The following is a 115343-nucleotide window of genomic DNA, read 5'->3' on the forward strand; positions in this document are numbered from 1 at the left end:
TTAAACATTGTATGTTGTTCATGAAGCCTCCTTTTTCGTGACTTTGAGCGGTCCACGAAGTCGGAGGCTTCTTTATTTTGCTGGAACCGTCAAACTTTTGTTGTCCCCCGGCAAAGCCGGGGGTTTACCTAAAGGAAATTATCGGGCGACGGGGGCGCCTTTTGGTGCTCCCCGCCACGTCCTTTGCTCTCCCCGCCTGAATCCGGCATGGATCGGACCAGGGTGTGGGATCATTGCCGCAAGCAGCAATCGAAATGAATCAGGTGGCCGGAGTTTTCGAAGCAGATCTCTATTTCAGCGGCGTGCCTCAACCGGTGAGGCTCATACGGTGTGCCCCCTTGCTGGACGCGATGGGTGATGTTTTTCCGACCTGGCCTTTCCGCATGGAGCGATGCGACCCCGCATCCACGCCGATCATCACTGTACGCCACGTGAAAGGCGAGTACCGGATCGACGCGCCCTGGCTGGAGCAATCCGTCTTCGCCGATACGGATGCATGCGCGTTTTCCAGCATTGTGGTCGATCTGATCTATGCCTGGCTGGAAGCCAATCCCCAAGCGCTTTGCCTGCACTGCGCGGCGGCGGAATTTGGCGGCCGGCTGGTCGTGTTCCCCAACACCAACAAGGTGGGCAAAAGCCTACTCGTCACCCGCCTGATGGCGGAACGGCGGACAAGCTACGGTGACGATCTGGTGGCGCTCCTGCCGGAAGGAGCAGGCATGTCCTTTGGCGTGCCGCACCGTTTGCGCCTGCCCCTGCCCGCATCCGAACGGGCGGTGGCGGAATTTATCCAGGCGCACCGGGGAAAAGCGGATACCTGGAGCCAATATCTTGCCCCGAACGCCCCTGGTCTCGCACCGTTCAGGCAAACGCGTCCCATCGGGGCCTTCGTCATGTTGAATCGCAAGCCGGCAGGAAAGGCAGAGCTTATTCCCGCGGATGCCGCCGACAGTCTGCAAAACATCGTGTACCAAAATCTGATGCGGCGCGGTAGCGCCTTGGAGGTGCTTGACCGCGCGCAGTGGCTGGCGAAAGAAAAGCCGTGTTGGTATCTGCGGTACGCCCGCCTTGACGATGCCGTTGCCTTGTTGCGGCAGGCTTTTGTCGAAACGGATAGAGGGTTTTCCAAGGCAGGACACGAACATGAAACCGCCTTGACCGCTGCTGTGGAAAAAATCACTCCCCGGCCGAACCGTCCCCGTTCGCGTGCGCGCCGCCGCGCTTCCGGCCGAAACTACGTTCGCCGGCCCGAGGTGTTGATCAGGCAGGAACAGGGAGAGTTCTTTTTGATTCAGGCAACGGGCGACGAGATTTTTCATCTGAACGCCCTGGGCCGGGCAGTGTGGGAACTGCTGGCCGAACCGCTCAGCGAAACGGAAACCGTCGCCCTGCTCGCCTCCGTCTTTCCCGAGACCTCGCGGGCTCAGATCGAACGCGACGTGATCGAACTCTTCGCGGCATTCAGGCGCAAGCACCTGCTTCTCGGAAGCTGATCCCGGACCGGACATCCGGCGAGGTCGATGCCAACTACTGAAGGCGTTCCTTTTCGGCCGGCAGTTCGACCACGAAGACAGTTCCCGGCCGGGACGGGCTGGCAGGTGAAACGGCACCGGCCAGGTATTCCGCCGGAGCGGGGCTCCGGGCGGAGATGGTCCCGCGGTGCTCCTTGATGATGCCGAAGGACACGGACAGCCCCAGGCCGGTGCCCTTGCCCACCTGTTTGGTGGTGAAGAAGGGATCGAAAATCTTGTTGAGATGCTCCGGAGAGACCCCCTCGCCGGTATCGGCCACGCTGACCTCGATCAGCCCGCGCCTGCCCGGCCGGCTCCGGACCACGATACTCCCGTCCTGGCCAATGGCGTCGGCGCCATTGTTGAGCAGGTTCAGCCAGACCTGCTTGAGCCGTTCCTTGTCACCAATCAAGGGCGGAACAGCGGGATCGAGCTGCTGGACGATGTCGATGCCCTTGAGAAAGAAGGCGTGCTCCACCAACTGCACCACCTCCCGCAGGGACTCGTTTAACTCCACGCTCTTCCGCACCGATTGGGATTGGCGGGAAAAACCGAGCAGATCGGCGACGATCTTCTGGCAGATCTTGGCCTGTTTTTCCACCACCTGGAGATTTTCCAGGGATTCCCGGTCCGTGATATCATCCATCAGCAACTGGGTATAGCCCAGGATGATTCCCAGCGGCGTGTTGATTTCATGGGCCACGCCACCGGCCAGCCGCCCCAGATCTTCCATTTTCTGAGCCTGAATGAGCTGTTCCTGAATCTTCTTCAGCGTGGAGATGTCCCTGGCGGTCAGCAGCAGGCCCATGATGCTGCCGTCCTGGTCGCAGACCGGCACCTTGACGATATGAAACCACCGCCGGCCGTCCGGCCGCATGAAGGTAATCTCCTTGGCCAGGGTACGGCCCGAGAGCAGAATCTGCTTGTCCTCGTGAAAGTTGAGATCGGCCTGTTGCTTGGAAAAGATGTCGAAGTCGTTCTTGCCGATCACCTCTTCCTCGTCAAGGCCGAAATAGTCGCAAAACGCCTTGCTGGCGAACCGGTAGTTCAGCTCCTTGTCCTGGAGGGTGATGAAATCCGGGGTCACGTTCATGATGGTCTTGAGCAGCTCCTGTTGCCGGGCGATGGTCTTCTCCCGCTCGGTCAGCTCCTCGATGTGCCGCTTGACCGTCACCGCCATCACATCGAAGGCCTCGGCCAAATCCTGAATCTCGTCGCCGAAATTGTACCTGAACACCGGGCAGTGACGGCAGCTTTCGATCTTGAGAGGATAGGCCTTGCCCTGGCAGTGCGGGCACAGGGTTCCGGCCAAATACCAACAGCGCCGCCGCCTGTCGCCGTATGCCGGACAATTGGCTCGGTCGCAGGCCATGATGTCCCAACAATTTTTTTCCAGGGGCTCGCCGACCTGCACGTTGAGGTTGCCCTGGACGATCTCCTCCGCCGACTCCCTGAGCCGGTTGAGCTTCAAGGTCACGGTGCGTGAGAACCAGAGTGTGAGGACAATGCCCAGACTCACGACTCCCAAGGTGCAGATCAGGCTGATCAGCCGCTGCTGCTGGATGTACGCATCTATCTTGGCGCGCGAAAGTCCCAGGCGGACGGATCCCAGCTTTTTTTCGCCGAGGATGACGTCGACATTGAAATCGTACACCGCTCCTTGCTCGGTGCTCAGGAGAAGCGGTTGGGGTTGTTGGCTGTCCTTATTGACCTTGAGCAAATCGGTGGGAAAGCCGCCGGAAAAGGTGTGGGCCAGGACATTGCCGTCGATGTCGGCCAGGAAAATATAAAGAACATCGCCGTACTGGTCGTGGTTGTTGTCGATGAAATTCTTCATCTGGAGGAAATCCATGGTCAGCAGCGGCTCCACCAGGCGAAAGGCCAATCCGGCGGTCAGGGCCATGCCGCGTTTCTTGCCCTCGTCGAGCAATGCCCTCGAGGACATGGCGGACAGGAGCAGGCCGATGCTCAAGCCGCTGAAGACCAGCATCAGGGCCATGCCCAGGGTGATTTTGGTTCTGAAGCGCAGGCGGTGCAGCCTCTTTGACAAGTAGTTACTCACCTTCCTGTTTCACCTTCCTGTTCAATTCGCGGATGGGGTCGAAATCCCGGTCGTCGGAAGCAACGAAGCCGATGAAGCGGGCGGCGTCCAGAATGGCCCGATGCCGGGGATTGTTCGCATAATCGAGCTTGAGCATGGCCGCCCTGATCTTGTCCACCGACTCCGGGGCAAGGCGCGGACTGTAGGCGTACACCCAGCCCGGATAGGCCCGGGAGGTGGCCACCACCTTGATCTGGTTGATATCGATCCTGTTGGCCAGCACCTGCAGCGCGCCCTCGCGGATGGTGCCGAAATCGTGCAGGCCGGCATAGACGCCCAGGATCACGTTTTCCTGCCGGCCGCCGGAAAAGGCCACTTCCTTGAAATCGCGAGCAGTCAGGCCATGATCGACAAAGAGTCCCAGGGGAAAGAGATAGCCGCCGGCGGAGGACGGATCGACCGCCACCCAGGACTTGCCCCGGCAATCCTCCACGGAGCGGATGGCCTCGTTGTCATGGCGGGCGATGATCTGGCCGCGGAATTCCGCCCGGCCGTCCTCCTCCACGATCCGCGCCATGGCCTGGGCACCGTAGCGGTTGGCCAAATTGACATACACGAAGGGGTTGGAAAACGAGATATCGATTTTGCCCTGCCCGAACATGCTGATGTGATGGGTAAAGGTGTCCGGGAATACCTGGCGGATGGGCAGTCCGGTTTCCTCGGTCAGGTAGGCCACCAGCTGCTGGTGCCGCTGGAAGGATTCGGAGTGCGAATATTGGGGCAGATAGGCGTAGGTGATGGCAGGTTGCGGCGGCTTGATCGCGATTTCCTGCCGGCTGTCCAGGGAGACCTTGATCGGTTTTTCGTCCTCGCCGCAGGCGGCAAGCAGGAACGCGCCCAAGAAGACGCCCAGGATGTTCACAAACTTCGGCAGAAAGCGCCTCCGGCCTCCACGGGTTGCCAGCAAGGCCGTTATCCGATGGAGGCAAGGCGGCCGAGATTCCAAGCAAAAAGCAAAAGGTGTGGCCCGAGCCGCTTCTTTTCGCAAAAAAACACGGCGGGTTTCAACCATAGCCCAGGTCATCCAATTCCTCGTCAGTGAACCCGACCAAATGGGCGATTTCGTGCACCACGGTGATCTCGATCTCTTCCATGAGCTGTTCGCGGCTGGTGCAGGCCTCCTCCAGCGGTTCCTGGAAGATGAAAATGGTATCGGGATAGAGAGGCGGCTCGACCACGCTGCGCTCGATCAGGGGAACGCCCGAATAGACGCCGAACAGCGGTTCATCCGGCGGCAGGCCCATTTCTTCCAGGATCTCCGGGGAAGGCCGCTGCTGGACCGAGATAAGGATGTTGTCCAGGTAGCCCTGAATGGATGCGGGGATGCGGGCAATGGCCTCTTCGACCAGAAGGGCGAAGGCCTCGGTGGAAAGCCGCAACGGGCGTCTGGTCATGGCATGCCTCTCCTTCCCAATTGTTCGCTGCGCGCCTCGCCGATGACCCGGCCCACCTCCTTGGCCAGATGCTCCGCATTGAACGGTTTGGCGACAAAACCGGCCAGGCCCATCTGGCGGTAATTCTCCGCGGTGACGTGCTCGCTGAAGCCGGTGCAGAGCATGATGGGCACATCGGGATTGACCGCCTTGATCTTTTCGGCGAGCTCCAGGCCGGTCATCCCTGGCATCCCCATGTCGGTGATGATCAGGTCGAACGCATTCCACCGCTTGAGAAACGCCTTGAGCGCATCTTCGCTGGACAGGCACGCTTGGACCTTATACCCCAAATGTTCCAGTACTTGCACGAGAAAGAAGGTGATAGGCGGTTCGTCGTCGACCACCAGGATGTTGCCTTCGAACACCGCAGGAACAAATCGTTCGACACTGACGCTCTCCCCGGCTTCCTCCTTGGCTTCCGGCAAAAAAACCGTGAAACAGCTTCCCTGGCCAGGCGTGGATTCGACGGTCACCGCCCCGCGATGGTCGTTGACGATGCCGTGGACGACGGAGAGCCCCAATCCCGTTCCCTCGTGCAGTTTCTTGGTCGTGAAATAGGGCTCGAAAATCCGTTGCAGGTATTCGGGCGGAATGCCGATACCGTTGTCCTCGACCTGCAGGCAGACATAGGCGCCTTGCGGCAGGTTGCCGGTAATCACGCCCTCCTTCGGAGTCAGGAGCTTTCTGAACAGCCGCAGCCGAATCATCCCGCCCTTGCCTTCTAGGGCCTGGTAGGCATTGGTGCACAGATTCATCACGATCTGATGCATCTGGGTCGGATCGGCTTTGACAAAGAAATCTGACGAAAAATCATAGACAAGTTCTATATTTGCCGGCAGGCTTGCGCGCAGCAGGCGGATGGCCTCCTTGACGATGAGCCCGAGTCGCAGATTCGATACATTTTTTTCGCTCTGCCGGCTGAACTTCAAAATCTGGTCGACCAACTGGCCCGCCCGGTCGGCCCCCCGGATGATTTCCACCAGGTTGCTGTACAGCAGCGACCCCTGCTCGCACTGGGACTGGGAGAGTTCGGCATATCCCATGATGGCGGTCAGGATGTTATTGAAATCATGCGCCACTCCGCCGGCAAGCGTGCCGATGGCCTGCATTTTCTGGGATTGCCGTATCTGGTTCTCCAGAAGGAGATGGTGGGTGATATCGCGTTTTACCGCGACATAATTGACTATTTTATCATTATTGTCTTTAACCGGAGAGATGGTGGCCTCTTCCTGGAAGATCTCGCCATTCTTTTTCCGGTTGACGAACATCCCCCGCCAGACGTTGCCCTTGGCAATCTCCTCCCACATCAATTTGTATTGATAGGGCGGCGTTTCCCCGCTCTGCAGCATCTTGGGGTTTTTGCCCAGCATCTCGGTAAAGGAATAACCGCTGACATCTTCGCACGCGGGATTGACATACTGGATGTTGCCGTCGAGATCGGTGACGATGACCGATTCGGCGGCCTGCTCGACCGCTGTTGCCAGCAGCCTTCGGCCTTCTTCCATCTTGAAGCGGTTGCTCATGTCGTGCAAGATCACCTGAGCCACCCGGGAATTGCCGACCAAGGCGATGGTCACTCCCACTTCGACCGGAATGCGATCCCCGTTGCTGACCACGACAAAGGCGGTCATGGTTTCATCGCTGTCCCCCTCGCCATATATCTTCTTGTTGAGAAAAAATTCGTATTTCAGCCTGTATTCCTGACAGACAAAGGAAGAAAGGGTTCTGCCGATGATCTTTCCTTGGGCCACCTTGAGCAATTCAGATGTCTTGTCGTTCGACTCCAGAATACATCCGGTTGAAATGTCGATTATCAATATAGAATCCTTGATCGATTTCAATAAAAGATAATATTTTTCGACAAATCCCGTCAGGATCGATTCTGATTTTTTGTAAGAAGAGATATCGATCAAGGAAATCGAAGCAAAAAAACCACTGGGATCGCTAATGAAGTTTATGTAAATTTTTAGCTTGAAATCTTTAAAATAAAGATTATTGTTGTTATACTCACATGCAACATCGACACTCTCATTAAAAACTTCACTGACTATCACCTGCTTAATATAGCCATATACAGACCCAACCAAATATTTATCGTTCTTTTCAATATCATGAACATCGTTGATATCGAACAGATCAATGAACGACTGGTTCAGCGCTTCGATTTTAAAAAAACACGCCAAGTGTTTCTTCAAAGAAGATTCCTCATAAAGGTACCTGTCAATATCCTTCAAAGATATCTTCTGAATCGCTTTACACTTTTCCTGTAGTGCAGTAATATCAAGCAGCAACATCGGAATGCTTGATCGCGCAAACATTTTATCATGCCAGGAAATCATTTTTTTCCCATCCAGTGATCATACCTGCAGGCAACACGTTTATCTGATATGCTTGCAATGCACCCCTCCTTTTTTGCGGGGTAACCTTATCTTGACGTACGACCATGACTCATTGTCCATCCAACCCGACACCCGCTGCTCAACAAACAGGGCGGCTTTATGTGGTCGCCACTCCCATCGGCAACCTGGGCGACATCAGCCAACGTGCCATTCAAACCCTGTCCTCGGTTGATCTTATTGCCTGCGAAGACACCCGGCACACGAAAAAACTCTGCCGCCACCTGAACATCGGCACGCCGCTTGTCAGTTACTTCCGGGAGCGGGAACAGGAAAAGGCGGCGGCGCTGCTCAAACTCCTCTGCGAGGGCAAACAAATCGCTCTGGTTTCCGATGCCGGCACACCGGCGATCTGCGATCCCGGAGCCATTTTGGTCAACAAGGCCAGGGCCGCCGGCATTGACATCGTCGCCATTGCCGGCCCTTCGGCATTGGCCGCCGCCCTTTCGATCGCCGGATTGACCCAGGCCAATTTTTTCTTTGGCGGCTTCCCCCCCGCCAATGCGGCCGCCCGGAAACACTTGTTCAACAGCCTCGCCACCCTGCCCTGTCCCTTGGTCTTTTACGAGGCGCCCCATCGGATCAAGGCATCCCTGGCCGACATGGCAGCAACACTCGGCGAGCGGCAGGCCCTGCTGTTCCGCGAGCTGACCAAAATCCACGAAGAATGCCTGGAAGGCCCGCTTTCGGTTCTGCACGAACGGATCAAGGACGGCGTCAAGGGCGAACTGGTGCTCATCGTCCACGGGGCTGCGGCCCTGCCGCAGGAACAGCCCGAGGATATCGACGGGTTGCTGCGCTGGTATCGCGACGAGCAGCGATCAAGCCTCAAGCAGGCCGTTGTCCGCATTGCCGCGGATCTTGATCTTCCCCGGTCCCAGGTGTACAAAAAAGCGCTCGCCATCTGGCAGGAGATCGCCCCGTGAGCAGAAGCAGGCCCGAATAATACTATTAACTTCAAGCGAATACCACATCATAGGTCTCGTCCATGGACAAAATACAGAATTCTCTCTCGCTCTGCACCGAGAATGATCAGCGCACCTGGCTCGCCGCCGCCTGTCGCGCCGCGCTGGCTGCGGGCAGCCTCATCAGGGAGCGCTATGAGCAGCCCCACACCATTACCATGAAAGGCGCGATCGACCTAGTGACCGAGACCGACGTGGCCAGCGAGGTGGCCATCGCTGCCTCGCTCACCGAGGATACGCCCGGCATCCCGATCATGGCCGAGGAAACCGCGGCCAGCCATGCCACGGTGGCGGAGCGGCTCTGGATTGTCGATCCCTTGGACGGCACCACCAACTTCGCCCACGGCTTTCCCTTTTTCGCGGTCTCCATTGCCCTGCTCGACCGCGGCAAACCGGTGGTGGGGGTTGTCTACGCCCCCCTGTCCGACGAACTTTTCTTTGCCGTCAGCGGCTGCGGCGCCCGATTGAACGACAGGAATATCTCGGTCACCGGCACAAGCCGCCTGATCGAGGCGCTGGTCGGCACCGGTTTTCCCTATCAGGTGGAGGCAACCCTGCCCACGGTCATGCGTCAGATACAAACCGTGCTGTCCCGGGTCCGCGATATCCGCCGAGCAGGGGCGGCGGCGCTCGACCTGGCGCACGTGGCCTGCGGCCGTCTCGACGGCTTTTACGAAATGAATCTGCAGCCATGGGACACGGCGGCCGGCTGGCTGCTGGTCCAGGAGGCGGGCGGCAAGGTGAGCACGTTTTCCGGCGCCCCCTTTTCCCCCTTCGCGCCCGACATCCTGGCCAGCAACGGCATCCTACACCCCCAGCTCCTGCCCCTGATCCGATGAGAAAGCCTGGCGGCCGCCCCTTTCCCTGGTGGGCGATTCATGGCTGCATGCTCATCTCGGCCACCTTGGTCGCCACCTCTTTCACGGTCGGCAAGGCCATTACCCCGTTTCTCGATCCGGCAGTGCTGACCCTGGTCCGTTTCGTGCTCGCCGCCCTGCTGTTTGCACCCTATGTCGGCCGCCGCTATGGCATGCGTCTCCCCGACCGCGGGGCACTTGTCCGCTACGGCCTGATCAGCGGCGCGCTGGTCGGCTTCTTCTGGCTCATGTTTTTGTCGCTCAAGACGACCAACCCCTTGAACACCGGGGCCATCTTCACCACAGTGCCGGGTATTTCGGGAATATACAGCTGGTTTCTTCTGAAGGAACGTTTGGGAAGGTACCGGATAGCGGCATTGCTGTTCGCCATGGCCGGTGCATTGTGGGTGATCTTCGAGGGTGATCCGGAACGGGTGCGGCAATTGGTGCTCAACCGCGGCGATCTGCTGTTTTTCTGCGGCTGCCTGCTGATGGCTCTGTACATGCCCCTGGTCAAACTGTTCCACAGGGGCGAGCCCATGGCCGTCATGACCCTGTGGATTCTGATCACCGGCTGCGGCTGGCTGCTGCTCTTCTCGGCGGCAAAGCTGCCGGCCATCGCCTGGGAAACGGTGCCGGCCATCGTTTGGTACGGAATCGCTTATCTGGCTTTTTTCACGACCATCGTCACCTTTTTCATTTCCCAGTGGGCCACCATTCATCTCGGTCCCACCAGGGTCATGGCCTATTCGTATTTGTATCCGCCGCTGATCGTGCTGATCGAGTGGTTCCTGCGCCGGGATCTCCCCACCCCGCACACCATGCTCGGCATCGCGATCATCCTGCCGGCCATGCTCATCGTGCAAAAAAAAGGGAAAGCCGCCCACCCATGACCATGCGGGCGGACGGCTTTCCCCTCTTACGGCTGACTTGGCGGGGCCGCTTACTTCTCAGGGCAAACCTTGTCGTAGTCGGTCAACAAGCCGTTGTCGTCGATCTTGATCAGTACCGTGCACTTGGTGGGATCGCCGGTTCCGAAATAGCCCATGGTGCCGGTCACGCCCTCGAATCGCTTGGTCGCGGCGATCTGATCGCGCAACTTGCTCCGGTCCTCGACGATATTGCCGGTCAGGCCACCGGTTTTTTTCAGGGCTTCGGCGATCATGTGCACGGCGTCGTAGGTCAGCGCGGAAACCTCGTCCGGCAGCATTTTGTATTGTTTTTGATAATGATCGGCAAAAACCTTTGCCTTGCCTTGGGCGCCGCCGGCGGCGAAATTGCCGGTAAAATACAAGCCATTGCAGGCATCGCCGCATTTTCCCGCCAGATCCCCGCCCGACCAGGAGTTGGAACCGGTGATCGGCTTCTTCCAGCCCATCTTCCTGGCCTGGCGGACGATCAGGGGAACCTCCTCATAGTGCTGCGGCGTGTAGAGGAATTCGGCGTCCGAATTGATGATCGCCTGCAATTGCCGGCTGAAATCGGCGTCGTTGGTCCTGAATGTTTCAAAGGCCACCACCGATCCCGGGCCGTTTACTTTTTCAAAGGCCTGTTTGAATGCCTTGGCCATGCCGGTGGGATACGGGCTGATTTCATCGTAAAGCACCGCCGCCTTGCGGGCCTTCCACTCCTTGGCCGCGAATTTGGTGGTCGCCGTTGCCTGGATGTCGTACATGACCGGCATGCGGAAAACAAACGGCTTGTTTTGGGTGGTCAGAGGCGAGGTCGACCAGGGGGACACCAGCGGTGTCTTGAACGAGTTGGCCACCTCACCGACGGCAATGGCGCGGTCGCTGCTTTGAGGGCCGACAATGGCCAGGACCTGATGCTGGCCGATCAGCGTCAAGGCGTTCGCACTGGCGCTCGACCGGTCGGATCCGTTATCGACATAGACCAACTCGATGGTATAGGTCTTGTTGCCTATGGGCAGGCCGCCGCCGGCATTGATCTCCTGTTTCGCCATTTCCGCACCGTTTTTGGTACTGGTGCCCACGTTGGCGAAGTTCCCCGATTTACTGGAACTGACACCGAATTTAACCACCCCGTCGGCAGCAAAGAGTGAGGCAGCGGGGCCAATGGCAAGAACAAAGGCAGAAAAGCCGGCCATGGTTCGTCGTTTCATGTTTTCTCCTCAAGTGGTTAACAAGGGGCGAGTTGCGCCGCCATGATGGGCATCAAGCTGTCTTGGCATTTTCGATCTTAAACGTCTCGACAGCCTCGCGCAGCTTATGGGCCGTTGCGTTGAGCAGGTTCATCAGACCGGCCGTTTCCTGTGAAGTCTTTGAGGTTTCGTCACTGACGCCACCCACGACAACCATGTTCTCGACCAGGTTCTCCGACATCTGCACCTGTTGCGCCGCAGCCTGGGTGATGGCCTCAATCAGGTCGGCCAGCTGGTTGGAAACGGTTTCGATCTGCTGCAATTTTTCATGGGCGCCATCGGCCAGACGCGATCCCTGGACCACCTTGCCGATACTCTCATCCATACGGTTACTAACGTCCTTGATTTCCGACTGGATACTCTTGACCAGCATATCGATTTGTTTGGTCGAGTTGCTCGAGCTTTCCGCCAGACGCTGCACCTCTTCCGCGACCACCGCAAAACCGTAGCCGGCGTCGCCGGCCATGGCCGCCTGGATGGAGGCGTTCAGGGCCAGGATGGAGGTCCTGTCCGCAATATTATTAATAATTTCCACTACGTTTCCAATCTCCATCGAACTCTCGCCCAGACGCTTGATCGAACGGGCCGTTTCGTTGATTTGCTCGCGGATTTCATCCATGGCCCGATTGGTCTTATCAACCGCATCGGCGCCTTCGCGGGCGTTGGAGCGCGACATTTCCGATACTTCTGCCGATCGGGCCGCATGCTCGGAAACCTGCCGGATTGAAGCGGCCATGTCGTTGAGCGCCTTGATGGCGGCGCTAACCTGCTGCGCCTGGTCGGTACTCTTGACAGCCAAGTCGGTTGTTCGCCTGGAAACGTCGGTTGCGGTGGCATCCACCGAAAATGTCGCCGATTGCACCTGGCGGACGATATCGCCGAACTGTTCGGCCATGGTGTTGAACGAGTCGGCAATGGCGCCGGTGATGTCTTCGGTCACCTCGGCGCGTGCGGTCAGATCGCCTTCGGTGAGGTCGGAGATTTCGTTCATCAGCTTCATGATCGAGTCCTGAATGGCGTCACGCTCTTCCTGGCTCTGAATCAGGGCGGTAATACTGTCGAGCATACCGTTCAGGGCGGAGGCCATCTCGCCGAGTTCATCGCGGCTCACGACCTCGGTCCGGGCCTTGAAGTTACCCATGCCCATCTCGCTAAGCAACTCCATGATCAGGTTGATCTGCCGGGTCAATCCCTTGGACAAGCCGAAGGAAATCAACAAACCGAGCAGGACGGCGGCGATTCCCACGCCGATAACGATTTTCTGTACCAGGGCGGTGGCCTCTTCCATGCGGACCACGGCTCGCGCCTCGTTGTCCGTGGCGTTTTTGAGGAATGCCTGGATAACCGGCTCCGCCTGCTTGACCGCCTGTTGATACGCCTGGATGCGGTTGCTGATGGTTTCGTCGGTTTTGACGACATCGGCAAACCACTTGGTGAAATCGCCGATCTGGGCAAGCAGGGCGCCTTGCAGCGCCGGATTTTCGGCCCACGATCCGATCGCCTCTCTAAAAGATTTCGCCTCACCCAATACCCGTTCGCCGAACTGGCTGTCAGGGGCGATCGTGTATTCCTGCATGTGGAACAGCAGGGATTGGAACAGCGCCTGCAGGGTGGGAGAAGCGACCGTGGCCATGGATTGCCGCAGAATGTCGACCGACTGGCGCAGCTTGGTCAACTCGCCGAATTCCGGGTTGACCTGGAGTTCGAGGATGTTCACCGTGCTCATGAACGTTGCCAGATAGTTATTGATGGCGTCCATGGCGTGCTGGGCCGATGCTTTTTCCTTGGCGTCGATGGGGCTCTGCTGGATTTCGTACAGCTTCTGATACGCTTCACCGCCTGCGGCGATAAACTTGTTCAAATACTGGTTTTTGGCCTCGGCAATGCCGATTCTGTTGTAATTGAGCAGAAAATCTTTCTCATAGCCGTTCATGACCCGCACCGTTTTTTCGATATCGAGACTCAAGCGGGCAATCTTGCCATGCACTCGCACGAGCTCGTCGATGGTCGTGTTGGCGAATCGCTGCGAGAGGGTGGCGATCACGATAACCACGAGGGTGAGGATGATCATAACGGCAAAGGCAACCATCAATTTCCCGCGAATATTGAGTTTATCGGTCAATACCGAGAAGGGGTTGCCAAACCAGCGTCTCTGTCTTTTCTCTTGTTCCATTCTGCCTCCAAAACTTCTTGCTCAACTGAACGCTACGTTCGTACCATCAAGTGGCCCCATTCAACCGCACCTTGCCAGGCCCGCAGGAATAGGGCCTGTCAGCGGCGGCGAGCGGCTCAAGCCGTTCCATGCCCCGAACAGACATCTTGCCTGGGACAACACTCTGTCCATGGCCGGACCGGGGGATATTCGATCCGGACCCTTCCATTATTTTTTGACAAAGACGTCGATTCCCTCGTCTTTCCATACTTTCAAGGTTCGTTCGTCCTTGGGATTGATCTTCACTCCGATGGCATTCACCGGAACGGTGTTTTTCTTTTGAATCTCAATCCAGTTTCTCTTGATGATTGCATCCAGTGCCATAGCGTTCTCCTCTTGTCGTTGTGATGTGTGTGGATTACTGAAAATCCCGCAGCATGGTTTCAAGCGCCATGGTATTGCACACCTGTTCGCAGGATGGTCCGACCAGAGCGATGGCCGGATGGTGCAGCCCTTCCGCCAGCATACGCGCGGCAATGGCATTTATCCCTTCCAAATCCACATGCAGAATTTGATCTAAAATCTCGGACGAATCGATGGATCGATTGAAATAGAAGGCTTGGGTAGCCAAACTGCTCATGCAGGTATGGGAGTTTTCCTGGGCAATGATGTGTTGTCCCTGCAGTTGCATTTTTGCGATCCAGAGTTCTTCAGTCAAAATAGGCAGCGTTTGCAGGGCCATGCCCATGATCTCCACGAAAATGTGGGAAAGGACCGGATGCAGCAGTTCGGGGGTTGTTGCCCCTTCGATCACGATGACGCCGTCGTCTCGGTATGCCTGATATTCGGCTGTTATTTCATATACCATCCCTAATTCCTGCCGTAATTTCCTAAACAGGCGGGAACTCATGCCGCCCCCCAGGATGGCGGTGAGCAGGTGGATCAGGTAGCGTTCCGCCGCCGCATAGGGAGCGGCGTGCAACCCTATCGAGAAGTAGACATGGGAAACGCCCTTGCATTCCACCGTCACGCCGCCACGAAAAGCGGGGCGAACTGGATCGGGGTCGTTTTTGCCGTCGTCCGGCATCATCCAGAAGGCATCGGCCACGTTGGCGACCACGTCCTGATGGCGGACATTGCCGGCTGCGGCGATGATCAACCGGCGCGGCTGGTAATTGTTGCGGACAAAGCGGAGCACATCGTCCTGCTGCAGGCTTGCCACCGAGGCGATGGTGCCGCCGATGGGCCGCCCCAGCGGATGCCCCTGCCAGACATGGGCCTTCAGACGTTCGTGGGCGCACACATCCGGCCGGTCGAGCTGGGCGCTCAACTCCCTGATGATCGTCTCCTTCTCCTGGTGGACCGCATAGTCGGCAAAGCGCGAATTCAACAACAAATCACCCATCAAATCGATCAGATAGGTGCGATAATCATCCAGCACCGTGGTCGTGAAGCAGGTGTAGTCGCGGGAGGTGAATCCGCCGATCTGGCCACCGGTGGTATCCATCATCCGGGCGATCTCGTCGGCGTCCCGTTGTCCGGTGCCGGCGAACATCAGATGTTCGGCCAGATGGGCCACGCCGCCGCGATCTTCCGCCTCGTCCATCGGTCCGGCCGCCATGAGAAAACCGAGCGAGATGGACCGGACCCCTTCCATTCGCCTGGTCACCACCCGAATCCGGTTATCGAGAACACTTTGCTCCATCATGGCCGACATGCCTCAAGTGGTTGCATAGGCGCCGCGCACCACCGGCCCGAGATCGAGCAGGGCGATCGCATCGTCCTGGCGCCTGAAGCAGCCTCGCACCAGGCCCGATGCGTTCAGGGAAGGCGGTGCTTCCTGTCGCTCGAACGATTCCGCCAGCTCCTTGCCGGATATTTTGGCGATCCGCACCTGCGCCTTGACCGCCACCACCGCCTTCAGGGGGGCCCCGGTTGCCGGATCGGCCGCGCCGGTACGGACCACCACCAATTGCCGGTAGCGTTTTCTTGGTCCAGCTTGACGCCGGTTGCACAATTCGTCGAGGTCGATGACCGGCAGCAGGCTGTCGTGGTACAACAAAACGCCCGGGAGATAGCCGGGACTGCCGGGGATTTGCAGCACGAACCGGGGTTCGAGAATCTCGACCACCTGGTTTTGGGTGAACAGGCAAACAAAATTACCGGGGCTGTCGCTGACCGCCAAAGGGAGAAGGAAGCTGCGGAGACCAAGCTGTTGCCGTTCATTTTTCATGCTCATCTCTCACCTCTTCTCCTGAGCCCGGCATTCGGCTTGACGAGGCTGAGTCACCGTGGTTTCCAGCACGGTTTGCAGGTCGAGCAGCAAGATCAGGTCCATACCGTTAATCAGCACGCCGGGGACCAACGTCCGCGACCAGCTGGTGAAGGCGGGCGGCAACGGCCGGGTAACGGCGACATCCGCCGCGACGATCCTGCCCTTGCCGGTCATGGTCAGGGCCAGGGCCTGATCGTCGTGGGCAACGATCAGATAATGGATTCCTCGCTTTAACGGCGCTCGTTCGCCGTAACCGGCCATCAAAGCCCCTACATCGCAGATCACCGCCCGGTCGCCGTGAGGCAGGGGCAAATATCGCCTCCCCTCCTCCTCGATCGGCTTGAAAGAACCGCCGTTGCACGTGCCGACGCCAATCACGCATTCCTTGTCAACCGCAAACAGCTGTCGACCTATCTGAGCGAGATACAACATTTTCATCGTGCAGTCCTCCCTTCGGCTTCCGGTACCGGCGTATCGCTTTGGCCGGTCAGCCTGAGCACGGTGTCGACAAACTCCTCATCCTTGCACGGCTTGTTCAAAAAAGCCCTGGCCCCCAACTGCATGGCCTTTTCCTGATGCTTGGCCGAGGTTCGCGAAGTCAGCATCACCACCGGAATATCCTTGCCTCCGGGAACATGGGGCAGCTTGGCCAGGAACTCAAAGCCGTTCATTCGCGGCATTTCGATGTCCAGGACAATGCAATCGGGCCGGACCTCCGCCATCTCCAATTGCTCCACCGCATCCAACCCGTCCTTGGCCTCGACCGGCGCCCAGCCGTTGGCAACCACCAAGCGGCTCATGACGCGGCGAATGGAGATGGAATCGTCGACGATCATCACGGTGAAGGCGCGGGGAATTTCCAGGTTGAAGGAAGCGATGGCCCTGTGTTTCGCGCGGGAGGCGGCCTGGGCCAGTTCGGGAATGTCCAGCACCGGCACGATGCTACCGTCGCCCATGACCGCTGCCCCGGATACGCCGGCCACCGACCGCAGGTGGGTGCCGAGCCCCTTGATGACGATTTCCTTCTGCCCGGTGATCTGGGGGATGGAAAGGCCGATAGTCCGCCCGTCGGCCAGCATATTCAGCACCAACGAATGATCCTCGTCCGGATCGAGCCCGGCAATGCCGAGCAAACCGGTCAGCGAATGCCAGGGCACGGTCTCGCCGGCGATGTGGCAGGTCTTGTCCGCAAAAGAGATGCTCCCCTGCTCCAAACGATGGATATCCTTGATGTCGTTCAGGGCGATGCCGTAGGTCACCTCGCCGACCTTGACCAGCAGGGCCCGGACAACGCCGAGGGTGAGAGGCACGCGCAAAACAAAGGTCGTTCCCGCTCCGGCCCCGGTTTCCACGGTCACCGATCCCTGCAACTCCTTGATATTGGCCCGAACCACATCCATGCCAACTCCGCGACCCGAGATCTCGCTGATGGTCTTGGTGCTGAATCCCGGATAGAAAATAAGCTCGGTGAGTTGCTCCTCGTCCATCTGGTCGACGGCATGGCCCAGTCCGAACCGGCGGGCCTTTTCCCGGATGGCAGCGAAATCCAACCCGCGTCCGTCGTCACTGAAGCGGATGACCAGGTGATTGCCCTCCCTCCGGCCGGCCAGGGTGACGGTGGCCAGGGCAGGTTTGCCGCAGGCTTGCCGCTCCTCGGGCGACTCGATCCCGTGATGAATGGCATTGCGCACCAGGTGCATGAACGGGTCGGCCAGTTTTTCCCAGACCATGCGGTCGAGCTCAACCCGTTCGCCCTCGATGACCAGCCGAACCCGCTTGCCCAGGCGGGAAGCCACGTCGCGCAGGGTGCGGTTCAGCCTCGACGACAAGGTGGCCATCGGGCTCAGGCGGGTCCGCATCATCTGCACCTGCAACTCGCGGATCACCCGGTGCTGGCGGCCGATATCGCCGCCAATGCCGCTGTAGACGCCACCCAGATTGGTGTGAATGGCGGCAACGTCGATCGCCGACTCGTTGAGGGAGCGAATGATCAGGTTCAGCTGGGTGTAGCGATCCAACTCCAGGGCATCGAATTCGGAAAAGCTCTGGCTGGCCTTGAGATCGGCCACCGTCTTGTCGATATGGACGAAATGCCGGGACAATTGATCCAGCGCCTTGACTTCGAACTTGGTTTCCAATTCCAGGGCGATGTCTTTCAGCCGCCGGGAGGTCAATTCCATCTCCTCCAGCGCTTTTTTGAACAAGCCCATGTTTTGGTCGAACCCGCTGATGCCCACCAGCAGCTCATTGGCCAGGTTAATCAGGACATCGAGCTGGTTCTGATTGATGCGGATAGTCCGGCTCGCCTCGGAGGCCGCAACCTGGAGAGGAGCGGCCGCATCGGCTTCCCGGTCGGCGCTGCCTGTCAATGACGTTGCATCCGCAACGGCAGACGCCTCGGACAGGTCGGGCAGATTCTCGACCAACGGTTCTTCCAGCTTGTTTTCCCGGGAAATGGCCAGCAAGCGCCGGAGCAGATCGGTCCGCCTGTCCATGGGGACCGATTCGGGAGATTCCACCAGCAGGCCCAGACAATCCAGGGCATTGGTCAGGATCTCCACCGTTTCCGGATCGAGATGGCGGGAGCCCGCATAGAGCCAATCCAGAAAATCCTCGACCCCATGGGCATAGGCGGAGATATCGCGCAAGCCGATGACCGCCGACGCGCCCTTGATGGTATGCACCGCCCTCCTGATCTTGCGGACCTCTTCCTTTTGTCCGGCATCAAGAATGACCCGCTTGTCGATTTCGACGGTCAAGATCTGCATCGAGGCGTGCAATTGCTGGAGATGCTCTTCCGCCTCTTCCAAAAAACCCTCGTACAGGAGTTGTTTTTCCTCGTCGCTGAAAAGCGAATCCGGCATCGCCCCTGTAGTCGCACCGTCTTCCAGCATATCTGCGGTGTCGGCAGGCGATGCAAGGGCATCGAGCACCGCCTCGCTCAACACATCAATCTCTTCGCCGTCCTCGTGGGCCGCAAGCGACGTTCCCGCGCCCATGCAGGCCGTCTGCAATGCGGCCAACACCGTTTGCGCCCGCTGTTCATCGAACAGGGCCGGGTTCAGGATCATTATCGCCAGCAGATCCAAGGCATCGGCCAGATGCGGCACTGCCCGCTGTTCCACGCTCCCCGCGGTTTCGTACAGCCAGTCGAGCACATCCTCGACCAGATGGGCATAGGCGGCCAGATCGGCCAACCCGATGACGCTGGCCGCGCCCTTGATGGTATGCACGGATCGCCGGATCTGGCGCACCGTCTCCCGCAGTTCGCCGTTCATCGGCACGGTGCCGGTGACCTGGCTTTCCAGGACCTGTATCGCCTGGTGCAGGGCTTCGAGGTGTTCCTCGGCCTCGGTCTGGAATGCGGCCGTCAATTCGTCGTCGGATTCGGAATCGGAGAACTCGGCAAAGGGAAGGGCCTGGTCAAAAATCGGCTCTTCCATGGAATCGAGCAAAGACATCTCGTCCGCATTGGCATCGAGACCTTTGAAATCCGCTTCGGCAAGGTCGGTCAGCTGTGCCTCGTCCACGGGAACTCCTTGCTGCAGGTCTTGGCAATAGCTCCCGATGCGGGCGACCGTCGCGTCCATGGCATCCAGGGCCTCTTCGGCAAGCCCTCGCCGGCCTTCGAGCGCCTGTTCCAAAGTATCCTCCATGCGGCCGGCAATCCGGCTGAGGACGCCGATGCCGACCATGGAGGACGCGCCGCGGATAATATGCGCCAGTCGATGCAACTCCTCCAGGGTGTCTCGCTGGCGTGGATTCGCCCGCAGTTCGCCAATGGCGGCGCGCATGGTCGGGACGTAGGCCTGCACCTCCTCGATATATCCCGCCAGAAAATCGTTCTTGTTCTGCGACATTACCTTGCTCCCGGTGCAACGGTTCGCGTTCGGCGCGCCATGATTATTGCCATTGTACAATCAGCGGCGAGGAGCCCAGCTTTTGGTCATCCAGAATGTGGACCGTCCGTTCGCCCACAACGTGAGCTCCCTTGAAAAACGACGACACCCCGGATAAATGATCGCCATATTCGGATGTGAAGGGCAACAGCGGATCGTGCAGTTCATCGACGTTGACGACACCGGCGATCCTGTCGACCATCAGGCAAAATGTGAGATTTTCATGCGTAAAGAGGACATAGGACGGCCGCAGGTGGTGGCCGGCCTCCTTGATGCCGAAGAGCAGGCAGCAATCAACCACCGACAGGATTTCCCCCCGGATCTGTACGATTCCCCTGATCCAAGGGGGAATGTTCGGCAAGGGGGTCACCGGCGGCAGATAGCCGATTTCCCGGACGGAACCGATAGGAAGCGCCATCTCGTCGCGTCCCAGCGCAAAGGCGATGTAGGGTTTCTTCTTCCTGATGTTGCGAGCCGCTCTTTCCTTGAGCGAGGCCGCGTCCAACGCGAGTTCCTGGGCGGTCTCGCGATCAATGGCGGCAAGCAGCGCGTGCAGGGTGGTGTCTTCCTGGTCCCCGGTATCCGGGTTGTGGGATGCGTTGGCGTCGGCCATCGGGGCTGCCTCCATCGATGCGTCTTTCAAGAACGGCCGCAAGCTGCTTAAGCCAGCAATTTGGTCGCATTGGCAAACAACTCGGCACTGTCGAACGGTTTGGTCATGTACAGGTCGGCCCCCTGTTTCTTGCCCCAAAATTCATCGCTTTTCTGATTTTTCGAGGTCAGGAGAATCACGGGCAAATCTTGCTTGATGGTCTTTATTTTCCTGCAGGCCTGAAAACCGTTCAGCTTGGGCATGATCACATCCAGCACCACCAGATCGGGTTTTTCGCTTTCCACCATTGCCACCGCTTCCTCGCCATCGGTGGCGGTGATCACCAAAAATCCGTTTTCTTCAAACGGCGCTCGCATCATGTTCAGTTGGGTGGGACTGTCATCGACAACCAATATTTTCCCCTTGGCCATGGTTTTCTCCTTCTTCTTATTTTCCTATACGGACGATTTGATGGAAGCAATCACACGTATTTCCGAATTTCAGCGATCATCATGTCCGGGTCGAACGGCTTGGTGAGATAAGCGGAGGAACCGGCCATCTTGCCTTTCATCTTGTTGATAAAGCCATCCTTGCTGGTAAGCATGATCACCGGGATATCCTTGAATTCTCGATTACCTTTGATAATGGACAGTATTTTGTATCCATCCATCTTCGGTAAGATGACGTCGAGCATGATCAGGTCCGGTCGTTCCTCGCTGATTCTGCTCAAGGCCTCAAGGCCGTCGGCGGCCTCCACTACCCGGTATCCTTGACGGCTAAGGGTGATGGAGATGACCTTCCGGGTGGTGGAACTGTCCTCCACCACCAGAATCATTTTCTGTTCAGGGGCTGCGACGACATCGGCAGTCTCTTCCGACACCGGAACGGCGGCTGTTGCGGTTTTTTCAGATACCGGCTGTTCCTCGACGGATTGGCGGGCCAAATGATCGAGCAACAGCTTCAGTTGGTTGGCAAACAGGGCTTTGTCCGGCGCCATTTTTGCCGCTTTGTCGAGGTAAGCGAGGGCATCCTGGAAATTGCGGCTGTTGACGCTGATAAGGGCAAGGCAATAAAGGGCGATGAGACTGCGAGGATGTTTGCCTAAAATGCGGCTATAGCGCTCGTGCGACTGTTTGAGCCAGCCGGCGTCGGCCGATCCCGACTGTGTCAGGGTTTCACGGGTGATCGCCAGATGCCCCCGACAATACTGGCAGACACTGGCGCTTTTATTAAGCGGCGCCCAACAGAAATAACATTTCCGGACCACATCATCGGTCAGATGATCCGAAACAGTGTCGAACTTGCTTTGTTCTTCCTTGACCAACGGATTGTCGGCGTCAAGGTTCGCCGCCATTTTCAGGGCTTTTTTCATGATTTCCACGTTGCCCTGAATACGAGAATACCAAATCCAGGCAACGGAATTGCTCCGATTCTTTTTCATGTACTGAACAAGATCGGAATGCGCCTCCTTATATTGCTGCTGCTCAGCTTTTTCAATTGAGGAGTCGAGCAGCGCTTCCCCTGATTCATCGAGGGAATTTTTCCTTTCGTCTTTTAATTTTGAAACTTCAAGAAGAATATTGATAATCGAACTATTGATTGTTCTCGATATCGATCTAAGCGGAAACAATTCTATTTGAATATCGTCCCAGAGAATAATTTCAATAGCCGCATTTAATCCCGTAATATCTCCGAATTCAGCATGGACAAGATCCCCATTTTCTATATCGAGCACACCGACATTGCCTTCTTTCGTTATATGCAATGTCTGAGATCTTTTCTCCATGGAAAAAATCTGCAAAATATTGTCGAGGGAAAATCCATCTATTTTTTTAGCTTTCATCACCATCGAATTTCCCGGGATTTACTTCGTTCCACTGCAATGCTTTTACAACAAGCTGCATCTGCTCAATTATACACATTATCCAGATAAAAGGACAAACTGCAAACAGCTGGAACAATCAAAGAGCTCACGGCATCGGCAACAAAACAACACCAGCTCACCAATCAACCGATTTTTCCGGCGTTGCCGGCAAAACATTCGAAACACGACGAAGACAAAGCAAGTCTCATGCCCGACATGTTGGACCAAAACTGTCAACATGCGTTTACAGGTGGGAATTATTACGAGGAAAAAGATGTCGCGCAAAAAAGCGCAAAAACGTACATGCCCTCGCCTTGAACTCCCTTTCACATTCAATTGTGGGGGCAAGCAAAATAAAAATCAAACAAAATTGCGCACCTCGACCTAAGGAACGGCCTGTGACCGTCTTTGATCGATCCAAAATTCATTTCGGCAAAATTACGTATAAGAAATGGCGTATTCGTCAATAAATGTCACTTGTTGACAATAAACGTCACCTCTTGTTCGGCGTCCGACAACATCCGGTCGATGAGGTCAAGCCCTCCCTGCCAGAAGGCCGCGTCATCGAGATCGATCGCAAAAGGGCGGAGCAACTCGTAGGGCGAGCCATTGCCGCCGGATCGCAACAGCGTGAGATAGCGGCCGACGAATATTTCCGGTTCGGCCTGGTAGCGGGCATAAAGCGCCAGAACCAGCAGTTCGCCGAAGGCATACGAATACACGTAGCCGGGCGTGCTGAGGAAATGGGAAATATAAGCCCACCACAGACCATAGTCGTCCCGCAGGGTCACCGTATCGCCGAACATCGGCCTCTGGCTTTCCAGCCACAGGGAGGAAAGCTGTTGTGCCGACAATTCTCCTTGTTGCCGCCTGCCGGTATGCGTCGCCGCCTCGAACCGGTTCATGGCCACCTGGCGAAAGACCGTGGCAAAAATCGACTCCAATTTCTGGCAGATATAGGCCAGCCTCGCCCGGGGTGACAGCAGGCCGACCTGAGCCTTGAACACCAGCAGTTCGGCAAAGACCGAGGCTGTCTCGGCCAGAACCAACGGCGTATCGCTGTGGTAGAAACCCTGCTCCGCCGCCAGGAATTGATGCACCCCGTGCCCCAATTCGTGCGCCACGGTGGCGACATCGCGCACGTTGCCGGTGTAGTTGACCAGAATATAGGGATGAACCTCGGGCACACAGGGATGGGCAAAAGCGCCTCCCCCTTTGCCGGCGAGAACCGGAGCATGGATCCAGCGCTTATCGAAAAAACAGGAGGCTATGGCAGCCATTTCGGGGGAAAACCCGGCAAAAGCATCCAGGACGATCCGCCGGCATTGCTCCCAAGGGATGGCGACTTCCGCGCCGCCCGGTACCGGGGCGTAGCGATCGTAATCGAACAATTCGCCCCCGCCGAGCAAACGTTTTTTCAACCGGTAGTATCGGTGGACGATGTCGTAGCGTCCGACCACGGCATCGACCAGAGTGGCAACGGTCCGATCCTCCAATTCATTAGTCAGATTGATCGCGCTGTCCCAAGAGGGATAACGGCGCAGCCGGTCGGAGATCATCTTTTCGGCAGCCAGGGTGTTGAACACTTGGGTGAGCAGATGCAGATTGTCGCGCAGCCCGGCGGTCAACTCCGTTGCCCCGTTTTTGCGAACCTCGCGGTCCGGATGATACAGATCGCTCAGCACCTCCTCCTCGGTCCTGCCGCGTTGGCCGAACCGCAGCTGGCCGAACAGTTTTTCAAACAAGATATTCCAGGCGCTCCTGCCCACCGGTTTGAGCTCCTGCAGCAATTCCTCTTCCTTATCGCTGAGTTGATGCGGTGCAAATCTCCGCATCGCCTCAAGATAATGACGATAACGGCGCAACGGCGGTTCCGCGAGCAATTCCAGCACCCTGGCCCCGTCCATCCGGTTCCATTCCAGGCGGAAGAAAACCGTCAGCTTGCCGACCGCGGCCTCCAATTCTTCGACCCGCTGCAACAGGGCCGAGGCGGCGGCATTGCCGGTTTGAGTGATAAAATGGAGGTAGGCATAGGTTTCCAGCCGGGCCAACAGGGTATCAATGGCTTCGAGACGTTCGACCGCTCGGCAAATGGCTTCGGCCTCGAGCCCGGCAATGCGGCCGGCCGCTTCGACGGCCAGGTTTTCGGCCAATTCCCGGCAGCGAGCCATGTCTTCTCCGATCTCCGGGCCATCGGCAGTGGGGTACAGGGCATTGAGATCCCACAGCACCGTTGCGGTACCGAGTTGTTCGTTTGTTAATACTGGTGTTGTCATGGTTGCGTGCTGCTCCGAGGAAAGAAAAAAAGATGGACGAAATGCAAAAGGCTCCGAAGAATCGGAGCCTTGTATGCTGATTTATTGTTGCCGGTCCGAACATCCCGGCTGCCGCTCTTGGTTTCTGGTGCTCTTGTGCCAGTCCTTACGCCAGCAATTCCGCGATAAAAGGGCCGACCGCCGTAGGCCCCTTGGCGTCGACCAGTTTGATGGTGGCGGTGCCGATCACTGCCATGTCGGCCTTGCCGGTCAGCATGGCCACATCCTCACGGTTGCCGATACCGAATCCGACCGCCAGCGGCAGGCTTGTGGCCTGACGGCACCTGACCAAATACTGCTCGAGGGCATGATCAAAGGCGGTCTGTTTGCCGGTCACCCCCCGCCTGGCCACGCAATAGATAAAACCCGCCCCCTGGGCCGCCACATGGCTCATTCGCTCCTCGCTGGAGGTGGGGGTGAAGAATTGCACCGGCGCCAGCCCCAGCTCCTTGCTGGCAGCCAGATAATCGTGCCCTTCCTCGGGCGGCAGATCGGGGACAATGGTGCCGCACAAACCGATGTCGCGAGTTCGCCGGAGAAAGGCGAGTTCGCCGTATTTGAACATGATATTGTAATACGTCATGAACAAAAAACGTACCCGGGGAAAGGCCGCCGCCATCTCCTGGCCGAAACGCAGGCACGCCTCCACCGAGATTCCCCGGTCCAGGCTGTACTGACTGGCCTTGAGGATCACCGGACCGTCGGCAATGGGTTCGGAAAAAGGAATCTGCAGTTCGATGCAGTCCACGCCGGCCTCGGCCATCTGCCGGATCACCTCGCGATTGACCGCAAGCGAGGGATACCCCAGAACCAGATGGGTCATGAGGAGAATTTTTTTCTGTTGCAGCCGTTGTTTCAGCTCCTGCTCCAAGTCTCTGCTCACCTTGCACCTCTATGAAAATAACCCTGCACGGGGGGGGCCGCCGTTCAGCCGATCGCGTATGTCTCGGCCCGCTTGACAATGAAGGCCTTCCACGAGGGATCGTCGAAGGCATGGGCAATGGTGAAGATATCCTTGTCGCCACGGCCGGACATGTTGATGATGATCGCCTGGTCCGGCGACATGGTCGGCGCCTCCTTGAAGGCTTGGACAAAGGCATGCGACGATTCCATGGCCGGGATGATGCCTTCGGTGCGCATGGTCAGGCTCAAGGCATCGATGACTTCGCGATCGGTGGCCGAGGCGAACCGGACCCTGCCCTTGTCGCCGAGATCGGCCAGGATCGGCGACACCCCCACGTAGTCGAGGCCGGCGGCAATGGAATGGGTATCGAGCATCTGCCCTTCCGGGTTCTGGAGAAACATGGTCTTGTATCCTTGGGCCACTCCGGGGCTGGCGCTGCTGCCCTCGACCATCCGGGCCGCATGCCTGCCGGTGGCGATGCCCTGCCCGCCCGCCTCGACCCCGACCAACTCCACCTCGGCATCGTCGAGGAATCCCTGGAAAATGCCAACGGCGTTGGAACCGCCGCCCACGCAGGCATAGACCCGGGCAGGCAAGACGCCGTGCTGCCTGAGGATCTGTTGCCGCGCCTCCTGGCCGATGATCGACTGAAACCAGGCCACCATTTCCGGAAAGGGATGGGGGCCGCACACCGTGCCGATGACGTAATGGGTGTCCTCCATGGAGGCGACCCAATCGCGGAACGCCTCGTTCATGGCGTCCTTGAGGGTACGGCTGCCATCGGTGACCGGCACCACGGTAGCGCCCAGTTTTTCCATCCAGAACACATTGGGCCGCTGGCGGGCCACATCTTCCTCGCCCATATAAATAGTGCAGGCAAGGCCGAACCGGGCGGCCATGGTGGCGGTGGCCATGCCGTGCTGGCCGGCGCCGGTCTCGGCGATCACCCGCTTCTTGCCCATCCGCTTGACCAGCAACCCCTGCCCCATGACGTTGTTGGCCTTGTGGGCGCCGGTATGGTTGAGATCCTCCCGTTTGATGAAGATCTTGGCGCCGCCGAAATGACGGGTCAGATTGCCGGCAAAGGTGAGCGGCGTGGGCCGACAGGAGTAATTGCTCATTAATTCTACATATTCCTGCCAAAACGATGCATCCGCCCGCGCTTGCTCATAAGCCCTGTTCAAATCGGCGAAGGTCGCCTGGAGCACCTCAGGGATGAAGGCCCCGCCCCACTGTCCATAATATCCTTTTTTCATTGATGTTCCGTGCTTAGTGTTCTGTTCGTGAAAAGATCCGACTCCATCGGCCCCAAGCGCTTCCGGGGCAATGGATGCCAGGTGCGACGCGCAATACGCCATTGCGGTTACATGCCCGGACGCTGCTATGGAAAGCCGCTCAATCCAATTGGCGGCGGCAGGCCTCGGCAAAATCTTCGGGATAATGCCCGAGGATAAATCGTCCCTGGGCTTCGCTGAAGGCCCCCATCGACCAGGGCAACTTAGGCAGGAAGGCGTAGAGCAATCGCTGGCCGTTGGTCGTGCCCAGACGTTTGGCATACTCGATCGAAGTCACCATGGTCGCCCCCAGCCGGGCGAGCACCCGCTGTGCCGTAAGAATGCCCAGGTCGAGCGAATCGCGCACCGAGGCGTCCGCTTCCACCGCATTTCCCACCGGTCCACCGGCCCAGTCGGCCTTGACCAGCAGTTGAAGCTCCCACTGGGAGACCTGGGCCTTGGGGACGAACAGCACGACCCGCCCATCCTCCCAAACCACCAGCGAACGGGTGCCTGCGCTGCCATCGGTGCGGGTGTTGTTGGCCAGGGTCACCAGGTAGTCGTTAAAAAAATCGGAATGATAGTCCTGGCGGTAGCGGGCGATCACATCGGCCACCAAATCGCCGCAGCAATAGGCGGGAAAAACATCGCCATCCGCTTCCGTCACCCATTGAGGCACCAGGGCATACTGTTGGTGGATCATTTGGTGCGAGGCATGCAGCCGGTAGCCGGATCCGGAAAAATCGTAGCCGAAGTTCCAGCCCCACAAAGTGGCAAAGGCTTCCAGGTCGGCACCGCTGGCCAGACGTTCGACGATTGCCTGCCTCAGCAATTCCAACTCTTCTGCGGCAAGCCGGCGGCGGCGGACCTCCGGCGCCATCCCCAGCTTGTCCGCGAGCACCATGAACACCCGTTGGTAATAGAGATGGCGCAGCCCTGCCATGTCTTCTCGGGAAAGATCGGCGATGCGATAGCGGATAGAGGCCGGCGCGCAATTGGCGGCGTAATGCCCCCAGGGAATGTAGGAATTGCCGCGCAAATACTCAAAAATCTCGGTCGTGCCCCGGCAATAATCGCCAACGATCTCGCTGTTGCCCTGCGTTCCTGGCCGCAGCACCATCGCCTCCTTGTAGCTGTCGGGAAGATGGGGATTGTTGGCAATGGTTTCAAACAGCTCGAAATCGTCGATATCGGGACGCGTCCGTCCGTTTGATTGCCAATAGCGTAATCCCGCGGGCATGCCGTCGGCAGCCAAGACGAACCGGCAGCAGGAATGGGCCAGCCAGATCAATTCCACGGGATCGGTGGAGGAAACCGCCAGCTGATAGCGAAGCGGCAGGGGTAATTGGGTGACGATCTCCTGGATGGCGGCGTCCGGGCAACGCTGGCCGATCATCTCCCGCAGGGAGACCTGCTGCTGCGGCGGAATCCGGATCGATCCGGGATCTGCGGCGCGGGCATCGGCCCAGCCGGAATCGATATAGGTGCAGCCGCGAAAGGGAAAAGGGTTGGGAATTTCGTAAATGGTTCTGGCCTTGGCCACGGCCACGTCGCTTTCGGGAAAATTGGCAACATTGGCCACTTCGGTGCCATCGGCGAGCTGGCCGAGGCTGCAATGCAAATCCCGTTCGCGCAGGTTGGCCACTCGGTAGGACGGGGTGTGGCGGCCGACCCGAAAACGGCCGTCCGGGCGTATCGACGTGTTCAGCATATCTGTCTCGTAACGGCCGTGGGCCGTGGTAGGATTTCCTTGTACCCCGGGCATATCTCATGCATAATGTGCCCTCAGGAACCGGAGTTTTTTCTTAGCACGCGCCGCACATTTTGCCTATCGTTTCAGGAGTGGTCCATGGGGTTTCCCAAAATTAGTTTTCGGGTGTGCGAATCCAGGCACTGCCCGCTGTTCCGTTACGGCGACGTCTTCCAAATCTCCGGAATCGCCATTTGCATGGCAAGCCAGGATGCCCACTCCTTCATCAATACCAGCATGGTCCATTCGCCTCCCGACAGGGGCAATTGCAAAATCCTCAACGGCGATTTGACCAAAATCATTATCGAATACGAGCGGGCAGACCAGATTCCCGACTGCATGATCTCCTGTTCCGGCTGCACCGGGTCGATCCGGCTGGAACACTTTCGGACCACGGCAAGGGAAGACGAGCAGGCCGGTACCGAAGGCCATATCGGTTCCATCCTGCGCCAATTGGACGACTTCGGTTTTTTCCGCCATATCGATCAGGGCAACCTCGGCAATGTTATCAAATATTGCAAGCAGCGGAACTGCAAGAAAAACGAGATCATCCTGCGCAAAGGCGACCCCGGCGACCATTTCTACGTCATCGTGTCCGGACAGGTCGATATCCTCAACGATACCGGCATTCCCATCGCCACCCTCAGCCGGGGCGAGGTATTCGGGGAGATGAGCCTGATCTGCGACGAGAACATCGGCGCAACCGTGCAAACGCGCAGCGATTGCCAATTGCTCACCATCGACCACAAACATTTCAAGGCGCTCGTGGATAAATATCCGGCGCTGCAAACGTATTTCACCCGCCTCTTGGCCAGGCGACTGGCCGACTCGAACCGTGTCCGGGGCGACGATTACGCCTCGGGCATGATCGGCAAACTGGAAGAAATACCGCCCGAGGCCCTGTTCCAGACCTTGAACATCAACAGTAAGACCGGAATCCTCACCATCACCCAACTGCTCAAGGGCACGGCCCGTTTCTCCTTCCGCCAGGGAGCGCTGATCAAGGCAAGCTACGCCGGCAACAAAGGGGAAACAGCCTTTTACGAGGTACTCAGGGAAAAGAGTGGACGGTTTAAATTCACTCCGGGCCTCCCGCCCGAAGACTTCGACGCCCCGGAAATCGGCTATTTCATGAAACTGCTCATGGAAGGCCTGCAACGGGCCGACGAAGAGAGAGCGGCTGCCGCCATCAAGTGAAAACGCCACCGCTCGTGCTCAAGACTCAACGCTTTTTTCCGTACTCACCTCCCCCGCCGCTTCCAAAATCACCGTTTCAGATTGTGTACGCAGCCAGGTAGAACGACCGGCACGGCAGGTAAACGCCCCGTGCCGCGCCGGTATCCGCAATCGCGCTTGTTCCCGTAAAAAATCAAGAACAGCGACCGTGCCATTTCGATGGGATGAGAGCAGACCAATCGGAAACGCGTTCCGGATTCTCCCGAACAGGAAGCACGACCTTTTTTTGCTTGACAGGACGGACAACAGGTTGGTAATGAATCACCGTTCAGTTTCGTATTCTGAGTGCGCACAAACCCGGTTTTACCAGTCGTATCAACTGTTTCTCTCTTTTTAACTCTCAATCAGGAAAGGTAATTATGTCGTGGTTCATTCAAACTTTTCGATCTTCACTGGGCAAAAAGTACATCATGGCTTTTACTGGGTTTATGCTGGGCGGTTTTTTGCTCGTCCATACCATAGGCAACAGTACAATTTTCTGGGGGAGAAGCGCGTTTAATGCCTACGCGCATCATCTGCACTCATTAGGCATTTTTGTTCCCATCTTTGAAATCGGCTTGTACACCATTTTCTTCCTCCATGTTGTCACCGGCATCATCCTTTTTCTGGAAAATCGCAAGGCACGTGGCGGTAAATACGAGGTAGAGACTTGTGCGGGCGGCCGGACCCTGGCCTCCAAGACCATGCCCTACACCGGCGCGGCCATCTTCATTTTCATCCTCATCCATCTCGCCAATTTCCATTTTGTCGAGAAAACCACGGTAAAAACCATTTCGGACTTTGTCACCCAAGTCCTCAACAATCCTTTCTTCACCCTGATCTACACCGCGGGCATCTGTCTGCTGTTTATCCATATCAGCCATGGTTTTTGGTCACTGCTTCAGACCTTCGGAATCAGCCATCCGAAATACGACTACCCGTTACGCGTTGTTGCCTGGGCACTGGCAGGCATCATGGGCGCTGTATTTCTGTTGATCACATTCCTCATGGTCATCTCTCGGAATCAATTGCTCTGATACTGTAGGTTTACACGAGACGACGGATGATTCCTCCACGGCGCCATTTCTGCTCGGGCAGGCATCATCTCCACAAGTTTTATTCCTTTTAACTTCAGCAAAAAGAAACGACTATGCAGCTTGACGCAAAAATACCTGAAGGACCGATAGCAGAAAAATGGGACAAATGCCGTTTTTCCAACAAACTCGTTAACCCTGCCAACAAGCGCAAATACGAAGTCATTATCGTAGGAACAGGCCTGGCAGGCGCTTCCGCCGCAGCAACCCTTGGTGAATTGGGCTACAACGTTAAATCCTTCTGTATTCAGGACAGCCCCCGTCGTGCGCATTCCATCGCCGCCCAGGGTGGTATCAATGCCGCCAAGAACTACCAGGGCGACGGCGACTCGATCTTCCGTTTGTTCTACGACACTGTCAAGGGCGGCGACTTCCGTGCCCGCGAGGCCAACGTCTACCGCCTGGCCCAGGTCGCCAACAACATCATCGACCAGTGCGTGGCTCAGGGCGTTCCCTTCGCCCGTGAATACGGCGGAACCCTGGCTAACCGCTCCTTCGGTGGCGCCCAGGTTTCCCGTACTTTTTATGCCAGGGGCCAGACGGGACAGCAGCTGCTGCTGGGTGCCTACTCCGCGATGATGCGGCAAGTTGGCACCGGCAAGGTCAAGATGTACACCCGGCGCGAGATGATGGATCTGGTGGTGGTCGACGGCGTTACCAAAGGCATCATCGTCCGCAACCTGGTCACCGGTGAAATCGAGAAGTATTCGGCGCACGCCGTTGTTCTGGCCACCGGTGGATACGGCAACGTCTACTTCCTGTCGACCAATGCCATGGCTTCCAACGTGACCGCCGCCTATCGTTCCTACAAGCGGGGCGCAGGTTTCGCCAATCCTTGCTACGTCCAAATCCATCCGACTTGTATCCCGGTCCATGGCGACTTTCAGTCCAAGTTGACCCTCATGAGCGAGAGTCTGCGCAACGACGGGCGCGTCTGGGTTCCCAAAACCGTGGGCGACAAACGCAAAGCGGCCGATATTCCCGAGTCCGAGCGCGATTACTATCTTGAGCGGAAATACCCGTCCTTCGGCAACCTCGTCCCCCGCGACGTGGCTTCCCGTAACGCCAAGCAGGCATGCGACGAAGGCAAGGGTGTCGGCGAGACCGGTCTCGGCGTCTATCTCGATTTTGCCGATGCGATCAAACGCGACGGTCTGGATGTAATCCTGCGGAAATATGGCAACCTGTTCCATATGTACCAGAAGATTACCGACAGCGATCCGACCAAGGAGCCGATGATGATCTACCCGGCCATCCATTACACCATGGGCGGCCTGTGGGTTGACTATCATCTGATGACCACCATTCCCGGCCTCTACGCTACCGGCGAGTGCAACTTCTCCGACCACGGTGCTAACCGCCTGGGCGCATCAGCTCTGATGCAGGGTCTGGCCGACGGCTACTTCGTCCTGCCCTACACCATCGGCAACTATCTGGCAACCGTGGCTCCGGTTCCGACCAGCACCGACGATCCGGCCTTCGAAGCTACCGCCAACGAGGTGAAAGAGCAGGTCAACAAGCTCATGAAAAACACCAAGAGCGGCAAAAGTGGCCAAACCGTCGATCATTACCACAAGGAACTCGGCAAGATCATGTGGGATTATTGCGGTATGGGCCGAAACAAAGAAGGGCTGGAGTTGGCCCTCAAGCGTATCCCCGAAATTCGCGCCGAATTCTGGGAAAACGTCATCGTTCCCGGCTCGGGTCAGGAACTCAATCAGTCGCTGGAGCGTGCCGGCCGTGTTGCCGACTTCCTTGAATTTGGCGAACTGATGGTCCGTGACGCTCTTCATCGCCAGGAGTCTTGCGGTGGCCACTTCAGAGAAGAAAGCCAGACAGAGGAAAACGAAGCCAAACGTGACGATGCAAACTTCAGCTATGTCGGTGTTTGGGAATACAAAGGTCAGGGAACGGCACCGGAACTGCACAAAGAGCCGCTGACCTTCGAGTATGTAATTCCTTCACAGCGCAGCTACAAGTAATGCATACTTGTACACTTGTATAAACGGGTTCATTACTGAAGTTCAAACTCCAAAGTAGAAGAACGAATATGTCATCGAAAACGATAAATATAAATGTAAAAATTTGGCGACAGAATGGTCCTCTGGCAAAAGGCGCTTTTGAGGAACATGCTCTCAAGGACATCAGCACCGACAGTTCTTTTCTGGAAATGATCGATGTGCTGAATGAATGGCTTGCCATCAAAGGTCTTGAGCCCATCGCTTTCGACCATGACTGCCGTGAAGGTATCTGCGGCATGTGCGGCGCAGTGGTCAACGGAACCGCTCACGGTCCGGACAAAGAGACCACCCTCTGCCAGCTCCACATGCGGCGGTTCAAGAATGGCGATACTATTGTTATCGAACCTTTCCGGTCCCAGGGATTCCCGATCGTCAAAGATCTTATCGTTGACCGCTCGGCCCTTGACCGCATCATCGCCGCGGGTGGCTATGTTTCCGTCAATACCGGATCGCCGCAGGATGGCAACACCATCCTGATCCCGCAGCATGTGGCCGAGCAGGCCATGGATGCCGCCGCCTGCATCGGTTGCGGCGCCTGTGCCGCCGCCTGCCCCAACGGTACCCCCATGCTGTTCTTGGGTGCCAAGGTTGCCCAGCTGGCCTTGCTGCCTCAGGGCAAAATGGAAGCCAAAAAGCGGGCTATCAATATGGTCCTGCAGATGGACAAGGATGGTTTTGGCAACTGTGGCAACGAGCGCGAGTGCGAGAATGTCTGCCCAAAAGGCATCACCATTCGCAACATCGCCCGCCTGAACAGAGAGTTCCTCAAGGCTTCCTTCACCATCGATCATTGATTTTCGATTTTCAGGAAGTATCCGCAAGGGTTATATCGCCAAGAGGCGATATAACCCTTTTTTTTGTGCGTGGGGTTGATTTGTCGTTATTCCCGACGCCGCTTGGGCTCGCGCCGCGGTAATGTGGCCGCGGACGTTTTTCCGGGAATCTCCCTGCCAAGGAATGGTCCTGCCTCTTGACAAGCAGCCATGGATGATGTCTGGTTTGCAGCCTGAACGTTGCCGATCCGCTTTTTCTTGATCCGGCTTTTCCGCGAACATGCCGCCAACTTCGCACCAGCCCGCCTCTTACAGCATGAAAGCCTTTCCCCGGATCAATTATTTTCTTGCCCTTTTTATCTATTTGCTGGTCATCGCCTGGAATGTCTGGTGGTCATTTACCTGGCTGTATCACCAAAAATTAAAGGATCTTGCCGAAGAAGGCGCCTCGCGGCTGGAATTGTACAGCACCTATCTGCAGGGAGTTTTAGAAAAATACGAGAATTTTCCCGAACTGCTGGCCAACGACAGGGTGCTGGCGCAGCAGCTCATGACTCCCGCAACACCGGAAAAGGTCGACTTTCTCAATCGTTATCTGGAAAAGATTAACAGGATCAGTCATGCATCGGACATTTATCTCATGGATGACCGAGGATTGACCATTGCGGCCAGCAACTGGCAGGAGCAATCGCCTTTTATCGGGCAAAACTTCGGCTATCGCCCCTATTTTCACCAGGCCATGCAGGGACGACCTGGCAGATACTTTGCCTTGGGCACGACATCGAGCGTGCGCGGCTACTATTTCGCCTATCCGGTGCGTCAACAGGACCGCATTCTCGGCGCCCTTGTCTTGAAGATCAATATCGACTCCGTTGAGGAGAACTGGGGCCATGCCGATCAAACCTTTCTCGTCACCGATTCCGATGGGGTAATTTTTTTATCAACTAACAAGGATTGGCGATTCCAGACGCTTACACCATTGGCGGACGAGCTTCGCCAACGCATTGTCGCCAGTCGGCGCTACCCCAATGTTGCCCTGCAACCTCTCGAGGTAATCAAGACAGAAAACAGCGATGCGGGCAAGATAGTCAGAATTAAGTCAGGATCGCAACACCAGGTGAAAGAATTTCTGCTCCAGACCCACGCCATGGAGCAGGCGGGCTGGAAGGTGCATATCCTGACCGACACCTGGCGAGTAGAGCGGTTTGTATTTCTTGTTTTTGTTGCCTTGAATGCCTTTTTGGCCTTGAGCGTGCTCGTGGTGCTCCTCATCAAGCAGCGCCGCCAGCGCGTGGTTGATCTCAAACGTTTTGAGGACCAGGCCCGTCGCGTTCTCGAGGTGGCCAACGAACAGCTTGAGACCAGGGTCACCGAACGCACGCAGGAACTGACCGAGGCCAACACCTTGCTGCGCAAGGAAATAGAAGACCGCAAGCGAGTGGAGCAGGCCCTGCGCAACACGCGGTCCGAACTGGTACATACCGCCAAGATGGCAGCGCTTGGCCAAATGTCCGCCGGTATCAATCACGAACTGAACCAGCCGCTGGCGGCCATCCGCAGTTACTCGGACAATGGCCGCCAGTTTCTCGCCAAGGGGCGGTTGACGGAAGCCATGTGGAATCTTGAGCAAATCAGCGAACTCACCGACCGGATGGCCCAAATCGGGGTGCAGCTCAAGCAATTTTCGCGCAAGACCAGTGGCCAGTTGAATCGGGTGCCGTTGCACGGTGTCATCGACGGCGCCTTGGAGATTCTGAACCCGGTGGTTCGCAAGACCGATGCCTGGATCAAAGTGGTCATTGATCCCGAAGATCTTGACCTGCGCGCCAACTATGTATTACTCCAGCAGGTTTTGGTGAATCTGGTCAGCAACGCCCTGCACGCTGTCGAAGGCGCGCCGCGACAGGAAATCAATATCCGGGGCTACCGCCACCAAGGTACCGTGATTCTCAGCGTAGCCGATAGCGGGCCGGGCATTGCCCCCGATCACCTGCCGCATATTTTTGAACCGTTTTTCACGACCAAACAGGCAGGTAAGGGACTCGGCCTGGGCCTGACCATTACCGAGCGGATTCTCCATGAAATGAATGGGACCATTCGGGTTGCGGCGACCGAAAGCGGAGCCAAATTCGAGTGTATTTTTGAGGAAACGTGAGCAAAGGCCATGGAAAAAGGGAACAACGTCATTTTCATTGACGATGAAAAGCATATTCGTCAGGCCAACACGCAAACGCTTGAATTGGCCGATTTCAACGTCCTTTGCCTTGAGGACGCCGAAAGCGCTTTTCCTCATCTCTCCATGGATTGGCCCGGCGTGGTCATCTGCGATATTCGCCTACCGCGCATGGATGGCCTCGAATTTTTGCTGCAGGTCCAGAAAATCGATCGCGACCTTCCCGTTATCCTGATTACCGGCCACGGCGACATCTCCACCGCGGTACAGGCCATGCGGGACGGCGCCTATGATTTCATCGAAAAGCCCTATTCGGCGGAACGATTGGTCAAGACCGTGGGCAGGGCATTGGAAAAAAGGGCACTGACCCTTGAAAACCGCATTCTTCGGCAGGAATTGGAAGCGCACAGCGCCCCGGGACCGCGCATCATCGGCAAGACGGAAGCCATGGTACGGCTGCGGGCAACCATTGCCAGGATTGCCGATATCGGCGCCGATATCCTGATTGTCGGCGAAACCGGAACGGGCAAGGAACTGGTTGCCCGGTCGTTGCACGAACACAGCCATCGCCGGACGAAGAATTTCGTGGCCATCAACTGCGGCGCGGTTCCCGAAAGCGTGATCGAAAGCGAATTGTTCGGCCACGAAGCAGGCGCCTTCACCGATGCCAAGATGACCAGGATAGGCAAGTTCGAGCACGCCAACGGCGGCACCCTGTTGCTCGATGAGATCGAATCCATGCCGCTCAGGACCCAGGTCCATCTGCTGCGCGTCCTGCAGGAGAGGGTTTTAGAACGCCTCGGCTCCAACAAACTGATCTCCTTGGACGTTCGGGTGGTGGCCGCCTCGAAGATCAATCTCCTGCAGGCGGCCGAGGCCGGGCAATTTCGCGAAGATCTCTACTACAGGCTCAATGTGGTCTGTCTGGAAATCCCGCCCCTGCGGGCGCGTCTTGAGGATATTCCCCTGCTTTTTCACCACTTTCTCCTGGTGGCTGGCCACAGGTACCAACAGGAAGTTCCGCTGCCGAAACCGGCGCAGATGAACGTGCTCATGGCATACGGCTGGCCCGGAAACGTTCGGGAACTGCGCAACCTGGCCGAGCGTTACGTCCTTTTGGGCAGCCAGCACGGCTGGTCGCTGGAACGATTGTTGTCGGGCACGGAAAAAAAGCAGGATAACAGCCTTGCCGGCCAGGTCGACAGTTTCGAACGGGCGCTGATCGAGCAGGCCCTGCTGGCCAGCAACGGCAGTATCAAGGATGTGATGGATGCCTTGCGCATTCCTCGCAAAACACTCTCCGACAAGATGCGCAAGTACGGTTTGGACAAAAGCGACTACAAATAAGGCCATCCCCTCCGGCAGACAACAAGGCCATGAACAACATGTCTGTCAGAGCAAGGAAAGAATGCCTTGGTGCGGACGTTCCCCCATCGTCCGCCCCAAGGCACCCCCCCGACGCTACATCATGCCGAGCAATTTCGGCAGCCAAATCGAGAGCGGCGGCCAGTAGGTGACCATGATCAGGAAGACGATCATGGCCAAAAGCCACGGCCAGACCGCGATCGTCAACTCGGTGATCCCCATCTTGGTGATGCCCGAAGCCACGTAGAGGTTCAGGCCGACCGGCGGATGGCACATGCCGATCTCCATGTTGACCGTCATCATGACCCCGAAGTGAATCGGATCGATTCCGAGTCTTATTGCCACCGGAAAGAGGATCGGGGCGAAGATCAGCATGATCGACGAAGGCTCCATGAAATTGCCGGTCATCAGCAACAAAACGTTGACCGCGAGCAAAAAGGCGATCGGGCCCAGCCCCTTGTCGAGCAGCCAGTTGGTCAGGTCCTGCGGGATGTTCTCATTGGCCAAGATGAAGGAAAACATGACGGCATTGGTGATAATGTACAGTAGCATCGCCGACATGTTGGCCGAGTTGAGTAGCACCTTGGGCACATCCTTCAACCGCATGTCCTTGTAGATGAAGACGGCGACAAAACAGGAATAGACCGCGCTCATCGCCGCCGCTTCGGTGGGGGTGAAGATGCCCGTATAAATACCGCCCATGACCACGATAATCAGCATCAATCCCCAGGAGGATTCGCGAAAGGTCCGGAAGCGTTCCTTCCAACTGGCCTTGGGCTGGCGCGGATAGTCGAATTTCTTCGCCCGATACCAGGTAAGGAGGCCGAGCATCGAGGCGAGCACCGCGCCCGGAATGACGCCGGCCATGAACAGCGCCCCCACCGAGGTATTGGTGGCCACGGAGTACATGACCATGACGATGGACGGCGGAATCAGGATACCCAGGGCACCCGAGGTGGTGATGACCCCGGCACCGAAGGACTTGGGAAAACCGGCTTTAAGCATCCCCGGCAGCAGGATCGAGCCGATGGCCACCACCGTGGCCGGAGACGACCCGGACACGGCTGCGAACAATGCGCAGGCAACGACACCCGACAGGGCGAGGCCGCCGTACCAGTGGCCCACCAGGGAGGTGGCGAAGTTGATCATCCGCCGCGCCACCCCGCCATGGGTGAGAAAATTGCCGGCGATGATGAAAAAAGGGATCGCCATGATCTCAAATTTTTCGATTCCGGTGAACAGCTTCAGGGCAATCGATTCCAGAGGAACCTGGGTCATGGTAAAGAGAAAGGTCAATACCGTCAAACCCAGCGAAATGGATATGGGCATGCCTGTCAGCATGAGAGCCAGCAGGATGCCGAAAATTATGGCGGCGCTCATCGTGCATCCTCCTTGCTCTTGGTGCTTTTTTCATCCTGTTGGGCATCGCCTTGCAGAACAGCCCGCACCTCCAGGCGTTTTTCCTCGGTTGATACCTGGCCCGTTTCTTCGACGCCGTCGACATGGCCATGGTCATGGTGCGGCAGCTCGCCGCTCCTGATAAAGCTCACCATGACTTGCAGGAAACGAAAGCACATAAGGGACGACCCCAGAGGCACGGCGCTATAGACGATCCAGGTCGGCCATTCGAGATCCGGCGTCGTGGGTCCTTCGGGCAGCGTACCGGTATCGAGGCCGATTGCGTGGAACACCGCGTAATGCATGCCGTTGTCCCACACGAAACTGCCGCCCAGCACCGCCACGATGGACGTGAACAGGGCTCCGGCAAATAACCCGAAGACGATGAACTTGCCCCGGGTCGACCGTTCCATCTGGTTGATCAGCACGTCGACCCCGACGTGGATGCCGGTCCGGACGCCGTAGGCGGCGCCAAACTTAGCCATCCACACGAACATGATAATGCACAGTTCCTGAGCCCATCCGAAATTCAGGGTCAAGAGCCAATCCTGGAGCACCGGAATGGGCCAACCCGCAATATACCGGTGCGCCACGGCCACAAAGATGACCAGGGTCGCCCCCCCCATGAGGAAGGTGATGAACCATTCCTCGAGATGATTGAGAAATTTCATTGCTTCCGCATCCTTCTTCATTAAGCGAGGAGGAAGGCGAGGCCGCCTCCCTCCTCAAAAGTTCATCGTCGTCGGCCGAAAATCGTCTACTTGGTGAAACCCACGGCCTTTTGCACCTCAACCACGGTGTCCTTGCCGATCCGGCTGGCCATTTTCTCGTGCACCGGCACCAAAACCTTCTTGAAGGCAGCCCGCTGCTCGGGGGTAAGGGTCGTGACCTCGGTCTTGCCGGAAGCCTTGACCGACTCCAGATCCTTGTCGTTGGATTCTTTGGCGATCTTGTTGGCGTAATCGGTCGCTTCCTTCATAGCGATTTCAAGCTGGCTGCGGATGTCGGCGGGAAGTCCCTCCCAGAATTTCTTGTTGACGATAACCGCGTAGCCCAGATAGCCATGATCGGTGATGGTCATGTATTTCTGCACTTCGTGCATCTTCTGGGTGTAGAAATTGGAGATCGGATTTTCGGTACCGTCGACAACCCCGGTCTGCAGGGCCTGGTAGACTTCGGAAAACGGCATGACCTGGGGAATGGCCTTCAGTTCACGCATCTGCTCCTCAAGCACCTTGGACGACTGGATGCGCATTTTTTTGCCTTTCAGATCTTCAGGGGCCTTGATCGGGGTATTGGCTGAAAACGATTTGAAACCGTTGTCCCAGTAGGCAAGTCCCTTGATGCCCTTGGCATCCAATTTATCCAGCAATTTCTGGCCGACAGGACCGTTGGTGACCTTGTGCAACTCCTCGTAGCCGTTAAAAATGTAGGGAAGGTCAAACACCTCGAAATCCTTGACCCCAAGCGGACCGAATTTCGCCAGGGACGGCGCCAGCATCTGTACCGCTCCGAGCTGCAAGGCCTCCATCTCTTCCTTGTCTTTGTAGAGCTGGCTGTTCGGATAGACCTCGATCTTCACCTTGCCCTGGGTCAATTCTTCGGCCCGTTTCTTGAAAAATTCGGCCGCATTTCCCTTGGGAGTGTCAACCGCAACGACGTGGCTGAACTTGATGACGATCGGCTCGGCAAATGCCGGCGCTGCCAAAAAAACCGTGGAAATCGTCAACGCCCCAATTGCCTTGGCTACTGTCCTGAACATGATTTTCCTCCTCGTTTTGTTGTTTGACCTGCTGTGCCCTTCTTCAAGCGTCCTCCTGCTTCAGGCCGGAAGCCGCCATTTTGCGTTTTGCCCCATTAATCGTTTTAGCAAAATAAAGACCAGCGGGACCATTATGGATAACCACCTTGAATTTCGTTCAAACCCTACTGATATTTACCGACTCGTCGACCCGAACAGGCGGATTTCCGCCAATCCCACCCGCAACACGCGCGGAAATCCGCCCAATTTTCAAGCCGCCTGAACAACGATCCGACCTACAAGCGGAACAAAATCCTCAGTCCGGATTGCATCCGCAGCGATGTGGCCAATCATACATCTGCATCGGACAAGTGCCGCCCCTCTCTGCCGCCATCCGCGATCTGGTCGTCGAAATCAAAAAACAACGTTGCCAGAACACTCGTTGCGACATAATATCCGCGCACTTGATTGCCTCGGCATTCGCCCCTTGCCACAGCCGAGGCGTCGGCGTGCCAGTCCTGCCCACCATGGTGCCGGACCGAAGCGAGCGGCCATTGCCTGTTCGCTCTTTCGGCCCGCCAAGAGCCTCATCCCGTTCAGGATCAATGTCCAAGCACAGCCTTCTTTCCTCGGCCTTCATCACCACGCCGGAGCACCTCGCCCAGGCCCTTGACATTGCGGTCGAACCGTTGCGGGCCGTGCATGCCGTCTACCCGCTACGAGTGAGCCGCTATTACCTCGAACTGATCAAACAGCACGGTCTGCCGCTCTGGCGGCAGGCAGTGCCCGACCCGCAGGAATTGACCGATGCCGACGGCCTGGTCGATCCCCTTGACGAAGAAAACCTCAGCCCGGTCCCCTGTCTGGTGCACAAATACCCGGATCGGGCCCTGCTGCTCGTGGCCGGCGAGTGCGCGATGTACTGTCGGTTCTGCACCCGAAAACGGAAGGTCGGCAAACAGGAAATGACCATTGACGACGAGGCGATTGCCGCCGCCCTTGCCTATCTCAGGCGCACGCCGGCCATCTCCGATGTGTTGATTTCAGGAGGCGATCCGTTCATGCTCCCCCTGGCCCGGCTCGAACGCATCCTCAAGGCGTTACGGAGCATCCCCTCCATTGTCACCATCCGCATCGGTACCCGCATTCCCTGCACCCTGCCCATGCGAGTCACGCCACGGCTGGCGGCGATGCTGAAGAAATATCATCCGCTTTACATCAACACCCATTTCAACCATCCAGCCGAAATCACGCCCGAAGCGGAGCTGGCCTGCGCCCGGTTGGCCAATGCGGGCATTCCTCTGGGGTGCCAGACCGTGCTGCTGCGGGGGGTCAACGACCGTGCCGAAATCATCCGGGAACTGCTGTATGGGCTGCTGCGCATCCGGGTCAAACCCTATTATCTTTTTCAGGCCGACCTGACCAAAGGAACCTCCCATTTTCGCACCACCGTGGATTGCGGTCTTGCCATCATGCGCCACCTGATCGGACATGTCACCGGCCCGGCAGTGCCCACCTATGCCCTTGATGCGCCGGGCGGCGGCGGCAAGATCCCCTTGACCCCGGCCTATATCCAGCATTTGGACGAGTCCCTCGAGTTCACGACTTATCAGGGATATCAGTGTTCCTACCCCAATCGAATTTATCCGTGACAAATATTCTTATGCATTTTCTTGGAGAATCCCTAAAAACAATCTATACTAACCATTGAACATATTTCTTTAAATTCCTCTTCAAATATATCTGGATCTTTGTATCCTTTGGATACCAAGCCTATGGCAGGATCAAACAGCAATGCCGAGCAGGTGTTGGCGCGCGTTCTTACCTCAAAGGACCTGCCGACCCTGCCGATCATAGCCTCCAAGCTGCTGGAATTGACGGCTCTCCCGGAAGTTACGCTGACGGATATCGCAAACCTGGTCAGCCAGGACATGGCACTTTCAACCAAGGTTCTGCGGGTGGCCAACTCGGCCTTTTACAGTTTTCCCCAACAAATCTCGTCGATTAACCAGGCGGTTTCGATTCTCGGACTCAATGCGGTCCGCAGTCTGGTGCTTAGTTTTTCCCTGCTCTCCATCGGCAACAAGCAAAAGAATTCACAGTTTGATTTCGAACAATTCTGGGAACGCTCACTGGTCGAGGCGGCAGCGGCGCGTCTTATTTTCGAGCAGGTAACAAACACGGACTCCGAAGAAGTCTTTACCTGCGGCCTGCTACAGAATATCGGCCAATTGGTTCTCGCCATCACCCTACCCCAGCAATATGCCCAGGTCCTTGCCCGCACAGCGGATTCATCCGGCCATGTCGCGGCAAATGCCGACTGCGCGGAGGTCGAACGGGATATTCTCGGCGTATCACACGCCGATGTGGGCTACGCAGTGGCCAAAGAATGGGAGTTGCCTGAAAGTCTGCTGCTGCCGATTAAATATCATCATGATCCGGCCGCATTTACCGGCACCACGTTGCGGCACCAACAGATCGTTCGGGCCACCTACTTGGCAAACCTGCTCGTCGAATTTTTTTATTCCGACAGCCCGGAGCGCTATCACAAACAGTTTAGAAACGAAGCCAAGCAACTTCTCGGCCTCAAGGTACTGGGAGTGAACACCGTCCTCAAACTGATCGATAAAGTCATTGACCAGGCGGCGCAGTATTTCGGCATCAAGATCAAGCCGGTCAAATCGGTGGCGGAAATTCTCCAAGAGGCCAATCTCAGGCTGAGCCTGATCAATCTCTCGTACGAGGAGATGAACCGCGAACTGATCAAGTCCAAAATGGAGCTGGAAAAACTGACGGAAGAGTTGGCGCAGAAGAACCGGCTGCTGGAAAATTTGGCCAACATCGACGGCCTGACCGAAATCAACAACCACCGCTTCTTTCAAAATTTTCTCGACTCGGAGATCAATCGATCCATTCGCAGCGACCGCCCCATTTCCCTGCTCCTGGCCGATATCGATTACTTCAAGAAATTCAATGACACCTATGGCCATCAGACCGGAGATTTTATCCTGAAGGAATTTTGTCGGATCAGCAAGGACGTCATTCGTGAATACGACCTGATCGCACGTTACGGCGGCGAAGAATTTGCCTTTGTCCTGCCGGAGACGGATCAGGAAGAAGCAATGCTGGTGGCGGAAAAACTTCGGCAGACAACCGAGGATTATGTTTTCGATGATGGAACCAATTCCTACCAAGTGACCATCAGTGTGGGGATAGCCTCCGCCTTTCCGGCCAGGCATGAGTTCAATAAAAACTTGTTCATCGGTCTGGCGGACGAAGCCCTGTACGAGGCAAAACATTCCGGCCGCAACCGAGTTTCATTGGGTTCCTCAAAACGAAAAAAGAAATGGTTCGCTTTCTGAAAAACGCGAACTGATCGCGGCGAGCCATTGCCATGGCGCAAGGTACGATTTGTCGCGATTTGTCGCCGCACTGAGATTTTCAAACGACTAGCTTTCCCCCCCGCAGAAAAAACAAAAGAAACAGTCAACATTTTGACCGTTTTCTGCTACCTTATTTGCGCTTTTTCTTGATTTCTTTTCACTTTCCGTTGCTTCCACTTTACTGTTTTCCTTGGCCAAAGGAGGGTCTATGAAACCGCGTCGGTCCAATTTATCTGTACCTGGGCATATGAAGAAGATGCATGGCAAGGCAAGCGAAAGCCTGGCCGATGTCATCATGCTTGATCTGGAAGACAGTGTCCCGGTCGAGGAGAAAGCAAATGCCCGGACCCAGGTCATCGATTCACTGCTGAACTTCGATTGGTCCCGGAAAACGGTCACCGTGCGCATCAATGCCCTGGACACTCCCTTTGCCTACCGGGATTTGCTGGAGGTGGCGGAACAGGCCGGCCACATCATCGATGCCATCGTCATTCCCAAGGTCAACCACCCCGGCGATATCTACTTTGCCGACCGCTTGCTTGACGGCATCGAACAGAGCAGAAATGCATCAACGCCCATCGGTATCGAGGCCTCCATCGAGACAGCCGAAGGCTTGTTGCGGGCGACCGACATCGTCGCGGCCAGCAGCCGGGTACGAACCTTGGTTTTCGGTATAGCCGATTATTCCGCTTCCATCGGCGCCCGCCTGGTCTCGATTTCCGGGCACGGTGAGAAAGAGGAAGAATTATACCCGGGGCATCGCTGGCATTTCGCCATCAGTAACATGGTCATGCATGCCAAGGCCCATGGCGTGATGGCCATCGACGCCCCATACGGCAACTTCAAAGACGCCGACGGATTGCGCCGTTCAGCAGTTATGGCTTGTGCCTTGGGCTGTGACGGCAAGTGGGCCATCCACCCTTCCCAAATCGACACCATCAACGAAGTTTTCACGCCCTCGGCGGATGAAATCGCCTTGGCCGCCAAAGTTATCGAGGCCAATGCCAAAGCCAAGGCGGAAGGCAAGGGCGCGATTGCAGTGGAAGGAAGAATGGTTGACCAGGCCACGGTGCGGCTGGCAACCAAGCTGTGGGAGCAGGCCAGATACTTGAACTTGGTGTAAGCACACCTTCGCAGCCTCTTTGACACAAAAAAAGGGGAGCGCCCATCAGGGCGCTCCCTTTTTTATTGCTCAATAAAGAAGCTGGATCAGCCAATAACGGCCAAAAGTGCATCTTTGGCAACAGAGTCACCTGAACCGCAGCACAGCTGCTTAACAGTACCGTCACACGGTGCAGTCAGGTTGTTCTCCATCTTCATGGCCTCAAGCACGACAACGGCGTCGCCTGCCTTGACAGCGTCACCGACATTGACCAGATACTTGACAACCATGCCAGGCATGGGTGCCAGCAGCGGTGTGCCACCTTCAACCGCTACAGGAGCGGCAGCCGGTGCAGCAGCGGCCTTGGGTGCAGCAGGGGGTGCGGCGGCGGCAGCCTTGGGGGCACCGGCGGCGGCGGCAGGACGCGGAGCGGCAGCAACCACCGGCTGGAAGTCACCGGTCGGGTCAACCTCGACATTGAAATACTCGCCATCAACAAAGACATTGAAGGTGCGAATGTTTGCGGTCTTCTCAGGAGTTGCGGCCTTGGCCTCGACAAGCTTGCCAGCCTTGGCTTTGGCAACCAGATCATCGCGCTTTTTGACATCGTCGAGGGTGATCGGCTTGACCTCAGCCGGTGCCTGGGTAACGCCATACTTCCACTCAAGGAACTTCTTACCGGTCACCGGATAGATAGCGTAGAGCACCAGATCGTCGATGTCCTTGGCCAAATCGCCGATGTCCTTCTTGGCTTTCTCGAGTTCGGGTTCGATGACCTCGGCCGGACGGCAGGTGATCGGGGTTTCGCCACGAGAATAGCCTTTCAATGCCTTTTTCTGTAGTTCGGCATCGATCGGTACTGCAGTTTTGCCGTAGAGACCGTAGCACAGATCCTTGACCTGGGCGGTGATCATCTTGTAGCGCTCTTCGGGGGTATCGAAGAGTACGTTGTTAACGGTCTGGATGCCGACGATCTGGCTAGTCGGGGTGACCAGCGGGATCTGGCCGAGTTCCTTACGAACCCGCGGCAGTTCTTTGTAGACCTGATCGATTTTGTCCAGAGCATCCATCTCGCGCAGCTGGTTGACCAGGTTGGAGAGCATGCCGCCCGGAGTCTGATGCAGGAGAACGTTGATGTCGATGGTCGAGATCTTGGAATCGTCGAGCAGGTGCTTGTACTTCGGCATGACTTCCTTCTCGAGGACCACGTTGATGGCGGCCAGCTTCTTGATGTCGAAACCGGTGTCGCGGTTGGTTCCGAGCAGGGCCATGACCAACGGCTCAATGGCCGGATGGGCAGTCCGATAAGCATACGGGGTCATACAAGTGTCAACGATATCGACACCTGCCTCGATGGCTTTCAGATGGCTCATGGATGCCATACCGGAGGTGAAATGGCTGTGCAGATGAACCGGGGTCTTGGTCACAGCCTTAATGGCCTTGACAATCGCGTAGGCATCGTAAGGAGCGATCAGACCGGCCATATCCTTGATACAGATGGAGTCGGCTCCCATGGCATCGAGGTCTTTGGCCTTGTTGACATAGTAGTCGAGGTTGTACACCTCGCCACCAAGACGCGGCTCGGTCAGGGTGTAGCAGATGCAACCCTGGAAGTGCTTGCCGCTCTTCTTGATCTGCTTGACCACGGTCTCGAAGTTACGATAATCGTTGAGGGCGTCGAAGGTCCGGAACACATCCATACCGTTCTCGGCGGCGCGATCGACGAAGGCGGTGGCCAGATCGTCGGCGTAGTTCCGATATCCGACCAGGTTCTGGGCGCGAAGCAGCATCGAAAACGGGGTTTTCTTGATGTAGCGCTTCAGGGTGCGGAGACGCTCCCACGGATCCTCGTTGAGGAAACGGTGCATGGTATCGAAGGTGGCACCGCCCCAGGTCTCAATGGCCCAGAAACCAACCTCGTCCATCATCTCTGCAATCGGAATCATATCCTCGGTCCGGCCGCGGGTGGCGAACAGAGACTGGTGGCCGTCACGAAGGCTCAAGTCCATTACCTTGACCGGATTTTCAGCTTTCGGCCGGTCGATTGCGTAATTCATGGCGGTCATTTTTACTTGGTCGCTCATTTTCAGTATCTCCCTGTTATACGTTTTCGTTGAACGTCAATGTGAGAAAAGCCATCAGAAGGCTTTCATTTGAATCAGCCTGCGGAAATTCATGATATCCTGACGGCCGGCAATCGCCCATAGGCTAGGCCCTGTTTGCGCAGGCTTGGCGGCGGCCAATTGCGCTTGATAGGCCGCTTCCTCTTCCTGCATCAAATAGGAATTAACGGCTGCAAGGGCAGCAACCACTTTTTTATTCATTGTTGCCATTCTGTCATCCTCTGAGTCTATTGGTGCGGCCCTATCCTGCCGTACCATTGCTTGAGAGAGCTTACAGCGGGATATTGCCGTGTTTTTTCATCGGGATGGTGTCGCGTTTCCCTGAGATCGACTCAAGTGCATTGATGATTCGATACCGGGTTTCCGCCGGTTCGATGACATCGTCAATGTAGCCGCGCTCGGCAGCGCAATAGGGGTTGGAGAAGTTGTCGTTGTACTCTTTTTCCTTCTCCACCAAAAAGGCCTTGGGATCCTCGGCCGACTTGGCTCCCTTGGCATACAGAACCTCAACCGCGCCCTTCGAACCCATAACCGCGATTTCACCGGTCGGCCAGGAATAGTTGATGTCGGTGCGCAGGTGCTTGGACGACATGACGCAGTAAGCACCGCCGTAGGCCTTGCGGGTGATGACTGTTATTTTGGGCACGGTCGACTCGGCATAGGCAAAAAGCATCTTGGCGCCGTTGCGGATGACACCGCCGAATTCCTGGTTGGTACCGGGAAGGAAGCCGGGCACGTCGACGAAGGTGATGATCGGGACGTTGAAGCAGTCGCAGAAACGAACAAAGCGGGCGCCCTTGACCGAGGAATCGATGTCCAGCACGCCTGCGTAGTACGCCGGTTGATTGGCGACGATACCAACGGATTTGCCGCCGTAACGGGCAAAGCCGACCACGATGTTCGGAGCGAAATTTGCCTTTATTTCAAAGAAGATGCCGTTGTCTACGGTCTCGGCGATGACCTTTTTGATGTCATAGGCAGCATTCGGGTTGTCCGGAATGATGTCGTTGAGCAGTTCGGATCGGCGGGTGATCGGGTCGTCGCAGGGAGCATCCGGGGGATTCTCCAGGTTGTTCTGCGGCAGATAGCTCATCAGGTCCTTGATGTACTGGATGGCATCGTCCTCGTTCTCGGCCGCGTAATCGGTAACGCCGGACTTGGTGGTGTGCATGACCGCGCCGCCGAGGGTCTCGGTGGTGACATCTTCGTGGCACACGGTTTTGACAACTTTGGGACCGGTCAGGAACATGTAGGACTGAATCTTGACCTGGATGATGAAGTCGGTCAGGGCGGGAGAGTAGACCGCACCGCCGGCGCAGGGTCCGAAGATACCGGAAATCTGGGGAACGACACCCGAGGCGAGGACGTTACGGGTAAAGATTTCGGTATAACCGGCCAGAGCCTCGATACCTTCTTGGATACGGGCGCCACCCGAGTCATTGAGACCGATGACCGGGATACCGTTCTTCATGCCCAGATCCATGATCTTGCAAATTTTCTCGGCCAAGGTGCCGGAAAGCGAACCTGCCAGAACGGAAAAATCCTGAGCGTAGATATATACCGGCCGGCCTGCGATTTTTCCGCAACCGGTGATAATACCGTCGCCAAGGAATTTGGTCTTTTCCATGCCGAAATTGTAGCAGCGATGGAGCTTGAAGGCATCGTATTCCTCGAAGCTGCCCGGGTCGAGGAGAAGAGCGATGCGCTCGCGGGCAGTGTACTTGCCGGCGGCATGGATCTTGTCGATTTTGTCCTGACCGCCGCCTAGCAAGGCTTTGGCCCTTTTTTGCTTTAACTGCTCTAATTTCTCTTTTGTACTCATGCTGTCTCCTTGCTGCAGAATTCAGTCAAAATTCCGTGCCGATTATGAGTCGAAGCGGTGTCGGATGGAGCACATCCGACACCGCTGAGATCAATCAACCTTTATAGACTTGCTTGCAGAGCTCGCCCAATTTGCCGAGGTTGGCGCAATGATGCACGCCACTTGCCTTCATGGCCTCGATTTTGGCTTCGGCGGTTCCCTTACCTCCGCTCACGATGGCACCGGCATGTCCCATGCGGCGGCCAGGAGGAGCGGTCAGACCGGCGATAAAGCCGACAACCGGTTTCTTGGTATTGGCCTTGATCCACTCGCAGGCGTTTTCCTCGGCGTTGCCGCCGATCTCGCCGATCATGACGATGGCCTTGGTATCCGGATCCTTCTCGAACTGCTCGAGGCAATCGATGAAGTTCGTGCCGTTGATGGGGTCGCCACCGATACCGATGCAGGTGGTCTGGCCGAAACCGGCCTGGGTCAGCTGATGGACGGCTTCATAGGTGAGTGTTCCAGAGCGGGAGACAACACCCCAAGGTCCGCCGGGCTTGTGCATCGGTCCGGGCATGATGCCGATCTTGCACTCGCCGGGAGTGATGATACCGGGGCAGTTCGGGCCGATCAGGCGGGTGGCGCGGGTGGCCAAATAATTTTTGACCCGCATCATATCGAGAACCGGAACACCTTCCGTGATGCAGACCACCACCTCGATGCCGGCATCGGCGGCTTCCATGATCGCATCGGCGGCAAAGGGCGGCGGCACCAGGATCATAGAGGCGTTGCACCCGGTTTTTTCCCGGGCTTCCTTGACACCGTTGAAGATCGGCACATCGTCCATCTTCTGTCCACCCTTGCCGGGGGTCACGCCAGCGACGACATTGGTGCCGTAGGCAATGCAGGAACGAGTATGGAACTGACCTTCCTGGCCAGTAATGCCCTGTACAACTAACCGTGTATTTTTATTAACAAAAACGCTCATTATGAATTCCTCTGTGGGTTATTGTTTTTTGTACCTTATACAAGCTGAATCGTTCGGTTACGGTTATCCACATAGGCGATTGTATCATGGCGATGAAAATGAAATTCTCACCCTCCTTCGTCAGCCTTTCGCCACCGTGAGGCCCGGCTTCAAGCGACGATTTTCGCTACCTTTTCGGCTGCGTCGGCCAGATCCTTGGCGTTGATCAGGTCAAGACCGGATTCGGCAAGAATTCTGCGGCCTTCGTCGACGTTGGTGCCTTCCATGCGCACCACGACAGGGACCTGCAGTTTCAGCTTGGTTGCGGCCTGGACAACACCCTTGGCCAGAATGTCGCAACGGAGGATACCGCCAAATACGTTGATCAGGATGCCCTTGACGGCCGGATCCTTCATGATCAGGCGGAAACCGTTCTCGATGGCCTCGGCATTGGCGCCGCCGCCGACATCGAGGAAGTTGGCGGGAGAGGCGCCTGCCAATTTGACGATATCCATCGTGGCCATGGCCAGACCGGCACCGTTGACGATGTTGCCGACGTTGCCATCAAGGTTGATATAGTTCAGGCCGAACTGGGCGGCTTCCGCCTCGACCGGATCTTCCTCGTCGATATCGCGCATTTCCTTGACATCGGGGTGACGGAACAAGGCGTTGCCGTCGACATCCATCTTGGCGTCCAGGGCGAGGATATTGCCTTCGGCGGTGATGATGAGCGGGTTGATCTCTACCATGGAGCAGTCATAGGCGACAAACAGGTTGTAGAGATTCTTCACCAAGGTCGACATCTGCTTCTGCAGGTCTTTCTCGATCTCAAGGCCGAAGCAAATCTTGCGGGCATGGAACGGCTGGAACCCGGTGACCGGGCTGACGTTGACGGTAACGATCCGCTCGGGAGTCTTGGCTGCGACTTCCTCGATGTCCATACCGCCGTCCTGGCTGCAGACGATGGCGACAGTTGAGGTCTCGCGATCGGGAATGATGGAGAGGTAGAGTTCTTTCTTGATGTTCAGGCCTTCCTCAACCAATACCTTGCGGACCTTTTTTCCCTGGGCGCCGGTTTGTTTGGTGACAAGGGTCATGCCAATGATGGAATCGGAGACCGGCTTGACATCGGCTGCGGTCTTGGCCAGCTTAACGCCACCACCCTTGCCGCGGCCACCCGCATGTACCTGGGCTTTAACGACGACCGGGTAACCGAATTCCTCGGCAATCTTTGCGACCTCGTCCGAAGTGTGGGCGAGTTTCCCTTTGGGAGTAGGTACATTGTACTTTCGGAATAGTTCCTTGGCCTGATACTCATGAATTTTCATAGACGCATCCTTTTGCGGCGAACCTCGCACAGGGGGTGCGAGATCCTCCAGAGAAGTAAAATGTTAATTCAGGTCCCTGTTCACTAACAATTTGCTACGGCATGGTGTTTCCGCCGGTCAACCCCCGATCCGGACCGGTCGTGCACAAAGCAGAGAGAAATTCACACGCCGGTCCTTGGAGGATACTGGCATATGCTCTAGAGCTCCCGGGCGCTTGCCCACGACTATCCGCAACGGTTCTGCCCGCCGTCGCACCTAATTTTTTATAAAAATGATGGCGTTACGCAATGATCCAGCACAACTGGCTACATATTCAGAAGACGCGCGGAGAACCGCCTTTTTCGGAATGAAAACATGGGAAATGCAGCCGCCCCGGCCCCCGGTGTGCGTACACCACCGACGCATTTACTGTCTGGCATTGGGGGCCAGCAAAGGACTGAGCGAACGCTTTCCGATATCGTGTCCGAAAAAGATCCCTCATTCCTGCCGGTTCAAGCCGGCAAGGTTTTCAAGTGACCTTCAAAAGTGACGTAAGCGGAGGGGAAAGATATTTTCCGGTTGGCCTGGCAGGGGCGAGAGTTCGTCGGGCAATTTCGTATCCACGGCTTCAAAACTGCCTCAGATACGCTCTAGAGGCCCTGAAAAAACGCCCTAAAACCATTCCGACAACAACATTCTCTACAGCCACTTCTAAAAAAACCACTCAAAACTCAGGACTTATAACAAGACACTTTGCCCGGAGTCAAGTGATAAATACATTGCATCATCAGCACATGCAGCAGGCCGGAACAGACCTGGCGGCATGCAGTAAAAACCATGGAATGACACAGCATTGAACAATAAGAACCCACCTTCTCGTTTCGGGTGCGGATGAAGCCGGCCAGAGGGCATCAACGGGATAACTGCCGAATGTTGAGAACATTATTGTCGATAGCGGCAACGGCATCAAGACGACCGGAAAAAAGGGACGACGACGCATGCGGACGGCAGAAAGCGGCTCTCAGGCACTTGCTTTTTTCTTCGACTCTTTTTTCCGCTGGGAAATATTGTCGATGGCTATTTCCAGGCGATCGATGACGATCCCTGTATATTTTTGAATATTTTTAAGAATATAGCTTCGAAGTTCATGCAGCTCGCCAGTCAGGGTCTTGCCGAACGGCACATCGATGAACAGGTCGATGCCGTAGCCCGACCGCCCCAACTTGACCTTGACCTTGCGTACCAGGATGTCCCCGTCATACTCGTCGATGCAGTGCAGGATCATCTGGGTCAGGGCCGCCTCGGAGATCGTCACCGTCCCCTCGATTCCGTTGTCGTGATATTCGGGCTGCACCACCGACTTTTCAAAAAAACGGGATGCCCTCACTCCGTCCTTGTCCTTGCCGCCCTTGAAAAAAATCCGGATCGAGTCGGAAAGGATCTGGGCGTAGTCTCTTTTCACCTCGATGGTTGGCACCGGGATGACATGCTTGCCCTCTTCAAACCGCGACTTGATCGCGTTTTCGATATCCTTCTGGCTGGCGATCTCCTCGATCTTGATCATCTGGCTGATCGGCGGCAATTCAAGCGCCTCGGCGACCCTGGTCACCATCCTTTCCGAGGTGCCCAGCAAGAGGATCTTCTTGATTTTCTTTTCCTGGATCATCCGCACCACGCCTTGGCGGTGGTCGTCATCCGTGAAAAGCGCTGTCTTGATGGCGCTGATGTAGTTCTTTTCCTGCTTGGCCGATTTTCCCGCCAGGATCGTGACGTCGTGGATCAAAAGACCGTCGTCGACGATGTACGGGACCCCGAGCTTTTCGGCCAGCAGTTTGGCGCGGAAACTCTTGCCGGTGCCGCTTTTTCCCACCAGGGCGTACACCTGCATTCCCTGCAACCGCCCCTTGATCCGGCTGTAGAATTGATAGATCTCCTTGCCCGTGAGGTAGATCCATTGATAGTCCTTGCTGTTTTTTTCTGCAGTTGTTGCCATGCTCCCTGCTGGTGAAATCGAGAAAACTAAAAACGTTGCGAATGAGTTCGCAATACCCGTGAAAGCGGATCCTTTCTATTCGGTCCACCATGTATCGAGCCACTGATCGGCGCTGTAGAAAAGAGGAGGCTGCGCCGGGTGCTTGAGCTTGGCGGCAAAGGCCAGGCGATGGTTGGCCAGATACCAGTTTGGAACCACATAATAGCCATACCACAGCACCCTGTCCAGAGCCCGGCAGGCGGTGGTCAGCTGTTCCTGGGTTTCGGCGTAGATAATGGCATCGACCAGGGCATCCACCGCGGGCTTCGCAATCCCCGCCAGGTTCCGCGATCCCTTGCGTGCGGCGGCCGAAGTCGTCCAGTAGTCGCGCTGTTCATTGCCCGGTGACTGCGACTGGCCAAAAACGGTCACCACCATGTCGAAGTCGAAATTCTTGATCCGGTCGGCGTACAGCGCCTGGTCGATGGTCCGGTAGCTCACCTCGATGCCCAGCTTGCCGAGATTGATCGCATACGGCGCGATCACCCGCTCAAAACTCGTATCGGCCAGGAGAATCTCGAAACGGAACCGCTCGCCCTTGCCGTTGACCAGCACGCCCTGCTTCACACTCCATCCGGCCTGTTCCAGCAAGGCCTTCGCTTCCTGCAGGTTGCTCCGCAGGCTGCCGGGCGGGTCGGTAGTAGGCGGAGTGAGCGGCTGGGTGAACACCTCGGCCGGCAGTTGATCGCGAAGGGGTGCCAGCAGCTTCAACTCGGACTCGTCGGGCAGTCCTTTGGCCGCATAGTCCGAGTTGGAAAAATACGAGTTGCTGCGATTGTACTGACCGAAAAAGAGCGTCGTGTTGGTCCACTCGAAATCAAAGGCCAGGCCGAGGGCTCGGCGTACCAGCCGGTCGGCGAAGAACGGCTTGCGGGTGTTGAACACAAACCCCTGCATGCCGGCGTCGTTTTCATGGGGAAAGACCTGCTTGACCAGTTCGCCGTTGTCAAAACGGCGGCCAGTCAAATCCCGGTTCCACTGCTTGGAAATGTTGACGAACAACCAATCGAACTCGCCGGCCTTGAAGGCCTCGAGACTGACCACCGGATCCTTGAAATACTTCACCACAATGGTGTCGAAATTGAACATTCCCTTGCGTACCGCCAGGTCCTTTGCCCAGTAATTCGGGTTCTTCTTGTAGGTGATCGACTTGCCCGGCTGGACATCCGCCACCACATACGGCCCGGTGCCCACGGGTATGGCCATGGCCCCCTTGCCGTCGACGGGATTGAAGGGGTGGGTCGAATAGAACCGTTTGCTCAACACCGGCAGCTGGGTCACGATCATGTGCAGTTCCCGGTTGGGTCGGGCGAAACGAAACCGGATGGTCAGAGGGGCGAGGATCTCGGCCCCCTCGATATCGTAGAAATACATCTGATAAGAAGGATGAGCCTGATTGCTCTTCAAGGTGTCGAGGGAAAATTTGACATCCTCGGCGGTGACCGGGGTGCCGTCGGAGAAGCGGGCCTTGGGATTGATGGTCAGGGTGACCGACTTCCTGTCCTTGGCCAGGACGATGTCCTTGGCGATCAGACCGTATTGGGCGAATTGCTCGTCCAGGCTCGGCACGGCCAGGGGTTCGAAGACGTACGACGTCAAGCCGCGGGGCGCCTCTCCCTTGAGGGTGAAGGGATTCATTTTCTCGAAACTGCCGAGATCGTGCAGCACCAAGGTCCCGCCGCTTTTGGCCTGGGGCGAGGTATAGTCGAACCGTTCGAATCCTGGCGGATATTTCAGATGGCCGTCGATGCTCACCCCATGGGCGGCCCAGCAGACGGCAGGCAGGACGACGGACAGGAGACAGCAGAGCGCGGCGTATCGTCGCAGAGAAGTGTGGATCATTCTCATCCTCATGTTCAAGTTCCGAATCGGGAAAAGCGGGGTCGGCCCAGCCCTTGGGCAGCCGCCGGGCAGCGGCAGCAGTATACGCAATCGGGTTCCATCTGTACAGATGTTCCGGCCCTTTTGCGCCGGTCGCGGCGACCAGGAAATAATTGACGAACTTTCTTGCCGGGTGTAATGATCTGGTTTCGCCAAACTTTTCGGAAAGACCGCCGGTTGGCCGCGCGTCTTTCCCTTTCTTGTTTTCCGGATCGGAGTTGCACCATGGGACAGACCATCACAGAAAAAATCTTTGCCGCCCATCTTAGAGACACCCCCACCCCGGGGAACATGGTCCTCGACATCGACGTGATCATGTGCCACGAAATCACCACTCCCATTGCCATCATGGACCTCATGGAAAAAGGCATGGACCGGGTGTGCGATCCCAAGCGGATCAAGGCGGTCATCGATCACGTCACGCCGCCCAAGGACTCCAAGACCGCCACCCAGGCCAAGATCATGCGCGATTGGGCCCGGCGCCACCACATCAAGGACTTTTTCGATATCGGCCGCAACGGCGTCTGCCACGCCCTGTTCCCGGAAAAAGGATTCATCCGCCCGGGCAACACCGTGATCATGGGCGATTCCCATACCTGCACCCACGGGGCCTTCGGCGCCTTTGCCGCCGGAGTCGGCACCACCGACCTGGAGGTGGGCATTCTCAAGGGCGTCTGCGCCTTCCGCGCGCCCAAGTCGCTCAAGGTGGAGGTAATCGGCACCCTGCCCAAGGGCGTGGTGGCCAAGGACATTATTCTCAACGTCATCAAGCAGCTCACCGTGGGCGGTGGCACCGACATGGTGATCGAATTCTGCGGCCCGGTGATCGACGCCATGAACATGGCCTCGCGCATGACCCTGTGCAACATGGCGGTCGAGGCCGGCGCCACCTCCGGTGTCTGTCAGCCCGACCTGGTCACAGCCCGCTACCTCTGGCCGTTCATCAAGGACGAATACCAGAGCCCGGAAGATGCCGCCGCCTCGTTCGCCAAGTGGCGCTCCGACCCCGACGCCAGCTACGAGCGGATGCTGACCGTCGACGTCACCACCCTGGCACCCCAGGTCACCTTTGGCTACAAACCGGACAACGTCAAGGATATCGGCGAGATGGAAGGATCGAGGATCGATCAGGTCTATATCGGTTCCTGCACCAACGGCCGCATCGAGGATCTCCGCGAAGCCGCCGCCGTTGTCCAAGGCAAGGCCATCGCCGACTCGGTTCGGGCCATCCTGGTGCCGGCCACCCCGGCCATCTATTCCCAGGCCCTGGAAGAAGGATTGATCAAGATCTTCATGGACAGCGGCTTCTGCGTGCTGAATCCCACCTGCGGCGCCTGCCTGGGCATGAGCAGCGGCGTTCTGGCCGACGGTGAGGTCTGCGCCTCGACCACCAACCGCAATTTCAACGGCCGCATGGGCAAGGGCGGCATGGTCCACCTGATGAGTCCGGCCAGCGCGGCCGCGGCGGCCATCACCGGCGCCATTACCGACCCCCGCCGTTTTCTGCACTGAAATGAGACTCAGAACCTGAGAGAAGGATTTTCCTATGAAACAGTTTGGCGGCCCCGCAGCCTTTATCGATCGCAACGACATCAATACCGATGAAATCATTCCGGCCAAGTATCTGACCGAAATCACCAAGAAAGCCCTTGCCCCCCACCTCCTTGAGGACCTGTACCTGGAAGGCCGGAAATTCGATCCGCACGCCCCCGAGATGCAAAACGCCAAGGTGCTGGTCACCCGCGCCAATTTCGGCTGCGGTTCTTCTCGCGAGCATGCGGTCTGGGCCCTGGAGGTCAACGACATCAACGTGGTCATCGGCGAGAGCTTTGCCCGGATCTTCCGCCAGAACATGTTCAACTGCGGCATCCTGGCGGTGGAATTGAGCAAGACGGACCTCGACCGCCTCTTTGCCCTCAAGGGCCAGGTGACCGTGGCAGTGGACCTGGAAGGGGAAAAACTGACCGCCGCCGGCGGCGACGCCACGGTGGAATGCTCCTTTACCTTGAACCCCTTTGACAAGCAATTGATCGGCGCCGGCGGCTGGCTTGCCTTTGCCGACGCGAAGTACTGATTTATCGCCTACGTTATTGCCGACGGTGGGCGCCCGGTCGTGCCCACCGTTTCAACCACGCTGAAGATGCATCCGGCCATCACCGCCCGTATCCGCCAAGACCCCTTCGCCAACTGGCTCGGCGCCACGATCGAGACCGTTGAACCCGGCTACGCCCGGGTTTCCCTGACAGTGACCGAAGCAATGCTCAACTTCCACGCCATGACCCACGGCGGCCTGGTGTTCGCCCTGGGCGACATCGCCTTCGCCGCGGCCAGCAATGCCCGCGGCCAGACCGCCCTGGCCCTCAACGTGGCCATCAGCTTTCTCCGGCCCACCGGCACGGGCGACCAATTGGTGGCCGAGGCCAGGGAGGTGCACCAAGGCGGCGCCACCGCCCTGTACGACATCGTGGTCACCGAGCGCACCGGCCAACAACTGATCGCCAAAAGCCAGGCCACGGTCTACCGCAAAAAAGAATCTTTCGGGTGAACGGAGCTTCCGGCTCGCTGTACCCCTCTCCTCCGTTTACCTCTTTTCATTCAAGCAACCGTTCTTCTCCTGCAGGAGGTCCCATGGAAAACGCCTTTTCCGACCGCATTACCGATGTTCCCAAATCCTTTATCCGGGAAATCCTCAAGGTCACCATCGACAACTCGATCATTTCTTTTGCCGGTGGCCTGCCCAACCGCCAGTTCTTTCCGGTCAAGGGATTGCAGCAGGCGGCCAACGATGTCTTCGAGGAGGCAGGCAACGAGATCCTCCAATACGCCAACTCCGAGGGTTATCTCGGCCTGCGCCAGTTCATTGCCGACCGCTATCGCCAGCAGGACGGGCTCGATATCCCGGTGGAGGACATCCTCATCACCACCGGCTCGCAACAAGGGCTCGATCTGCTGGGCAAGACCTTCCTCAACGAAGGCGACGACCTGATCATCGAGGAACCGGGCTATCTCGGCGCCATTCAAGCCTTCTCCCTCTACCGGCCCCGTTTTCACCCGGTGCCGGTGAGCGAAGGCGGCATGGACACCGACGCCCTCGCCCTGGTGCTGCAGGAACGGCAGCCCAAGCTGCTCTACACGGTCACCAACTTCCAGAACCCGAGCGGCATCAGCTACCCCGACGAGAACCGAAAGGCCGTGGCCCAATTGATCCAGGGCCGATCCTGCCTGATCATCCAGGACGATCCCTATGGCGACCTGCGCTTTACCGGCAGCCGCAAGATTTCCTTCAAACGGCTCCTGCCGGAAAACACCGTGTTGCTCGGCTCCTTTTCCAAGATCGTGGCCCCGGCCCTGCGATTGGGCTGGCTGGTGGCGCGGCCGCAAATCATGGAGAAGGTGATCGTCGCCAAACAGGCCGCCGACCTGCACACCGATTACCTGGCCCAGCGCATCCTGCACCGATTTCTGCGCGACAACGATATCGACGCCCACATCGCCACCATTGTCCGCCAGTATGGCAAACAAAAGGAGGCAATGGTCGACGCGATCAAAAAATTTTTCCCGGACGGCGTGCAATCGACCAATCCCGACGGCGGCATGTTCCTGTGGGTCGCCCTGCCCGAAGGCCTGTCGTCGATGCGCCTTTTCGAGGCCGCCATCGCCCAGAAGGTCGCCTTCGTGCCCGGTACCCCTTTCTACGTCGACCGCAAGGATACCAACACCTTGCGCCTTAATTTCTCCTGCTCGGACGAACCGACCATCGCCGAGGGCATCAGGAGACTGGGCGCTTCCATCAAAAACCTTCTCTAACCAAAGGAGTACGCAATGCATTCAGCAAAAACACACCTCCACATTCTGTTAGGCTTGACCCTGTGCCTGTTCATGCTCGGCGGCTGTTCGGGCGACCAAGGCAAAAAGGAAGAAAAAAAGGCGGTGACCGTCCAGGAGCAGATGGGGGCGGATGCTGCCCAAGCTGTGAAAAAGCCACTGGAAGAGGCCCAGAAGGCCGCGGCCGGCGTCGAGGCGGCGCAGCAGAAGGCCCAGGAAACGGGGGCTGCCCCGCAGCCGGTCAAGGAGAAGAAAAAACTGGAAGGATGCTGAAACCGGCTCGGTGCCCCCTCTTTCCCTCCTGCGCGCGTTTTGGCGGCGAGGGAACAAGGGGGCCGACGGGCCTGGCCGTATTACAGTGACACTTCGGTCAAGGCCTTGACCGCCTTCGCCTGTTCGGGCGTCAGGCTCTTGGGAATGCGGACCGCGATCTTGACCAGCAAATCCCCCCGCTGGCCGATCGGTCCCGAAGGCAGCCCATGCCCCTTGATCCGGAGCTTGGACTCTTGCTGTATCCCTGCCGGCACCTTGACATTGAACTTCTTGCCGTCCAGGGTGGTGACCTCCAAGGAGGTGCCCAGGCAGGCGTCGCTGAAGGGAATGCGGTGCTCGACCACCAGGTCGTCGTCCACCCGCTGGAACACCGGATGCGGCTCGACATGCACCTTCAGGTAGAGATCGCCGGCCGGCCCCCCCGAGGAGGAAGGCGCGCCCTTGCCGCTCAACCGCAGTCTCTTGCCATCCTCGATGCCCCTGGGAATCTTCACCGACACACTCTGGGCCGGCCCGCTCTGGCGCAGGCTGATGGTCTTCTCCGCCCCATGAAGCACCTCTTCCAGGGTGACGGTCATTTCGTAGGTCAGGTCGTTGCCCTTCACCGCCTGCGGTCCGCAACCGCCGCCGCATCCCCCCCGCATGCCCGACTGGCCGAAAATATTGTCAAAGGGCGAACCGCCGCCTCGGCGAAAATCGCTGGTGTGAAAGGTGCCGCCGCTGCGGAAGCCGCCACTGAACCCGAACTGCCGCAGAATGTCGTTGAGATCGAAGTTGCGGAAGATGTCTTCCTGGGAATAGCGCTGACGGAATCCATCTGAGCCGAAAGTATCGTATTGCTGACGTTTTTCCTGGTCGGACAGGACGGCGTAGGCCTCGCTGATCTCTTTGAACTTCTCCTCAGCTTTCTTGTCGCCGGGATTCTTGTCCGGATGATATTTGACGGCCAGTTTGCGGTAGGCTTTCTTGATTTCGTCGGCAGTGGCGGTCTTGGCGACCCCGAGAACCTGGTAATACTCCATGGGCGTTGCTGTGTCGGGTAATGGGTTACAATGGAAGATGGGTTTCGGTGGGAGGTACTATAAGCGCAAAGCGGTCATTGTCTATCCACCCGACCGGAAGAATTCATTTTTTATCCGCAGATCTGCTGAGATAATGGCCAGCCTTCCCTCCGGAACCGGCTGGATTCGTTCCTTGCGGGCGCAGGAGCCGGGCAAGGATGTCGGCCCTCCTGTTGGCCGGTTGATTGAGCAGGATGACAAAACTCCGTCCATCGGGCAAGTAGCCCGCCAGATTGTACACCCCGGTGAGCGTTCCGGTCTTGACCGCCACCCCGCGCTCCTGGTTGAGCAGTCCGAGATGGGGACGAAAACGGGTCAGCACCTGCAGCATGGCTCGCACCGTCACTCGATTGTCCCGAGACAGGCCGGCCCCGTCGACCTGGACGATGGCCGCGGCCGCGCCGTTGCCCAGCTGGCTTGCGAGTTCCTGGTGCACCGCCAGCCTGGCCTTTTCCCAGGTGGCCGGATAGCCGAACCGCTTGGCCCCACTGGCGAGAAAGATGAGATTGGCCATGAAATTCGAAGAATAGCGCAGGCAGGCCCCACTGATTTCGGTCAGGGTTTGACCGCTCTCATGGGCATGGACCAGGCGGGCGGTGGCCGGTGTCGGGCGAATGCCGCCAAAGGCGGCCACCGTGATGCCATTTTGCGCAAGCATTGCTTGAAAAAGCTCGCCGGCGTACCGGGCTGTCCGGGCTTGCGCGTCGCCGCATCCACGGGCGCAGACGTTCACCCGCCACGAACCGGGCGGGCGGCCCTGCCCCAATTCGCGCATGATCGGCAGTACCGGGGTTTGCGATTCCCCCGAGGCTATCCGCCCCGATTTGTCGCTGGTCAGGGCGACCGCGTTGAAGTTGACCGACAGCGCGCCCACCGGGGCATCGTAGGGATTGTCGCTGTCTTCGCTGCCGGGAACCTGGCGCTCCAGGACAAAGGCTGTGGTATCGACATACAGGGTCTGCACCCGCCGCAGACCCTGGCGCCGCAGTTGTCCGGCAAGCTCGGCCACTTCCTCGGAAACCAGGGAAGGGTCGCCGAACCCCTTGACGAACAAGTTGTCCCGGTCATCGACAAACAGCTCGGTACGGAAGCGGTAGTCCGGGCCGAGGATGGCCAGGGCGGCCGAGACCGTGGCGATCTTGATCACGCTGGCCGGGACCAGGGCGCGGTCAAGATTGCAGCCATCGGTGATCGCGCCCTGGGCATCGGCCAAGCCGTAGGCCCCGTTCGGGGCCAGGTCGGCAATGGTGCGGCAGGCCGCGATCCCGGTCTGCCGCTCGCCCATAACCAACAGCGGCACCAGCAGGACCAGCCAAAGAAGCAGGCGCGTTGTCCCGCCCCGCCCTGCCCGCCGCACCGCTTTGGCTTCAGCCGATTTTGGGCAGACGAGCCAGCGAGGCATCTATCTGCTCCTGCGGATAGCTGTAATCGCTGAGCTTGCCGTTGAGGTAGTTGTCGTAGGCAGCCATGTCGATCAGGCCATGGCCGGAAAAGTTGAACAGGATAGTCTTGGGCTCTTTCGGATCCTTCATGGCCTCGATAATGGCGCCGCGGATGGCGTGGGTGGTTTCGGGCGCCGGGATGATCCCCTCGGTTTTGGCAAACAGGATACCGGCCTCGAAGCACTCCATCTGATGCACCGCCTTGGGGGTGATGATGCCGTCGCGGGCCAGGGCGGAGATGATCGGCGCCATGCCGTGGTAGCGCAGGCCGCCGGCGTGGATGCCGGGCGGCACGAAATCGTGGCCCAGGGTGTACATGTAGAGCAGCGGGGTCATCATGGCCACGTCGCCGGAATCGTAGGCCAGTCTGCCGCCGGTCATCGAGGGGCAGGAAGCCGGCTCATAGCCGATGAATTCGATCTTCTTGCCGTCGAGATAGTCGGGGACGAAGGGGGCGATCAGGCCGGCGAAGTTGGAGCCGCCGCCGCAGCAGCCGATGATCACATCCGGATACTCGCCGGCGATTTCCATCTGTTTCTTGGCCTCCAGGCCGATGACCGACTGGTGCAGGACCACGTGGTTGAGCACCGAGCCCAGGGCGTAGTTGGTGTCGGCGCGGGCCGAGGCATCTTCCAGGGCCTCGGAGATGGCGATTCCCAAGGCGCCGGGAGTGTCGGGGTACTTGGCCAGGATGGCGCGGCCGGTATTGGTGTCCGGGCTGGGGCTGGCCGCCACCTGGGCACCGAAGGTCTGCATGATGAACTTGCGATACGGCTTTTGATCGTAGGAAACCCGCACCATGTACACCTTGCATTCCATGCCGAACTTGGAGGTGGCCAGCGACAGGGCCGAGCCCCACTGGCCGGCGCCGGTCTCGGTGGTCAGGCGCTTGATGCCCTCGCGTTTGTTGTAGTAGGCCTGGGGCACGGCGGAGTTGGGCTTGTGGCTGCCCACCGGCGAGACGCTTTCATCCTTGAAGAAGATCTTCGCCTTGGTGCCCAGGGCCTCCTCCAGCTTGGTGGCCCGGACCAGGGGGGTGGGACGCCAGATCTTGTAGATTTCCTGAACCTCCTGCGGAATTTCGATAAACCGTTCCTGGCTCATCTCCTGCTCGAGCAGGCCCATGGGGAACACGGCGGCCAGTTTTTCCGGCCCCACCGGTTGCAGGGTTTCCGGATCGAGCGGAGGCTGGAGCCCGCCCGGAATATCGGGCACCACGTTATACCAGCTGGTCGGCATCTCATCTTCGCGCAGAACGATTTTCTTCATGTCTTCTCCTTGGTCATCGGAAAGTCGCAAGCAAACCGGGGAATGGGGCATTCCGATAATTTTCTTGCAGGCATCGTGGTCGTCAAAATCCGGCCCATTGCGAACCGGAGGCAATGAATCGGCTCTATCTACAGTAATCCTGCGAAATTCTCAAGCCGAGGATGCCATTTCCTTGACTCCGGTCTTCAGTATCCGCGCCAACAGGGCCTCGCGTTCGGAAAAACCGAGCACCTTTTCCATAATTTCCCTGGGGTTGGTGCCGGGCTGGCCCTGATGGCCGATCAGGTCGAGCAGAATCCGGTCCTGGTCGAACTCCAGGCGGGCCACCAGGGGCCGCAGATCCAGCTCCTTATGTCGGTTCTTGCGGAACCGGTCGATGACAAAGGCCTCGCGCCCGAGGAACTCGGCCAGGTTCCGAACCATCTGTTCGGGATAGGCCGTCGCGGACAGGGTATAGCTGGTGATGCTGCTCCTGGCCACGGCACTCGGCGCCGGTTCCACCGCCTGCACCCGGATGGCGGAGGGCAGCCGGCTGTTGAGTAGGATCGCCGTCTCTTCCAGGGAGGGCAAGGGCCGGGACAGATCCATGTCGAAAGACTCCGCCAAACTCTCGACCCCAACCGGCAGGGCTTGGCTGAAGGAAACCTTGGGAGTGGGGTTGAATCCGCCGGAAAACAGCAGCGGCAGCCCGGCGCGCTGTAAGGTGCGGAAGATCAGTTGCAGCAATTCCAGATGGCCGTAAAAGCGGCTGTCGCCCAAACGGGTGTAATGGACCCGGTACGCGTGCGCCTTGGGCGGCGGCCTCGGTTCATCCCGGCCGCCGACCGGAGTCGATGGCGCCGGACTGACGGCAGCCGGCCGTTCATGGACCACCGGCCGCACGGTCTTGAAGTCGCAGAGGCCGCAGCCCTGGCAACCGTGCGCCCGGCAATCCGGGGTGTACTCTTGGGCAAAAGCCTTGGCCCGTTCGGCTTCGAGGAACGATCGATCGACCCCGCTGTGCAGGTGATCCCAGGGCAGGACATCCGCCACCGGCCGCGGTTGCAGGTAGCCCTCGAGCACCAGCCCGCATTCGGCGGCGGCCCGACGCCACCGGCCTAGGTCGAAGTGCTCGGACCAGCTGTCCAGCCGGGCGCCCATGTTCCAGGCGGTCTCGATCAAAGGCGCCAGCCGCCGGTCGCCCCGGGAAAAGACCCCTTCTAAAAAGGATTGTTCCGGGTCGTGCCACTTGAGCTTGTAGCCCTGCCGGGGGAGCATCTGTTTCAGGCGGTTGATGTTCGCCCGCGATTGCTCCAGGCCGATCTGCCCCTCCCACTGGAAAGGGGTATGCGGCTTGGGCACGAAGGTGGCCACCCCCAGATTGATCTGCACCGGCCGTCCCTTGCTCTGTCCAACCTGGGCACGGGCCTTTTTGGCCAACTGGACGATGCCCTCCACATCGGCCTCGGTTTCGGTGGGCAGCCCCACCATGAAATAGAGCTTAATCAGCTTCCAGCCAAGGGCAAAGGCATCCCGGCAGGTGGCCAGCAGATCCTCTTCGGTGATGCCCTTGTTGATCACCTGGCGCAAGCGGTCGGTTCCTGCCTCCGGGGCAATGGTGAATCCGGTTTTTCTGACGCGCTTGATCTGGTTCATGATCTCGGGTGTCAAGGTTCCGACGCGCATCGAAGGCATGGACACCGACACGAAATCGTCGGCAAAGCGGTCCATCAGGGCGCCCATCAATTCGCCCAGACAGGAAAAATCGCCGGTGGAAAGCGAAAGCAGGGCCAGCTCCTCGAATCCCGAGTGGGCGATGCCCTGGTTGGCCAGTTCCATGATCTCTTCCAGGGTCCGCTCCCGCACCGGCCGATAGGTGATGCCGGCTTGGCAGAAACGGCAGCCCCGGGTGCAGCCCCGCGCGATTTCCACCCCGAGCCGGTCGTGCACCGGCTTGACCACCGGTACCAAAGGATGGTACAGGACGGACGGTGCATGGAGCCGGGGCAGCACCCGGCGACGAACCAAGGGGACCTCGGCCAGAAGCGGCTCGACCGCAACCAGCTTATTCTGCACGTATTTCGGCTTGAACAAGGAAGGCACGTAGATGCCCGGCATCCGCGCCAGCCGCTCCAGCACCGCGGTCCGCGACCAGCCTTCCTTTTTGGCCGAGGCCAGGAGGTCGGCGATCTCCAGGATGATTTCCTCGCCGTCGCCCAGAACGATGGCATCGAAAAAATCGGCCACCGGCTCGGGATTGAAGGCGCAGGAACCGCCGCCCAGGACCAGTGGATGCTCCTGGCTTCGTTGTGCCGCCCAAAAAGGCAGTCCCGCCAGGTCGAGCACGGTCAGGAGGTTGGTATAACAGAGCTCATAGGGTAGAGTGATGCCCAGCACATCGTAGGCCGCCAGCGGCGCCTTGGCTTCCAGGGAAAATAGCGGCAGCCCCTGGGCGCGCAGTTCCCGCTCCATGTCGACATCCGGAACATAGGCCCGATGCGCTGTGGTTTGCGCGCGGCCGTTGAGAAGATGATACAGGATCTGCAGCCCCTGGTGGGACATGCCGATCTCGTAGAGGTCGGGAAAGATGAGGCAAAAATTGAGCTGGGCGGTGTCGAACTTGTTGCCGGCCGCATGGAGTTCGCCGCCAACATATTGACCCGGTTTGCGCACCAGAGGAAGAATCCGGTCAAGATCCAGGGAAGAGGAAGAACGCATGAGAGTTGGAGACATGTGGGGAAAAAAGGAATAAAAAGAGCAAGGCAATCCGAACTGGCTCTAGTTGCAGACGAAAAACTGGGGGAGCGGGCTTCAGCCGCCCCTGAAAAAAAACGGGGGTGGCGGGAGGTCCGGCGGCCGACGAAGACCGGCGCGATTTTTGCTTAATATAATGAGGTTTTTCAGAAAACCGCCTCTCAACCTTTCACTCAACATACAGTGGATAGAAAAATGAAGAAACAATTCGTTGCCCTGATCTTGCGATCCCTGTTCACCCTGCTGCTGGCCTGTACGCTCGTCAGTGCCGAGGAGGCGACGGAAAACGCACCGGACGCGCCGCAGTTGCAAAAACTCAAGCACCTTGTCCTTTCGCCCACCAGCGAAGAGGTGATCCTGCAACTCAACGGCTCCTATAGTCCAAAAGTCTTCACTTTGAAAGACGAAAACCCGAGGATCATCTTTGATTTCGCCGGCATGACCTATGGCCGGGGCGTCAAGGGCGTCACCACGACCAGCGGCTCGATCGTCAAGCGGGTGCGGGTGGGCATGCATGAGGGCGATCCGCCAAAGACCCGCATCGTCTTCGATGTCTCCACCTTCAAGGGGTTGAACTTCACCCAGAAATTCGATGCGAGCAACTCGACCCTCGTGGTCCAGTTCACCGGACCGGGCAAGGCCGCCCCGCCACGGCATCAGGACAAGGCCGTCGCGCCGGCACCGGCAAAAGAGGCGGCCACCGCCGCAGCAGCCACCGGGCCGGTAGCCGCAGCCGCACCGCCGGAACAGGCGGCCGCACCGCAGCCCATACAGGACGAGTTGGAGAAGGCGGCTGTGCAACCTACGTTACCGGAACCGCCGCAGCCGCCGGCGCAACCCGCTCCGGCACCGGCCAAAGAAACCGCAGCCGCCCCCTCAAAACAGCCGCAGCCGGAAAAGGCCGAGGTTCCAGCCCCGGCTCCGGCCAAACCCACTGCCAAGAAGGAAAGTACCAAGCCGGAAGAGAAAAAGGACGCTCAGCCCGAGGCCTCGGCAATGAAACCGGAACAGACCGGAGCAGCCGGCCGCGAGGCATCGCCTCCGCCCGAGACCGCTGTCGCGCCGCCGGCGCCCGCCCCGGTCAAACCCGAGGAGCCGGAAAAAAAGCCTGAAAAACCGGCCAAGGAAGCCGCGACCCAGCCCGCGCCTGAGAGCAAGAAAGAGAAAAAGGCCAAGGCAGCCGCCCAATCCCAGGAAGCGGCGGCACCTCCAGCAGCGGCAGCCGACAAGAAGGCGGGAGAAGGGGCACCGGAGGCCGGCAAGCCGGAAGCCGCCGACAAGCCTGCCATCCTTGCCAATGCCACCGACAAACCTCAGATTGAATATGTCAAATTCGACGATTCCTCGCCCAAGGGCGAAATGGTCATGTTCAAACTGAACGGCTTTCATCCCCCGGCCATCCACGGAGTCGAGGAAGGCATTCCCAGGGTGATCTGCGACTTCAGCAACACCAAATTGCTTCAGAAAAGCAAGGGCCCGATCAAGACCAACGGCAAATTCATCAAGGTGATCCGCACCACCACGACCAAAAAGCCGGAGAAGGTTCGGGTGGTGATCGACCTGGAGCCCAATCGCAGCTACGATTTGCAGCAGGTGTTCTTCAAGGAAGACAACCTCTTTGTGCTGATCGTCAACACGGCGAAGAAGTAGCGCTCACGCTCAATCGACGCGCTCCACGGTGAAATGGGGAGGCGGCACCACGCGAAAGGCTGCCGCCTCCCGAGGTGAATAGGAAAAAACCCGTTCGACCTGAACGGACAGGGTGCCGGTTACCGCTTGGCCGGTCATGCGCAGTCGAGCCGGCCAGGAAAATTCGCTGCCGCTTTCCTTCCGGTAATCGGCGTATTGCAGGACCAATTCCCGCCCTCCCCGGTCGTCGAGCAGCAAGTGCTCCAGCATGGTGCCGCTTGCCTTGTCCAGCAGGACATAGTGTTCCTGCTTCCGATCGTCGCGCCATTGGTACCAGATTCCCCTGCCGGCCTCGTCCCAAGAGGGCTCGGCCGCGTCCCCTTCCCCCTTGGCCAGAAAACCGCCCAACAGAGGCAGCAGATCTTCGGGCTGCACCGCCTCCGGCACATAGGACCGCCAGAAACGGGACTGGATCGTCCCCCGATAGACCTGGCCGCTCCGGTTGTCGACCATGGTGAAGGCAGAGGCGTCGGCCACCGCCAGGATGAGCGTCCGCCCCAGGGGGTCGTTCGCACTCACCCGGACCAGGGCCGGCCGCTGCACCAGCAGGGAGGCGCCCACCCCGCCCTTGCTGCCCAGCACATCCCATTGCAGGCGGACATCGGCATCGAGGGCCTGCGGCCTTTTCGCGCCGACAAAGTCCGTCCACAACGTCCTGGCCTCCTGTTCCTCGCCCGCAGCCAGGGGCACGGTCTTCGGCTGCTTGCCGGCGCAACCGGCGAGTGTCGCCAGGCAGCACAGCAGCAGCAATGCCAGGCGCAACAATCGATCCGCGCGCATCAGCGGATGCCCTGCTTGTCCAGAATACGGATTTTTTCGCGAATCCTGGTTTTGTCCTTGTCCTCGGTGGCGAATTTCACCGCTTTTTTGTAGGTCTGCAAGGCATCGCGCACCCGCCCCTTCTCCAGGTAGACATCGCCAAGATGCTCCAGGATGGCGGCATCCTCGGGCGACAGCCGCACCGCTGCTTCCAGCTCTTTGATCGCCTGATCGAACTTGCCGAGCCGATAGTAGACCCAGCCCAGGCTGTCGCGGATGTACCCGTCGTCCGGCTTGAGCTCGATGGCCCGTTGAATGTACTCCAGGGCCTGGTCGAGATTGATCTTCTTGTCGGCCCAGCTGAATCCGACGAAATTCAGGGCCGCGGCGCTATCGGGCTTGATGGAGATGATCTTCTGCATAATGGCCAGTGCCGCGCTGTGGTCGCCGTTGTCCTCCAGCAGCAGGCCGTACTCGTAGAGCAGGTTTTCGTCGTTGGGAAAAAATTCGAGCCCTTGCAGCAACACCTTTTTCCCGATGTCGTCGCGGCCTTCGATTTGATAGAGGGCGGAGAGCATGATGTACATCTCGGCGGTGCGCAGCTTGCCGTTTTCCAGGTGGCTGTCCAGGAGTTGGCGGGCCTCCTCCACCTTGTCCTGCTCCTTGAGGATCCGCACCTGCAAAAGCAGGCCATCCGGGTATTCGGGGGCATTCTGGTCAATCAGCCGCAACTGCTTCAGCGCCCGGCCGTACTTTTGCTGCTGCGCCAGCAGCACGGCGAGGAAATAGCGGGCCTCAGACAGGTTCTCCTTGTCCAGGATCCTCTCGAGAATGGCGGCGGCCTTGTCGTAATGGCCCTGCTTGGCGTACAGGCGGGCAATGGTCAGGTCGACCCGTTGGGGCTGCTCGGTATAGGTTTTGAGTTGATTCAACTCGGCCAGGGCCTGGTCGACCTTTTGCTGCAACAGATAGACGTGAATCAGGGCCACTCGCGCGGACTCGTTCTGTTCGTCGCGTTCGACCACGCTTTCAAGCAGGGAGGCGGCCTCGTCGTAGCGCCCGTTCTTGATGTACAATTCGCTCAACTCGAGGTTCAGTTCGCTGGACCAGTTCCGCTCGAGAGCCTTCTGATAATGCTCCACCGCCTCGTCGACCTGGTTCTGCTCCTGACAGAGTCGGGCCATGAGGATGTGCCCCGGATAGGAGGCGGGATCCTGGGCCAGAACCCGTTCCAGCAACGGTCTGGCCTTGGCCGCCTGGCCGGCCCCCATGTACATCTCGGCCAGCAGCATCAGGATGGTCGGATCGTCGGGGTGCTGTTCGCTGATCAGCCGGTACTGTTCCATGGCCTCGGCGTTTTTTTTCTGCTTGAGCAGCACCTTGGCATAGAGCATCCGCATCCCGGTCCGGTCCGGGTGGGTTTGGAGGTAATTGTTCAGCCAGATCGCGGCCTCGTCGGTCCGCTCCAGCCGCAGCAGCAGAATCGGCACCTTCTCGCTGACAAACTCGGCCTGATCGTCGCAAATCAGGGCCTTCTGGTAAAATTCCAGGGCTTCGTCGAAGCGAAGCAGCAATTCGGCATGGCGGCCCCAAAGAAAATAAGCATAGGAGCAGGCGTGATCGGCCTTGCCCGTACCGGACGACGCCGTCTGCAAGGCGGCGGTCTCGGCCATTGGCTGGCAGCCGCCGGCCAGCAAGAGCGCGCAGGCCGAAACGGCGAGCAGGCGGAAGCGAAAACCAAGCATGATCCGGAGCATTACACACCTTTGCGCATAAGCAGTTGTTGGACCGCCGCGCGGATGGAGGACTGCACCTCCGCCACCGGCCGGGCGGCATGGATGCGCACTATACAACTGTGGGGGAAGGATGCAAAGAGCGCGGCCACTTTTTCCAACTGCTCCTGCTGCTCGAAATCGTTGGGAGATTCGCCGCGCAAGTCGCGGATGCGCAGGACACTTTCTTCCACCGGCAAGGTAAGCAGCAGCACCAGATCCGGCTCGGGCGCGAAATCGTGGCGGGCAAAGACCTGGGCCGGATCGCACCCCGCCGCGCCCTGGTAGGCCGCGGTGGAAAAGTAGTACCGGTCGGTGAGCACGATCATTCCCTGTTCCAGGGCCGGACGGATGCATTCGGCGACGTGCTGGCGGCGGTCGAGCAGAAACAGCTCCAGTTCCTCCTCAGGCGAGGCCTGGTTCCGGTTACGATACAGGGCGCGGATTCGCTGCCCATGGGGGCCGTCCGTGGGCTCCCTGGTCTCGACCACCGTCGATCCCAAGCCGCGCAGGTAGGCGGCGAGAAGCGGCAATTGGGTCGACTTGCCGGTGCCGTCGATCCCCTCGAAGGCGATCAGCAGGCCGGAGCGCATGGATCACCTCCCTGCCGTCGGTTGGCGACGATGGTCTGCACCAGGTCCAGGGCCGCAACCAAACTGGACGGGTCGGCCATGTTTTTTCCGGCAATATCGTAGGCGGTGCCGTGGTCGACCGAGGTTCGAACCAGCGGCAGGCCGAGAGTGACGTTGACGCCGTCCTGGAAATGGAGGAGCTTGAAGGGGATCAATCCCTGGTCGTGGTACATGGCGATCACCGCGTCGTATTGCCCAGCCGCCGCCTTGTGGAAGACGGTATCCGGCGGCCAGGGGCCGCTCACCTGATCGGCGGCAAAGGCCGCCAGCGCCGGCTCGATGATCCGCGTTTCCTCGTCGCCGAACAGCCCGTTCTCGCCGCCATGGGGATTCAGGCCCGCCACCGCGATTCTGGGGGCGGCGAGAGCAAAGTCGCGCTGGAGGGAAGTCCGGGTCATGTCGATGCAATCGGCGATCTCCTCCGGGCTCAGCAGCTCGGGCACCTGGCGCAACGCCACATGGATAGTGACCAGAACCACCTTGAGCCTGGGCCCGGCCATCATCATCCGCACCCTCGGGCTGCCGGTGAGGCTGGCCAGCATTTCCGTGTGCCCGGGATACGGATATCCGGCGGCTTGCAAGCTCTTTTTGCTGATCGGACAGGTAACGATGGCGCTGCACGCTTTCGCGTCGACCAGCCGAACCGCCTCCTCGATGCATTGTCCCATGACCCGGCCGCCAGCCGCGTCGGGCCGGCCCCAGCACACCGGCTCGGTCCGGTGCGGGCCGACCTGGAACACCGGCACAATGCCCCTTTTGACCGGCTGGCCGGGAAGCCACGATTCGATCGGCAACACCATTCCGAGTCCGGCGGCGGCCTGGCGCAGCACCGCCATATCCCCCACCACCACGGCCAGTCCCGAGACGGAAGAATCCTCCCGGCCAAAAAATCGGCAAATAATTTCCGGCCCGATGCCAGCCGGGCAGCCCATGGTGACGGCCACCGGGGCCTGCGTTTCCCTGGTCGCGGTGTTCATGCTTTGCTCCTACAACACGCAATCAAAGGCGTTTTTGATATGATCGATGGCGGTGGCCCGGTTGTCGCCATCCAACCGGATCGCAATCACGTCGAACCGGGCGGGCGCTTCGAGCAGGCCGTGGCTTTGCAGGTACTCCTGGGCAATCCGGGAAATCTGCCGCTGCTTGCGGCTGTCCACCGCCTCGAATGCCGTGCCGAAGCCCGTGGATTTACGAGTTTTGACCTCGACAAAGACCACGGTGTCGCCATCTTGGGCGATGATGTCGACCTCACCGTAGGATTTACGGTAATTGAGCTCGACAATCGCATATCGCTGCTTGGTCAAAAACTCGGCTGCCAGGGCTTCGCCCAGGCGACCCGTGGGCGCGGTAGCCTTTTTCCTGCGCAACAGCACCGTCATCTCCCTTGTCGGGCCATCACCACAAGCTCGGCTGAACCGGCATCGGCGCATCGGAGGTTGGCAGAAATTCGGCCACTCCCCGAAAGGTGCGGCGGTGCAGCGGGCACGGGCCGTGAACGGCGATCGCCTGCCGGTGCGCTTTGGTCGGGTACCCCTGATGGCGATCGAAACCGTACTGCGGATAGCAGGCATGGGCCTGGGCCATCAGCCGGTCGCGGGTCACCTTGGCGACGATCGAGGCCGCGGCGATGGAGGCGCTTTTCGATTCGCCCTTGACCAAGGTCAGTTGCTGGATCGTGACCGGCACCCGGTGTCTGCCGTCGACCAGCAGCACATCCGGGATTTGGCCGTCGTTGGCCGCGACGCACTCCGCCAACGCCCGCCGCATCGCCAGCAGGGAGGCCTGGAGGATATTGATTGCCTCTATTTCCCGTGGATCGGCGAGCCCCACGCCGATAACGGCGCCATTGGTCTGCAACAGGGCGAACAGTTGCTCGCGCTGCTGGGCGGTGAGTTGCTTGGAATCACGGAAAAGGTGGTGGTCGCCATCCCTGGGCAAGATCGCGCAGGCGGCAACTACCGGCCCGGCCAGCGGGCCCCGGCCGGCTTCGTCGAGACCGGCGACCAGGCCGGCGCCATGACCGAAAAATTGGCGTTCAATGGAAAAGGTGTCGCCCGGATGGGGGGACACAGCAGGAAAAAGGGGAGAAACGCATGGGGTCATGTCGGCATTTCCATGCATTGCCGCCTGCAAGGCAAGAAACGAAAGGTCTGCGATAAGGGCCGAAAAATGGCGGTGGCAACCCGAGGGGCCGCCACCGCCGCATCCGGACAGATCGTTCTTTCCCGTCTACCGGATTGCCCGGAGCGGGAAAACGCCATTCAGATGATGCCCCGCTCGCGGATACGGGCAGCCTTGCCGCGACGCTCGCGCAGATAGTAGAGACGGGAGCGGCGCACACGGCCGGCGGTCACCATCTCGATCTTCTCGATCCGCGGCGAGTGCAGGGCAAAGGTTTTCTCCACGCCCACGCCGTGGGAAATCTTCCGGACCGTGAAGGTGGCGTTCATGTTGCCCCGTTTGCGCTTGATCACCACGCCCTGGAACACCTGAACCCGCTCCTTGTTGCCTTCGATGATCCGGATATGCACCTTGACGGTATCGCCGGGACGGAACTCGGGAATATCGAAACGCATTTGCTCCAGATCGATCTTGTCCAACATGTTCATCGCCATATTCATTGGTTAACGGTCAAACGCCTTGCGGCGTCCGCCGAAGGATGCCTCCACACATCCCATGTCCTGCTTATTGCTCTATCGCTCCGCACCTGAGGTGCGCGCATCACAACGCCTGCATCGCGCCGCTACGCTCGCCGAGCAGCCGATCGAGAATGATCGCCGCCGCCGATCGTACCGACAGATGATTGAATCCGGTGGTGCCGCGCAAGGGTGGCAGCACGCCATCCACCGCGGCCAGCAACTCGGGGCTCAGGCCCCAAGCGGTGCCGAAGAGCAGGAGCACCGGCGTTTCCCGGTTGAGCCTCTCTCGAACTTCGGCGTATTCCAAGGTATTGGCCTGCTCCTTGGCGCAGGTGGCGAGCACAAATGGCCGCTCGCCGAATTTTTCCGTGGCCCCGGCCAGGGCCTCGGCATAGCTGGCACAAACTGTGATGAGCGCCAAGGCGTCGCTCCGGTCCGGATTGACGCTACCGCCGTAGCCGCGGGTCCAGTGGCCGACGATCTGCTCGGCCAGCTCCCGCTGCTCCTGAAACGGGGTGATTACCCAATAGGTCCCGACCCCATAGGTCCTGCCCGCCCGGGCAATGTCGTGAAGATCAAGGTTGGTCACCGCCGAACCGATGGTCTCGCCATGGCGGTTGACCACCGGATAGTGCACCAGCGCCACATCAATCCGCATCGCCGCCCGTCCGTTGCACCCTCATCATGGCCTCGATCCGGCCGTAAAGTCCCTCTCGCCGCAATATTTTAACTTCCTGCGGCGAGAATCGCGCCGAAGCCAGCAGTTCGGGCCGGCGCTTCAAAGTCAACCGCACCGATTCGACCAGCCGGTAGCGGTCAATGGCGGCATGGTCGCCGGAAAGCAGCACCTCCGGCACGCCCATCTCTTCGAATACCTGCGGCCGCGTGTACTGCGCATGCTTGAGCAGTCCGCGGCTGAAACTGTCGTTCGTGGCCGAGTCGCTACAACCCAGCACTCCAGGCAACAGGCGGCTGACCGCGTCGATCACCACCAGCGCGGCCAATTCGCCGCCGGTCAGGATATAGTCGCCAATCGACAACTCTTCCTCGACGTACAAACAGCGAAAGCGCTCGTCCACACCTTCGTAGCGGCCGCAAATCAGCAGCAATTGCCCGTATTGGGCCAGCCGCTCCGCCTGGGCCTGGTCGAACCGCTCGCCCTTGGGCGACAGCAGGATCACCCGGCGGGAGCAATCGGGCCGGACAGCGCCCCGCATGCAGGCGGCCAGCGGCTCCGGCTTCATCACCATGCCTTCGCCGCCGCCAAAGGGCCGGTCGTCGGTCATGCGATGCTTATCCAGGGCGTATTCACGGATATTGTGAATCCCGATCTCGATCTTTCCCTCGCCTTGGGCCTTGCGCACAATCCCTTCCTGCAGCGGCGAGGAAAAAAAATCGGGAAAAATTGTCAGGACCGAAAAAAGCACAGCGATCCCGACGCACTCAGCTGTTCATCTCAAGCAAACCGGGCGGCAGATCCAGCACCACCTCGGTCTCGCCGACAGAAGCGATAAACGCCCGTACCGCCGGCACGAGGTATTCGCGGTCGCCGTCCCGGATAACCAGCCTCTCCTGACCGCCGCCGAGCAATTCTCTGACCGTGCCGAGTTCGCGTCCATCCACGGTCCGAGCCCGCTTGTTCATCAGGCTGTGCAAGTACACTTCATCGGCTTTGGCCGACGGCAGGTCCGAGACTGGCAGCCACAGCCGCCATCCTACGAACCGCTCGGCCCGGTCGCGGTCGTCGCAACCGGGTAGGCTGAGGATGATCATCCGCCCGCTGACCCGAGCCCGGATATCCGCACATTCGATCATTTCGCCGTCGACATCGGCGGCCAGGAAAACCCGGCGATACCGACAAATACTGTCCGGTTGCTCGGTGTGCGGGCAAATCTTCAATTCGCCCCGGATTCCGTGCGGCCTGACCACCGTGCCAAGCAGGACGAAGGCGCCGCTCGGCCCCGGGTTCGCCCGGTCGCTATTCGACAATTTCCAGCCGGGCACGTTTGCCGTCCCCAGCCTTGGAGGCGGCCAGCACCGAGCGCATGGCCCTGGCGGTCCGCCCCTGTTTTCCGATCACTTTGCCCAGGTCTTCCTGGGCCACCCGCAGTTCGATGGCGAGACTGTCCCCTTCTTCCTGCAGGTTCACCTCAATCCGGTCGGGATACTCGACCAGCCGACCGGCGATGAATTCAACCAGCTGTTTCATTTACGCCGCAGCGGCAGCTTGAGCGCCGGATTTCTTGATCAGGCTCTCCACCGTCTCCGTCGGCTTGGCGCCTTTCTTCATCCAGACGGCAAGCTTTTCGTTGTCGATGGTAATGGCGGCAGGATTTTGCATGGGATCATAGGTGCCGACGATGTCGAGGAATTTGCCGTCGCGCGGCGCTTCGCTGTCGGCAACGACGATACGGTAGAAGGGTTGTTTCTTCCTGCCTTTCCTGGTCAAACGAATACGAACTGCCATTCCTTATCCTCCGGTGGATATCGTCCCGGCAACACGCCGGACACGGTTGAAAACGTATAAATATTACGAGCGCATGAGCCCTTTGGGCAACTTGCGGCGCTTGCCGCCGGTCACGATGCCCTTGCCTTTCAGGTTCTTCATCATTTTCAGCATCATGGCGTAACTTTTCAGCACCCGGTTCACCTCGGCAACCGACGTGCCCGAGCCCTTGGCGATCCGCAGCCGCCGGCTGGCGTCAATGATTCTGTGGTTGCGCCGCTCCTTGGTGGTCATGGAGCGGATGATGGCCTCGGTCTTGACCAATTCCTTCTGGTCGGGCTTGGGCGCGTCCTTGATCTGCTTGAGCTTGTTGATCCCGGGGATCATCCCCATGATCTGCTCCAGGGTGCCCATTTTCTTGATCTGCTGGATCTGATCAAGGAAATCTTCCAGGGTGAAGGCGTTTTTCTGAATCTTGCGGGCCAGTTGCTCGGCGTTTTTCTGATCGACGACCGCTTCCGCCTTCTCGATCAGGGACAGGACGTCGCCCATGCCCAGAATGCGCGAGGCGGCCCGGTCGGGATGAAAAACCTCCAAGGCCTCGACCGATTCGCCGACACCGACGAACTTGATCGGCTTGCCGGTGACCTTCTTGACCGACAAGGCCGCGCCGCCACGGGCGTCGCCTTCCATCTTGGTCAGGATGACGCCGGTGATCTCGAGTTCGCTGTTGAACTTTTCGGCAACCGTGACCGCGTCCTGGCCGGTCATGGCGTCGGCGACGAACAGCACCTCGGTCAGGGGCACGGTCCGGCTGATTTCGCGCAACTCGGCCATGAGGGCATCGTCGACATGCAGCCGGCCGGCGGTGTCGATGATCACCGTGTCATAGGGGCCGGCGCTTGCCTCGGCAAATGCCTGGCGGGCGATGTCCACGGGTTTCTGCTCGGTGGTCGAAGCGAAAACCGGTACCTCGACCTGGGCGCCCAGAACATACAACTGCTCGATGGCGGCAGGCCGGTAGACGTCGGCCGGCACCAGCAGGGGCGAACGGCCCTTTTCCTTGAGTTGGCGCGCCAGCTTGGCCGCGGTGGTGGTCTTGCCCGAGCCCTGGAGACCGGCGAGCATGATGGTCACCGGCTGCCGGCCGTCGAGTTTGAGCGGCTGAGCCTGGCTGCCGAGCAATTCGACCAGGTGGTCGTGCACCACCTTGACGACCTGCTGGCCTGGCGACAGGCTGGTAAGCACTTCCTTGCCAATGGCCTGGGCCGTGACCGACGCGATGAACTCCTTGACGACGCCGAAATTGACATCCGCCTCGAGCAGCGCGGTGCGCACCTCGCCCATGGCCTCCTGAATGTTCTCTTCAGTCAGCCTGCCATGGCCGCGTAATTTCTTGAACGCACTCTCGAGACGATCGGTTAAATTCTCAAACATGGTGCTCTATACGGGACAATGTCATGAAGGATTCACCGTGCAATAGCCGCCACGGACGCACCTGACGGTTCTCCGCGCGGGAAATTGGGATACATACCCGACATGCCTTCGCTTGTCAAGCAAGAAGAAAATCATGGTGGTCCGGGAGGTTATCAGCCGGCCACGATCTCGGCCACCTTGGCCAGGCTCTCCGGGGTATCGGCCTGGACGCAGACGATGGCGGACTGTTTCGGCAGGATCTTCCTGATCATCCCGGCCAGAACGTTCTTGGGCCCCAATTCGACCATCACCTCGACCCCGTCGGCGATCATGCGCTCGACGATCGGCAGCCAACGGACCCGTGAGGCGATCTGCCGGGCCATGATTGCCTTCAGCTGGCCGGGATCCCGTTCCTCGCTGCCGGTGACGTTGCACAAAACCGGCACCTGGGGAGGACCGAAGGTGATATTGGCCATGAAAGCGGCGAAATCGTCGACCGCGCCGGCCACCAGTGGGCTGTGGTTGGCAACGCTGACATTGAGCGGGATGACCTTGCCGCCTTGGGCCGCGCAGACCGCGCAGACGCTGTCGAGCCCGGTCGCGTCGCCGGAAAGGACGATCTGGGACGCGGTGTTGTGGTTGGCCACCACCGCCACGCCCGGGCCGGTAAAATCGGCCAGAATGGCTTCGATCCGCTCGATATCCAGCCCCAGCACCGCCCGCATGCCGCCGGGATGCGCCGCGCCCTCGCGCTCCATCAGCTGGCCGCGCTTGGTGACCAGCGCCAGGGTGTCCTCCAGGGTTAGCACCCCGGCCCCGTACAGGGCGGAATACTCGCCCAGGCTGTGGCCGGCGAAAAAGGCGGGAGTGAAGCCGGGCAGCGCCTTGAGCAGTTGCTGCCAGCAGATCAGATTGATCGCGGTCAGGGCCGGCTGCAGGTAGAGCACCCGGGTCAGGTCAGCCAGCGGCCCTTGGAAGCACAAGGTGCGGATCGGGAAGCCGGAGATCCGCTCGGCCAGATCCATCAGGGCCGCAGCGTCGGCATCCTGCTCGACAAAGGCCTGGCCCATGCCCACATATTGGGACCCTTGTCCCGGAAAAAGAATGGCGGTTTTTTTCATGCGCATGCAAATCGGTCGTTATTGACCCGCCCGCCGGCTCATTGCCGGTCGAACAGGAGGTTGTATCCAATAAACAGGGCGACGCCGACCGTGATCGCGGAATCGGCGACATTGAAGGCGGGCCAGTGCGACTGCCCCAGGTAAAAATCCAAGAAATCGACCACGAATCCCCATCGGATCCGGTCGATCAGATTGCCGATGGCCCCGCCCGCGATCAGGGCCAGAGCCACCGTGTAGGCCCGGCTGCGCGGGCTGAAACTGCGCTGGGCAATCCAGATGCACACCAGGGCGATACCGGCGGCGGCGATGAAAAACACCTGTCGCCAGAGCGCCGGCTGGCCGGCCAGTATGCCGAAGGCAGCGCCGTTATTGGTCAAATGGGTCAGGTTGAACAGGCCGGGGATGACCTCCACGCTCTCGTGCAGGGCAAAATGCGCGATGATCCAGGCCTTGCTCGCCTGGTCGATGCCGACCACCGCCAGGATGATGAAGAAAAAAACAAGCATGCCGCCCCTTCAAATCGCCAGTTGGCGCACCACGGCGGCGCAGCGGGCGCAGAGGCTGGAGTGCTCGGTATCCTCGCCGACCGTGGACGAAATGGTCCAGCAGCGTTCGCACTTGGCGCCGGGCGCCGGGCCGACCGCAATCTCGATGCCCTCCAGTCCCTCGGCCCCGACAAAGACCCTGCCGTCGTCCTGCCCATCGGCCAGCCGCAGGCCGGAAACGATGCACAACTCCCGCAGCCGTTCCGCGCTGCCGGCCACGAACTCCGCCCAATCGACATTGGCCCGCAGGACCACCTCGGCATCGAGCGCCAGCCCGATCACCTTGTCCTGACGCGCCCCTTCCAGCACCTTGGTGATGGCGCCACGCAGGGCCAGCAGCCGGGTCCAGCGCTCGTCAAAGGCGGCATCACGGCCGATGTCGCCCACTTCGGCGAAATCGGCGAAAAAGATGCTTCGTTCAAGCGGGGCGTTTGCCTCCAATTGGTGCAGATGCTCCCAGGCTTCGGCGGCCGTGAAGCAGAGCACCGGCGACATCAGCCTCAGCAGGCCGTCGAAAATCCGGTGGATCACCGTTTGGGCGGCGCGCCGCTCCGGGCCGTTGGGCAGCGAGCAGTACAGCCGGTCCTTGAGTACATCCATGTAAAGACTGGAGATGGTGGTGCCGCAGAAATTGTGCAGCCCATGGTAGACGGCGTGGAACTCGTAGCGTTCGTAGGCGCGGGTGATGCGTTCGTTCAGTTCGGCAAACCTGGCCAGGGCCCAGCGGTCGATCTCATGCAGGTCCGCTAACGCCACGCTGTCTTTGGCCGGATCGAAATCGTAGAGATTGCTCAAGAGAAAGCGCAGGGTGTTGCGCATCTTGCGGTAGGCGTCGGAGACGTGCTTGAGGATTTCATCCGATACCTTGACGTCGTCCTGGTAGTTCTCGCTGGCCACCCACAGCCGCAGCACCTCGGCCCCGTACCGGTCGATCACCTCCTGGGGCGCCACCACGTTGCCCACCGACTTGGACATTTTCTTGCCCTGGCCGTCGACCACGTAGCCATGGGTGAGCACGCCCAGATAGGGGGCGCCGCCCCTGGTGCCCACCGAGGTGAGCAGGGAGGATTGGAACCATCCCCGGTGCTGGTCGCTGCCTTCCAGGTAGAGATCCGCCGGAGCCCGCAGCTCCGGCCGCGCCTCGACCACCGCCGCGTGACTCACGCCGGAATCGAACCAGACGTCGAGGATGTCCGACTCCTTGGCGAACTCGCGGCCGCCGCAAGTGCAGGCCACGCCCTCGGGGATGAAATCCGCGGCCTCGTGCTTGAACCAGGCGTCGGCCCCTTCCCGCATGAACAGCTCGTCGATCCGGTCGCAGACCGCCTGGTGCTTGAGGATCTCGCCGCAGGCGATGCAGGTCAGCACCGTGACCGGCACGCCCCAGGTCCGTTGCCGCGACAGGCACCAGTCCGGACGGGCCTCGATCATGCCGTAGATCCGCTGCTGCCCCCAGGCCGGGGTCCACTTGACCTGGTTGATCGCGGCCAGGGCCTTGGCGCGCAACTCAAGGTTGTCCATGGAGATGAACCACTGGGCCGTGGCCCGGTACATCACCGGCTCCTTGCAGCGCCAGCAATGGGGATAGCTGTGGCGGATAGACGCCTCCTTGACCAGCGAGCCCTCGGCGGCCATGTCGGCGACGATTTGCCGGTTGACCCGGGGAATTTGCTGCCCCTGGTAGGGCCCGGCCTCGGCGGTGTAGCAGCCGGCGTCATCCACCGGCGACAGGATGTCCAGACCGTAGCGCAGGCCGGTAAGGTAGTCGTCGGCGCCGTGGCCGGGCGCGGTGTGGACGCAGCCGGTTCCCGAGTCGGCGGTGACGTAGTCGGCCAGCACCATCAGGGAATCGCGGTCCATGAAGGGGTGGCGGCAGCATTTGCCCTCCAGGCCGGCGGCGGAAAAGGTGGCGAGGATCGCATACTGTTCGATGCCGAACTGCTCCATGCAGGAGGCCACCAACTCCTTGGCCAGGATCCAGGTCTCGTCGCCGACCGCCACCGCCGCGTATTCGAAATCGGGGTGGAAGGCAATGGCCAGGTTGGCCGGCAGGGTCCAGGGAGTGGTGGTCCAGATCAGCACCGAAACCTTGCGCCCCGCCAGCTCCGGCGCCAAGGGGCCGAGGTCGTCGATCACCGGAAACTTGACGTAGACCGAAGGCGAGGTGTGATCGGCATAGTCGACCTCCGCCTCGGCCAGGGCCGTACCGCAAGTCGCGCACCAGTAAACCGGCTTCTTGGAACGGACCACCGCGCCGGAGAGGAGAAATGTATTGAACTCACGGGCGATGGTCGCCTCGTAGGGGTAGTTCATGGTCAGGTAGGGCTTGTCCCAGTCGCCGATGACTCCCAGCCGCTTGAACTGCTCCTTCTGCTTCTTGATCCATTTTTCGGCGTAACCGCGGCAGGCCGAACGCTTGCCCAAGGTGGAGATGGTCTGCTTCTTTTCTCCCAGCTCCAGATCGACATTGTGCTCGATCGGCAGGCCGTGGCAGTCCCAGCCGGGAATGTAGGGCGCGTTGAAACCGGCCATTCGCTTGGATCGGAGGATGATGTCCTTGAGCACCTTGTTGAAGGCCGTGCCCAAATGGATGTTGCCGTTGGCATAGGGCGGGCCGTCATGGAGCACGAACAGGGGACGGCCGGAAGTGGCCTCCTGCACTTTCCCGTACAGGTCGTCCTGGTCCCACCGTTTGAGCACCATGGGCTCGCGCTGGGTCAGGTTGGCCTTCATCTTGAATTTAGTTTGCGGCAGGTTCAGTGTTTCCCTGTAGTCCATTGTTGTTCCCGATCGAGCGAAAGAAAAAAGGCATCGTGGCGAAACTGATTGCAAAGTGGAAGATTTTACCAATCCCGCATCAGAGTGCAAGGGAAAAGGCGGCCGGGCTGGTGGCGGCATGGCGCGGCAAACGGGATCGAAGGAGGCGAAACGGAAACAGGGGGGACGCGAAAGAAGAAAAAAGCGGCCGACATCCCTGCTTGTCTTTTTTTGCCGCCGGTGTATTGTCGAAGGATTGCGGAGCCGACGGAAGGGCGCCCCGCTAACCGATTTTCAACCACATGGAGTTGCATCGTGACCGCCGAGCCCACCCCTACCCTCTGTACGATCTGCAACCTTCGGGAAGCGCAAACCGAAGCCGACCAGGAACTTTGCCCCTCCTGCGCAGCCCTCGCCCGCGCCGTGCAGGAACAGCCGGAAGTGATGAAGCGGCTGTGGCTGCGCCATCGGAACGAGGCCATCCTCCCCGAGGCCATCCCGCAACCGATTGAGGGCGAAGCCGAACTGCCGGAGGTGCTCGACGGCAAGCGCTACCGGACCATCGACCGCGACCGCAACAAGTGGTACCTTTCGGTGAGCGAGGTCAACGGCAAGCCGGTCGAGATCTTCGCCTCAACCGCCTTTGACCGCGACCACGAACTCCAGGCGCGGATCGCCAACCTGACCACCATCACCCGGCTGATCTCGCTGCTGCTCCGGCACATCTTTCTCGGCGAACCGGTCACCTTCGATAAATGCCTCAAGCAGATCCAGCGCAGTTCCCGCCAGAAAAACGACCTGCCCGACATGCTGTACGGGGTACTGAACCGCTACCATCACGGAAAAACGAGCTGACGCCGCCCGCAAAAGCGGGCCGGAGCCAAATGCGAAACCGCGTTACGGTCCGGCATCCGGAGACAGGCACCCGACAGCGGAGCGGTTTACAATTTTTCCATGAATTTCGCGGTATCGATGACGAAGCGCTCGTGCCGGCCCCGGCCGATCTCGCCCTTTTCGTCATGGGCCACCAGTTCGAACACCAACCGACGGCGGTCCACCTCGACCAGGGTCGACTCGCAGGTGACCTTCATCCCGACCGGGGTCGCCCTGGTGTGGGCGATATCGACCTTGATGCCCACCGTGCCGAATCCTTCAGGCAAAAAGGGTAGCACCGAGACCAGACAGGTCTTTTCCATCAAGGCGACCATGGCCGGTGTCGCAAACACCTCAACCAACCCGCTGCCGTAGCGGGCGGCGGTTGTCTCCGGGGTGACCACCATCTCTTCCTTGCCTTTGGCCCCTATGGGGATCTGAATTTCCATACTCGCTCTCCTTGCCGCGCCCGGCCACGGCCGATCGGCCCGCACCGCCGCAGCCGACGATAAAGATTGAAAATATTCGAAAAATTAAGCTTATAACAATAGAAAAGCGGTCCGTCAAGTGACAAACCGCTTGGTTTCAGGGCGATCTTTGTCGATCGATGGATGCGGCAGGAGCGGCTCAGGCCACCAGATCCAGCTGCTGCATGGTACCCGTCCCGCCTTTCTCGAACAGGAAAAGACCGGTGGCGCGGACCTGGCCCTGCAGGGCGTTGCTATCGTCCTTGACGCTGAAGGGGGTATCGACCCGGCCGAGATAGATGGCCCCGACCCCCTGGTCTTTCAAGGTCAGCAATTTATCCTCGCCCGACTCGGTCTTCATCCAGATCCGCAGCCGGGAAAAAATGCTGTCGTTTTCGTCGATCCAGCCATTGTGGTCACTGTCATGGCCCGCCAGGTCGGCAAAACCGTCGCCGCTTTTGGTGCCGAACAGCTCGCTGCCGTTGTTGATCACGCCGTCATTGTTGGCATCAAGGGCCAGGAAGCCAGAGCCGGGACCGACAAAGGCGATCTGATTGTCGGCACCGTCGGCGTCGATATCGAAACTAAAGGTCTTTTGGGTCAACTGGGCGGCAGTGCCGTTGAAATTGATCACCAACGGATCTTTGAGCGCGGGCTGGCCGATCTGCAACACCTCGTCCATCGACGAAGTGAAACTCCGGCTCATGTTCAATTGAATGCCGATCTCGATCTGCTGGCCGTCGGCCGTGACCACCGTGCCTTGGGCGTTGAAGGTGGTGGATTCCGATTCGTGGTAGGTTTCGTGGCGCTCGTAGCGCAGCCCCCATCCCGGAGGCAGTTGCCCGCCCTGCCCTCCTTCCTGGACCGGGGTCTGGTCCTGGCCGGCCTGCTGCGCAACCGGCACCTCGGTCGTCTCGAATTTGCGGCCGGTGAGTTTTTCTAACAGGGTCTTGAGGATGCGCAAGTTCAGGTCGGTTATCGAATCGTCCGACAACCGCGAATCCTCGGCCTCGGCGGATTCCGCAAGCACGGCGGTCCGCTGCTGCCTGGCCGCTTCGGACAGCGACACCTTGGCCGCTTCCCGGGCGAGTTGGTCGGCCTGCTGTTTGAGGGTGCTGTTGGCGTTGTCCCGGCTCCCGGCCTGGGCGGGCTCCTTGCCGGGCCGCCACACGGTGAGCGATTCCTGGCGTTCTGAATATTCGGTGGCGGTTCGTGAACTGGCGAGTTGGATGGCGGATTCTGCGATCTTCATGATTCCTTCCCTGGTTTCATTGACGATGATGGGCGAACGAGGCGCTGCCACTCATCCATGAGCATGCACCTCTCTCTTTTCGTCTTATCGACCGGCCGCATCGAAACCTTTAGCAGGAAGTACAGGTATCTTGTACAAAAAAAGATTGTATGCTACAGTGTGCGGGATTCAAGGAACGATAGAGGCAGGCGGGTCAACTGTAGAAAAGCGGCTTATCGCTAGCAATTGGCTCCTGTAGCGGAGCCTCGCAACCACATTCCCCGACCGTCAACCGAGGTCACGCAGATCGTCCGTCACCGATCCGCCAGTATACTTTGCTCCATGGCCGCACACAGCTTATCTCCCGATCAGGACGACGCCTCGGCAACCGAAGCCGCCACCCTCAGTTCCCTCTATTCCTTTTTGGCGCTCACCATGCGCTATCCCGACCCCGCCTTTTGCAACGAACCGTTTTTCGATGCCTTCGAGTCGCTGCTGGCCTCCCTCGATTGGCAGGCCGAGCTTGCGGCAATGCGGGCATGGCGGGAAAAAACCGCCGATCCCCTCGACGATCTGCGCACCGCCTACACCAGCCTGTTCATCACCGCCGCCCCGGGAACCACCATCCCTCCCTATGCCTCGGTCTATCTCGACGGCGACGGCAGCCTGCATGGCCGGACCACCGAGCGCACCAGGAATTTTTACCGTGAACGGGGTTTCGACCTGCTGTCCGAGACCGAACCCGCGGATCATCTTCAATTCGAACTCGAATTTTTGGCGGCATTGGCCGGTGAAGCCAAATTTGACGACGAAGAGCTTTTTCTTCAAACCCTCTTTCGGCCGTGGTTCGTACGTTTTCAAGAAAAAAGCATGCAAGAAGCTCGACATCCGTTCTATCGAATGTCGATACAGTTAATCGATTTCTTCACCAAGGAGGAACAGTAAATGGCAATGAACCTTACCAGGCGGACTTTTCTTAAAGCCGCCTCGATTGCCGCTGCGTCCGTGCCGCTGTCCAAAGTGACGGCCAAAGCGGAGTCAGGAGTTGTCAAGACGCCCCTGGTTGCTCCAGGGAGCTTCAAGAACACCCAAACCGCGGTTGGCGGGGTGTGCGAGATGTGCTTCTGGCGGTGCCAGCTGGTTGGCAAGATCCGCGACGGCCGTCTGGTCAAGCTCGAAGGCAACCCGAAATCAATCGACAACGGCGTCTCCATCTGCGCCCGCGGCAATGCCGGCGTCAAGCTGCTTTACGATCCGGACCGCCTCAAATACCCGTTGAAGAACGTGGGCAAGCGCGGCGCGCCCAAATGGCAGCGCATCACCTGGGAAGAGGCCCTCGACACCTGCGGCAGCAAGCTGAAGGCCATTGCCGACCAGTACGGCACCAAGGGCATCTCCATGTTTCCGCATGGCTCCACCGCCACCTACCCCATGGGCTTCTTCGAAAACACCGTCGGAACCCACAACATCTCCGAAGCCTCGTTCTTCCAGTGCCGCGGTATCCGCGATACCGCCTATCTCGCCACGGTCGAGCAGGCGCCCAACGAAAACGTCGACATGGCCAACGCCAAGGTCATTTTCCTGGTGGGCTGCCATTTCGGCGAGAATATCCATGTGTCCCACGTCAAGCAGTATCTCAAGGGACTTGAAAACGGCGCCAAACTGGTGGTGGTCGATCCCCGCTATTCGGCCTCTGCGGCCAAATCGCACATCTGGGTCCAGATCCGCCCCGGCACCGATACCGCCTTCTTGCTGGCGATCATGAACTATCTGATCCAGAACAAGAAGTACAACGCCGATTTCGTCGAAGACTACGGCGAAGGCCTCGGCAAGATGGCCGAGGGCATCAAGCAGTGGACCTTGGAGAAAGCGGCCCAGGAATGCGACGTGCCCGCCGCCCAGATCAAGGAAGTGGCCGAATTGCTGGCCGCCAACATGCCCAATGTCTCCGTCCATCCCGGCCGCCACGTTTCCTGGTACGGCAACGACTTCCAACGGGAACGCGCCCTGGCCTGCCTCACTGGCCTGCTCGGCGCCTTCGGCGTCAAGGGCGGGTTCGTTCAGCCGGTGGGCCCGAAGGGATTGGCCAAGTATTCCTGGCCGAAAGGCGAAGGCCACGACAAGAGCCTCCGGGAGATGGCCAATCTCTATCACTTTTCGCCGCCCGGCACCCCGACCGACCTGATCCGCGACACCGCCATCACCGGCAAGCCGTATCCGATCAAGGGCTGCGTCATCTGGGGTCAGAACCCGATCCAGACCATTCCCAACCAGGAAAAAACCATCAAGATGCTGGAGCAGATGGACTTCGTCATGTGCGTCGATGTCATGCCCACCGACATCACCATGTACGCCGACATCCTGTTGCCCGACTGTTCGTACCTGGAACGCTACGACCTGATCAAGACCGGCACTCAGTGGGATCTGTCCGAGGAGCCCCGGCAGTACATCGCACCGCGCATGCCGTTGGTGGCGCCCGGATTCGAGCGCAAGGACAGCGTCTACATCACCAACGAGCTTGCCAAGCGCATGGGCTACGGCGAAAAGATCCCGATCCAGACCCAGGAAGACGGGATCAACAAGATGTTGGCCGGAGTACAGCTGTCGATCGACAAGATCAAGGCCGAAGACGGCATCCACGTCCAGCCCGGCAAGAAGCCGTACGGCGATATGGAACTGACCGTGCATTTTTACAGCAAGGAGATGGAAGACCACGGCTATCCGGGCATCCCCACCTATATCCCGGTGGAGCGTACACCCGAGGGCTACTTCCGCCTGCTCTACGGCCGTTCGCCGGTCCACACCTTCAACCGCAGCCAGAACAACGTCTGGCTGATGGCTGAAAACAGCATCAACCCGGTCTGGCTCAACGACAAGCAGGCCGCCAAGCTGGGACTCAAGGACGGCGACACCGTGTCCCTGGTCAACCAGGACGGTGTCAAGTCGCGCACTACCACCACGGTCAAGGTCACACCGGGCATCCGCCAGGATTGCGTCTACATGTACCATGGCTTCGGTTCGATGAACCCCGAGCTGACCGTCGGTTACAACAAGGGCGTCGACGACCAGAGCCTGATCACCAAACTAGCGGTGGATCCGGAAACCGGTGCCCATGGCATGCGCAACAACTTTGTCAAACTCGTGAAAGTCGGCTGATCGGCGGGTCTTGTCCCGTACCGTCAGCCACGATTACCCCTGAAGGAGAGTCCCTATGCAATATGGCATGATTATAGATGTCGACAGGTGCGTGGGCTGCCATGCCTGCGTTATCGCCTGTAAAGCCGAGTGGGAAGTGCCCGCTCAATACAACCGCAACTGGGTGCACCGCCTCGGACCGGACCTCACCACGACCGGCATGGCCGCCACCTATTACCCCGGCCTGTGCAACCACTGCAAGGCCCCGTCCTGCGTGCCGGTGTGCCCGGCCGAGAAGGTCAGCGCCACCTTCAAGGACAAGAAGAGCGGCAAGACCGTGACCATGGACATCGCCGCCACCTGGAAGGATCCGTTCAACGGTACGGTCCAGGTCGATCGCGAACGCTGCATCGGCTGCGGTGCCTGCCGCGACGCCTGCCCCTACGGCGCCCGCTATGTCGACGAATCGCTCAAGGACGACGGCAGCCTCGGCAAGGTGGACAAGTGCACCTACTGCATGCCGCGCGTTGCCGAGGGGCTGGAGCCGGCCTGCGTGCAGACCTGCCTGGCTCGGGCCCGGGTCTTCGGCGATCTCGACGATCCCAAGTCGGATGTGGCGCAGTATGTGAAACGAGGCGCGGTGGGTCTGACCTCCAAAGCGGTCCAAATCGGCCCCAACGGCATGTACTTCGGCAGCAAGAAAGGCGATATGGAACTGCTGATGAAGGCGGCGCCGCAGGAACTGCCCAAGGTATCCCTGCGCCGCAGCCTCCTGACCCAGATGTCGCTGACCGCGAAGAATCAGGTCAAGGATATCGGGCTGTTGGGCCTGGCCGGCGCCTTGCTGGTCAAATCCCTCCAGGACGATGAAAAGTAAGATTCACGCTCTTTTCTGAGTCTTCGATCCCCTGTCGCCCTTGCGGACGGCAGGGGATTTTTTTTTACTGATTGCCATCGAACTTTTCCAGGGGGGACATTGCCGGATCGACCACGGCGGAACAGACGGCAAACACTGGCTTTTTTCCCGCAGTCTGCTACAATGCGGCGGTCAGGCGAAAAAACGCGCAAAGCCCTTTTGTTCCGGTCCCCGACAGCCGAAAGACGATTATGGCAGAGACATCCATCACCCCTCCCGCACCGGACGAAGCCCAAGAATCGATCGCGGCGGCTCCCTCGGGCCGGGCGCCGTCGTCGCTCCCACCGGAATGGCTGCATGCCAGCCAGCCGGTTTTCGTGGTCGAGGATTCTTTCTACCGCTCGCGCACGCCGCCTCGACCGGTCCATTGGTCCATTGCCTGGTCGGACCTGATGATGACCATGTTCATCCTCTTCCTCACCCTGTTCGCCCACCTGCACACCCACCAGGAAATTTCGTCCCACGGCAAACCGAACAAGGTCGCCGACGAGACCGTCCCGGTTGATGCCGGTGCGGGCAAATCGTCCCTGCTCTTCCATCCCATCACCCAGGACATTTCACTCAAACTCGGGGACAAGCAGCACGACGCCTCGCTGCCGAAACAGGAATTGCAGGGGGCCGACGTTCTGATCCGCCACCAAACCGCGGAGCTGCCGCCGTCGGACGCAGAGCAAATAGACCCGATCCCGGAAATCGACAAGCCGCCGGCAGAGCCGCCCCGGCAGCACGCCGAGACACCGGCACCTCCTCCTGCCCCGGAGCCGGAACAGGCCGCCGACCTCAAGCAACGGGAAGAGGCGATCACCAAAATCTACGATTTGTCCAAACACACCCTGGAGAACGAAAAACTGGAGCGGTTTGCCTCGGTGGAGCTGGTGCCCGACAAGACCATGCGCATCATCCTCACCGGCGACCTGCTCTTTGACTCGGGCCAGGCGGAACTGACCCACACGGCCGTCGATTCCCTGAAAAAACTCTCCAACATCATCAAGGAAACGCCCTACATGATCAATGTGATCGGCCATACCGACGACCGGCCGGTCAAAACCACCCGCTTCCCCTCGAATTGGGAACTGTCGTTGGCCCGGGCCAGCCGGGTGGCCCGCTTTCTGATCGAGGAGACCAAACTGCCGCCCAGTCAGTTCGCTGTTGCCGGGTACAGTTCGTTCCGGCCGCTGCACCCCAACACCAGCGAGGAAAACCGCAAGGCCAACCGCCGGGTGGAAATCATCCTGTCCAAGGAGTTGCCGCAGGCCGAGGCGGCCACGCCCACTAACCTTCAATAATTCCGTTATCTTGCCATGCAACGAAAAAACTCTATCGGCCTTGTCCTCTGCGGCCTCATTTTCCTGGGCGGCTTTTTGTTCAAGGGCAGCCTGAGCTTTTATTTCAACATCGCCAGCCTGATGATCGTGGCCGGCGGCAGCGCCACCGCCGCGCTGCTCAGCTTCCAGCTCGAACGGCTGATCATCGTGTTCCGGGTGGTCCGTTCCTCCTACGGCAGCCAGTTGAAATCCGAAGCCGAGATTGTCGACATCCTCATTGATCTGGCGATCAAATCCCGGATTGAAGGCATCCTTTCCCTGCAAAAAGACGAGGACGAAACCTCGATCCTCTTTCTCCGCCGGGGGCTCGGCTGCCTGGTGGACAACTACGAGCCCCACCAAATCCGCGACATCCTCAACACCGAGATGTATTTTTTCAAACTGCGCCGCGAGGACAGCGAGCGGGTGCTGCGCACCATCGCCGACTTCTGCCCGGCCTTCGGCATTGTCGGCTCGGTAGCCGGACTCATTCCGATGCTGGCGGGCATCGACGACACCGGCATCATCCTCAAGACCGTTCCCCTGGCCTTGACCTCGATCCTCTATGGCCTAATTTTCGCCAACTTCTTCTTCATCCCCTTTGCCGCCAACCTGCGCGAGCGCACCAACCGGGAATTGCTGCTGCAAAAGATCATCATGGAAGGGGTTCTCGCCATTCACAGCGAACTCAACCCCACGGTGCTCCGCACCAAGTTGCTGTCCTTTCTCACCCCCTCGGACCGGCGAGCCGACATGGTGCCGCTCTCTCGAATCCAGGAGCGGTTTCACATCCAGGTCGACGATCGTTTCGACCCCGACGGCCCGTATGACCGCTCCGGGCCATCGGTCTCCTGAATTGTTAGCTGAGAGCCTTTCCCATAAAACAGGGATGCAAAAAGTGACCTGCAATCCGAACCTCAACCTCAGCACGGCTGAACTTGGTCGTCAGCCCACGAAACCACCTCCGATCATGAACCCTGACATTTCTGAATTTAGCTACGGCTACGCGCTTACTGAAACGCTTATTACCTCAGTGCCACATCCGATTCGCGCAGCACCGATCTTTCCATCACTTATTGACGAAGGAAAACCGGGTGGAGGTTACGACGTTAAAATTCCGTTCGTCGGCTTTCCCTTGTTCTTGCAATTCAAGCTGTCGCACAAGATGGTACGAGATTCGGCCTTCGAGGCTCAGCGTGGTCTTATGACAACTCCTTTTTATCGAATGCACTTACGCCCAACCAAACACTCCCAACAGCACCCGATGCTTCTTGCTCTTGAAGCATCGGGTGTGGCGGTGTATTACGCAGCGCCACACTTCGATACACCAGCAGAGCTGAATAACGCATATATCAAGGGCAAGGTCGTTCAAAGATCAGTTTTTTTCCGCCCATCCGAAATTGGCGACCTACCGGATGATCGCGCCCACCACGTAACATTCAAGAATGGGCACCCTGTTTACCTATGCAGTGACGATCCACGCATAGTTAGAGAAGGAAGTGACGGAACAAATTGTGTGGAATTCCTCGATGATCTTGCCAAGGGCTATTGGCGATACGAGCGGATACTTCCCGAAGACGAAAGCGTCCGATCGTGGAATGAAAGACTGATAGCCATCGTAGAGGAGCACCATCGGCATTTCCGCTGGTACGACGATAACACCGTGAATGCGCTTCGCAACAAGTATCCCCTCAACGCTCTTGCATACTTGGCTCGTACGTTCTTTGGCTGCAATGTGTTGGTTATTGCTCCACGAGATGAAGGTAATGAAAAACTCGTAGACTAACCCTTCAATGACCGGACCTGCGCGAAAAGCCGCACAAATCACCCCCTTCATGGTAGGTTGCATTTCAAATGACCCACGACCATGCACAAAACGCTGGTAACAACGACGATGCGCCGATTGAACTCGTTCCCTATGATTTGACGTCGCCCGCGAAGTTCGAGACCGAGCGTGAACTCTTGGCGGCTATTCTGAAACCATGGCTCATAGGAAAAATTGAGCACATCGGGAGTACTGCCGTGCCATGGCTGCTGGCAAAGCCAGTCATCGATATCATGGCTCCGATTCACACTCTCGCATCCTCACGCACAGCTATCGAAGCAGTAACTGGCATCCGGTATATCTACTACCCTTACAAAGCAGAGGTTATGCACTGGTTCTGCAAGCCTTCGCCAAGCTACCGAACTCACCATTTACACCTTGTGCCCCTCTCAAGCCTACTGTGGAAACAAAGACTCCTGTTTCGTGACGCGCTGCGTCGCAGCCAGGCGCTCGCGGCGGAGCATGCGCAGCTCAAATTGCGTCTTGCGCAACAGTACCGCACAGATCGCGAGGCATACACAGAAGGCAAAACGCCTTTCATTCAACACGTGCTTTCGAGTATGTTTACGCGCAGGACAGCCACGACCTAGCCCGGCACTCAACTCCGCGCGTTAGCTTCAACATTGGGCCGTTACCATCAGTGGATACAACTGCCGCCTGAATTGCTACGATAAATTCGCAAGAGCATGAAAAATCACTCTGAGCGAGAGAACCACAATACCTCCGGATTGCGTTCGCTCGTCATGCTCTGAACATTTTCAGATTTTTCCACATGCAGGAATAAATACATCATGCCCACACCTTTCATCCACCTCCATGTCCACACCCAGTATTCCATGCTCGACGGTGCCATCCGTGTCTCCGACCTGATCGAGTCGACTCAGCATTTCGGCATGAACGCGGTGGCGGTCACCGATCACGGCGCCATGTACGGGGCGCTGGAATTTTACGAAAAGGCTAAGAAGGCCGGGGTCAAGCCGCTGGTCGGCTGCGAATTCTACCTGGCGGAAAACGGCATGCACCTCCACGACCGGAGCGGCGGCCACAATTTCCACCTCGTGGCCCTGGCCATGGACGAAACCGGCTATCGCAACCTGATGCGGCTGGCCTCCCTGGCCCAGACGAAAGGGTTTTATTACCGGCCCCGCATCGACCGCCAAACCCTCTACCAGCATAACGAGGGCCTGATCGTGCTCACCGCCTGCCTTAAGGGCGAGATTCCCTGGCGGCTCGCCCACAACGATCCCAACGGCGCCCGGGCCCGCGCCCTGGAGATGCAGAAGGTCTTCGGCGACCGCCTCTATCTCGAAATCCAGGAAAACGGCATCCCCGAGCAGACCGTCGCCAACCAGGGCCTGATGGGGCTGGCCGACGAACTGGGGATCAAGCTGGTGGCTACCAACGACTGCCACTATCTCACCCGAGAGGAATCCTACGCCCACGAAGTGCTGCTCTGCATCCAGACGAGCAAGACTATCAACGATCCCAACCGGTTCCGGTTCAACACCAACGAACTGTACTTCAAGTCCGGCGACGAGATGGCCGCTCAATTCAGCTACTGCCCCCAGGCCATAAGCAACACCCTGGAAGTGGCCGAACGCTGCAATCTCGACCTCAAGTTCGGTGCCCACCATTTCCCCATCTTTCCGGTCAAGGAACACGAAACCCTGGATTCGGTCTTTGCCCAGGCCTGCTGGGACGGCTTCAAAGATCGCCTGGCCCAGTTGAAGGAGCTGGAGGAGGTCAGCGCCGAAACCGAGAAGGCCTACCGGGACCGGCTGACCCTGGAGGTCGAGGTCATTCAGAAAATGGGATTTTCCGGCTACTTCCTGATCGTGGCCGACTTCATCACCTGGGCCAAGAAACAAAAGATCCCGGTGGGCCCCGGCCGCGGTTCCGGTGCCGGCAGCCTGGCCGCCTACTGCATGTCGATCACCGACATCGATCCCCTTCCCTACGGCCTGTTGTTCGAGCGGTTCCTCAACATCGAGCGGGTATCCATGCCCGACTTCGACATCGACTTTTGCAAGGATCGGCGCGACGAGGTCATCGATTACGTCCGCCAGCGTTATGGCGGCGACGAGCATGTGGCCCAGATCGTGGCCTATGGTTCGATGAAGGCCAGGGCCGTGCTGCGCGACGTCGGCCGGGTGCTCGACATCCCCCTGCCGGTGGTGGATCGGATCGCCAAGCTGGTGCCGGAGGAGCTGAAAATCACCCTCAAGAAGGCCATCGACAAGGAGCCCCGGCTACGCGAGGCGATGAAGGAAAACGAAGTCCGCGAACTGCTGACCATCTCCCAGACCCTGGAAGGATTGGCCCGGCACAAGTCGACCCATGCCGCCGGCGTGGTCATCTCGCCCAAGCCGATGGTCGAATTCCTGCCGGTATGCATCGGCCCGAACAAGGAAATCCTGACCCAATACGACATGAAATACACCGAGAAAACCGGGCTGATCAAGTTCGACTTTCTCGGTTTGAAGACCCTGACCGTGATCGACCGGGCGCTCAAGCTGATCGCCAGCGATGTCGGCACCGAGATCGATCTGCGCAAGATCCCGATGAACGATCTCAAGACCTACGCCCTGTTGTGCCGGGGCGACAGCCTGGGCGTCTTTCAGCTGGAAAGCGACGGCATGCGCGAATTACTGATCAAAATGCAGCCCGAGCAGTTCTCCGACCTGATCGCCCTGGTGGCCCTGTACCGGCCGGGGCCGCTCGACTCGGGCATGGTCGACACCTTTGTCGAGACCAAGCACGGCCGCAAACCGGCCGATTACCCCCTGCCCCAGATCAAATCGGTGCTGCAGGAGACCTACGGGGTCATCGTCTACCAGGAACAGGTCATGAAGATCTCCAACATCCTGGCGGGCTACAGCCTGGGCGACGCCGACATCCTCCGCCGGGCCATGGGCAAGAAGATCCCGGAGGTCATGGAAACGGAACGGGGCAAGTTCATGGCCGGAGCCAAGGCGAACAGTATTCCGGAGGAAAAAGCAAAATACATCTTCGACCTGATGGCCAAGTTCGCCGGCTACGGTTTCAACAAGTCGCATTCGGCGGCCTATGCCCTGATCGCCTACCAGACCGCCTATCTCAAGGCCCACTATCCGGCCCAGTTCCTGGCGGCCCTGCTTTCCTGCGACGTGGAAAACACCGACAAGGTCGTCAAATACATCAACGAGTGCCGCCAGGAAAAAATCGAGGTGCTGCCGCCGGACATCAACGAGTCGGTCAACGACTTCACGGTCATCAACGACCGTATCCGTTTCGGCCTGGCAGCGGTGAAGAATGTCGGCGGCGCGGCCCTGGAATCGATCCTGGCCGAACGGGACAACGCCGGCACCTACCACTCGCTGGCCGATTTTTGCAGCCGGGTCGATTCCTCCAAGGTCAACCGCAAGGTGATCGAAAGCCTGATCAAGGCCGGGGCCTTCGACACCCTCAACCCCAACCGGAAGCAGTACCTGGAAGCCCTTGACCAGTGCCTCGAACGGGCCAAGGCGGCGCAGCGCGACCGGATGAGCGGCCAGATGAACCTGTTTGCCATTGCCCAGCCAGCCGGCGCCAAAAAGGAAAACCAAGAGGTCGACCTGCCGGAGGTCGAGGATTGGCCGAAGCTGGAACGGTTGACCTATGAAAAGGAAACCGTGGGATTCTTCCTGACCGGCCATCCCCTGGAGGGGGTGATGGACGATTTGCGGCGGGTGGTCGACACCGACATCGCCGGAGCGGAAAAGCTGCGGGAGGGCCAGGTGGTGCGGATCGGCGGCCTGCTGGCCGGCTACAAGGAGCACAAGTCGAAAAAAGGCGAGCGCATGGCCTTCACCGTGCTCGAGGACATGAGTTCCAGCATCGAGGTGATCGTGTTTCCCTCGACCTTTGCCGATTGCTCCCATCTCCTGACCAGCGACCGGCCCCTGATCGTGCTCGGCACGGTGCAACAGAGCGAGCGGGGGGCCAAAATCGTGGCCCAGGACATCTCCGGCCTGGCCGAAACGCTCGAACAGTACACCGAACGGGCGGTGATCACCCTGCAGGCCGCCTCGACCTCACGGCAGCACATGATGGAACTGAAGGAACTGCTGTACCAGCATCACGGCGCCACCCCGGTGCTGCTCACCCTGCATTTCGACAACCGGGGCGAAGTGGATATCCAAGTGCTCAAGGACATGGCCATCCGCCCCTCGACCGATCTTTTCCACCGGATCACCCGTCTCTGCGGCCCCCGGTCGCTGGCCGTGCACATGCGCAAACCCGAGGTGCAACCCCGCCGCAACGGCAACGGCCGCAACGGCCATTGACGCAGCCGGAACAAAAAAAGGCGGCCCATCGTCACGATGGACCGCCTTCGCATCATCTGAACGATACCGGTCGCAAAGCCCGGCGCCATCCGATTCAATCAGGCGTTTTCAAACACCTCGTAGTGGGTCGGGGCACCGAGCAGTTTGTCGATCTGCTCCTGCACCTCGATCCGCTCCTTGCTGAGCGTCCATGCCCGCCAGTCATCGAGCGTTTGCCAACTGCTGATCACCATGCTGACCTCCGGCTCGTCGATCCTGGTAAACGTTTCTCCCGAAATGTAGCCCTTTTGATTGAGGGTCAGCGCCCTCATCTTCCGAAGAAGGGCTTCGAGTTCAGGAGCCTTTTTGTCCACGACTTTCCGTTTGATGAGAACTTTGACAGCCATGTGTTCCTCCTCTCGGTGTGGATGAATGAGACGTGCAGAACAACCGGACAGCAACGATTCCTAATACTTTGTACTTACTCTATAACCATATCTGGCCGAAGACGCAAAATAATAATCACTCGTCGATTCTGCCGGTTCACCCGGCTTTGCCGCCCGTCCTGTCCGGTTGGTGCGGATTTTTTTGGGCCCCCAGGCAGTCTAGCGGCGAACAAGATGCACGGTCAGCGGGTCGCCCGGCCCGCAACCGATCAAGGCGGCGGCACTGGCCTGGTTGGCGGCGATTTCCAGATAGCCCGCGCTGTCGGCCAGAACCAGCAACTCACCCGGCAACGCCTCGTGGTAGGAGCGCCCCAAACGGCCGATCCGCTGGTCGCCGATTTCGAGATGGTCGAACATGTCGGGATGCAATTGGTCGGCATCGACCCGGATGGAGGTGCGAAGATTGCCGAAGCGATCGATATGCAGCACCTGGCCGCAAAGACGATCGACGGTGCGGACCGCTGCGGCAATGGTCGCCATCCGGATGGATTCGAGCGTGACGGCGGGACCGAACTGGCCGGGATCGCCTGTCCGTGCCAGGGCGGCCGCCACCGGAGCCATGATATCGCGGCCGTGGAAGGTGGCACTGACGGCAGGGTTGCAATACGCCGGATGTTCCAGCCGATGGATCGAGGTGACGATACGGTCGGCCACCAGCAGCGACAGGCAGCCGTTGTCCGGAGCGATGAAAAAATGGCCGTCACCGGCCGCGACCAAAATGGCCCGATCGCTGCCCACCCCAGGATCGACCACCACCACGTGAATGGTACCGGTCGGGAAAAAAGGGTAACTGGCGCGAATGGTGATCGCGGCGGTTGCCACGTCCCAGGCGGGGATGGCATGGGTGAGATCGACGAGGGCGGCAGTCGGGCACCCCTTGAGCACGGCCCCCTTGAGCTGGCCGACGTAGGCGTCCTCCAGGCCGAAATCCGTGGTCAAGGTGATGACAATCGGTTGGCTGGCCATGGCCGCTCTCCAACTGAAATCAGGGGATCGGCGAGTTCTCAGCGAGGATGCCCTTAGGCGCGCTCCCACCGAAAAATTGCCGCAAAACCGGGACCGCGGCGCTTACGCAAAACAAAGGCCGCAGTCCGGGCATTCGGTCGAATCGGGCGCAAACCGGCAACCACAGGCCGGGCAAACCGCCTCGGCAGCCCCGGCGTCGTACACCGCGCCGACAAAACGAGTGTCATGGTCGGACAAACTCGTGTTTTCCCGATACTCTTGCGCCATAGCAGCCATTGTTTCGGCTTGATCCGTCTCGCGCACCTGGAGCAGCACTTCCGGCCCGCGGCAGCCGCACGCGCCGTCGTTCTCCTTAACTATGCGGGAGGGCAGGCCTTTTTCGCGAAGATAGGCCTGCAGGGCCTTGACCTGCAAAACCGGGCCTTTGTGGACGGCGATCACCGGCTCCAGGGGACCGATCTCAGCCAGGCTGGCCGAGCGTTGATTCTGTCCGGCGAGCAGCACTTCGCCGCCGACCAGAGCCACTCCGCATTCGGCGCAGTTCCGCACCTCGGGGCGATACTCGTCGCCGCACTGCGGACAATAGTTGTATTCGGGATCGATGGGCATGGCAAGGCGACCAGTTTACAGGATGTAGCGGCTTAAGTCCTCGTTCTCGGAAATGTCGGACAATTGGCGGCGGACATAATCGGCCGTGACCGTAAAGGCCAGGTCTTCTCGGTCGGTGGCGTCGAAAGAGATTTCGTCGAGCACGCGCTCGATGATCGTGTGCAGGCGACGGGCGCCGATATCCTCGGTCTTCTGGTTGACCTGCACCGCGATCCGCGCCATCTCCCTGATGGCCTCGTCCTCGAAAACCAGCCGGACGTCCTCGGTGGCCAGCAGCGCCATGTACTGCTTGATCAGGGCGTTGTTCGGCTCGGTCAGGATGCGGAAAAACTCTTCTTCTCCCAGGGCATGCAAATTGACCCGAATGGGAAAGCGGCCCTGGAGTTCCGGCACCAGATCGGACGGCTTGCAGACATGGAAGGCGCCACTGGCGATAAACAGGATATGGTCGGTCTTGACCGGCCCATACTTGGTGGACACCGTGGTGCCCTCGACAATGGGTAGCAGGTCACGCTGCACCCCCTCGCGCGACACCTCCGGCGACCCGGAACTGGTGCCGCCCCGCGAAGCGATCTTGTCGATCTCGTCCAGAAAGATGATTCCGGACTGTTCGGTGCGGCGGATGGCCTTCTCGGCAATGGAGGCGGTGTCCACCAGCCGCTCGGCCTCTTCCTTTTTGAGGAATTCCAGGGCCTCGGGCACCTTCATCTTTTTCGGCTGCTTTTTTTTGGGGAAAAATTTGGAAAAGGCCTCCTGGAGGGAATTCTGCATATCCTCCATGCCCGAGGCGGAAAACACCTCGACCATCGGCGCACCGCCGGATGCGGCCACCGACAGCTCCACCACCCGATCGTCCAATTCGCCCCGGCGCAGCATTTCCCGGAACCGCTCCCGGGTGCCGGTGGCGCGGCTTTCTTCCGGACGACCGGCGGCATTGCCGTCGTAACCCAGAGAAATCACGTTGGCCGAGTCGGGGGCCCCTTGAACAGGCGAACGGGGCAGGAGCAGGTCGAGCAGACGTTCCTCGGCCATGGCCGCCGCTTTTTCCCGCACGCCCTCTTCCGCTTCCTTGGTGACCATGTTGACCGCCAGCTGCGTGAGATCACGGATCATGGATTCGACGTCGCGGCCCACATAGCCGACCTCGGTGAACTTGGAGGCCTCGATCTTGAGAAACGGGCTTTGGGCGAGATGGGCCAGGCGGCGGGCGATTTCGGTTTTGCCCACGCCGGTGGGCCCGATCATGATGATGTTCTTCGGGGCGATTTCCTCGCGCAGGGGCTGTTCGACCTGTTGCCGCCGCCAACGGTTGCGCAGGGCAATGGCCACCGACCGCTTGGCCTCGGCCTGGCCGATGATGTAGCGATCGAGTTCGGCCACGGTTTGCCGAGGAGTCAGCGAATTGATGCCTTTCATATTTTTTCCACCACGATGTGGGTGTTGGTGTAGACGCAGATCGAACCGGCGATTTCCAGGGCGGCACGGGCGATGGCCTCGGCGTCGAGGGAGGAATGGGCCACCAGGGCCTTGGCTGCCGCCTGGGCATAGGGGCCGCCCGAGCCGATGGCCAGGATACCGTCATCCGCCTCGATGACATCGCCGGTGCCGGACAGCAGCAGGGAATGGGTGTCATCGACCGCGACCAGCATGGCCTCCAGCCGCCGAAGCATCTTGTCCATGCGCCAGTCCTTGGCCAATTCGACCGCGGCCCGCATGAGGTTACCGTTGTACTGTTCCAGCTTCTGCTCCAATCGGTCGTAGAGGGTGAAGGCGTCGGCGGTGGAGCCGGCAAAGCCGGTGATCACCTGATCGTGGTAGAGCCGCCTGACCTTGCGCGCCTGGTGTTTGATGATGGTGGCGCCGAACGAGACCTGACCGTCGCCGGCAACCACCACCTGCCCCTGGTGCCGGATGGCGACGATGGTGGTGGAACGAATTTTCTGCATGGGTAGCTTGCCTGGGTGTGCTGTTTGGGAGAATTTTTCGGAGGGAATTTGCGGTTGATTTGTAACCACGATGCCGAGCCGAGTCAATCCCCGCCCGAGATTTCCGGGGTGTTGCCCCTGGCCTGGGGATGAGCTTGATCGTAGACCTTGGTCAGGTGATCGATGTTGAGGTGGGTGTACTTTTGGGTGGTCGACAGGCTGACGTGCCCCAACAGTTCCTGGACCGTGCGCAGATCGGCGCCCATCTCGAGCAGATGAGTGGCAAAGGAATGTCGCAGGGCGTGCGGCGTCACCTCGACCCCGATTCCGGCCCGCAGTCCGTAGGTCTGGATCGAGCGTTCGACACTGCGCGCGCTCAGCCGACTCCCCTGGCCGTTGAGGAACAAGGCGTCGCGCTCGGGTTCCCTGCCGCGCTGGATGCGCGCCACCGTCAGATTGTCCCGTTCGGGCCGATAGAGCGCCAAGGCTTCCCCGGCCATCCTGCCGAAGGGCACCAGCCGTTCCTTGTTGCCCTTGCCCCGCACCCGGACCATTTCGGCCGCGAAATCGATGTCGTCCATGTTGCAGCCCACCAGCTCGGAAACCCGCATGCCGGTGGCATACAGCATCTCCAGCATGGCCCGGTCTCGTCGCCAGAAACGGTCGCTGACCACCGGGGCTTCCAGCAAGGCGAACACCTCGTCCACGGTCAGAAAGGCGGGGATGTGCTGGCTCAGCTTGGGACCGACGACCCCGGCAACCGGATCGGCAGCGATGATTTTCTCCCGGCGGAGAAATCGGAAAAAGGTGCGGAGAGCAGACAGCTTACGCGCCACCGAGGCACTGGCGTTCACCGCATAAAGCGAGCCGACGAACGCCTCGACTTCGGCGCCGGTGATGGCGGCACAATCGGCATCTTCGCCGCAAAAACGGAAAAACTCAACTATATCGAAACGGTAGCTGTCGGCGGTATGGGGTGAATATCCTTTTTCCACCAACAGCCAGGCCACGAATCGTTCGATCTGTCCGGTCATAGCCAAAGAGGTCTTGAAACACCAGGGGAGAGGGTCTATTATAAAGGATTACCTTTGTCCGATCTATTCGGCAAATAAAATCGTTTGCAGCCCGGAAGGGCGGAGCCGCTGCATGGCGAAAAAGACCTTCGAACAAGCGCTGGCCAGGCTGGAGCAAATCACCGAAGAACTCGAATCCGGAGAACTCAGCCTGGAAAAAAGTCTGGAAAAATTCAACGAAGGCATGACGCTGGTCCATTTTTGCAACGGCAGGCTCGACGAGGCGAAATCGCAGGTCGAATTGCTGCTGCACAAGGATGGCGAGCTGGTTGGCGTGCCTTTTGCCGAGGAAGACGGTGGAAATTCGAACCTATCTCGATGAACAGCGCCGGAAGGTCGAGGACCGCCTGGCCGCCTTCATGTTGGAGCCCATCGGTGCCTTTGCCCAACATATCGAGGCGATGCGCTACAGTCTCTTTGCCGGCGGCAAACGCATCCGGCCCGTTCTCTGCCTGGCTGGCGCCGAGGCGGTGGACAGCGACGAACAAACCCGGCAGCGCGCCCTGCCGGTGGCCTGCGCCCTGGAATGCATCCACACCTACTCCCTGATCCACGACGACTTGCCGGCCATGGACGACGACGATCTCCGCCGGGGCAAGCCGACCAACCATACCGTCTTCGGCGAGGCGGCGGCCATTCTCGCCGGCGACGGACTTCTGACCTTTGCCTTTGAACTGCTCAGCGGCGCGGCCTCGGCCCCCCTGCCCGATCCGACCCGCATCCGCATCATCCAAACCATTGCCCGCGCGGCCGGTCCCTTGGGCATGGTCGGTGGTCAATCCCTCGACATGATTTACGAGGGCCAGCAGGTGGGATACGAGGAACTGCGCCGCATTCACCGCAGCAAGACCGGAGCCCTGATCACCGCCTCGGTGGTCTGCGGCGCCATGGTCGCCGGGGCCGACGAAGACCAGGAAGCGGCCCTGAAAACCTACGGCGACCACATCGGCCTTGCCTTCCAGATCGTCGACGATCTCCTCGATGTCGAGGCTACCACCGCCGAACTGGGCAAATCTGCGGGCAGCGACGCCAAGGCCGACAAGGTCACCTACCCCTCGTTGTTCGGCGTGGAAACATCGCGGACCATGGCCCGGGAAGCGGTGCAGGAGGCGATCGCCGCCCTGGCCGCATTCGATTACCAGGCCGATCCGCTTCGCGCCCTGGCCCGCTATATCGTTGATCGCAGGAAATAAAATTTCGTCATGCTCACTGTGGATTCCCTGACCGACCGGCCCGGCACCCTGCTGGAAGCCATTGATTCGCCCTCTGACCTGCGCCGCCTCGACCTGGAGCAGATGGAGCAACTTGCCCGCGAACTCCGGGAAACCATCATTGCCACCGTAGCCGAAACCGGTGGCCACCTGGCCCCCAGCCTGGGGGTGGTCGAGCTGACCCTGGCCCTGCATTACGTCTTCGACACCCCCCGCGACAGACTGATCTGGGACGTGGGCCACCAGGCCTATGCCCACAAGCTGATCACCGGCCGCCGGGACCGGTTCCAGACCCTGCGGCGCTACAAGGGCCTCAGCGGTTTTCCTAAACGCTCGGAAAGCGACTACGACACCGTCGAGACCGGCCACAGTTCCACCTCGGTCTCGCACGGCCTCGGCATGGCCGCGGCCAAGGCCATCCGGGGCGACCAAGCCAAGGTGATCGCCGTCATCGGCGACGGCTCAATGACCGCCGGCATGGCCTTCGAGGGGCTCAACCATGCCGGCGATCTCGGCCGCGACCTGGTGGTTGTCCTCAACGACAACGAAATGTCGATCTCGAGAAATGTCGGGGCCTTGTCCAGTTTCCTCAGCCGCAAGATGACCGGCAGGATGGTCCGCCGCCTGCGCGACCACATCGAGGAACGCCTGCTGGCGCTCTCCTCGGTGGGCGAAAACATCCTCACCATGCTGCGCAAGAGCGAGGAGAGCATCAAGGGCTTCTTCACGCCGGGCATGCTGTTCGAGGCCCTGAAATTCAAATACGTCGGCCCGATTCCCGGCCACGAACTCGGCGACCTGGTCGCCACCCTGGAAAACGTCCGCGACCACAACCACGGTCCGGTGCTGGTGCATGTGATCACCACCAAGGGCAAGGGCTACCTCCCCGCCGAAACTCATCCCGGCGACTACCACGGCATCGGTCCCTTTGACGCGGCCACCGGTCAGCCCAGGAAAAATCCCGGGGCCGCGATTTCCTACACCAAGGTCTTCGGCGACACCCTATGCCGCCTGGCCCGGCAGGATCAACGGTTGGTGGCGATCACCGCCGCCATGCCCGGCGGAACCGGCATGCTGCCGTTCGCCGCCGAATTTCCCGACCGTTTTTTCGATGTCGGCATTGCCGAGCAGCACGCGGTCTCCTTTGCCGCGGGCCTGGCCCTGGAGGGGTTGCGGCCGATGTTCGCCGTGTATTCCTCGTTCATGCAAAGGGCTTTGGACCAGCTGATCCACGACGTCTGCCTGCCCAACCTGCCGGTCACCATCGCCCTGGACCGCAGCGGCGTGGTCGGGGCCGACGGGCCAACCCACCACGGCGTCTTCGATCTTTCCTTTCTCCGCTTCATCCCCAACCTGACGGTGATGTCGCCCAAGGATGAGAACGAGCTGCAGCAGATGCTGTTCACCGCCCTGCACCACCCCGGTCCGGTGGTGATCCGCTATCCCAGGGGCAGCGGTGAGGGCGTTGCCCTGGAGGCATCCTTCCGCCGACTGGAGATCGGCAAGGGGGAAGTGCTTCGGCAAGGAAGCGACGTGCTCCTGCTGCCGGTGGGCAACCGGGTCTATCCCGCTTTGGCGGCGGCGGAACGATTGGCGGAGTCGGGCATCGACGCCGCGGTCGTCAATCCCCGCTTCGTCCGCCCCCTGGACGGCGAACTCATCGCCACCTGGGCGGAGAAAACCGGCCGGGTCATCACCATCGAGGACAACAGCATCCTCGGCGGCTTTGGCAGCGGCGTGCTGCAACTCCTGCACGAACGCGGCCTTCAGGTGCCGGTCACCATCCTCGGCTACCCCGATCGTTTTGTCGAGCACGGTCCCCAGGCTACCCTCTGGGCCGATGCCGGCATCGATGCCGACGGCATCGTCCGTACCATTCAGGCGCTACTGCACTGAAACGAAAAAAGGGCGGCACCGCCTCTTCCGCGCTGCCGCCCCTGATTGCTCCCGCCGCTTTACTGCGCGGCGGCCTGCGATCAAACCCGATAGTACCCCCGGTACCACTCGACGAACTTTCCGATGCCGGTCTCGATCAAGGTGGCCGGCTTGAATCCCACCGCTGCCACCAAATCGGCGACATCGGCGTAGGTGGCCGGCACATCGCCGTCCTGCATGGGCAGGAAATTCTTCTTGGCCTTTTTTCCCAGGCAATCTTCCAACACCTCGATGTAGCGCATCAGCCGTTCCTTGTTGTTGTTGCCGATGTTGTACACCCGCCAGGGACAATAGCTGGTGGCCGAATCGGGAGCGTCGCCGCTCCACCCGGGGTCGGGTGCGGCCACATGGTCGACCACCCGGACCACCCCTTCGACAATGTCGTCGATATAGGTGAAATCGCGCTCCATATTGCCATTATTGAACACGTCGATCGGCCGATCCTCGAGAATGGCCTTGGTGAACAGAAACAGAGCCATGTCCGGTCGGCCCCATGGTCCGTACACGGTGAAAAAGCGCAACCCGGTGGTGGGGAGGCCGAACAGGTGGCTGTAGGTGTGGGCCATCAGTTCGTTGGCTTTTTTCGAGGCCGCGTACAACGACACCGGGTGGTCGACATTGTCGTGCACCGAAAAGGGCATCTTGGTGTTGGCGCCGTACACCGAACTCGACGAGGCGTAGACCAGGTGCTTGACCCCGGTGTGCCGGCATCCTTCGAGGAGGTTGACAAAGCCGACCAGGTTGGTGTCGACGTAGGAATGGGGATTGATCAGCGAATAGCGGACCCCGGCCTGGGCAGCCAGGTTGACCACGGCATCGAACCGCTCCACCTCGAACAGGGCTGCGGTCCGTTCGCGGTCCGCCATGTCGAACCCGGCATGGCGGAAGTTGGCATGGGCCGTTAGCTGGGCCAAACGGTCCCGCTTGAGCTGCGGGTCGTAATAGTCGTTGAGATTATCGAGCCCGACCACCTCCCGGCCCTCGGCAAGTAGCCGCAGGGCCAGGCCATGACCGATGAATCCGGCCGCGCCGGTGATGAGAATTTTCTGTAATTTTTTCAAATTGCTTTCCCTATCCTTCAGGATTCAGTCGTCGTAATTGCCCGCCGGCCCCTTGTCGGTGTCCATGGCCGCGGCCCGCTGGCGGATTTTTTCCACGCTCCAGTTTTCCGGCGATTCGATCCGTCCGGTCTTAGGCCCGATGTCGTAGGAACCGGCCTCGAGAATCGCCTCCACACCGAAGCGGGCGGTATCGGCGGCGTTGAACACTTCCACCAGCATGCTGTAGATGAAATTCTCCACCCGCCGGGCCATCCGCTCGCGCACCGGCTTGGGCTGTCCCATGATCTTGTTTTCAAAGGCCAGGTTGAGACTCTTGTAATCCCCTTTCTTCCAGCCCTTGGAGTCGGCATAGGCCCGCATGGCCTGCCACAGTTCCTCGGTGACGCCCTCGCCCGGCACCTTGATGAAATCGCCGTTGGCATCCAGCTCGGCATTGCCGTAATCGTTGACCTCGACCCCCCAGGAAACCATCTGCAGGGCCGTGGCCACGTTGGCCTTGGTGGTGTAGGTCTGGGAAGCGATCGCCCGCAGCCGGTCGGAATTGTTGCCGGAGGTGCCGTGCTGGGCGCCGGAAACCGCATAACCGGCGAGCGCCTTGTGGATCTCGGCGGTCAACTCCACCTGGATGCCCTGGGCCGAGGCCTCGATGCCGTGGGTGGTGCCGTTGTTGAGCGCAATCCAGTCGGGAAAGATATCGTGGGCATTGAGGCCCTGGATAATGAACAGGGCCTCTTCCTTGGTGGACAGGCCCTCCTTGCCCTTGATCTCGCCCACCTCGGTTTCCAGACCGGACCAGGAGGGGATGTATCTCGCCAACTCGATGCTTGCCAGCAGGTTGTCGGCATCGGGCATGTGCGAGGCATCAATGGCGATCGAGGTGATGCCGGCCTCGAAGATGGTCGGAATTTCGATCGCGGCCACCGGCACGTCTTCCGGCTTTTTGATGCCGTAATGATCGGCGTGAATGGCCACCGGCACGGTGATCGCCAGTTCGTTGCACAGGGCGTCCACCTGGCGGGCCATGTTCCAGTAATTGACCGGGCAGTAGGCGTTGGCCCCGCCTTCCGAACGGGCGATCTCGATGATGATCGCGGCATGCGCCCGCTGCGCGGCCTGGAGCGCGCCCCGGATGATGAGATGGTTGCGGCCATTCGCGGCGATGGTCATGGCCCCGCCCTTGGCCAGCATGGCGCGGTCGATCACCTTGCCGCTGACGATCAGGGCGCGCGAGTTGGGAAACAGAGTTCTGATATTCGGCGGCCGGCCAACTGCCAAAGCTTTCTCAAAATCGGCTATGTAGGACATGTTTTCCTCCTGTTGACAATGCGTTGAGGTGATGGCGGCGGGATCGGCGCCCGACCGCCTCCTGCCGGAGTCGTACGGACCGACTCAATTAGCATATACGAATGATTTTGCATCCGGCAAGGGGAAAAGTCGCGGCCCCGGCGCATGGCGGCGGGCCGGGACAGCCCGCTCACTCCCGGTTCCCGTTATCGGCGTCCGGCTGTTCCTCTGTGGATTTGGGAGCAAAACCGGACAAGGTGGTGCGGGCGAAGAAGGAGACGGCCACGATGCTGACCTCGTAGAGCACAACCAGCGGCCCGGCCATCAGCACCTGATTCACCACGTCCGGCGTCGGGGTGAGGATGGCGGCGACAATGAAGGCGATCAGCACGGCATATTTTCGGTTCTTGACCAGAAAGGGCTTGTCGACCAGGCCGATCCTGCCCAGAAACACCATCAGCACCGGCAGTTCGAAAATAAGGCCAAAGGCGAAAAACAGCCGCAGGGCCAACGAAAAATATTCGTCGACCGATGGCAGGGGCTCGAGGAAGTCGCTGGTGTAGCCGAGCAGGAACTTGAAGGCAGGGGGGAAGACCACCCAGTAGCCAAAGGCCGCGCCGGCGAGAAAGCAGAGGGTGGAGATAACGACAAAGGGAATCGCCACCCGCTTCTCATGGCGATAGAGACCGGGGGAGATGAAGCGCCAGACCTGGAGGAAAATAACCGGGCTGGCAAAGACCACGGCCGCAACCAGGGCGACCTTTAGGTAAAAAAAAACCCTTCTTGATAGGCGGTGAAGATCAGCGGCGTGCCCTTGGGCAGAACCTTGAGCAACGGTTGGAGAAACCAGTCGGCCAGGGGTTCGACAAAACCATAGGCCACGGCAAAACCGGCGGCCACGGCCCCGAGCGAAACCATCAGGCAGGAGCGCAACTCCCGCAGGTGTTCGGTCAGGCTCTGTTGAGTGAATTGTTCCTGAGATTCCACGGCAATATCGTCCCGATTGGCATTGGTTCCTCTGTTCCGGGTTTTGTACCCGATCGGCACGGGAATGTAAACCGGTTATGGATAATGTTTGACTTCAACTTCCACTTGGGGCTACACTGGCCCCCAGGACGGGAGAACTAATTTTCAAGTATTTCTACAAGGTTGAACATGGCCGCCATTCTGGTTGTCGACGACGAACTGAGCATGCGGGAGTTTCTCAAGATCCTTCTTACTAAAGAAGGATACAAAGTCACCACCGCAGCGGAAGGTAAAGCGGCCCTCGCCCTTGCCGAGCAACACCCTTTCGACCTGGTGATTACCGATATCCGCATGCCCGGCATGAGCGGCCTCGAACTGCTGGCCCCCCTCAAGCAGGCGCAGCCGGAGATCGGCATCATCATGATCACCGCCTTTGCCTCGCCCGACGATGCGGTCATGGCGATGAAAAGCGGGGCGTTCGACTATATCACCAAACCGTTCAATGTCGATGAGATCAAAGCCGTCATCAAGGCGGCTCTGAAGAAAAAACAGCACAGCGAAACGCAACCGGCGAGCGGGTTTTCGGAGATTATCGGCCAGAGCCCGGAAATGATGAAGATCTTCGACCTGATCACCAAGATCGCGCCGACGCCGGCCAACGTCCTCATCTACGGCGAATCGGGCACCGGCAAGGAGCTGGTGGCCAAGGCCATCCACAACCGTTCGCGGGTGGCAGCCAACCCCTTTGTCCCCATCACCTGCAGCGCCATCCCCGAAAGCTTGCTGGAGAGTGAGTTGTTCGGCCATGTCAAGGGATCGTTCACCGGCGCGATTGCCGACAAGGCCGGCCTGTTCCAGCTGGCCGACGGCGGCACCGCCTTCCTCGACGAAATCGGCGAGCTAACCCCGATCATCCAGACCAAGCTGCTGCGGGTTCTCCAGGAACGGGAATTCATGCCGGTCGGCTCCACCAAGACCCGGCAGGTCAACGTACGGATCATCGCCGCCACCAACCGTATTCTCGAGCAGGAAATCATCGAGGGCAAATTCCGCGAGGACCTCTACTACCGGCTGGCGGTGGTGCCCATCCGAGTGCCGCCGCTGCGGGAGCGCATCGGTGACGTGCCCCTGTTGGTCAACTATTTCCTGGAAAAATTCTCCAAACTGCTCGGCAAGGAAGTGCAAACCATTTCCTCCTACGGCATGGAGGTGTTGATGCAGTACGACTTCCCGGGCAATGTCCGCGAGTTGGAAAACATCATCGAACGGGGCGTGGCGCTTGAATCCTCCAACATCATTTTGCCGGAAAGCCTGATTCTGTCCCTGCACCGCCAGAAAAAAAACAAAACGGAACAACCGGCCACCTCTGCACCCGCGGCCGGCGCCCCGCTTTTTGTCGCCGCCCATGACGAAAACGAGCTCTTTGCCGAGGGCTTGGAAGAAATCCTGCAGAAGGTGGAGAAAAAGATGATCCTCCACGCCCTGGCCAAGGCCGACAACTCCAAGATGCGGGCCGCCGACCTGCTCAAGCTCAGTTTCAGGAGTTTGCGCTACAAGACCAAAAAACACCAAATCGACTGAAACCGTCCGCCCCGTGTTGGTGGGAACCCCTCTCAGCCCTCAGCCCCGATCATCCGCCACCATGTTCCGCTTTCTCTCTCGGGCCAAGGCCTCCCTCATCGACAGCGAGCAGGAAACCCGGAAGCACCTCTTGTGGTGGTTTCTCGCCCGCGTGGTCCTTTTCACCCTGCTGTTCGCCCTGACCACCGTGCTCCGGGAAAGAGGCCTCGCCCTCACCATGCCCGGCATGTCCACCAGCATCGCCTTTCTTGCGACGCTCTACGGCGCCACCTTTGCCTCAGCCCTGTTTTTGCAGAAAGGGTGCCGGTCAGTGCGGCGGTTCGGTCTGCTCCAGCTTTGCGGCGACGCCGGCATTATTGCCTTGTTGATCTATGCCACCGGCTGCAGCAAATCCGACTTCACCTCGCTGATGATTTTGCCGGTGCTTGCCGCCGGCTTGATTCTCTACCGCCGGGGCGGTCTCTTCCTGGCGGCGGTCACCACCATCGCCTATGGCGCGATTTTGATTTTGGAACAGCTGCGCTGGCTTCCGGATTATTTAAAGCAAGCCCCCCATATCGGCACGGCTGTCCCGCTCTCGGCCGCCAACCTGTTCGCCGTCTACGGCCTGCTCCTTTTCCTGGGTGCCCTGCTGAGCGGCCAATTGGCCAGGCGGCTGCGGGTGACCGAGGAACGGCTCCAGCGGACGGCGCTGGAGTACGACCGGCTCTCCCTGCTTTACAAACAAATCTTCGAGGACATCTCCACCGGCATCATCACCACCGATCAGTCCGACTTCATCACCTCCTGCAATCAAGCGGCGGAACGGATCACCGGCATTCCGCGCGGGCAGGTGCTGGGACAACCGTTCATCCGCTGCTTTCCCGCCATGTTTCTCCAGGAAGCGCAGGGCCGCAACGTCTGCGACTTCAACAAGCCGGACGGTTCGACCATCCGGATCGGCTACTCCTTTTCCTTCTTGAACATGCCGGTGCCGGCGGAGCAGGAACTGGAATCGGAGCTGGAACGGGAGCTGGAACAGAAAGAAGAGGAACGCCAGGCCAGATGGAAGGTGGTCACGCTGCAGGACATCAGCCAGGTCGAGCGGATGGAACAGCAAATCCGCGAGGCGGAAAAGATGGCGGCCATAGGGGAGTTGAGTGCTTCGATCGCCCACGATTTCCGCAATCCCCTGGCCGCGATCTCCGGTTCGGCCCAGATCCTGGCGATGGAGGCGAACAGTCTCGGCAGTCACGATCCGGCGACCTTCAAGACGCTGATGGGGATCATTCTCCGGGAAACCGACCGGATGGCCAAGGCGATCACCGATTTTCTCCAATTCGCCAGGCCGGCCGCGATCCAGCCGGAATGGTTCGACATCAGCCGGCTGGTCGATGAGGTGCTCGTCCAGATGCAGCAATCGATCAACATGGTGGCCGGCACCGTGACCAAGGACATCGGAGCCCATGTCGCCTTCTGGGCGGATCGGCAGCAAATCCAGACCATCCTGACCCATCTGCTGGACAATGCCTGCCACGCGGTTGCCGCGCAACAGGGCAAGGTGGTGGTCGCCGCCGGGGAAGGCACCGAAGACGGCCAGGGCGAACTGTGGCTGGAGGTTCGCGACCAGGGCTCCGGTATTCCTCCGGAATTCCGGGAGCAGGTTTTCACCCCCTTTTTTTCCATTCGGACGGACGGCACCGGCCTGGGCCTGGCCATTGTCCGCCAGATCGTGGAAAACCACGGCGGCAAAGTCGAGCTCGACGCCGCGCCCGACTATCCCTGCATCGTCCGAGTACGCCTACCCATGCCCTTGCCGGCTACTCCCTGACCTTGCTCACCTTGGCGCCGAGCCCCTGCATTTTTTCCACCATGTTCTCATATCCCCGCTCGAGGTGGTAAATCCTGGAGATATTGGTGGTGCCTCCGGCGGCGAGGCCGGCAATCACCAACGATGCCGAAGCGCGCAGATCGGTGGCCATAACCGGCGCGCCGCACAGTTTGTCGCGGCCGATGCCCCGGACCACGGCCCGTGAGCCTTCAATGGTGATGTCCGCTCCCATGCGCTTGAGTTCGGCCACGTGCATGAACCGGTTTTCGAAAATGGTCTCGTGGATGATGGAGGTGCCGTTTCCCAGCACCATCAGGGCCATGAACTGGGCCTGGAGGTCGGTGGGAAAGCCGGGGTACGGCAAGGTAGTTATATCGACGCTGCACGGGCGGCAAATGTTGCGGCCGTCGAGTTCCGGGCAGGAGACGGTCAGCGAATCGTCGGTCGTTTCGATGGCCACTCCGCAGAGCAGCAGTTTTTCGGTCAGTGCCGGCAGGTGGGCCGGGGTGCAACCGGTCAGGGTAATCCTGCCTCCGGCGGCCGCGGTGGCGATCATGTAGGTGCCGGTCTCGATCCGGTCGGGGATGATGGTCGATTCGGCGGCATGGAGCCGCTCGCCCCCGTGGACCACCAGCCGGTCGGTGTCCTTGCCATCGATTTCGGCCCCCATGCCCACCAGCATATCGATCAAGTTGCCGACTTCGGGCTCCTTGGCGGCATTCTTGATCACCGTTTCCCCCTTGGCCATGACCGAGGCCATGAGCACGTTTTCGGTGCCGGTCACCGAGGGGATGTCGAAATAGACCGTCCCGCCCCCCATCCGCCCTTCGGCCGCCGCCTCCACATACCCCTGCTCCAGACGGGTCACCACCCCCAACTTTTCAAAGCCCTTGAGATGGAAATTGATCGGCCGGGCACCGATGGCGCAGCCGCCCGGCAGCGATACCCGGGCAAAACCGGAACGGGCCAGCAGCGGCCCCAACACCAGCACCGAGGCCCGCATGGTTTTCACCAGGTCGTAAGGCGCTTCCACCCCGGTGAGCCGGTCGCTGTTGATCCGGACCGTCTTCCCCTGCCGTTCCCATCGCGCCCCCAGAATCTCCAGGAGCTTGAGCATCGTCCTGGTATCGCGTAGATCCGGGACATTGTGCAGGGTATGCCAGCCGGGAGCAAGCAGGGTGGCGGCGATGAGGGGCAGAGCCGCGTTTTTGGCGCCGCTGATGGCCACCGTGCCGTACAGGGGCGTTCCGCCCTCGATGATGAGTTGATCCATAAGACGTGTTCAGGAAGAAAGACTGGACGAGCCGCGTCGGCATTCCGCCGCGTGGCCTGGGTTAGGGTTCATGGCGCGCCCGGAGAACCCGGGGGCGGCCGGCCCAGTCGTCGATGACCAGGACCTGGCCGTACCCCGGCACGGTCGATCGGAAGAGGCGGGCCGCCTTTTCCCCTTGATCGGCGCCGATTTCCAGAAAAATCCAACCGCCCGGACGCAGGTGGCCGCGGGCCTCTCTCGCAATCCGCTCGATGCAGTGCATCCCGCCCAGACCGCCCGACAGGGCAAGGCGGGGGTCACCTCTGGCGACCTCCGGTTCCAGGCCGTCGATCTCTTCCTCGGCGACATAGGGCGGATTGCTGACAATCAGATCAAAGGGACGGCAAACATTCAGGGCGGCAAACAGATCGCAGCAAACAGGCAGCACCAGATCGGCGGTCATGTGTCGGGCGCTGTTGTCCCGCGCCACCCGCAGGGCAGCCTCGGAAATATCGGCGGCCACCACTGCGCACCCCAACTCCCTGGCCAGGACCACCGCGATCGCCCCGCTGCCGGTGCAGAGATCGAGGGCATGGGCGATCCCGGTCTGCCCGCATTCCGCCAGCACCTGCTCAAGGAGGAATTCGGTCTCGGGCCGGGGAATGAGCACAGCCGGCGACACCGCGAAATCAAGCGACCAGAATTCCTGCAAGCCGGTCAGGTGTTGCAGGGGAACCCGCTGGCAACGGCGGGCAATCAGCTCCCGGTATCGGAACGAAATCGCCTCGTCCACCGGCCGGCCGGCGAGCAGAACCATCTGGCTGCGATTCCACCCGGTCAGGTGCTGCAGGAGCAGTCGGGCATCAAGGGCCGCATCGGCGACGCCGGCGGCAATCAGCCGGGCCGTGGCCTCGGCCAGGAGGGTATCGATCCGCATGACCCAACCGGTCAATGGACCGATTTCAGGGCTTCGGTCTGATAGTGGGTGATCAGCGGCACGATGACATCGTCGATCACCCCGGCCATCACCTGGTCCAGACGATAGATGGTCAGGTTGATGCGGTGATCCGTGACTCTGCCCTGGGGAAAATTGTAGGTGCGAATCCGCTCGCTCCGATCGCCGGAGCCGACCTGGCTCTTCCGTTCCTCGGAAATCCGGTCATGCCGCTCCTGTTCCATCCGGTCGAGCAGCCGGGCGCGCAAAACCTGCAGCGCCTTGGCCTTGTTTTTATGCTGGGATTTCTCGTCCTGGCAGGTAACCACCAGGCCGGTGGGCAGATGGGTGACCCGCACTGCGGAATCGGTGGTATTGACCGATTGGCCGCCGGGGCCTGACGACCGATAGACATCGAATTTCAGCTCATTGGGCTCGATGTGCAGGTCGACTTCCTCGGCCTCGGGAATGATGGCGACGGTCACCGCCGAGGTGTGGATGCGTCCCTGGGTTTCGGTGTCCGGCACCCGCTGCACCCGATGCACGCCCGATTCGTACTTCAGTCGGGAGTAGACCTGCTGGCCGCTGATGAGGGCGATGATCTCCTTGAACCCGCCGATCCCGATGGGGTTGGAACTCATCACTTCGACCCGCCAGCCCTGCATTTCGGCGTAGCGGCTGTACATGCGAAAGAGGTCGGCAGCGAACAGGGCCGCTTCGTCGCCGCCGGTCCCCGCCCTGATCTCCAGGAAGATATTCTTCTCGTCGTTGGGATCCTTGGGCAGCAGGCGGATACGGATCGCCTTTTCCAGTTCCTCTTGCTTGAGGGCCAGCTCTTCCAGTTCCGCCTTGGCCAGGGCCACCAGATCGGGATCGTCCTGCTCGGTGCGGATCAACTCCTGACTGTCGGCAATCTGGGCGCAGACCGAGGTATAGGCCGCATACAGTTCGGCGATTTTCGCGACCTGGGCATGTTCCCGAACCACTTCCCGGTATCGTTGCTGATCGCTCACCAGGGACGGGTCGGAAAGCTGCCGCTCCAAGGCGCCCAGTTTTTCGTCGATGTCTCGGAGATTGTCAAACATACCTGCCCTGCAGGAACCTTGAAGAAAAAGGGGCCATTGCACGCGAACGGGACGCGGCAAAACACTTCCCGCCGCCTTGCCGGCCCCCGCGTGTCCAAGCGCTGAAAAAGAAAATCCCTCAAGTCCCGGCATGCATCAGCCACCGCGGCCCCGGCTTTCGGGGGGCGGCACGGTCGACAGAAGTGCCGGGATCAGGAGGGGGAGAGAAAAAGGCGGTGCCCGTTTTATTTCTGTTTGCCGCCCTGGTAGTTGGCATATTTCTTTTTGAATTTTTCAATCCGCCCGGCGGTATCGATCAGTTTCTGCTTGCCGGTGAAAAAAGGATGGCAGGCGGAACAGATTTCAACCCGCACTTCGTTCATCACGGAACCGAGTTCGAACTCGTTGCCGCAGGCGCAAACAGCGGTGATCTTATGATAGGCGGGATGGGTATCGGATTTCATGGCAAACACTCCTTGGACAAAGATGGCCTTGATGAAGAATAATCAAAATCTGAAACTATATCTTTTTTCACCGCTTCTTCAAAGAAAAAACAAGCCCTACCGATTCATGGAGGCGAAAAACTCCTGATTGGTCTTGGTCTGGCTCATTTTGTCGAGGAGAAACTCCATGGCGTCGGCAGGATTCATCGAAGAAAGCAGCTTGCGCAGGATCCAGATGCGGTTGAGGTCCTCGGGAGGCAGAAGCAAATCTTCCTTGCGGGTCCCGGACTTTTGGATGTCGATGGCGGGATAGATGCGGCGGTTTGCCATCTTGCGATCCAGCACGATCTCCATATTGCCCGTGCCCTTGAATTCCTCGAAGATGACCTCGTCCATGCGGCTGCCGGTATCGATCAGGGCGGTGGCCAGAATGGTCAGGCTGCCGCCCTCCTCGACATTGCGGGCGGCCCCGAAAAATCGCTTCGGCCGGTGCAGGGCATTGGCCTCGACACCGCCGGACAGGATCTTGCCCGAGGCCGGGGTGACCGTGTTGTAGGCCCTGGCCAGGCGGGTGATGGAATCGAGCAGGATAACCACGTCCTTCTTGTGCTCCACCAAGCGCTGCGCCTTCTGGATCACCATCTCCGCCACCTGGATGTGACGTTGCGGCGGCTCGTCGAAGGTGGAACTGACCACCTCGGCGGCCACGCTCCGCTTCATGTCGGTGACCTCTTCCGGCCGCTCGTCGATGAGCAGCACAATGAGGATGATTTCCTTGTGGTTGGCGACGATCGAGTTGGCGATTTTCTGCATCAGCACCGTTTTACCGGTCCGGGGCGGCGCCACGATCAACCCGCGCTGTCCCTTGCCGAGCGGCGCGGTGATATTGAGCACCCGCATGGAGAGGTTGTCAGGTGTCGTTTCCAGATTGATCAACTGATCCGGGTGCAGAGGGGTCAGGTTGATGAAGGCGGTCTTGTTTTTCGCCGCCTCGGGCAACTCGTAATTGATGGTGTCGACCTTGAGCAGGGCGAAATAGCGCTCGTTGTCCTTGGGCGCCCTCACCTCTCCTTCCACGGTGTCGCCGGTACGAAGGTTGAGGCGGCGGATCTGCGAGGGCGAGACATAAATATCGTCCGGGCCTGGCAGGTAATTGTAGTCCGGGGCGCGCAGAAAGCCGAAACCGTCCTGCAGGATCTCCAGAACGCCGCTGCCCCGCAGCTTGCCGTCCTCATCCGCCTGTTCCTTGAGGATGGCGAAGATCAACTCCTGCTTGGTCATGTTGCTGTATCCCTCGATATTGAGGGAGGCGGCGAGGCTGACCAGATCTTTTATTTTTTTATTCTTGAGTTCAGTGGGATTCATGGACCAATCTTTCCTCCCAGGTGGTCAGCACAACAAACCGCCGAAGGGTATCATTTGTCATTATGGAAGTTGCAGTAAGATAAGCAGCGGCAAAGGGAACTTGCCTTCCTGTTTTCAGAGTGGGTGTCGAGTACCGATGCAAATATGATGAGGCGGTTATCGTGCGCCAGGCTTGGC

Annotated in this window: 97 protein-coding genes and 1 pseudogene; 34 read left to right on the forward strand and 64 right to left on the reverse strand. The window is 59.2% G+C overall.

Features of this window, described 5'->3' with window-relative positions; all coding sequences use genetic code 11:
* Positions 1-254: 254 nt before the first annotated feature.
* Complete coding sequence (locus RMR13_RS03385) at positions 255-1493, forward strand: PqqD family protein (protein ID WP_310599229.1); 1239 nt, start codon at positions 255-257, stop codon at positions 1491-1493.
* 34 nt (positions 1494-1527) lie between these two features.
* Here RMR13_RS03385 and RMR13_RS03390 read toward each other — a convergent pair whose 3' ends face one another.
* The 4 genes from RMR13_RS03390 to RMR13_RS03405 form a co-directional block, all read right to left on the reverse strand.
* Entirely contained in the window at positions 1528-3573 is a 2046-nt protein-coding gene (locus RMR13_RS03390; protein WP_310599230.1) for an ATP-binding protein, read from the reverse strand.
* A complete protein-coding gene (locus RMR13_RS03395) occupies positions 3566-4474 on the reverse strand; it encodes a phosphate/phosphite/phosphonate ABC transporter substrate-binding protein (protein ID WP_310599231.1) in 909 nt (302 codons plus the stop codon). The genes RMR13_RS03390 and RMR13_RS03395 overlap by 8 nt, the downstream gene beginning before the upstream one ends.
* A gap of 142 nt (positions 4475-4616) precedes the next feature.
* Positions 4617-5006, reverse strand: coding sequence for a metallopeptidase family protein (locus RMR13_RS03400; RefSeq protein WP_310599232.1), 390 nt, complete (start codon positions 5004-5006; stop codon positions 4617-4619).
* Positions 5003-7384 (reverse strand): PAS domain S-box protein, encoded by a 2382-nt coding sequence (locus RMR13_RS03405; protein ID WP_310599233.1) that lies wholly within the window; start codon positions 7382-7384, stop codon positions 5003-5005. The genes RMR13_RS03400 and RMR13_RS03405 overlap by 4 nt, the downstream gene beginning before the upstream one ends.
* Before the next feature lie 161 nt (positions 7385-7545).
* Here RMR13_RS03405 and rsmI point away from each other — a divergent pair, with 161 nt between their 5' ends.
* From rsmI to RMR13_RS03420, 3 genes are all read left to right on the forward strand, one after another.
* Positions 7546-8367, forward strand: coding sequence for a 16S rRNA (cytidine(1402)-2'-O)-methyltransferase (gene rsmI, locus RMR13_RS03410; protein WP_310599234.1), 822 nt, complete (start codon positions 7546-7548; stop codon positions 8365-8367).
* 62 nt (positions 8368-8429) lie between these two features.
* On the forward strand, positions 8430-9245 hold the full coding sequence (locus RMR13_RS03415) for an inositol monophosphatase family protein (RefSeq protein ID WP_310599235.1): 816 nt from the start codon (positions 8430-8432) through the stop codon (positions 9243-9245).
* The gene (locus tag RMR13_RS03420; protein ID WP_310599236.1) at positions 9242-10156 is read left to right on the forward strand and encodes a DMT family transporter; all 915 of its coding nucleotides are present in this window, start codon (positions 9242-9244) and stop codon (positions 10154-10156) included. Before RMR13_RS03415 ends, RMR13_RS03420 begins: the two co-directional genes overlap by 4 nt.
* A gap of 50 nt (positions 10157-10206) precedes the next feature.
* On the opposite strand, the gene RMR13_RS03425 is transcribed toward RMR13_RS03420, so the two are convergent.
* The 14 genes from RMR13_RS03425 to RMR13_RS03490 all read right to left on the reverse strand — a co-directional run bounded on the left by RMR13_RS03425 (position 10207) and on the right by RMR13_RS03490 (position 28410).
* The gene (locus tag RMR13_RS03425) at positions 10207-11385 is read right to left on the reverse strand and encodes an ABC transporter substrate-binding protein (RefSeq protein WP_310599237.1); all 1179 of its coding nucleotides are present in this window, start codon (positions 11383-11385) and stop codon (positions 10207-10209) included.
* A 52-nt stretch (positions 11386-11437) separates the two neighbouring features.
* On the reverse strand, positions 11438-13597 hold the full coding sequence (locus tag RMR13_RS03430) for a methyl-accepting chemotaxis protein (RefSeq protein WP_310599238.1): 2160 nt from the start codon (positions 13595-13597) through the stop codon (positions 11438-11440).
* Between the two features lie 207 nt (positions 13598-13804).
* Positions 13805-13960 carry a hypothetical protein gene (locus RMR13_RS03435; RefSeq protein ID WP_310599239.1) on the reverse strand — a complete coding sequence of 52 codons (156 nt, stop codon included), beginning with the start codon at positions 13958-13960 and terminating at the stop codon, positions 13805-13807.
* A gap of 34 nt (positions 13961-13994) precedes the next feature.
* The gene (locus RMR13_RS03440) at positions 13995-15284 is read right to left on the reverse strand and encodes a pitrilysin family protein (RefSeq protein WP_310599240.1); all 1290 of its coding nucleotides are present in this window, start codon (positions 15282-15284) and stop codon (positions 13995-13997) included.
* 12 nt (positions 15285-15296) lie between these two features.
* Positions 15297-15815, reverse strand: coding sequence for a chemotaxis protein CheW (locus RMR13_RS03445; protein ID WP_310599241.1), 519 nt, complete (start codon positions 15813-15815; stop codon positions 15297-15299).
* A 3-nt stretch (positions 15816-15818) separates the two neighbouring features.
* Positions 15819-16289 (reverse strand): hypothetical protein, encoded by a 471-nt coding sequence (locus RMR13_RS03450; RefSeq protein WP_310599242.1) that lies wholly within the window; start codon positions 16287-16289, stop codon positions 15819-15821.
* On the reverse strand, positions 16286-19711 hold the full coding sequence (locus tag RMR13_RS03455; protein WP_310599243.1) for an Hpt domain-containing protein: 3426 nt from the start codon (positions 19709-19711) through the stop codon (positions 16286-16288). The genes RMR13_RS03450 and RMR13_RS03455 overlap by 4 nt, the downstream gene beginning before the upstream one ends.
* A 43-nt stretch (positions 19712-19754) precedes the next feature.
* Positions 19755-20363 carry a chemotaxis protein CheW gene (locus tag RMR13_RS03460; protein ID WP_310599244.1) on the reverse strand — a complete coding sequence of 203 codons (609 nt, stop codon included), beginning with the start codon at positions 20361-20363 and terminating at the stop codon, positions 19755-19757.
* Positions 20364-20410: 47 nt separating this feature from the next.
* Positions 20411-20773, reverse strand: coding sequence for a response regulator (locus tag RMR13_RS03465; protein ID WP_310599245.1), 363 nt, complete (start codon positions 20771-20773; stop codon positions 20411-20413).
* Positions 20774-20823: 50 nt separating this feature from the next.
* Positions 20824-22191, reverse strand: coding sequence for a response regulator (locus RMR13_RS03470; protein WP_310599246.1), 1368 nt, complete (start codon positions 22189-22191; stop codon positions 20824-20826).
* A gap of 488 nt (positions 22192-22679) precedes the next feature.
* Entirely contained in the window at positions 22680-24482 is a 1803-nt protein-coding gene (locus RMR13_RS03475) for a M3 family oligoendopeptidase (RefSeq protein ID WP_310599247.1), read from the reverse strand.
* A gap of 145 nt (positions 24483-24627) precedes the next feature.
* Positions 24628-25404: a tryptophan synthase subunit alpha gene (gene trpA, locus RMR13_RS03480; protein ID WP_310599248.1), complete on the reverse strand. Its 777-nt coding sequence runs from the start codon at positions 25402-25404 to the stop codon at positions 24628-24630.
* A gap of 44 nt (positions 25405-25448) precedes the next feature.
* Positions 25449-26681: a tryptophan synthase subunit beta gene (gene trpB, locus RMR13_RS03485; RefSeq protein ID WP_310599249.1), complete on the reverse strand. Its 1233-nt coding sequence runs from the start codon at positions 26679-26681 to the stop codon at positions 25449-25451.
* Positions 26682-26820: 139 nt separating this feature from the next.
* The gene (locus RMR13_RS03490; RefSeq protein WP_310599250.1) at positions 26821-28410 is read right to left on the reverse strand and encodes a hypothetical protein; all 1590 of its coding nucleotides are present in this window, start codon (positions 28408-28410) and stop codon (positions 26821-26823) included.
* A 138-nt stretch (positions 28411-28548) separates the two neighbouring features.
* Here RMR13_RS03490 and RMR13_RS03495 point away from each other — a divergent pair, with 138 nt between their 5' ends.
* From RMR13_RS03495 to RMR13_RS03520, 6 genes are all read left to right on the forward strand, one after another.
* Positions 28549-29646, forward strand: coding sequence for a cyclic nucleotide-binding domain-containing protein (locus tag RMR13_RS03495; protein ID WP_310599251.1), 1098 nt, complete (start codon positions 28549-28551; stop codon positions 29644-29646).
* 398 nt (positions 29647-30044) lie between these two features.
* Positions 30045-30701, forward strand: a complete 657-nt coding sequence (locus RMR13_RS03500) for a succinate dehydrogenase cytochrome b subunit (protein ID WP_310599252.1) — start codon at positions 30045-30047, stop codon at positions 30699-30701.
* A gap of 113 nt (positions 30702-30814) precedes the next feature.
* Entirely contained in the window at positions 30815-32740 is a 1926-nt protein-coding gene (locus RMR13_RS03505; protein WP_310599253.1) for a fumarate reductase/succinate dehydrogenase flavoprotein subunit, read from the forward strand.
* A gap of 68 nt (positions 32741-32808) precedes the next feature.
* Positions 32809-33573 carry a succinate dehydrogenase/fumarate reductase iron-sulfur subunit gene (locus RMR13_RS03510; protein WP_310599254.1) on the forward strand — a complete coding sequence of 255 codons (765 nt, stop codon included), beginning with the start codon at positions 32809-32811 and terminating at the stop codon, positions 33571-33573.
* Between the two features lie 343 nt (positions 33574-33916).
* On the forward strand, positions 33917-35707 hold the full coding sequence (locus RMR13_RS03515; RefSeq protein ID WP_310599255.1) for an ATP-binding protein: 1791 nt from the start codon (positions 33917-33919) through the stop codon (positions 35705-35707).
* 9 nt (positions 35708-35716) lie between these two features.
* On the forward strand, positions 35717-37072 hold the full coding sequence (locus RMR13_RS03520) for a sigma-54 dependent transcriptional regulator (RefSeq protein ID WP_310599256.1): 1356 nt from the start codon (positions 35717-35719) through the stop codon (positions 37070-37072).
* Positions 37073-37186: 114 nt separating this feature from the next.
* On the opposite strand, the gene RMR13_RS03525 is transcribed toward RMR13_RS03520, so the two are convergent.
* The 3 genes from RMR13_RS03525 to RMR13_RS03535 all read right to left on the reverse strand — a co-directional run bounded on the left by RMR13_RS03525 (position 37187) and on the right by RMR13_RS03535 (position 40253).
* Entirely contained in the window at positions 37187-38470 is a 1284-nt protein-coding gene (locus RMR13_RS03525; protein WP_310599257.1) for a TRAP transporter large permease subunit, read from the reverse strand.
* Positions 38467-39159, reverse strand: coding sequence for a TRAP transporter small permease (locus tag RMR13_RS03530; protein WP_310599258.1), 693 nt, complete (start codon positions 39157-39159; stop codon positions 38467-38469). Before RMR13_RS03530 ends, RMR13_RS03525 begins: the two co-directional genes overlap by 4 nt.
* 86 nt (positions 39160-39245) lie before the next feature.
* Entirely contained in the window at positions 39246-40253 is a 1008-nt protein-coding gene (locus RMR13_RS03535) for a TRAP transporter substrate-binding protein (protein WP_409070257.1), read from the reverse strand.
* Here RMR13_RS03535 and RMR13_RS03540 point away from each other — a divergent pair.
* The 4 genes from RMR13_RS03540 (at position 40159) to RMR13_RS03555 (ending at position 44735) form a co-directional block, all read left to right on the forward strand.
* Positions 40159-40512: a hypothetical protein gene (locus RMR13_RS03540; protein WP_310599260.1), complete on the forward strand. Its 354-nt coding sequence runs from the start codon at positions 40159-40161 to the stop codon at positions 40510-40512. The two genes, RMR13_RS03535 and RMR13_RS03540, sit on opposite strands and share 95 nt — an antisense overlap.
* Before the next feature lie 322 nt (positions 40513-40834).
* Positions 40835-41881 carry a KamA family radical SAM protein gene (locus RMR13_RS03545; RefSeq protein WP_310599261.1) on the forward strand — a complete coding sequence of 349 codons (1047 nt, stop codon included), beginning with the start codon at positions 40835-40837 and terminating at the stop codon, positions 41879-41881.
* 123 nt (positions 41882-42004) lie between these two features.
* Entirely contained in the window at positions 42005-43591 is a 1587-nt protein-coding gene (locus tag RMR13_RS03550) for a GGDEF domain-containing protein (RefSeq protein ID WP_310599262.1), read from the forward strand.
* Between the two features lie 229 nt (positions 43592-43820).
* Positions 43821-44735: a CoA ester lyase gene (locus RMR13_RS03555; protein ID WP_310599263.1), complete on the forward strand. Its 915-nt coding sequence runs from the start codon at positions 43821-43823 to the stop codon at positions 44733-44735.
* 86 nt (positions 44736-44821) lie between these two features.
* Here RMR13_RS03555 and RMR13_RS03560 read toward each other — a convergent pair whose 3' ends face one another.
* The 7 genes from RMR13_RS03560 to RMR13_RS03590 all read right to left on the reverse strand — a co-directional run bounded on the left by RMR13_RS03560 (position 44822) and on the right by RMR13_RS03590 (position 54789).
* Entirely contained in the window at positions 44822-46798 is a 1977-nt protein-coding gene (locus RMR13_RS03560) for a pyruvate carboxylase subunit B (RefSeq protein ID WP_310599264.1), read from the reverse strand.
* A gap of 54 nt (positions 46799-46852) precedes the next feature.
* On the reverse strand, positions 46853-47047 hold the full coding sequence (locus RMR13_RS03565) for a hypothetical protein (RefSeq protein ID WP_310599265.1): 195 nt from the start codon (positions 47045-47047) through the stop codon (positions 46853-46855).
* A 61-nt stretch (positions 47048-47108) separates the two neighbouring features.
* Entirely contained in the window at positions 47109-48659 is a 1551-nt protein-coding gene (locus tag RMR13_RS03570) for an acyl-CoA carboxylase subunit beta (RefSeq protein WP_310599266.1), read from the reverse strand.
* A 94-nt stretch (positions 48660-48753) separates the two neighbouring features.
* The gene (gene sucD, locus RMR13_RS03575; RefSeq protein ID WP_310599267.1) at positions 48754-49629 is read right to left on the reverse strand and encodes a succinate--CoA ligase subunit alpha; all 876 of its coding nucleotides are present in this window, start codon (positions 49627-49629) and stop codon (positions 48754-48756) included.
* 149 nt (positions 49630-49778) lie between these two features.
* On the reverse strand, positions 49779-50936 hold the full coding sequence (gene sucC / locus RMR13_RS03580) for an ADP-forming succinate--CoA ligase subunit beta (protein WP_310599268.1): 1158 nt from the start codon (positions 50934-50936) through the stop codon (positions 49779-49781).
* Positions 50937-51936: 1000 nt separating this feature from the next.
* Positions 51937-52908 (reverse strand): hypothetical protein, encoded by a 972-nt coding sequence (locus tag RMR13_RS03585; protein WP_310599269.1) that lies wholly within the window; start codon positions 52906-52908, stop codon positions 51937-51939.
* Positions 52909-52983: 75 nt separating this feature from the next.
* The gene (locus RMR13_RS03590) at positions 52984-54789 is read right to left on the reverse strand and encodes an extracellular solute-binding protein (RefSeq protein ID WP_310599270.1); all 1806 of its coding nucleotides are present in this window, start codon (positions 54787-54789) and stop codon (positions 52984-52986) included.
* Between the two features lie 264 nt (positions 54790-55053).
* Between RMR13_RS03590 and RMR13_RS03595 the strand changes: the two genes are divergently transcribed.
* The 5 genes from RMR13_RS03595 (at position 55054) to RMR13_RS03615 (ending at position 58926) form a co-directional block, all read left to right on the forward strand.
* Positions 55054-56340, forward strand: coding sequence for a 3-isopropylmalate dehydratase large subunit (locus RMR13_RS03595; RefSeq protein WP_310599271.1), 1287 nt, complete (start codon positions 55054-55056; stop codon positions 56338-56340).
* A 34-nt stretch (positions 56341-56374) separates the two neighbouring features.
* Positions 56375-56902, forward strand: a complete 528-nt coding sequence (locus RMR13_RS03600; RefSeq protein WP_310599272.1) for a 3-isopropylmalate dehydratase small subunit — start codon at positions 56375-56377, stop codon at positions 56900-56902.
* A 39-nt stretch (positions 56903-56941) separates the two neighbouring features.
* Positions 56942-57373, forward strand: coding sequence for a hotdog fold thioesterase (locus RMR13_RS03605; protein ID WP_310599273.1), 432 nt, complete (start codon positions 56942-56944; stop codon positions 57371-57373).
* 83 nt (positions 57374-57456) lie between these two features.
* Positions 57457-58635 carry a PLP-dependent aminotransferase family protein gene (locus tag RMR13_RS03610; RefSeq protein WP_310599274.1) on the forward strand — a complete coding sequence of 393 codons (1179 nt, stop codon included), beginning with the start codon at positions 57457-57459 and terminating at the stop codon, positions 58633-58635.
* Positions 58636-58650: 15 nt separating this feature from the next.
* On the forward strand, positions 58651-58926 hold the full coding sequence (locus RMR13_RS03615) for a hypothetical protein (RefSeq protein WP_310599275.1): 276 nt from the start codon (positions 58651-58653) through the stop codon (positions 58924-58926).
* Between the two features lie 80 nt (positions 58927-59006).
* Here the strand turns inward: RMR13_RS03615 and RMR13_RS03620 are convergent, their stop codons facing one another.
* From RMR13_RS03620 to RMR13_RS03635, 4 genes are all read right to left on the reverse strand, one after another.
* Entirely contained in the window at positions 59007-59948 is a 942-nt protein-coding gene (locus RMR13_RS03620) for a DnaJ C-terminal domain-containing protein (RefSeq protein ID WP_310599276.1), read from the reverse strand.
* A gap of 103 nt (positions 59949-60051) precedes the next feature.
* On the reverse strand, positions 60052-61389 hold the full coding sequence (locus RMR13_RS03625) for a D-alanyl-D-alanine carboxypeptidase (RefSeq protein ID WP_310599277.1): 1338 nt from the start codon (positions 61387-61389) through the stop codon (positions 60052-60054).
* Positions 61355-62698: a TrpB-like pyridoxal phosphate-dependent enzyme gene (locus RMR13_RS03630; protein ID WP_310599278.1), complete on the reverse strand. Its 1344-nt coding sequence runs from the start codon at positions 62696-62698 to the stop codon at positions 61355-61357. The genes RMR13_RS03625 and RMR13_RS03630 overlap by 35 nt, the downstream gene beginning before the upstream one ends.
* 150 nt (positions 62699-62848) lie before the next feature.
* Positions 62849-65395, reverse strand: a complete 2547-nt coding sequence (locus tag RMR13_RS03635) for a TIGR03960 family B12-binding radical SAM protein (protein ID WP_310599279.1) — start codon at positions 65393-65395, stop codon at positions 62849-62851.
* Between the two features lie 231 nt (positions 65396-65626).
* Between RMR13_RS03635 and RMR13_RS03640 the strand changes: the two genes are divergently transcribed.
* Positions 65627-67081 (forward strand): AMIN domain-containing protein, encoded by a 1455-nt coding sequence (locus RMR13_RS03640; protein ID WP_310599280.1) that lies wholly within the window; start codon positions 65627-65629, stop codon positions 67079-67081.
* A gap of 9 nt (positions 67082-67090) precedes the next feature.
* On the opposite strand, the gene RMR13_RS03645 is transcribed toward RMR13_RS03640, so the two are convergent.
* The 16 genes from RMR13_RS03645 to ileS all read right to left on the reverse strand — a co-directional run bounded on the left by RMR13_RS03645 (position 67091) and on the right by ileS (position 81228).
* Positions 67091-67900, reverse strand: a complete 810-nt coding sequence (locus tag RMR13_RS03645) for a hypothetical protein (protein WP_310599281.1) — start codon at positions 67898-67900, stop codon at positions 67091-67093.
* Positions 67900-69636, reverse strand: a complete 1737-nt coding sequence (locus RMR13_RS03650) for a tetratricopeptide repeat protein (protein WP_310599282.1) — start codon at positions 69634-69636, stop codon at positions 67900-67902. Before RMR13_RS03650 ends, RMR13_RS03645 begins: the two co-directional genes overlap by 1 nt.
* Positions 69636-70244, reverse strand: a complete 609-nt coding sequence (tmk, locus tag RMR13_RS03655) for a dTMP kinase (RefSeq protein WP_310599283.1) — start codon at positions 70242-70244, stop codon at positions 69636-69638. Before tmk ends, RMR13_RS03650 begins: the two co-directional genes overlap by 1 nt.
* Positions 70226-71260 carry a 4-hydroxythreonine-4-phosphate dehydrogenase PdxA gene (gene pdxA, locus RMR13_RS03660; RefSeq protein WP_310599284.1) on the reverse strand — a complete coding sequence of 345 codons (1035 nt, stop codon included), beginning with the start codon at positions 71258-71260 and terminating at the stop codon, positions 70226-70228. Before pdxA ends, tmk begins: the two co-directional genes overlap by 19 nt.
* Before the next feature lie 9 nt (positions 71261-71269).
* The gene (locus tag RMR13_RS03665) at positions 71270-71662 is read right to left on the reverse strand and encodes a YraN family protein (RefSeq protein WP_310599285.1); all 393 of its coding nucleotides are present in this window, start codon (positions 71660-71662) and stop codon (positions 71270-71272) included.
* Positions 71663-71678: 16 nt separating this feature from the next.
* Positions 71679-72386: a ribonuclease HII gene (locus tag RMR13_RS03670; protein ID WP_310599286.1), complete on the reverse strand. Its 708-nt coding sequence runs from the start codon at positions 72384-72386 to the stop codon at positions 71679-71681.
* A 158-nt stretch (positions 72387-72544) separates the two neighbouring features.
* The gene (gene rplS, locus RMR13_RS03675) at positions 72545-72892 is read right to left on the reverse strand and encodes a 50S ribosomal protein L19 (protein ID WP_310599287.1); all 348 of its coding nucleotides are present in this window, start codon (positions 72890-72892) and stop codon (positions 72545-72547) included.
* A gap of 112 nt (positions 72893-73004) precedes the next feature.
* Positions 73005-73580: an RNA methyltransferase gene (locus RMR13_RS03680; RefSeq protein ID WP_310599288.1), complete on the reverse strand. Its 576-nt coding sequence runs from the start codon at positions 73578-73580 to the stop codon at positions 73005-73007.
* Positions 73570-74349, reverse strand: coding sequence for a tRNA (guanosine(37)-N1)-methyltransferase TrmD (gene trmD, locus RMR13_RS03685; RefSeq protein WP_310599289.1), 780 nt, complete (start codon positions 74347-74349; stop codon positions 73570-73572). The genes RMR13_RS03680 and trmD overlap by 11 nt, the downstream gene beginning before the upstream one ends.
* 16 nt (positions 74350-74365) lie before the next feature.
* Positions 74366-74926, reverse strand: a complete 561-nt coding sequence (gene rimM, locus RMR13_RS03690; protein WP_310599290.1) for a ribosome maturation factor RimM — start codon at positions 74924-74926, stop codon at positions 74366-74368.
* Entirely contained in the window at positions 74901-75131 is a 231-nt protein-coding gene (locus RMR13_RS03695; RefSeq protein ID WP_310599291.1) for a KH domain-containing protein, read from the reverse strand. The genes rimM and RMR13_RS03695 overlap by 26 nt, the downstream gene beginning before the upstream one ends.
* Positions 75132-75389, reverse strand: a complete 258-nt coding sequence (gene rpsP, locus RMR13_RS03700) for a 30S ribosomal protein S16 (RefSeq protein WP_310599292.1) — start codon at positions 75387-75389, stop codon at positions 75132-75134.
* A gap of 63 nt (positions 75390-75452) precedes the next feature.
* Positions 75453-76805: a signal recognition particle protein gene (gene ffh, locus RMR13_RS03705; protein ID WP_310599293.1), complete on the reverse strand. Its 1353-nt coding sequence runs from the start codon at positions 76803-76805 to the stop codon at positions 75453-75455.
* Between the two features lie 152 nt (positions 76806-76957).
* The gene (gene fabD, locus RMR13_RS03710) at positions 76958-77911 is read right to left on the reverse strand and encodes an ACP S-malonyltransferase (RefSeq protein ID WP_310599294.1); all 954 of its coding nucleotides are present in this window, start codon (positions 77909-77911) and stop codon (positions 76958-76960) included.
* Positions 77912-77943: 32 nt separating this feature from the next.
* Positions 77944-78411 carry a signal peptidase II gene (gene lspA / locus RMR13_RS03715; RefSeq protein WP_310599295.1) on the reverse strand — a complete coding sequence of 156 codons (468 nt, stop codon included), beginning with the start codon at positions 78409-78411 and terminating at the stop codon, positions 77944-77946.
* 9 nt (positions 78412-78420) lie between these two features.
* Positions 78421-81228: an isoleucine--tRNA ligase gene (gene ileS, locus RMR13_RS03720; RefSeq protein ID WP_310599296.1), complete on the reverse strand. Its 2808-nt coding sequence runs from the start codon at positions 81226-81228 to the stop codon at positions 78421-78423.
* A gap of 294 nt (positions 81229-81522) precedes the next feature.
* Here ileS and RMR13_RS03725 point away from each other — a divergent pair, with 294 nt between their 5' ends.
* Positions 81523-82062, forward strand: coding sequence for a hypothetical protein (locus RMR13_RS03725; RefSeq protein ID WP_310599297.1), 540 nt, complete (start codon positions 81523-81525; stop codon positions 82060-82062).
* 86 nt (positions 82063-82148) lie between these two features.
* Here RMR13_RS03725 and RMR13_RS03730 read toward each other — a convergent pair whose 3' ends face one another.
* The gene (locus tag RMR13_RS03730; RefSeq protein WP_310599298.1) at positions 82149-82529 is read right to left on the reverse strand and encodes a thioesterase family protein; all 381 of its coding nucleotides are present in this window, start codon (positions 82527-82529) and stop codon (positions 82149-82151) included.
* A gap of 178 nt (positions 82530-82707) precedes the next feature.
* On the reverse strand, positions 82708-83799 hold the full coding sequence (locus tag RMR13_RS03735) for a hypothetical protein (RefSeq protein WP_310599299.1): 1092 nt from the start codon (positions 83797-83799) through the stop codon (positions 82708-82710).
* 321 nt (positions 83800-84120) lie between these two features.
* On the opposite strand from RMR13_RS03735, the gene RMR13_RS03740 reads away from it, so the two are divergent.
* The 8 genes from RMR13_RS03740 to dnaE all read left to right on the forward strand — a co-directional run bounded on the left by RMR13_RS03740 (position 84121) and on the right by dnaE (position 95262).
* The gene (locus tag RMR13_RS03740; RefSeq protein ID WP_310599300.1) at positions 84121-84723 is read left to right on the forward strand and encodes a molecular chaperone TorD family protein; all 603 of its coding nucleotides are present in this window, start codon (positions 84121-84123) and stop codon (positions 84721-84723) included.
* The gene (locus RMR13_RS03745; RefSeq protein WP_310599301.1) at positions 84724-86934 is read left to right on the forward strand and encodes a molybdopterin-dependent oxidoreductase; all 2211 of its coding nucleotides are present in this window, start codon (positions 84724-84726) and stop codon (positions 86932-86934) included.
* Positions 86935-86989: 55 nt separating this feature from the next.
* Positions 86990-87790, forward strand: coding sequence for a 4Fe-4S dicluster domain-containing protein (locus RMR13_RS03750; RefSeq protein WP_310599302.1), 801 nt, complete (start codon positions 86990-86992; stop codon positions 87788-87790).
* 230 nt (positions 87791-88020) lie between these two features.
* Complete coding sequence (locus RMR13_RS03755; protein ID WP_310599303.1) at positions 88021-89115, forward strand: OmpA family protein; 1095 nt, start codon at positions 88021-88023, stop codon at positions 89113-89115.
* A 15-nt stretch (positions 89116-89130) separates the two neighbouring features.
* Positions 89131-89988 carry a MotA/TolQ/ExbB proton channel family protein gene (locus RMR13_RS03760; protein WP_310599304.1) on the forward strand — a complete coding sequence of 286 codons (858 nt, stop codon included), beginning with the start codon at positions 89131-89133 and terminating at the stop codon, positions 89986-89988.
* Positions 89960-90919: a hypothetical protein gene (locus RMR13_RS03765; RefSeq protein WP_310599305.1), complete on the forward strand. Its 960-nt coding sequence runs from the start codon at positions 89960-89962 to the stop codon at positions 90917-90919. The genes RMR13_RS03760 and RMR13_RS03765 overlap by 29 nt, the downstream gene beginning before the upstream one ends.
* A 68-nt stretch (positions 90920-90987) precedes the next feature.
* A complete protein-coding gene (locus RMR13_RS03770) occupies positions 90988-91548 on the forward strand; it encodes a GrpB family protein (RefSeq protein ID WP_310599306.1) in 561 nt (186 codons plus the stop codon).
* Positions 91549-91749: 201 nt separating this feature from the next.
* Positions 91750-95262, forward strand: coding sequence for a DNA polymerase III subunit alpha (dnaE, locus tag RMR13_RS03775; RefSeq protein WP_310599307.1), 3513 nt, complete (start codon positions 91750-91752; stop codon positions 95260-95262).
* Between the two features lie 98 nt (positions 95263-95360).
* On the opposite strand, the gene RMR13_RS03780 is transcribed toward dnaE, so the two are convergent.
* From RMR13_RS03780 to xerA, 6 genes are all read right to left on the reverse strand, one after another.
* Positions 95361-95648, reverse strand: a complete 288-nt coding sequence (locus tag RMR13_RS03780; RefSeq protein WP_310599308.1) for an antibiotic biosynthesis monooxygenase family protein — start codon at positions 95646-95648, stop codon at positions 95361-95363.
* Positions 95649-95846: 198 nt separating this feature from the next.
* Positions 95847-96653: an SAM-dependent chlorinase/fluorinase gene (locus tag RMR13_RS03785; protein ID WP_310599309.1), complete on the reverse strand. Its 807-nt coding sequence runs from the start codon at positions 96651-96653 to the stop codon at positions 95847-95849.
* 102 nt (positions 96654-96755) lie between these two features.
* Entirely contained in the window at positions 96756-97262 is a 507-nt protein-coding gene (locus RMR13_RS03790) for a hypothetical protein (RefSeq protein ID WP_310599310.1), read from the reverse strand.
* Between the two features lie 15 nt (positions 97263-97277).
* Complete coding sequence (hslU, locus tag RMR13_RS03795; protein ID WP_310599311.1) at positions 97278-98678, reverse strand: ATP-dependent protease ATPase subunit HslU; 1401 nt, start codon at positions 98676-98678, stop codon at positions 97278-97280.
* Positions 98675-99208, reverse strand: coding sequence for an ATP-dependent protease subunit HslV (gene hslV, locus RMR13_RS03800; RefSeq protein WP_310599312.1), 534 nt, complete (start codon positions 99206-99208; stop codon positions 98675-98677). Before hslV ends, hslU begins: the two co-directional genes overlap by 4 nt.
* A gap of 83 nt (positions 99209-99291) precedes the next feature.
* A complete protein-coding gene (gene xerA / locus RMR13_RS03805) occupies positions 99292-100221 on the reverse strand; it encodes a site-specific tyrosine recombinase/integron integrase (protein ID WP_310599313.1) in 930 nt (309 codons plus the stop codon).
* A 112-nt stretch (positions 100222-100333) separates the two neighbouring features.
* Here xerA and xseB point away from each other — a divergent pair, with 112 nt between their 5' ends.
* Genes xseB through dxs form a run of 3 tightly spaced genes read left to right on the forward strand, consistent with a single transcriptional unit; the run spans position 100334 to position 103367 of the window.
* Positions 100334-100582 carry an exodeoxyribonuclease VII small subunit gene (gene xseB / locus RMR13_RS03810; RefSeq protein WP_310599314.1) on the forward strand — a complete coding sequence of 83 codons (249 nt, stop codon included), beginning with the start codon at positions 100334-100336 and terminating at the stop codon, positions 100580-100582.
* The gene (locus tag RMR13_RS03815) at positions 100557-101453 is read left to right on the forward strand and encodes a farnesyl diphosphate synthase (RefSeq protein ID WP_310599315.1); all 897 of its coding nucleotides are present in this window, start codon (positions 100557-100559) and stop codon (positions 101451-101453) included. Before xseB ends, RMR13_RS03815 begins: the two co-directional genes overlap by 26 nt.
* Before the next feature lie 9 nt (positions 101454-101462).
* Positions 101463-103367: a 1-deoxy-D-xylulose-5-phosphate synthase gene (dxs, locus tag RMR13_RS03820; RefSeq protein WP_310599316.1), complete on the forward strand. Its 1905-nt coding sequence runs from the start codon at positions 101463-101465 to the stop codon at positions 103365-103367.
* An 80-nt stretch (positions 103368-103447) separates the two neighbouring features.
* On the opposite strand, the gene RMR13_RS03825 is transcribed toward dxs, so the two are convergent.
* The 3 genes and pseudogenes from RMR13_RS03825 to tatC all read right to left on the reverse strand — a co-directional run bounded on the left by RMR13_RS03825 (position 103448) and on the right by tatC (position 106669).
* A complete protein-coding gene (locus tag RMR13_RS03825; protein ID WP_310599317.1) occupies positions 103448-104467 on the reverse strand; it encodes an NAD-dependent epimerase in 1020 nt (339 codons plus the stop codon).
* A gap of 24 nt (positions 104468-104491) precedes the next feature.
* Entirely contained in the window at positions 104492-105772 is a 1281-nt protein-coding gene (locus tag RMR13_RS03830; RefSeq protein WP_310599318.1) for a class II fructose-bisphosphate aldolase, read from the reverse strand.
* Between the two features lie 169 nt (positions 105773-105941).
* Positions 105942-106669 (reverse strand): annotated as a pseudogene (gene tatC, locus RMR13_RS03835) (twin-arginine translocase subunit TatC).
* A gap of 237 nt (positions 106670-106906) precedes the next feature.
* Here tatC and RMR13_RS03845 point away from each other — a divergent pair.
* The gene (locus RMR13_RS03845) at positions 106907-108298 is read left to right on the forward strand and encodes a sigma-54 dependent transcriptional regulator (protein ID WP_310599321.1); all 1392 of its coding nucleotides are present in this window, start codon (positions 106907-106909) and stop codon (positions 108296-108298) included.
* 61 nt (positions 108299-108359) lie between these two features.
* The gene (locus tag RMR13_RS03850) at positions 108360-110108 is read left to right on the forward strand and encodes an ATP-binding protein (RefSeq protein WP_310599322.1); all 1749 of its coding nucleotides are present in this window, start codon (positions 108360-108362) and stop codon (positions 110106-110108) included.
* On the opposite strand, the gene murA is transcribed toward RMR13_RS03850, so the two are convergent.
* From murA to rho, 5 genes are all read right to left on the reverse strand, one after another.
* Positions 110098-111381 (reverse strand): UDP-N-acetylglucosamine 1-carboxyvinyltransferase, encoded by a 1284-nt coding sequence (murA, locus tag RMR13_RS03855; RefSeq protein WP_310599323.1) that lies wholly within the window; start codon positions 111379-111381, stop codon positions 110098-110100. The two genes, RMR13_RS03850 and murA, sit on opposite strands and share 11 nt — an antisense overlap.
* A 61-nt stretch (positions 111382-111442) precedes the next feature.
* Entirely contained in the window at positions 111443-112297 is an 855-nt protein-coding gene (prmC, locus tag RMR13_RS03860) for a peptide chain release factor N(5)-glutamine methyltransferase (protein ID WP_310599324.1), read from the reverse strand.
* Between the two features lie 11 nt (positions 112298-112308).
* Complete coding sequence (prfA, locus tag RMR13_RS03865; RefSeq protein ID WP_310599325.1) at positions 112309-113379, reverse strand: peptide chain release factor 1; 1071 nt, start codon at positions 113377-113379, stop codon at positions 112309-112311.
* Between the two features lie 224 nt (positions 113380-113603).
* The gene (gene rpmE, locus RMR13_RS03870; protein WP_310599326.1) at positions 113604-113822 is read right to left on the reverse strand and encodes a 50S ribosomal protein L31; all 219 of its coding nucleotides are present in this window, start codon (positions 113820-113822) and stop codon (positions 113604-113606) included.
* A 96-nt stretch (positions 113823-113918) separates the two neighbouring features.
* Positions 113919-115166, reverse strand: coding sequence for a transcription termination factor Rho (rho, locus tag RMR13_RS03875; protein ID WP_310599327.1), 1248 nt, complete (start codon positions 115164-115166; stop codon positions 113919-113921).
* Positions 115167-115343 lie beyond the last annotated feature (177 nt).

Origin of the sequence: Desulfobulbus sp., from assembly GCF_031547805.1 — a bacterium.
Lineage (GTDB): Bacteria > Desulfobacterota > Desulfobulbia > Desulfobulbales > Desulfobulbaceae > Desulfobulbus.

What these genes read in the sequence shown, in the direction of transcription:
- RMR13_RS03415 (WP_310599235.1), top strand. Translation starts at nt 8,430, where the DNA reads ATGGACAAAATACAGAATTCTCTCTCGCTCTGCACCGAGAATGATCAG.
- RMR13_RS03385 (WP_310599229.1), top strand. Translation starts at nt 255, where the DNA reads ATGAATCAGGTGGCCGGAGTTTTCGAAGCAGATCTCTATTTCAGCGGC.
- RMR13_RS03555 (WP_310599263.1), top strand. Translation starts at nt 43,821, where the DNA reads ATGAAACCGCGTCGGTCCAATTTATCTGTACCTGGGCATATGAAGAAG.
- RMR13_RS03760 (WP_310599304.1), top strand. Translation starts at nt 89,131, where the DNA reads ATGCAACGAAAAAACTCTATCGGCCTTGTCCTCTGCGGCCTCATTTTC.
- RMR13_RS03500 (WP_310599252.1), top strand. Translation starts at nt 30,045, where the DNA reads ATGTCGTGGTTCATTCAAACTTTTCGATCTTCACTGGGCAAAAAGTAC.
- RMR13_RS03550 (WP_310599262.1), top strand. Translation starts at nt 42,005, where the DNA reads ATGGCAGGATCAAACAGCAATGCCGAGCAGGTGTTGGCGCGCGTTCTT.
- ffh (WP_310599293.1), bottom strand. Translation starts at nt 76,805, where the DNA reads ATGTTTGAGAATTTAACCGATCGTCTCGAGAGTGCGTTCAAGAAATTA.
- RMR13_RS03620 (WP_310599276.1), bottom strand. Translation starts at nt 59,948, where the DNA reads ATGGAGTATTACCAGGTTCTCGGGGTCGCCAAGACCGCCACTGCCGAC.
- RMR13_RS03730 (WP_310599298.1), bottom strand. Translation starts at nt 82,529, where the DNA reads ATGGAAATTCAGATCCCCATAGGGGCCAAAGGCAAGGAAGAGATGGTG.
- RMR13_RS03785 (WP_310599309.1), bottom strand. Translation starts at nt 96,653, where the DNA reads ATGGCCAGCCAACCGATTGTCATCACCTTGACCACGGATTTCGGCCTG.
- sucC (WP_310599268.1), bottom strand. Translation starts at nt 50,936, where the DNA reads ATGAAAATTCATGAGTATCAGGCCAAGGAACTATTCCGAAAGTACAAT.
- RMR13_RS03520 (WP_310599256.1), top strand. Translation starts at nt 35,717, where the DNA reads ATGGAAAAAGGGAACAACGTCATTTTCATTGACGATGAAAAGCATATT.
- fabD (WP_310599294.1), bottom strand. Translation starts at nt 77,911, where the DNA reads ATGCGCATGAAAAAAACCGCCATTCTTTTTCCGGGACAAGGGTCCCAA.
- RMR13_RS03780 (WP_310599308.1), bottom strand. Translation starts at nt 95,648, where the DNA reads ATGGCTGTCAAAGTTCTCATCAAACGGAAAGTCGTGGACAAAAAGGCT.
- RMR13_RS03850 (WP_310599322.1), top strand. Translation starts at nt 108,360, where the DNA reads ATGTTCCGCTTTCTCTCTCGGGCCAAGGCCTCCCTCATCGACAGCGAG.
- hslU (WP_310599311.1), bottom strand. Translation starts at nt 98,678, where the DNA reads ATGAAAGGCATCAATTCGCTGACTCCTCGGCAAACCGTGGCCGAACTC.
- prfA (WP_310599325.1), bottom strand. Translation starts at nt 113,379, where the DNA reads ATGTTTGACAATCTCCGAGACATCGACGAAAAACTGGGCGCCTTGGAG.
- RMR13_RS03770 (WP_310599306.1), top strand. Translation starts at nt 90,988, where the DNA reads ATGACCCACGACCATGCACAAAACGCTGGTAACAACGACGATGCGCCG.
- rpsP (WP_310599292.1), bottom strand. Translation starts at nt 75,389, where the DNA reads ATGGCAGTTCGTATTCGTTTGACCAGGAAAGGCAGGAAGAAACAACCC.
- RMR13_RS03630 (WP_310599278.1), bottom strand. Translation starts at nt 62,698, where the DNA reads ATGAAGAAAATCGTTCTGCGCGAAGATGAGATGCCGACCAGCTGGTAT.
- RMR13_RS03475 (WP_310599247.1), bottom strand. Translation starts at nt 24,482, where the DNA reads ATGACAACACCAGTATTAACAAACGAACAACTCGGTACCGCAACGGTG.
- RMR13_RS03525 (WP_310599257.1), bottom strand. Translation starts at nt 38,470, where the DNA reads ATGAGCGCCGCCATAATTTTCGGCATCCTGCTGGCTCTCATGCTGACA.
- RMR13_RS03495 (WP_310599251.1), top strand. Translation starts at nt 28,549, where the DNA reads ATGGGGTTTCCCAAAATTAGTTTTCGGGTGTGCGAATCCAGGCACTGC.
- RMR13_RS03400 (WP_310599232.1), bottom strand. Translation starts at nt 5,006, where the DNA reads ATGACCAGACGCCCGTTGCGGCTTTCCACCGAGGCCTTCGCCCTTCTG.
- RMR13_RS03790 (WP_310599310.1), bottom strand. Translation starts at nt 97,262, where the DNA reads ATGCCCATCGATCCCGAATACAACTATTGTCCGCAGTGCGGCGACGAG.
- RMR13_RS03640 (WP_310599280.1), top strand. Translation starts at nt 65,627, where the DNA reads ATGAAGAAACAATTCGTTGCCCTGATCTTGCGATCCCTGTTCACCCTG.
- RMR13_RS03440 (WP_310599240.1), bottom strand. Translation starts at nt 15,284, where the DNA reads ATGATGGAGCAAAGTGTTCTCGATAACCGGATTCGGGTGGTGACCAGG.
- RMR13_RS03490 (WP_310599250.1), bottom strand. Translation starts at nt 28,410, where the DNA reads ATGCTGAACACGTCGATACGCCCGGACGGCCGTTTTCGGGTCGGCCGC.
- RMR13_RS03505 (WP_310599253.1), top strand. Translation starts at nt 30,815, where the DNA reads ATGCAGCTTGACGCAAAAATACCTGAAGGACCGATAGCAGAAAAATGG.
- rho (WP_310599327.1), bottom strand. Translation starts at nt 115,166, where the DNA reads ATGAATCCCACTGAACTCAAGAATAAAAAAATAAAAGATCTGGTCAGC.
- RMR13_RS03845 (WP_310599321.1), top strand. Translation starts at nt 106,907, where the DNA reads ATGGCCGCCATTCTGGTTGTCGACGACGAACTGAGCATGCGGGAGTTT.
- RMR13_RS03745 (WP_310599301.1), top strand. Translation starts at nt 84,724, where the DNA reads ATGGCAATGAACCTTACCAGGCGGACTTTTCTTAAAGCCGCCTCGATT.
- xerA (WP_310599313.1), bottom strand. Translation starts at nt 100,221, where the DNA reads ATGACCGGACAGATCGAACGATTCGTGGCCTGGCTGTTGGTGGAAAAA.
- RMR13_RS03830 (WP_310599318.1), bottom strand. Translation starts at nt 105,772, where the DNA reads ATGTCCTACATAGCCGATTTTGAGAAAGCTTTGGCAGTTGGCCGGCCG.
- RMR13_RS03425 (WP_310599237.1), bottom strand. Translation starts at nt 11,385, where the DNA reads ATGAAACGACGAACCATGGCCGGCTTTTCTGCCTTTGTTCTTGCCATT.
- tmk (WP_310599283.1), bottom strand. Translation starts at nt 70,244, where the DNA reads ATGCGCTCCGGCCTGCTGATCGCCTTCGAGGGGATCGACGGCACCGGC.
- RMR13_RS03435 (WP_310599239.1), bottom strand. Translation starts at nt 13,960, where the DNA reads ATGGCACTGGATGCAATCATCAAGAGAAACTGGATTGAGATTCAAAAG.
- RMR13_RS03545 (WP_310599261.1), top strand. Translation starts at nt 40,835, where the DNA reads ATGTCCAAGCACAGCCTTCTTTCCTCGGCCTTCATCACCACGCCGGAG.
- RMR13_RS03765 (WP_310599305.1), top strand. Translation starts at nt 89,960, where the DNA reads ATGACCGCTCCGGGCCATCGGTCTCCTGAATTGTTAGCTGAGAGCCTT.
- RMR13_RS03445 (WP_310599241.1), bottom strand. Translation starts at nt 15,815, where the DNA reads ATGAGCATGAAAAATGAACGGCAACAGCTTGGTCTCCGCAGCTTCCTT.
- dnaE (WP_310599307.1), top strand. Translation starts at nt 91,750, where the DNA reads ATGCCCACACCTTTCATCCACCTCCATGTCCACACCCAGTATTCCATG.
- RMR13_RS03625 (WP_310599277.1), bottom strand. Translation starts at nt 61,389, where the DNA reads ATGCCTCGCTGGCTCGTCTGCCCAAAATCGGCTGAAGCCAAAGCGGTG.
- RMR13_RS03645 (WP_310599281.1), bottom strand. Translation starts at nt 67,900, where the DNA reads ATGCGCGCGGATCGATTGTTGCGCCTGGCATTGCTGCTGCTGTGCTGC.
- RMR13_RS03570 (WP_310599266.1), bottom strand. Translation starts at nt 48,659, where the DNA reads ATGAGTACAAAAGAGAAATTAGAGCAGTTAAAGCAAAAAAGGGCCAAA.
- RMR13_RS03600 (WP_310599272.1), top strand. Translation starts at nt 56,375, where the DNA reads ATGAAACAGTTTGGCGGCCCCGCAGCCTTTATCGATCGCAACGACATC.
- RMR13_RS03510 (WP_310599254.1), top strand. Translation starts at nt 32,809, where the DNA reads ATGTCATCGAAAACGATAAATATAAATGTAAAAATTTGGCGACAGAAT.
- RMR13_RS03755 (WP_310599303.1), top strand. Translation starts at nt 88,021, where the DNA reads ATGGCAGAGACATCCATCACCCCTCCCGCACCGGACGAAGCCCAAGAA.
- ileS (WP_310599296.1), bottom strand. Translation starts at nt 81,228, where the DNA reads ATGGACTACAGGGAAACACTGAACCTGCCGCAAACTAAATTCAAGATG.
- RMR13_RS03650 (WP_310599282.1), bottom strand. Translation starts at nt 69,636, where the DNA reads ATGCTCCGGATCATGCTTGGTTTTCGCTTCCGCCTGCTCGCCGTTTCG.
- RMR13_RS03470 (WP_310599246.1), bottom strand. Translation starts at nt 22,191, where the DNA reads ATGGTGATGAAAGCTAAAAAAATAGATGGATTTTCCCTCGACAATATT.
- RMR13_RS03430 (WP_310599238.1), bottom strand. Translation starts at nt 13,597, where the DNA reads ATGGAACAAGAGAAAAGACAGAGACGCTGGTTTGGCAACCCCTTCTCG.
- RMR13_RS03420 (WP_310599236.1), top strand. Translation starts at nt 9,242, where the DNA reads ATGAGAAAGCCTGGCGGCCGCCCCTTTCCCTGGTGGGCGATTCATGGC.
- RMR13_RS03565 (WP_310599265.1), bottom strand. Translation starts at nt 47,047, where the DNA reads ATGGCAACAATGAATAAAAAAGTGGTTGCTGCCCTTGCAGCCGTTAAT.
- RMR13_RS03615 (WP_310599275.1), top strand. Translation starts at nt 58,651, where the DNA reads ATGCATTCAGCAAAAACACACCTCCACATTCTGTTAGGCTTGACCCTG.
- RMR13_RS03740 (WP_310599300.1), top strand. Translation starts at nt 84,121, where the DNA reads ATGGCCGCACACAGCTTATCTCCCGATCAGGACGACGCCTCGGCAACC.
- RMR13_RS03450 (WP_310599242.1), bottom strand. Translation starts at nt 16,289, where the DNA reads ATGAAAATGTTGTATCTCGCTCAGATAGGTCGACAGCTGTTTGCGGTT.
- RMR13_RS03635 (WP_310599279.1), bottom strand. Translation starts at nt 65,395, where the DNA reads ATGCGTTCTTCCTCTTCCCTGGATCTTGACCGGATTCTTCCTCTGGTG.
- RMR13_RS03530 (WP_310599258.1), bottom strand. Translation starts at nt 39,159, where the DNA reads ATGAAATTTCTCAATCATCTCGAGGAATGGTTCATCACCTTCCTCATG.
- RMR13_RS03670 (WP_310599286.1), bottom strand. Translation starts at nt 72,386, where the DNA reads ATGACCCCATGCGTTTCTCCCCTTTTTCCTGCTGTGTCCCCCCATCCG.
- RMR13_RS03695 (WP_310599291.1), bottom strand. Translation starts at nt 75,131, where the DNA reads ATGAAACAGCTGGTTGAATTCATCGCCGGTCGGCTGGTCGAGTATCCC.
- dxs (WP_310599316.1), top strand. Translation starts at nt 101,463, where the DNA reads ATGCTCACTGTGGATTCCCTGACCGACCGGCCCGGCACCCTGCTGGAA.
- RMR13_RS03560 (WP_310599264.1), bottom strand. Translation starts at nt 46,798, where the DNA reads ATGAGCGACCAAGTAAAAATGACCGCCATGAATTACGCAATCGACCGG.
- rpmE (WP_310599326.1), bottom strand. Translation starts at nt 113,822, where the DNA reads ATGAAATCCGATACCCATCCCGCCTATCATAAGATCACCGCTGTTTGC.
- rplS (WP_310599287.1), bottom strand. Translation starts at nt 72,892, where the DNA reads ATGAACATGTTGGACAAGATCGATCTGGAGCAAATGCGTTTCGATATT.
- trpB (WP_310599249.1), bottom strand. Translation starts at nt 26,681, where the DNA reads ATGAAAAAAGGATATTATGGACAGTGGGGCGGGGCCTTCATCCCTGAG.
- RMR13_RS03460 (WP_310599244.1), bottom strand. Translation starts at nt 20,363, where the DNA reads ATGGCCGACGCCAACGCATCCCACAACCCGGATACCGGGGACCAGGAA.
- RMR13_RS03610 (WP_310599274.1), top strand. Translation starts at nt 57,457, where the DNA reads ATGGAAAACGCCTTTTCCGACCGCATTACCGATGTTCCCAAATCCTTT.
- lspA (WP_310599295.1), bottom strand. Translation starts at nt 78,411, where the DNA reads ATGCTTGTTTTTTTCTTCATCATCCTGGCGGTGGTCGGCATCGACCAG.
- RMR13_RS03405 (WP_310599233.1), bottom strand. Translation starts at nt 7,384, where the DNA reads ATGATTTCCTGGCATGATAAAATGTTTGCGCGATCAAGCATTCCGATG.
- prmC (WP_310599324.1), bottom strand. Translation starts at nt 112,297, where the DNA reads ATGCGGATCGATACCCTCCTGGCCGAGGCCACGGCCCGGCTGATTGCC.
- RMR13_RS03750 (WP_310599302.1), top strand. Translation starts at nt 86,990, where the DNA reads ATGCAATATGGCATGATTATAGATGTCGACAGGTGCGTGGGCTGCCAT.
- RMR13_RS03590 (WP_310599270.1), bottom strand. Translation starts at nt 54,789, where the DNA reads ATGATCCACACTTCTCTGCGACGATACGCCGCGCTCTGCTGTCTCCTG.
- sucD (WP_310599267.1), bottom strand. Translation starts at nt 49,629, where the DNA reads ATGAGCGTTTTTGTTAATAAAAATACACGGTTAGTTGTACAGGGCATT.
- RMR13_RS03735 (WP_310599299.1), bottom strand. Translation starts at nt 83,799, where the DNA reads ATGAAGATCGCAGAATCCGCCATCCAACTCGCCAGTTCACGAACCGCC.
- pdxA (WP_310599284.1), bottom strand. Translation starts at nt 71,260, where the DNA reads ATGAACACCGCGACCAGGGAAACGCAGGCCCCGGTGGCCGTCACCATG.
- RMR13_RS03455 (WP_310599243.1), bottom strand. Translation starts at nt 19,711, where the DNA reads ATGTCGCAGAACAAGAACGATTTTCTGGCGGGATATATCGAGGAGGTG.
- RMR13_RS03465 (WP_310599245.1), bottom strand. Translation starts at nt 20,773, where the DNA reads ATGGCCAAGGGGAAAATATTGGTTGTCGATGACAGTCCCACCCAACTG.
- murA (WP_310599323.1), bottom strand. Translation starts at nt 111,381, where the DNA reads ATGGATCAACTCATCATCGAGGGCGGAACGCCCCTGTACGGCACGGTG.
- xseB (WP_310599314.1), top strand. Translation starts at nt 100,334, where the DNA reads ATGGCGAAAAAGACCTTCGAACAAGCGCTGGCCAGGCTGGAGCAAATC.
- RMR13_RS03680 (WP_310599288.1), bottom strand. Translation starts at nt 73,580, where the DNA reads ATGCGGATTGATGTGGCGCTGGTGCACTATCCGGTGGTCAACCGCCAT.
- RMR13_RS03595 (WP_310599271.1), top strand. Translation starts at nt 55,054, where the DNA reads ATGGGACAGACCATCACAGAAAAAATCTTTGCCGCCCATCTTAGAGAC.
- RMR13_RS03665 (WP_310599285.1), bottom strand. Translation starts at nt 71,662, where the DNA reads ATGACGGTGCTGTTGCGCAGGAAAAAGGCTACCGCGCCCACGGGTCGC.
- RMR13_RS03585 (WP_310599269.1), bottom strand. Translation starts at nt 52,908, where the DNA reads ATGGCAACAACTGCAGAAAAAAACAGCAAGGACTATCAATGGATCTAC.
- hslV (WP_310599312.1), bottom strand. Translation starts at nt 99,208, where the DNA reads ATGCAGAAAATTCGTTCCACCACCATCGTCGCCATCCGGCACCAGGGG.